The sequence below is a fragment of the Shewanella sp. YLB-07 genome (genome assembly GCF_009377275.1).
In genome coordinates this window covers 57,672-173,014 of sequence record NZ_VOQB01000004.1, presented here as the reverse complement: position 1 = coordinate 173,014, position 115,343 = coordinate 57,672, and the positions used below count along the sequence as shown (strand labels likewise).

Genomic DNA, 115,343 nt, shown 5'->3' with positions numbered 1-115,343 from the left:
CCCGAGTGGGCTCGTCCAAGATCAATACTTTGGGATTGGCCATCAAGCCCTTAGCTATCGCCGCCTTCTGCTGATTACCGCCGGATAATTTGCCTATAGGCTGATCTAATGAGGGGGTCTTTATGTTGAAGGCCTGCTTGAAATAAGTCGCCTGCTCGAGCTCGGCATCGGCCTTGATTGCCCCCATGTTAGACAGTGCATTCAGAGAACTGAGACTCATATTCTGTTTCACCGACATGCCGAGCACCAGGCCATCACCCTTACGGTCTTCGGAGATGTAAGCGATACCGGCCTTTATGCCTTCGCTTGGATGAGTCGGGTGCACAGGTTTGCCGTACAACTCCACCTCACCTCCGATGCGCCAGGCATCCCCAAACAACACACGCATCAGCTCGGTTCGCCCCGCGCCCATCAGGCCATTGAAGCCTAAAATTTCCCCCTCATGCAGGTCAAAGCTGATGTCACTTATTCCCTTGCCGGACAGGTTACGCACCTTCATCGACACCTTACCCGATTTGTGTTCGATACGTGGATACAGATCTTTAAGTTTACGGCCGACCATCAACTCGATCAGGCTTTCCTCGGTGAGTTCTGACACGGCGGATTCAGCAATAAACTGACCATCTCGCATCACAGTGACACGATCGCAGATGGTAAATATCTCTTGCAGACGATGGGATATATACACTATCCCCACACCCTGCTCCCGCAACTCGCGGATCACCTTAAACAGGCTATCGGTCTCGTGCTCGGTAAGGGAATCTGTGGGCTCATCCATCACTATGATGTTGGACTCAAACGACAGGGCCTTGGCTATCTCTATCATCTGTTGCTCACCCAGTGGTAAAGCCCCCATCTTCTCGCGACTGCTGCGCTGCACATTCAAACGGGCCAATAGGGCATCGGCTTCACTGAACATCTTGCGCCAGTCGATAAGGCCGGGGAATTTCTGTGGCTCCCGGCCCAGAAAGATGTTTTCGGCGATGGACAAATCATCAATCAGATTCAGTTCCTGATGTATGATACTGATCCCCGCCGCCTGGGACTGACGAGGACCACCGAAGCTCACAGGTTCACCGTTTAAGATGATCTGACCAGCATCGGCTTGGTAGATCCCCGTCATCACTTTCATCATGGTGGATTTACCCGCACCATTCTCCCCCATCAGCGCCATCACCTGACCGGGATACACGTTAAGTTGGGCACCATCTAAGGCTTTAACCCCGGGGAAAGATTTATCTATACCACTAAGACTCAGCAGTGCTGTCATTTGAAGACCACTCCCGCTTGCAGGATGATATTAGCGTAAGGGGTACACTCACCGGTGCGCACCACGGCGCGGCTGTTGGCAGTTTGGGTCTTAAAGGCTTGATGACTGACGGTGTTAAGCCGAATAGGATGAGATTGCGCTTCCCCGATCTCATCCAGCAATTGCAGCAACTGAGTGTGCACGGCACAATTGTAAACCAACATCTCTTCGGCAATCACCACAGACTCAATTTGTAATTCGGTGGCGACTATCTTTAGGGTGTCGATAAAAGCCGGGACCCCATGGGTCAAAGCCAGATCGATACGTTCACAACATTCAGGCACAGGCAGACCTGCGTCGGCTATGGTAATCTCATCGGTATGAGCCGACAGGGCAATGACCCGCGCCAGATCACTGTTAAGCAGTGCACATTTTCTCATCTCACTAACCTTACTTCAAAACTGTGAAATAACTGCGCAAACGTGTGCGCAAACGTTTGCGTGAATACTAATGCACCTAAATTCGTATATCCAGACCAAAAACACGATCTGGATCACGCTATTATAAATGTTAGATTATTTCAAAAATGGATGATTTCGATCATTTAAATTTAAAAAGCTGTGTTAATAAGGCAGGAGAGTGAAACGCTACAGAGATGATGAGGTAATAGCTCTAGCAAGCTTGCTCTATCTAGATGACGAACAAGCTTGCCGAGATATACTTGTACTCAAAGTTTTATATGGTTAGCTTATCTTGACTGGATCACCAGAGGCGCGAAGAACGCTCTGGCATTTCCGCCCGCACCATAATGATTTGTGTAGGTCTCGCCCTCTTGTAAGGTGTAATACACATCCACAAAGTCATCGTTATTGGTAAACCAGGCATCGGGTAAGGCATTTAATATCTCGTTAGTTATCGTGGCTATGATGGCATACCCCTGTACTTCCGGATCGGGATATTGCAGCAAGACGCGCTCGGCAATACTCACGAGTGCGGTCGCAAGATCTTTATAGTTAGTCCCATCATCATGCTCCATGAGTACAAGATCGGCGGCGGCCCATCGGTAACGCTCCCAATGAATGACTATCTGATTGGGATAATACTCGGTGCCTGAATAATCGAGATAAGGCATCTCAATGATATCCAGCACGGGTTCATCACGGCTTGGGTTAACGCCCGTCACTATGCCGTAGATCTCGGCTTTACCCGAAATCCAGGGCTCCTCATCATCTTTCACACTGATCTGTTTGATGACTGTGGTCGATATGGGCTGATCCGCAGCGGTAAAGGCACTCACCTGATGCTTAGCTCTTTTGATCTGACTCGCAGAATGTGTGCTCAAGGCTAATGTGTCTCGCATCACAGCCAGACCTTCACGCATGGCTTGCTGCTTATCTAACCCAATCACAATCACGGGTCTCTGGGGAAGCTGATACACATCGAGCAAGTGAATATTACCTTCAACATCATAGGCTTCGATATTAGCCCACTGCTTATCATCACCATCAGGCTCGAATGCAAATAGCGGCGATTCGCCTTGTTGCCAATCGCTCAGCATGCTGGCATCGGCCAGACGAAATTGCACTAAACTGGGAGCCTGAGATCCACTACGGACTGTATTAATCTTAGGTTTAGTGTGAGTATATAAACCTTTCGCTTCACGGATCGCCAACTCGCTTTGACGTAATGTCTTGGTGTCGCTGCCACTGGACCGGAACACTAAATCAGCATCCATGGCCAAGTTATATTGGTTGATATTGGATTGCAGCACAGGTAACACTCGAGTGTATTGGCGACTGAGTTCCAGTGCTATCTCACGTTTAGCGTGAGATACGCTGACACTGTATTGTGATGCTTGCTGAATCGATATATCTGTTCTTTCGACTGGCTCGGCGGAACTACATGGCGAAATAATAGAAGCCAGAGGTACCGTTATCATAAGCAAGGTTAAAGTCATTTTTTTCATATTATGTCCTTATTGAATATTACTCGTTTTATATTGCTTCTGTTCGGTCCTAGAAAGCATATGAGCATAATTAACAACTCATGTAAATAATAATAACAATAGTTACCAATAACATTTACATTCATTCGATTTAGAATTGAATCTAAATTTGAAATAGGTAACTTGAATAACTGATGTCTTAATATGGAAACAGCGACGGTATTCGATCAGATATAAAAAATAACTAATATTTTTGTTTTTCGTGGGCTAATAAAAATATCTATTTTATTTCATCTAACTTGGTCATATGACTGTTATCATTGACTCCACTTTCTTATACCTATTGGTATTACATACAATTTATTGCGCGAATACTATGATGATCAATACTAATAAGAACCAGCCAGACAATGACCTGATACATCATGAAAGTCTCATCCATTATCTTTCAACATTAGGTGTCAGCAAGGATGCTATCGGGCAGGTTCAGGCACAATTTAGAGCCATGAATGTAAATGCTGGAGAGGTATTATTGTTACAGGGGGAAAAGCAAAAATATGCTTACTTTATTGTTTCCGGTATTTTAAAAGCTTGTCATTATGGCAACTCAGGCAGTATTTTGTCGAAGGAGTTCTATTTCCAACATGAGTTATGTTTCCTATATTGTTCATGGTTGACTCAAGCCCCGGCAAAATATCAGATTGAATCGATAGAAGATGCACTACTCATTCAAATCCCCCTTGAGCAGCTATCTCATGCAGACTGGCAGTTAGCCAAGATAGCTTTACTTAGCCAGCAACTCATTTACAAAGAGGAAAAAGAAGCATTCTTCCTATTGAACACGCCTGAACAGCGTTACCTTTTCCTGGTAGAAAACAGGCCTCTTTGGGTCAATACACTCAATAATATTCAGCTCGCTAGCTATATTGGCATCAATCCAGTGAGCCTTTCACGTTTAAAATCAAGGCTATAGAACTATTTCCACATTGAGAAGAGTCGACACAGGGAATGGGAAAGGATAAATAAAAGTCATCACAATTAACTTAGGTTAATTCACTGTTCGCGGTTTTTCCCTATCCTTGGCCTACCTCAGCTTAGTTTGTTAACTAAGCACTTCGTCAGTTAGGTTGTTCTATGTCTGTATTTGCAATATCTCAAGGCCTGATCGCTATCGCGATCATTTTTGATCTGATCTCATTCCAATTCAAACAGAGACAAAAAATCCTTGCTTGCTTATGCGTATCAGGCATCTTAATCAGTAGCCACTTTTTTCTGCTCGAGCAGTGGACCGCTGCAACCTTGATGCTGCTTGCTTCAATCAGATATCTGGTCACAATTTTTAGCCACTCGAAACGTTGGATGATGTTTTTTCTAGCCGCAAGTTCCCTGGTTACCTTCGTCACTTTCAGTGGGCTCTTGAGCTTAATCAGTTTTGCAGGCAGTGCCACCCAGACCTACGCGGCATTTTGTCAAAGCGATCGAAAGTTAAGACAATTGATGCTAATAGGAACCAGTATCTGGCTGCTCAATAACGCACTAATTGGCTCCCCCACAGCAGTGCTGATGGAGCTGCTATTTATCGGCAGTAACTTACTGGGCTATTACCGATATTATGGCTTCACTTTTGCGGCCAAATATAAGCAAACTTAAGCAGGTATGACTCGAGTCTGATACTCACCTACTCATGCAGAAAAGATCTATAGGTATTGATCGACCATTGTCTGTATCACGTCAGGCATAATAGGCTTGTTGATGTAATCGTTAGCACCGAGTTTCAACGCAAAATCACGATCCGAACTCTCAACTAAGGTGCTGATAACAACCACAGGTATATTGGCTCGCGATGAGTCCGCCTTTAGGAACTGAAGCACCTGGTAGCCATTCACCTCAGGCATAGTGATATCCAGTAAGATGAGGTCTGGGCTCAATGAATTTAAGATATCTATGCCACCACGACCGGAGTTTGCAGTAGTGACTTGATAATCATCGCCTAAGATTGCGAGTAACACCCCGGTACAAACAGGGTCATCATCAATTATCAGAATTTTAGATCTTTCCATGTAGCCCTCTCAGATCTATTTTCAGTGTCTTTATTGTATCCAATTTAAGGGGAAAAGATACCCGCGAGATAAATCCAAACAAGAGTCGAAAACCTAAGTACTAGGACACCTAGTACTTAGGTTAAGTTTCCCCAGCGTACTTGCTACTTAAGTTCCACAAAATGTGGTGTAAGGCCCAAAACTCTTTGGCGCCGATTTGGTATATCCCTCGGATCCAGACTGTAATGTGAAGGGGGTTTCGAGTACCGTGAGCAAGTTTTCGAACGGCTCATAGTCAGCTCTTTGTTCTGCCGCTTCTATGGCTCGCTCAACCTGATGATTGCGAGGGATATACATAGGGTTAGCTGCATTCATCATGGCGACGCGTTCGGGCAGAGAGAGCTTTTCCTTTGCTTGATCGTCGAGAGAGAGACGCGCTATCCATAACTTCTTCCACTGGATAAACTTATCGGCATCATTGAATAGCTTATCGCTTTCGCAGCTTGTACTCTCAAGATTAATCTCTTCAGCACTCTTGCTCTCGAGACCGCTAGTTTCAAGATCGTTAGCGAGTTGGCGAAAAAGTAAGGTGAAGTCCACCTCTTGCCCCGACATAGACTCGAGCAGTTGCTCGCAAAGTGCTAAGTCGCCTTCCTCTTCGGTGGATATACCCAGTTTTTCCCGCATGCCAGTTAGCCAGTAGCCTTGATACACCTCCCAGAACTTGGTGACGGCTTCAGTCGCTTTCGCTACCGCTTCCTCTTCATCATCGCTTATCAAGGGCAATAAGGTTTCGGCTAATCTGGCCAGATTCCACTGTGCTAAGACTGGCTGATTATTGTAAGAGTAACGTCCGTCTCTATCGATGGAGCTAAACACAGCTTTGGGATCATAGTCATCCATAAAGGCGCAGGGACCATAATCTATAGTCTCGCCGCTAATCGTCATATTGTCGGTATTCATTACACCATGAACGAAACCGACCAGTAACCAGCGGGCGACTAACTCAGCTTGCTTGTCGCAAACCGCACATAAAAAGTCCAGGTAAACCTGTTGGCTGCTCTTGAGCTGCGGATAGTGACGCTCAATGGCATAATCGGCCAGCTGTTTAACCTTATCTTGCTCACCGCGGGACGCAAAAAACTGAAATGTGCCGACACGTATATGGCTGGACGCGACGCGAGTGAGAACGGCTCCAGGCAGGAGTTGAGTGCGCATGATCTGTTCACCAGTGGTGACTACGGCTAACGCTCTGGTGGTGGGGATGTTTAGGGCATACATGGCTTCACTGAGTATATATTCCCGCAATACAGCGCCCAGTACTGCCTTGCCGTCGCCGCCTCGTGAGAATGGCGTCCGCCCAGAGCCCTTGAGCTGAACATCCACACGTTTGCCGCCTTCATCCAGCACTTCCCCCAACAATAGGGCCCGGCCATCACCCAACTGAGGGCTAAAACCACCAAATTGATGTCCGGCATAAACTTGTGCCAGTGGACTGGCACCTATTGGCGCTTGGCTCCCAGAAAAAACCTCGGCTAATTGAGCCGAATCGTGATTGCTAAGGCCGATGCTATTCGCCAATGAAGTATTCAATTTCACTAGCTCGGGACTCGACGCTTTGGCACCCGGGCAGGTAGCATAAAAACCCTCTAAATTTCTTGCGTAACTGTTGTCGAATGTCAAACCTAGGTCAATATTCATGCTATTCATCTTATTTCCATGCTATCGAGATCAATCTAGCCACAAAGCTATTCTTGTTACTTTACCTTAATCGACAAAAGAAGGTGATCATATCGAGCGACTTGCATAGTAAAAACCTAAGTACATAGCGTTGATACAAGCTAGTTTTTCTCAATAAATAGATGACACTTAGGTCAGAATAAAATGAGTTAAGGAGTCAGCCAAATTAGTGATTTAAAAAATATGAACTATGCTTTTGTTAGTTCGTAAGTCACACCAATTTGCTTCGGTATAGCAAATGGCCCCTGCTGAAGCTGACATGGAAGTTCGAGAACAAATATGTGCAGATGCTCACAAACAACCACACTTAACGTTTCCCCCTCGTTCTAATAATTTTGCTTCTGACCGAACTGCATGCAAACAGATAGATATAACCCAATGCTTTAGTAATAAAAGCGGAGATATTTTTGATGCTTAAAATGAATGTAGGGATGAAAATTGGTGCAGGGTTTTCCGTCGCAATTCTATTTATCTTAGCTATCGGCGCAGTCTCTTATCACAGTACGATTAAACTGAACGAAACGGCGCAATGGAAAACTCATACTTACCAAGTCCTAAATGCGTTGAAAAGTATGATCTCGAGTATGCAAGACGCTGAAACGGGCCAACGTGGTTTCCTTCTTACAGGCGAAGAAAGGTATCTAGAACCCTTTTATTATGCAGAAAAGAAAATTGACCAAAACTTAACTTCCCTTTTTGAGCTGACCCTAGATAACCCCATACAACAACAAAGACTCAAATTACTCGAACCTAACATTCATGGACCTGACAGCAAGTTTTCGGAGCTAAAAGAAACGATAGCAATACGCAGAGAGCAAGGTTTAGAAGCCGCGTTAAAGATCGTGCTATCAGATAAAGGCAAATTAATCATGGATAAGATCCGTCGGCAAGTCACCGAAATGACACTCGAAGAAAATAGACTATTACAACAAAGATCGATTGAGGCATCTTCAACGGTTGAAAACGCAGTATCAGCCGTTATAGCCTGTGCGTTATTGGCGTTCGTTATGCTGAGTATCATAGGATTATGGATCACTAACAACATATCTGCTCCACTCAGAGAGATTGCGTCTGTCGCAAAACGCATCACTACCGATGGCGTTAGCGATGGCGATGGCGATGGCGATGGCGATGGCGATGGCAGCGATATTAGTGCCAATTTAGAAATTCAATCCCGTAAAGATGAAGTCGGCATCCTTGCCAGGGCTTTCTCTGAGATGACGAACTCACTGGCGCTCAACTCACTGGAACTACAAGAAGCCCTGCTGCAGGCCGAACGTGCCAATGAGATTAAGGGTGAATTTTTGGCGAACATGAGCCACGAAATCCGTACACCAATGAATGGCATTCTAGGTATGCTAAAGCTGCTACAGCATACAGAACTCACCAAGCGTCAGAATGACTATACCCTCAAGGCTCAATCAGCGACGATCTCACTGTTGGTTATTATCAATGACATCTTAGACTTCTCAAAAATAGAAGCAGGAAAGATGACAATCGAACATGAAGATTTTGTGTTTGATGATGTCATGCGTGATCTCAGCGTTATGCTAGCAGCTAACCAGGGCGAGAAAAATATCGAGATCCTTTTCGATTTAGATCCTGGTACCCCCGAAACCCTCAAGGGGGACTCGCTTCGAATTCGCCAGGTGCTACTCAATTTAACGGGTAACGCCATAAAATTCACTCATCAAGGACAAGTTGTACTGGCAACTCGCGTGCTCAGAAAAGATAAAAACACCGTGAATATAGAGTTCTCAATAAGCGATAGCGGAGTGGGGATCTCTCCCAATAAGCTGCAAGATATTTTCTCCGGCTTCAGTCAGGCAGAATCATCAACATCTCGTCAATTTGGCGGTACAGGATTAGGCTTAGCCATTTGTAAACAGTTGGTAGAACTTATGGGAGGGGAGTTACAAGTTCAAAGCGAACTAGGTAAAGGCAGTCGCTTCTTCTTCACTCTGACCCTGGAGATAGGAACATCTATAGCGAAAGTTGCACCGTTAAAGAAAATGCGAGTATTGATCGTCGATGATTGCGCCTTAGTTCGTGAAGTATTGCAAACTATGGCCGAGTCTAATGGTTGGCAATGTGACTGCGTCAGCAGTGGACTGCAGGCCCTCGAACTATTGCAGCAAGTCGATACTCCGACCTACCAAGTCATACTCATGGACTGGTGTATGCCTGGCCTGGATGGCATGGAGACAACGAGACGAATTCGCCAGCTATCAGAAATTCAAGGGAGTACATCTGTGGTGATTATGGTCACGGCTCACGGACGCGAGGCCCTGGAAGATGCCTCACATCAAGAGACCGGCCTTCTTGATGGTTTTCTGATAAAGCCCATCACCGCATCTATGCTTTTCGACTCAGTCAAAGAGGCGGTTTCAAATGAGGAAGACCATAGGTTAACCAGGCTGAAAAATACTCAGCATTTGTCTGGTTTACACTTGTTGGTTGTTGAAGATAACTTACTCAACCAGCAAGTGGCCAAAGAGCTTTTGGAAACCAGTGGCGCAGAGGTCACGCTAGCCTCGGGTGGCATCGAGGGCAAGATGCTAGCACTGAGTGCTACCCAGCCCTTCGATGCCATTCTTATGGATATGCAGATGCCGGATATTGATGGGTTAGAAGCGACTCGTCAGATCCGTCAACATAACCATATGCTGACGGTACCTATTATCGCCATGACGGCGAATGCTATGCAATCAGATAAAGATGCCTGCAAGGCCGTTGGCATGGTCGATCATATCAGTAAACCCATAGAACTCGATGATATGCTAGCAACCATAATTAGTCACACTGGGCAAAAACATGTCAACGACATCACCCCCTCGGTCGAGCCTATGGCAAGCAGTAATAAAGTAATAGATGACCTAGGAGGGGAGGCTAGAGTCTTAGACGCTGAGCTGGCCATAAAACGGTTACGCGGAAAAAGAGAGTTATACCTCAAGCTTATCGAAGTATTCCGAAGTGATGCCTGGATTCAGTTTAGAAACTTTGAATCTGGCTTACAACAAAATGAAATACAGGTAGCGGTTAACAGCCTCCATACCCTCAAAGGTTTGGCTGGCACAATGGGCACCATTGCCTTGCAGGAACTCACAACTGAAATAGAAGTACAGCTCAAACAAGCAATCGCCTCCAGAAAAGAGGTAACTAACTATCAAGTATGGATTAAGGACATCGAAAAATCTCTGAATGAAGCCTTAGCGCAAATGGAAATTATGCTCCCTCAGGTTCACAAGATTGCAAAATAGCAAACTTAACTTCTAAATTTCCATTTACCAGGCTAGTGCTTTCAAGACTGCTAATCTTGAGCTCCCAACAAGAGATGAGTGACGTATGTTCTGCCCCAGTAATAACTGAGGTAACAAGTCTAACCATGGTTAGCCCCTTGAAGTAGGAATGTTAAGGACAGGTCTTCACTCAATATGTACTCCCGCATACACGTACCAACTACCGCCTTCACCACCTCTCTACATCAATCCTATTTTATAGAATGTTTAGGCCGATATTTCGCAATATTCATTCGATTACCCCACTGGTATGCTAATCGTAATCGCTAATACAAAAACATTGTTAGCTAGATAATTTTTAGCTAGTTCAGGAGAAAAACATGAAAGTACTAAGTCAATTTTCAGCCAGACCAGCGATGGATGGCGATGGCGTGAATATTCGCCGGGTAGCTGATTTTAATAATACCAAGTTCGACCCATTCTTGATGATGGACGAGATAAAGTCCGATGATGAACAGGACTTTATCGGCGGTTTCCCCCCTCATCCTCACCGTGGTATCGAGACATTTACCTATATCCGCAAAGGTGGATTTGAACACAAGGATCACCTGGGAAATGTGAAAGCCATTCGCGCTAAAGATGTGCAATGGATGAGTACCGGCAGCGGAGTCATACATTCCGAGATGCCCCTGAGCGACGCCGATGAGGGCCTGCATGGGTTTCAGATTTGGGTCAATATGCCAGCGAAGGATAAGATGCGCCCAGCGAGATATCAGGACACCAGTGAAACGGTAAACCCTGAGGTTAGCAATGACTCGGGCGCGACACTGCGGGCTTTGGCGGGAGATTGGGCATTTGCCGGACAAGCAGAAATTAGTGCTCCGATACAAGGGCTCGCGGGTGAAGCCGCGATTGCCGATCTCATGCTGAGCCCTGACGCTATGGCCGAGTTACAGCTCAAGAGACATGAGTTTGTCGGCCTCTATCTGTATCAAGGAACGCTTAGCAGTACTCACATAAATACAGGCCAAGATACCGACAAGGAAGCTAAGCAATATATCCAAGGTCAATATCTGATTCTGGATAGTCAGACCTTACTTGAGATGCAGGCCGGATCTAATGGCGCGGGATTGCTCTTGTTCGCAGGCAAACCCATCAAGGAAGATATCGTGCATATGGGGCCTTTTGTAATGAACACACAAGCAGAGATCCAGCAGGCGATCGATGATTATCAAGCCGGACGCTTTGGCGAAATCCCGGCGTAATCCCAATCCTAATAATTAACAGAGTATTAAGCCTGAAACTAAGTTATTGAGCCATGGCGTTAAACCGCTAGCCAACACAGAAGCCAGATGTTAAAAATATAGTCAAATTAAAACTATAAAACTCAGGAAAATGCATCATGACTAACTCAAGGCTTGACTCAGAGATTGACACAAAAGCTGAACCAAGGGCGATAGACGACACCTTAACCACGGCTTCCAATGGGACGCCGACGGTACTGATCACAGGGGCATCTAAGGGCGTTGGCGCGGCTTGTGTGCATGGGTTTGCAAAGGCCTTTCCTGAGGGGGTTAACCTGGTATTAGTGGCTAGAGGATTAGCGGGGTTACAAGAGTTAGAGAGTGAGTTAGGCCAATACCCTAATGCCAAGGTGTTGACCCTGACGGCCGATATTGCCGACCTAAAGGCGTGTAAACAGTTAGTCGCGGCTGCAGCGAAAGAATTTGGCGGCATCAATGTCTTAGTCAACAATGCGGGCCTGCACCATAGAGGCGAATTTAGTGAAAGATCGCCGGAGCAGATAGCGGCCATGGTGGATGTGAATCTAAGATCCCCCCTGTATCTGGCTGCACTCGTGCTGCCCCTAATGCCTAAATCCGGCCCTAAAGCCATAGTCATGGTGGGCTCGCTTGCTGGCCGTGCGCCACTTCAAGGCGCAGCGACCTATAGTAGCACTAAGTCCGGGCTGAGAGCCTTCGCCTATGCCTTGAGCGACGAACTTAGGGATAAGGAAATCAATGTGGCTGTGGTGTCACCCGGTCCTATAGATACCCGCTTTATTATGGATGAGATAGATGAAGTGGAAGATATTGTCTATTCCCAGCCCATGAGCACACCAGAGCAAGTCGCCGACGCCATAGTTAAGTTAGCGAAAGGTACAGAGACCGAAATTACTATGCCCTGGTTTAGCGGTAAACTCACTACATTAGGCTACCTGTTCCCCAGATTTCGCCGTGCCAGTCGTGGACTGCTCTATCGTATAGGCCGTAAGAACAAGGATAAATACCGACGACGTCAATCTTAAATCTGAGGTAATTTCAACATAGGTGAACTATGAAAAAACGGTTTACTTATCCATCAACTCTGGATTATAGTCGCCCACAGAGCTAGCCCTTATGGCTGGCTTTATCACTGACGTTAACAAGAGAAAATTCAAACAAATTAAATAGGAATATTCGATGGCTAAACATCGTAAGTCCGACACCGTTTTGGAACATGATAGCGGTCGCGGCACAATCAAAGACAACGCCTTAAAAGCATTAGTCACCAGCGAGCTTTTTAGAATGAGAACCGAGAAACCCAAGAAAGGCAAAGGTTCATACAACCGCAAACAACAGAAGGGGCATGTGCTGAAGGGCAATGCCCCTTTCGATTTTTTAGGGACACTGATTATGGGCATTGCCTAGCTTTAAGCGAACAAGTTAGATTCGCTGAACACCATCTCCCCCCACACAAGAATCCCGTCAGATAAGAATCGCGTGCTAAACCTCTTCTGTCATCTAGTGGCACAGCCAGAGAGCTTTATTATCGAGTAATTTTCGACTCCGGGCAGATAGACTCGGATTATCTATCTCAAAAATCTTACGTGTATCCAGCTTAGCTTTGTCCAGTATATCGGCTGTAGCCGAGTGGCTGTTAAAGAGTGCATCAAAACTGCCATCTTCTATGGCTAAGATTAGCCCCTTCTCGATACGTTGAGCCAGTTGCTCATTATTCTTATTGACGAAGAAGTAGATAGGCGAGGAATACTTGATTAACAGACTCGACTCAACCTGAATATCATCCTGGCCCTTAACTTCATCCCAGGGCTCATGCAATCCCCGAGGAAAAGCATCAAAGCGTCCCTTTAATAGCATATCTATCATCTTGTCGCCTTTACCTGATACCACAATAAATCCTTGTGACCGCAGAATATCGGTATCGGGCCAATCTTGCCCCTGTCCTAAAATAATACTTTGAAACTCAGCTAAAGTTTGGATATCTGTGAACCTTTGCTGCTCACCACTGCGAATAATTGCAATTCGATAGCCCATTAACCCCTTCATGATAGGAATATATATAGCTCTTAGCTCTTTCTCACGCTGGGGGGATGTCATTGTCCAAACCAGATCGATAAGCTGGCCACGAGCCACAGATTTAACCGCTCTCCCCTGAGGCATTGCCATAAACACGGGCTTTAGACCGAAGGGGCCAAACTCAGGCTGACTTTTCTTTAGTGCTAACTTTAGTACCTCTATATAATAGTTCTGTTTTTCGTCAACATCTTGAGTCGAAACATTGTATCGAACCACTGCGACTGTATTCCTCTCAGCCGAAGAGGCACCGACAGGATTAATCAGAGCGGTGAGTACAAATAGAAAAGAGGAAAACAAAAATCTATGCATATAGCTAACTGACACTTATGTCCTTATAATCTCAACATCCAAATGTTAAAATATCTTTTATATCAAATCTTTAATTTAAAATCCACATGACATTTATTCAAGAAAAACCCCGACCCACATTAGCATAAATTAATTTAGATTTTCTAATTGACAGTATACCTTAAGAGATACACTATGAATGTTCACTTAATTCCCCAAGTTTAGGAACAGGGTTTAGTTCATGCAGTTAACTCAATCTCAAACAAGTCATCAAGATAAGCTGGTATCGATTCAATTACGACTCCTAGTAACGAATACCGATCCCCGTGTGATGACTTGTGTGTGGCCGAATCGGCCCGCGGATGAGATGGAAATAGAGTACTAGTCTAAACCATTACCCAGCCGCAAAAGATAGCAATGCGGCAGATAACTCCCCCCTTCTCCGCTCTCTTCTCGGCTTACCACAAATTTGATGACCAAGACTCAGGTTTTTCTTCAAATTATTAATACCAAAAGTAAGCGAGGTACAAGATGACAATGCAAGTCCCGGCAACATTACCCAGACTGGTTCCCGCAGCCTTTTTATCTGTGGTTTTGATCTGGTCTACCACTCCACTGGGCATAGTCTGGAGCAGCGAGTCTGTTCATCCGACCATGGCTGTGTTGCTGAGAATGATGATCGCCTTGTCTCTGGGGAGCTTGATCTTGCTTATAACCCGTATTCGATTGCCATGGAGCAGGACGGCAATAAAGCTTTATGGCGTCTCATCCATAGGCATAGTCGGCGGCATGTTGCTCAGCTACTTTTCGGCTCGCTATCTGGCATCGGGAACCATGTCCCTGATCTTCGGTCTGTCGCCGCTAATTTCAGGTTTGCTAGCTCAGAAGCTGCTCGGTGAGGCCAAATTTGGCCCCATGAAACTATTAGCCCTGGCCATGGCTTTTATCGGATTAGGGATTGTTTGTTCATCTAAACTTTCATTGGGCTCGGATAGCTGGATTGGCCTGATGCTGATCTTGACTGCGGTATTTCTATTTAGTCTCAGTGGCGTGTTAATAAAGACCATCAAAATCAATATTCATCCCATCGCGAGTACGGTTGGTGCATTAGCATTTTCGACGCCAATATTTGCCTTGGCTTGGTTGATATTCGACGGCACCCTACCAATAGAGACATGGCAGGAGAGATCACTCTGGTCGATCCTGTATCTGGGGGTGTTTGGCTCCCTGATAGGCTTTATCGCTTACTTCTATATCCTACAAAATCTGAAGGCGAGTACTGTCGCCCTCGTGACCTTAATAACACCTGTGTTCGCCATGATGTTAGGGGCTCAGCTTAATGGCGAGACAATCACAGATGCCTTAGTCATAGGCGCCATGTTTGTAATTTCCGGCCTGGGCCTATATCAGTTCGGTGAAACGGCCATGGACTCTATCAAACATAAGCTGATGAAGAAAAAGAGCCCTTGATTACTGCGCTCTGTGTACATCCTCTGTGGTATTCGAGTCAGTGAACATCTGATAAATCAGGCTGCCACCGATAAGCAGCACGGCGATGATTAATAGCCGTGCTATAACAGCCGATGAGGAGATAGGGATCTTACTATTGCCGTTACCTAGATAGGGTTTATTATCCTTCACATTATCAGTATTGGCTTCGACCCCTTCAATATAAGCCTGGATGGCATTGAGTTTACTGTCGAGTTTAGTTTCTATCAGAAAGAAGATGGTGTCTCCGACCTTGGGGCGCCTGCTCATATGTTTCAAGACTGAGATATGAATAAATATTTCCTGATCGCTAGCCGGCCCATGTAAAGTGACCATATCTACATGAGATGCATCTGGCCTGAGAAATCCAAACCCTTTATCATCATTCCAGCGGATCAATAAGCCCTTTAATATCTGAGTTTTCATACCTGTATCTGGGTCTATCCTTAAGTTCTTCTTTGTAAATGAGCCAGCCTAAATTCGCTCACCTCAGAGTCTGCGTTTGTTTTTAGTATCGCTCATCGCTTGCAGCTTCTGTTGGAAATGAGTATCGAGTTTAAACCACAACTCTCCCGCTGGTGACACATTTTTCATAATGGTGTAGTCACCAATCTTGCCCAAATAAAAACGAGAGAACTTATCGGCCATAAATGAAGTTTGAGCGAACATCTCACCTTCACCCACAGCATCACAACTTATCTCAATCGGCGAGGTCTTTGATATTGAAAAATCGGCTATGTTCATCACCCCCCCCTTAACCCTAAGCGAGTCCTTAGACAGTATCTCTACCAGTTCGTCGTAATGGGTCTTACCCTCGCAAATACCAGGGATCTTCACCCAAGAACCTATGATGAGGGGAACTAAGCTTTTATCTTGATCATGTTTGCCCGCATTAACATACATGCCTATCCCGACTCCAGTCGCAGCCAGTAAGAGGAATAAACTAAGGAACAATATCTTGGTATTTTCTGAGGACATTGGATCCCTTCACAGATACAGGAATTTAGATGAGGTCAAGTTATCCCAATAGATATAAAACATCCATAACATATTGTTAAATACGTATAAACCATGAGCCTAACTCTTAGTGATTTATATCCCCCTTAATCAAGAAGGCGAAATATTGGCCTACTAAAACACGATAAATCAGTTATAAAATTCATTATGGTAGGAAAATAAGCTTAATTAGCTTTTATCATAAAACATAAGGTATAGACGAGTTCACACCTGACAATGGGATACCTTATAAGATTCGCCAGTATAAAACTGTTTATTAAATACTGAGCCTCGGCTTCGCCAATGGCAAGCTAATACCTATACTTTAAGCCTGCCAAAATCACAATCCAGATTAAATTCTATTAGTTATAACCTCTAATAAAATCTTTCTCCAAATTGATCACATCTTCCTTAGCGCATTGAGCCTCCTTAGCCTGATCTAACTCTTCGGCGGCGAGCAACTTGATAACGTAATCGACTCTACAACGGTATGAGCTAGAGGTTTCATAGAGGTGATGATTAACTTTAAAATGCAACTCTGGCATGGCTGGTTTATCTTGGCTTGTAATTGACATAATTGATTCCTCGAATGACTCATCTATATCCTTTATATCGGATATAAACAGCTAGACTTTAATACAGCATATGCTGTGCCAAAATCAATCAGAACCATAATTATAACTTTGTTTCACTCGGTTTATCATGGGCAAATAAAAAGATAATCATCTAAATTATTATTAAGTTAGCTGATATTTATTTCAGCTAACTTAATAACGAAAAGAAGAATCCAGATGAAAACTATTGTTCGCTAAATGCAAAAATACTTCCCACTTTGCAATGCATCTCGAATAAGCAGTACAGCACCCGGATTTAGCTGCCAGCCAGTGCTCCCTTTAACACCTGCTAATCATCTAACTTAGAGATAGCCATCCGACTAATGTCTTTACCCCACAGCTGAATGATCTTTCGGGTCTTATCCTTATTGAAAAAACACTTACCAAAAATGATGATCCCTGCACCTTCAAGGTCGCGTCGCTCTTGGATATCAAATCTCTTACACAAGGCCTCTTGATAATCTTCGACAGGAATACCCACATCCCTGCAATCGGCAGGATTGAGCCAGTGCATATTTTTATCGCTGTGAGAGAGGGTTCCCCAGTACATACGCGGCGCACCGTTGTCGGTAGGCTCAGCATCGGCAAAGTTAACGAACAAGTTCTTGGCCCGCCAACGGTACTTCTCATCGGTATAGACCCAGAGATCTGATTCGGCCAGTTCACTGCCCCTAAGTAAACTGTGAAGCAGTTTGTCCAATCCCTCCGAAGAGACTCGGCTCATACCAGACTGCTCATCTTGAGTCCCTGCTTTATCTGCGCCTATTTCTGCTAAGTCTGTATTACCTTTATCAGCTTTACTCTCAACGACAACCTTTTTATCTGCTGAGCTAAGACTAGCGCGCTTTCCTCCAGCTCGTTTAGAAAAATCAATGACCAGGGCATCGTTGTCCACCAGCAGTTGATTAACTTCGATGGCGGCAAGCTCTTCACGCACTTTTGCATTTGAAGGGTTAAATTCACTGCAATCTGTCTGGTGGTAACGAGAGCCAAAACAGGCGGCCTTGCCATCTTTCGAGGCTTTGCGGAAGTACGCCTTGCCATTACAAGCTGGGCATATGAGGGACTGCCGATAATGTTCAATATCGGCATCACTCAATTTTTGAAACTTAAACACGGTATAAGTAACCGGCTTGGTCTCATCTAAGGTACAGATGGCATCTAACATAGGGCTATATGAGTCTCTTGCAGTGCATAAATTAACGCTAACCTAAAGCCACTATAGATGATACCAGTTCCATTAAGTAAGTGATCATTCAGCGGGAGTTAAAAATGCTGTAGGCAAGTAAGGGGATTGAAGCTAATAGTTATTCTCGGCAACAAGCTCCTGCGTTGCTCTACCTCCAGCATCCATGCAGTCGTATATCGAAAGCCACTTGCGCAGCATAAAGTATTTTTAAACCCGCACTACGTGAGCTTCTCAGGACTTCTACTTCTGTGTTGCTTTGCCTCAAAAGGGAATAACCATTTCCTCAACAATGCGCCGTGAATTAAAAGCCCTGAGAGAGCTCTGAATTGTTCATCAATTTAATGGAATTGGTATAATACTGAACCCCATAAAAAAGGAGAGCCTATGCTCTCCTCCTCTGGTGGTAACCTGCTAGGCTCCCTTGAGTCAGTAAAAATCGTTAGCTATTTGACCTCATTAGCCACAGCTTCAAACTTAGGCTCAGATGTGTCACCTTCAATCGTCAGCTCTTGCTTTGCCCCTTGTTCCTTGTCGACCTTCAACCAGGCAACAAATAACTCATACCAGATGGCAAGCACGACGGCGCCGAGGAACAAACCTATGATCCCGGCCGACAGCATGCCGCCGATGGCACCAATTAAGATAACTGGCATAGGCACATCCACGCCACGTCCCATCAACAGAGGCTTAAGGAAGTTATCCGACACGCCAGCAATCAGCACCCATATAGTAAAGATGGTCGCTGGTGTCGTATCCTGAGTAGAAAACACATAGAAAATAACAGGTAGCACAACAATCAGTGCCGGCAGCTGGGCGATACCGAGTATCAGCACACCTAAGGTGATCAGCCCTGCCGCGGGTACGTCAAACACGAACATGGCGGAGCCGATTAACATGGACTGGATGAATGCCACGCCGACAACCCCAAGCAAGACGCTGCGTATGGTCGCGGCGGTTAGTGTGGTCCACTGCTCGCCATTCTTACCCACAACACGTACTGCGACAGTGCTAACGGCCTCAGAGATCTTCTCCGCATGGGACATGAAACCCGCCGCTATAGCTAAGGAGATGATAAACATCATCAGAGTCGCCAAGCTGCTCCCTATTACCGAGGCTATAGTGCCCACGGCCGTCTTTATCTCAGGCAGGAAGTGCTGCACCGCCTTCTCCAGGTTAGTGGAGAACAAGGCCCATATTTCATAAAGCTTATCGCCGATCACTGGAATATCGGCCACCCTCTGGGTCGGGCCAGGTATCTTAACATCACCACTCTGCAACACCTCTATGGTACGGCTGACGCCATCGAATATTGAACCTGAGACTAGGACAAATGGAACGACCAGTAGGGCGACTCCGATAATAGCCAATGCAGTCGCAGCCAGTCCGCGTCTGCCCTTAAAGGCCTTCTCAAGTTTCTGGGTTAGTGGCATCAAGGCCACGGCTATGATGGCACCCCACAACACGGGAATGACGAAGGGCCTGATAATGTCATACGTCCATACGATAAGCATAAACAGCAAGCCGATGCGAATAGCCGACTCCATCATGTTATTGACGAATATTTTACTCTGCTGATTTCCCACTCGATTATTTCCTTGTTGATTATCCATGTTGTTTTCCCTGATTTGAACTCACTAAACTCGCTACCACGATAGCCATATAAAACACTCCGGCGATCGCTTCCATGTAGACAAGGACTTGTGAAAATGGGCTGATGGGACTGATATCCCCATAGCCTAATGTGGTTAAAGTAACGAAACTAAAATAGGCCAGCTGAGAGAAGTTTTCCCCCCAGGACATCTGGCTCATGCCAGTGAAAGAATGTGGCGCAAACTCCATGACCATAAGGTAGGCAATGGTCCACATCAAGCCCATCAGGAGGAACAGGGCCACAGACCCCACCACCTTGTTGCCGTCCACTGTGCCGGTAAATAAGATCTGCCTGGAGATAGATCTAAATGTCCCCCAGAAAAAGGCAAACATGATCAGCAGCACCAACAGATCTATCTCCTGTATGCCTAAAGCTTGCCTGAGTATCGAGGCAAGCACCCAGCATAGCGCCAACATCTGCATGAAGCGTTTCCAACGAGGATCAAAACGCAAACTCAATATGCAGACCAGAAAAGTCAGCACTATCACCCCTTCGAGTACATATTCTAAGATACCGCTCGGCATCACCTCTACCAGAGATGAGGTTACCAGTAAGCCAATGAGCGCGAAGGTCATGTAGTAGAAGTTATTTTCCTGATTGATTTTCTTATTCATCGCCGAGCACCATGATCGAAGCTGACAGGCCGAATCTCAACTCTACTCCCTCGGGAAGCTCGTCTAAGGTAATACGCACAGGAATACGTTGTGCCAAGCGGATCCACTGAAAGACAGGATTCACATTTGGCAGCAAGTTATAGCCCACGGTACCGTCTTTAGGCGCTATGCCCCAGCCTATCGATTCCACTTTGGCCTCGATAGGCTTATCTGGGTGTGCCATCAGGGTCACCATGGCAGTACTGCCTATATGTATCTGCTCTAACTCACTCTCACGAAAATAGGCGAAGGCCCAGAAGCTATTGCTGTCGACCAGAGCGATAAGCGGCTGATTCATCACAGCCTGGGTACCGATCTGGATGTCTATGTTAGAGACATAACCCTCTACAGGAGCATAAATATTAGTGAAGCCAAGATTCATTCTGGCCGCCTTCAACTGCTCCTCGGAGGCCTTAATCTTAAGCTTGGACTCTTCGTAAGCTATCTCACGGCGGATCAAATCTTTATGGGAAACGGCTCCCTTATCTTTCGCCCTGATGTCCTGAAGGCGATCGAACTCAATCTTCTTACCCTGCGAGCTCAACTTGGCCCGCTCCAGCCCGACTTCGGCTTGGGAGAGTGAGACTTCATAGGTACTGGGATCGATCTGAAACAGCAGATCTCCCTTATGCACAAACTGGTTATCCTTGATATAAACTTGCACCAGAGGACCGGAAACCCGGGGAGCCAGCTTGATCACATTGGCTCTAATCTGGCCATCACGAGTCCAGGGGTTGTTAAAGTACTCCTGGTATTTCTGATAACCCAGAAACAGTGCGCCGCCTATGATGAGGACATTGAGGACTATGATTAATAATTTTTTCATCTTATTCACTTGTTCGAAGGTCCATTTAGAAGCGTAAAAAGAAACTATCTATGCCGATAACGTAGAACAAGGTTATCGCCATAAAGGTCATCGAGGGAAACGCAATGAAACGCGACAACCTCGTCTTATTTAACAGGGCTACCGTTATCCAGCTGGCGATTGTCGCCACCACCAGTACCAGTAACAGGGGCGAGAAATAAACATCTCCCGCAGCGAGTTCATGGGGGAGATCCATCACTCATTCCCTCCTTTAATCGAAAGCTGAGCGCTAGTCTGTTGAATATCCGCAACCGCCGGTTTGTTTCCCAGCACAGGTAATAATTGAGGTTCATCTAAAACATCTCCCCAATCGGTTCTCTGCCTCATCAGCTCTCTAGTTGCATCGCTGATAAAAGCCTTGCCATTATTTATCTGCCAGCCACCGCCTAGGGATTTATAGAGCGCCACAACTTGATTGGCCACATTGCCCTTGATCTGGGCATAACTGTCTTCGCTACGGGTCATCTTTTCTACCGAGTTCAGGAGTCGCTCGAAGCCTATCTGGCCATTCTCATACTGGGTCATGGAGATATTAAACGCCCGAACCGAGGCATTAACCGAACTCATTCTCAGCGCCTTCTGCTCCCGATACAGGGAATAGGATTCCAGAGCGCCACTCACCTCTTGTACCGCCAACAACACCTTTTTGTTGTAGTTGGTGAGCGCCTCTTGCAAGCGGGCATCCTCCAGGCGGACATTGTTCTTAATCCGGCCATATTGGAAAATATTCCAAGAAAATGAGGGGCCGGCGGAGAGCGTCAGCGAATCGCTAAAACTGAAACTGCTACCGCTGGGGGTATTGCTGTTGATCCCTATTGAGCCGAACAGGGAAAAGCTGGGATAGAGGGCCGCCTCGGCCGAGCCTATCTTGGCACTCTGGGCATGGGCCAGTAACTCGGCGACCTGAAGATCAGGACGTCTCATCACCAGGGAAGCATCGATACTGGCATCGAGCATGGGCGGCGTAGGCACGATAGATTCGGTATTTTCATCAGTCATGGTGCGCTTGGTATCTGCCCTGCCATACTCGATATTGTAGGCATCGACCTTAGCCTTGAGCTGCTCCGACTCCAGCATGAGCACTATCTCACCAGGCATAACACCGAGTAACACGGCGAGGGCATTTCTCGCCTGCATCATGCCCAATTTAAGTGAAGGCAGCGCCGCCTTAGTGGTGTAAAGCTGACTCTTGGCCTGCTGCACATCGAGCTCGGTGACATTGCCCGAGTCATACTGCACCTGAGTGATATGTACCACACGCTGCTGGATCTGAATGTTTCTCCTGGAGAGCAGCACTCTCTCCTGAAAGGTTCTGAAGTTAATATAATTACGTGCCACTTCCGATGTGATGGTCACGGCAATATCATTGTATGAGGCGATGCTGGCATAGAGCGTCGCTTCAGAGGCCTCGACGCCCCGAGCATATTTGCCCCAGATGTCCATCTCCCACCCTGCATCGAATGACAGAGCCGCGCTATTGAGCGAGCTCTCGTTGCGATACACTTTCGCCAAGCTACCCGATGCCACCTGCACCTGTGGATAGTTGAGTGAATCACTGATCCCCAAGATCATTCTCGCCTGCAAGATACGTAGGCCCGCGGCCTCGATATCCAGATTTTGGGTATTGGCTCGCTCCACCAGAAGATTTAGGGTCGGATCATTAAACTGCTTCCACCACTGAGCAGATGCTTGCATTGTCTGTTCAAGCTCACTCTCAGAATCACTCTTAGAATCAGAGTCTGAGGCAGAATTTTTCCAACTGTCGGGTAACTTCTTCGCCTCAAGAGGCTGAAAGTCTGGTCCCAGAGTGGTACACGCCGAGAGCCCAAGCAATGGCATCATCACCAGACAGGTTTTGACGTACTTATTTAACATTGCCACTCTCCTAAAATCGCTTCTGTCGTAAATTGTTCCAACTGATATCCTCATACGTCCGTTGACACTGACTGATGGCATCGAACACATTCTTCTTCAAATTGAGGAAGATATAGAAGCCTGAGATGTCCGTCGCCGAATAGAGCGACAGGTCGAGACCATTAAGATAATCTTCCAACTGCAACTCTGTGGCTTCATAATCCAACTCATAGCCCAAAAACACCTTGTCTGATGCCTCCTGCTTATATCCCCCCGCCAAAGACTTGGTCATGGGCAGCAGCACCTTATCCTTGAAAGAATGCCGCCCCTGTAACACCAGTTCATTGGTTGCAAACTTACTTTGGGAAGAGACAAAGATATTCAGATGATTATTGAGCATTTCACAGGCAGCACAGAAGGCCGCGAGAGCTTGTGGCGTCGTTTGCTGAAACTGCTTATTGTTAATTTTTGCCGACCATAGGGTTAATTTCTTCACAGTGACGTTCATGGTCATCTGGTGCCAATCGGTCTTGAGCCGCTGTAAGCCGTTAGGTTTAAGCGTTTGATGGCAAAGGATCACCCCGGCGGCATGTCTGAAGAAGCGCTCTCTCATCACCAGAAACAGATGTTCCGGGCGCGATGAGAAGGGAAAGTAATAGGATAAGATGATCATCAAGACCACCAGATAAAACATCATCATTACACTGAGGAGCACGGCAAAGTTATAATGCATGGTGTTATCAATACCCAGCACAAACAAACCCATAAGGAAAAATATGGTGACAGGCCCCTTGAACAGATAGAAGGCGACGAAGGTATAGATGAAAATAAAGACCCCAAGCTCGGCACCTAAAGTCAGCCCGGGCAGAACGAACACATAGGCAGGCACAGCAAACAGGAAGCCGAAGGTGAACAGCACCAGCAACATCACAGGGTGCACAGGCAAGAAAGATAGCAGGGACATGTAGATCACCGAGAAGACCACGAAGGTGTAGCCCCCCGGAGGATTGAAGTAGATCCAGATGAGTCCCGCGACCCAATAGGTAACGAATACCTTTATAGCCGTCTTGGCATTCTCCGCATCCCACCAGATAAACTGAGAGAGTGCCTTAGGGAAGCGCTCGCTGAAGTCCACCTTACCGGTCACAGAATCTATGCAGCTGATGGTCGCCGTCAACCGCGACAACTTTTCATGGAGCTGATTGAGCAAGTAGGCGAAAGTCAGCACCTTGCCTCTGCCAAGATGAGTGCAGGTTTCTAGCGCTTCTTCATCTAAAGTCACTCTGTACTCGATGACTTCACATGTGCGTTCTTTATCTTCCCAAGCCTGCTCTGACTCGATAAAAAGTGCCGCTAGCTTTTGGACAGTTTGATCGTAATCTGTGATAAAGCGCTCTAGCCTTAACTCTGTGCCCTCTTTCACACCGTGAGAGCCCGACTCGGCGACAAAAATTAGCAACTCAGAGATCTGCTTATAATAGAGCAGGGCCAGGTCCCACTCCTTCTTATAGCCCGAGACATCGCTGCACTCGGCGCTGATTGAAGTGTACCTCTGATCCAAGGCCCCCTGCGCAGCGAAGAGCTGCTTCACCAGAGATGACACATCTGTTTGCTCTGCCGACTCTTCGGGACGCTCCAGGGACATTGATTTAGCGGGTTCGGCTTGAACCTGCGTCACCTTAGGATGCGTCAGAAGATGAAAAATCTGTCCCTGTATTCGATTCAGATCATGGGCTAATGCCTTGAGGTTTTGCTCTGTCTTGACCGGAAACAGGAATACACTGACCAAGGTAAACACCACCACGCCGAATGCCGTCATAAAGGCCCGATCAACACCATAGATAAAGGCGCCGTTGGCATCGCCGCCATTGGACATCATCAATACCATCACCCCGGTGAGCATAAACACACTGGGGTCTTTCTTATAGGCATTGCGAAAATAGAAGATGAGTGAGACCACCACAGAGACCACTAACATGTAGAGGATGCGCTCTTGAGCGAAGAGCCCCACCAGCAGTAAGCCGATAACGGCACCAATCAAGGTGCCAATCACCCTATAAGTACCCTTGGCGAGAGACTCGCGGCGACTGCCGGTAGAAGCGATCAACATCACAGTGGTGGCGGCCGTCGATGCCTGAGGCCAACCCATAGCCATGGGAATGAGATAAGCCAGAGTCAGACTCAAGGCAACTCTCGAGGCAAACTTGAATTTCTCGCTCAGGCAAAAGGGCCATAGCCAGAAACTAAAATTCAGCCACGACCATCTGGATTGCTCAATTTGACTTGAGTCCTTACCTTGCATTAAATATCCTTATAGAGTCTCATAGAACTTAAATAAGTGCATGAATCGACTAATGCTTTTATAGCGACTCATCGCGCTAGTCTAGTATTGAAATGTTAATGCAGTGCTGCATTATTAGATGACATCATTTCCCTGATACATGTGATAGCGTCCATCATGAACAGGTTCCTGTTCAATGCGACTATTTTATCACCAAGTACGCGTTTTACCGATAGCCTTTCGCCCTTAGCCTATAAAAAATGTGACCAATTTAAGAGTTAAAACTCATAACCAGGACAAAAATCACACAGCAGATTCGCGTTAACAGCAATTACCCGCTAAGTTGCCATCAAGATGAAACCGCAATACTTATACTCAAACAAACTCATTTCATCTTCCACTCAATACTTCACTACTTTTCATAGACATAGAAACAACAAAGGGATAACCCAAGACTTAGGGCGGTCGTTAATATGTTACATAAACGTACAGGGCCTACTCAGTCTAAAAACCGCTAAACAAAATATATACACGGATGATCCCCGCTTAGTCTAAAAACCGCTAATGAAGTTAGAACGGATGATCCACCATCACCCAAGTGTTACTACCTTCATCTGAAATCGCAATATCAGTCCTCACGACCAGACCTGCGGCTAGAAAGCGCAAAGAGAAGCCGGCATCATATTTAAGATCTGTTAACAGCTCACTGGCAGTATATTGCGCGCCCACTCTTCCGGCCTCGACGAAACCCACCAGTTGAAACCAATCAATCTTGAGAAACTTAAGCCAATTCACATCTTCTATGGGGTTATATTTCAGGGTATATCGATATTCTGCTGAGCCGTAAATAGCAGCCTTATCATGGAAACGATTCTGATCGAAACCACGCATGCGATAGAAGCCGCCTAAGGTTGCCGCCTCATTATAAGGGGCATTATTCACCACTTTCTGACCACCTAAACCGTCATACTCCAGTTCCCAGGAGGGTGAGTATCCGGTCCAGAAGTTTAACGCCAGAATTCTCTGATGAGCATAATCTGACTCGCCGAAGGAAAAATACTTGCTCATGTCTAAGTTTAAAAATGTCCACTGATTGTCTGAATCGAGCCAGGCGGCATCGTGGGAGATAGAGAAATATTGGCTACTGCCTCTAGACGGGTTAATCGAGAAATCGGTGTTGTCATACAAGATCCCCAGCTCGATAGCGTGGATAGTACCATCAGACTCTCCCTCTTCGAATTCAAAACTCTGGTAACGATTGAACTGACGCAATACTACTACGGTCGCTCCATGCTCCAGAGGATTCCAATCCCCGCCCCCACTAGGCTCAGAAATTAACAGGCCATCTTTGAGCTGATACTTCACCGAGCCTTTATCGGCAGTAGCTCCTATGGGAAGGGCATATTCAAGTTTAATATCGAACCAATTCGACGAGCCATCGGCTTCAAGATACTGAGTATTGTCCGAGTCATTACTCCCGGGAAGAGGCGTATTGGCGGGAATAAAATCTTGAGTGCCACCAGCATAGGCGCGCTGTTTAGGATAGTAACCCATCATACCGTAGGCACTTAAATAGAAACGCTCTGTATTCGGCAGCAGGAAGTTCCAGACACCACCGCCGGCCGCCTTGCTGACGTCGCCGCCAAATATTGTCCCGCCAATGGTCATATGATCTTGATAGTAACCATTGAGCATGCCGCCGACACCGATATTCAATCCCATGGACTCTGAACTGAAGAGGTAAGGCAAGACTAAGCTCTCCTTTACTCTGTTGGCCGATTCGGTGCGATTAACCGATGTTTTCACATTGGCCGCGGGAGCTGCGAAAATGGAAGCACTGATTAGCAGGCCTAAGAAGACTGAAACAGTAGAAGATAAAAAAGTAGTTTGCTTCATAGGAGTCGGTTCCTTTAGCCTGTAAAACTGAGCACATTTAGGCAATTAGTAAAAACTCTAAGCATATTATCAAAACGATAACAAAACCGCAGCATTTACTCATTCTCTGATAGCAAGGGTGATCATCACAGGAGCATGATCTGTGCTCTGGCTGTCATGTTCGAAGCTGGGATTGATCAGATGGCGGTCATAGATTTCGTAGCGGCCGACCTCAGCCAGACTCAAATCATTTTTGGCATCAAACTCATTCTCTGATAGCAAGAGTGATCATCACGGGGGCATGATCTGTGCTCTGGCTGTCATGCTCGAAGCTGGGGTTAATCAAATGGCGGTCATAGGTTTCGTAGCGACCGACCTCAGCCAGACTCAAATCATTTTTTGCATCAAACTCACTCGAGAGCAAGATGTAATCCAGTACCGAGCCTTTAGCAAAATAATAATGCGTCGCAGGCCTGGCCTGTTCCGATAAACTATATTGACTCGCTTGGTATAGATCATAGGAATCTTGTAAACGATAAAATCCTAACTGATGAGCCACCCCCCCCATGGCTCCCTGACTCATATCAGCTTGAGGTTTGATGCGGGTATCGACTGAGGTTAGTGCTGCGAGCACACCATCGCTCAACATGTCATTAAAATCCCCCATCAATATCATAGGATTTTGTGTCTGACTTCGACGTTCAACCATGGCATAACGCAACAGCGCAGCTTCGCTGCCTCGCTGAACACTCGAGCCCCAACGCCCCAGCGCCTCCATGGCCAGTAATTGGCCGGTATTCAGTTCAGTACCTGCAGTACTTTTTCTAAAGGAGCTTGTAGCGGAATTAACCTTAATATCCTGTGCATCGAACAGGGCGCGCTTAGACTTAAAGTGCACCACATAACAATCACACAAGCCAAGTTTAGGCAAGTCAACCGTAGCCCTAAGCGGTTTGCGACTAAATTCAAACTCACTCATTAGCCCCATCTGCGCCGCCCACTCTTTATTGGCGCTAACCGAAACCGCTTCCTTGATAGGATAACGAGAAGCCAATGCAACGACTGGCTTGCTATAAATAAAATCGTCCATGACCTGAGGTGAGTCCAGCACGCTAAAGTAGTCCAGGCCACAAGCTTTAGTGAGGGTCTCCAGTTCATCAGGACTAAACACCTCCTGAAAAGCTATCACATCAGGCTGGTGCTCATTAAGGTACTTAGCAATCCAGTTTAGCTTCTTCTGCCACTGTTCCTGAGTGTAAATATTGTCAAATTCATAGAAGGCATCGGGAGGCGCAATAAAATTAAACAGATTAAAGCTGGCTATCTTTAATCGATAATGGCTATTGGAAGAAGTTGATAACAAGGCTGAACCTAGAAATAGCGGATACTATTTATGAAGGTTATACCGAAAATAACTCGAAGGATAGTTTGAATAACAGCCTAGGGTAAAATAATGACGGTACAACTTAACCCCTGTCATAAGACCAACCATGAGTATAAGTCACAGCTTTACTTTATTGCACTATATCGACGCATATTATCGAGGTAGAATAATCTGCCGATTGAATACTTAAACTTGCTTTCTCCTTTTCCCCTCATTCGGCCAGGAGTATGATGCAAACAACAGCTATCGAACGAGTTAAGTCTGCTTTTATCGCCGGGCTTTGGGCAACCTTGGCCAGTATAACTATCGGCTTCGGCTTTAAAATTTGGCTGGCACAATGGGTAGCCAAAGAAGATCTGGCTCTGTATCACACCAGCATAGATATCATCTCACTGTCTCTGATCTTGATGACTGGCTTTCGCTCTTCCATGGTGGTGAGCTACTCGCAAACACAGAATGATAAAGATATAACCAATATTTTTCGTTATAGCCTGATCACTATGGTATTGCTCACCTGGGGAGTTGTCTTACCTTATATCAAGCACACATTACATATCCCAGTGGAGTACTTCCATTTGGTCGGTATCATCTTAGGCATGGGGTTCAAGGTCTACTTTACCAATCAGATAGCCATGTATCGTATGTACAATATTTCCAACAAGGTGACTTGGATGGAGCCCTTAGCCCAGATCTTAGTCTTCTTTATCTGCTTCTATCTGTTAGGGCAAGCCGCCATTGCCTCGCTATTCATTTCCATGATGCTCTCCTCTCTCGCCATGGCTGGCTTCATGTTTATCAGCCGACGAAAACAGATAGCGACGACGCCTTTAGACTCGGTAAATATGGACTCTAGCCTAGTCAGCTTCGTGAAAAAAAGTTTTACCGCATCCCTGGAGGCTGGGGCTAGCATCTTGATGATCTACATTACCGTGCTACTCACAGTCGCTCACTTTAGCATCGAAGAGCTCGGAGACTTTCAGGTGGTTGTTAGACCTGTGATTACCTATCTGACACTGCTGTTCGTTTTTCCTATCTATCGATTCGTATTGCCTGAACTCGCTGTATGTGTACGAAATTCTGACATCCAGCAAATTAAACAGATAAAAAAGTGGATTTATAAGCTGGCCGCCATAGTCGGTTCAGGTTTCTTCATTACTATGCTTTTATTCAGCCATGACATAGTCGCTTGGGTGTTCCCGCCTGAATACGCTCAGGCTGCACCTGTGCTAATGCACTTTTCCATGTTCTTCATCTTCATGATACTTAACGCCTATCAGCTAGCTTTTATTAAAGCCCACGGCTTGTTTACCCAAAGCTTGATGATCAGAATCAGCGGCATTTGTGGACTGATAGTGAGCTACTATATTTATAGCGAGGTTACTGACAATGTCGTGGCGGTGATCTTAGCCCTAGGTACCGGCTACCTCTTGATGTTTATCTTATCGAGCTTGGTAGAGAGGCAGATCCACAGAAGAGAACACTGCAATATGCCTATGGAGCAGAAGATAAAATAACCAGACTAGCTTAGTGATAAACTCCAAAATATTCACATATTGGGATTAAAAATCCCAGGGCATATCGATATAAACTCTAACCAAAGTATCTTTATCCCAAGGTAAGATAGGCAAGTAATCTGGATCATCTAAAGCCACTTTTGCATATGGATCGAGATTGTATTCGGTATGCTCTACACTCACCACAAACACACTGTCCTCTACCCAAGTATTAGCATCATAATTCAGGGCGATGCTATAACGATTCTCCAGCCACTCACTGCCATCGTTCCAATGCTGAATCTTAGCCGATAATTCCAACGAAGACCCCAAGGAAAATCGAGTGTCTGCCGCAAGCGTATAAGCCCCGGTCTTATTTTGGAAATCACCTCGATCGTATCCACGCATTTTCGGCACATCATCATCGATTTCCAGAAAGTAGTATCCCGCTCCCACCTTCACTCCGGCAAAGAAATTTTTTGTATCATATTCATAGCCAATACCAGGAAACAATTTCAGCTGTTTCTCAACTGAACTGACAGTATTTCGCCTGCTACTCGCCTCTACTTCCCATTGAAATGCACTATCAGGAGACAGACGAAATAGCTCGCCCTTCACCATAAAATTCGAACTAAACCAGATAGGAATATGATCGGGATCTAGCTTATCTTTATCATGATCGACAAAAACATCTACAGAGCCAGTCAATAAAATATTGGACTGCGTGAGATGAGACAATGAAAAAGTCGCCCCAGCACCTAAAGTATGTGAGTCGGCTTGCTCGACTATAATGTCGTGGCCACCAAAAGCGATACGCCAATCCAGTGCCTTAGCACTAAAAGTACTCGCTAAGGAGAGACACAGTACGGTGAAAATGAGTGTAGGAATTTTCAATGCCATTTTGCGATAACCTTATAATTCTTGGCGAGCGAATGCTTCACCGGCAGGCTTGTTACGCAGAATTTAACCACAAACCAAGATTAAAATCAGTAGCTTGTAACTAGCCTGAATAATTAAGCTAATGATGAAATAGGAATCGAAGTGCAAGCCCGAGAAGGAAGCTTCGAATAGAGAGCATCAATTACTGCTTCGGTGCTTTAAAATCTATCACATCCCCCTTCTGTAGGATTAACGGCTCCTCGATGCATACTCTGTTTTTGCCTAAGTCTTTGGCTAGATATAATAATTTATCTGCTTTCGCACTGAAAGCCAAAGGGTCGCTGTTCTGAGTCGGATTTGCGCTGATCACTCCAAGACTGATGGTCACATATTCAGAGACGCTCGAGGGCTCATGGGGAATATGTAATTTTTCAATGCTCATTCGACACTTATCCGCCAAGAGTGCGGGTTCATTGGTATTTGGCAATAAAATAACGAACTCTTCACCACCATACCGAGCGACTAAGTCTGTGTTACGGCTCATGGTACTCTTCAATGACTTGGCCACATCCCGCAAACATTGGTCTCCCGCCAAATGTCCATAATGATCATTAAACTGCTTAAAGTTATCAATATCGATCATGATGAGGGAAAGTGAAATATTGCTTCGAACGGCTCTCTGCCATTCTTTTTCGAATTGCTCATCGAATTTGCGACGATTGGCAATCTTGGTCAAACCATCGGTATGGGATAATTCTTCCAGCTCCAATTTGGCTTCATTCAGATCTTGGGTTCGCTCTTCTACCTCGACCTTGATTAAAGAGCTACGTCGAATAACGGCAGAGGTATACGCACCACAAAGAAGTACGAATAAAATACCAAATGCAAAACTAATGAAAGGTAATAAACTTCTACGTTCTGCGATATAGCCAAGCGTCGGAGTCGACACTAATGTCCACTGTCGCCCTCCAAATCGACTCAAGGGTTTATTGTAAGTGAGCTGAAGCTGAGTCGTATTTTGACGTTGGTCGATAGAAAAATTTGAATAGAGTTGCTCGGCCAAGACCCCGGTATTATCAATCAATTTTAAGTTAATGCCTTGGGCGCCTGTATACTTGATCGCTGTTTCGAACATATCTCCGATTCTATACACCCCGAGCACGAAGCCAATCAACTTCTCTCGACGTTTAATTAACGTATTAGGTTCACCTCGATAGATAGGCATAAACATCAGAAATCCCTTCTGATTGGAAATTTCCTGTACCAGAGTAATGCTGGCGGTCGCCAATGAGAGGTCTAGATCTCGTGATTTTTTGAGAATTTTGTCGCGTTTGGGATTTGATGCTAAGTCAAAACCGAATGCCACCTCATTGCCTTCCATTGGCTCGACATAATAGACAGGAAAATACTCCTTTCGCTCAGTCGCTCGGATCATACTCCCCTGAAATTCACGCTCGGTGAATTCAAAATCAGGGTGCAGTTGTCTTCTTTGCTGCTCATATTTTTCGCGCTGTTCCAAGCTTACTCTGGGGATCCACTCTAATGCCTTTATGTTCTGATGCCTAACCAAGAAGCTACTTGCCAGCTTTCTAAATTCACCCTCGGTCACATCATCTGAACTATTGTATAAGCCCTTAACCGCATAAAGCACTTCTAAATTAATCAAGAGCTCTCGTTCTAAGGCTGCCGCCTTATCATCAACATCTCGCCTAAAATCGGACTCTATGGTCAATGTCTCATTTTGATAAAAGCTATATCCAATCCCTGCAGACAGTATGATGCCAACCAAGATGAAAAATAGAACTAAATAGTTAGAGAAAATGCTGAATGTACGCATGATTAATTCTCTCTACTTAAATAGAGTAGAGCAACAAAGAATGAAATAGGCTCAAGTTGTGACAATGCTTTACTCTGCTTAAAAAAAGAAAAGTTCCAAGGAACATAAATAAGTTATATTAGTTAGTCCTTTTATGCAATTAACTCCCATCAGCAATCATCCAAAATTTATACCTAAAAAAACGATCTTGAAAAATGCTAAGACGAGTATAGATACATCCTGATAAACATTAAAAAATGATGACAAACCCTTCTCTTAGACTAGTTCGAACAATCAAAAAATCAAATGATATTGTTCTATATCCAATGAATGAAACGAACCTCAATGAAATTGTTTTAGTCAATCATTCTTGTGTTCTCTTGCCCCTATGACGTAGTCTACAGTCATAGTCAGCAATTCAGGATGAATTTCACCTATGCTATTTGCTAAAAGTTCAACTTCGATTTCAGCAATAACAGAAAAGAGTCCTGATACCAGCCTCTGTGACATCAAGGAGGATAACCCTTTGATTTGGCCGTTGTTAAGCCTACTCAAAGCCTCTAACAGAAGCTGGAAAGTACATCACCTCGCGGCCAAACTCCAACAACAAGGCTTGATGCATCATCTAGACGATGATCAACAGAAAGCCCTCTTCAAAACCAATTTTCTCCTAATGAACGCCCTCTTCGAGCTGCAGCAACTCCTCCTACCACAACATTGGTTACAAGTTAAGGCCATGGAGATTCAAATTTACAGGGTTTTACCCCTAAATCTAGTCACTAGCCTCAAGGAAGATGACGCCTTGAGAGATTACTATCTCAATTGGCTCAATTACGATACCTGCCCCAACATCATTCAGGAAATGCTCGAGTCTTTCTGGAGTCGATACGAAGACTACATAGGCACTAGCCCCAACTTGATGCATAACAGTCAGGCATTATCGGTATTTGAGTTAAAGGGCGATGCAACAGATAAACAGATCCGCAAGCAATGGCGCAAATTAGCCCTGATATGGCACCCAGATCGCCCTAATGGAGATGCAGCTCAATTTCGTAAAGTTTGTGAAGCGTGGCAGACTTTAAGAGATAAACGTTAAAAATATCCTCGAAACTCAAACCTAGATCACACTGTAAACACTGCTCCTATAAGTTAATTCAGTCATAATTAAGCATTAGCTTTTATGCTAGATTTATTAGGTGCAATATGGCGTATCGATAGCTTGCTTTGCCCTTCAGGCAGAAGTTTCGATATTGAGTACCAGTCGGTACGAGCCTGCTTCAGCCTATCACTTTTGAGGATAATCAATTGATTAAGCACATAGCCTTAGCGTTAACTTTAGCTTTAGCCCCTTTGAGTAGTTTTGCTGCACAATTTGAAGAAGGTAAGCACTTCACACAGATTGCCGAAACAGCCAGTGCTCAGCCAAAGCTAACTGAATTTTTCTCTTTCTATTGCCATAACTGCTACAACATGGAAAAGCAGTATCTTGGTGATATAAAAGCCAATTTAGATAAGAAAGTCACCTTTGATAGCAAACATGTAGACTTTATGAATAGTGATATTGGTACAGAAGTCATGCGCTCTTTGGCAGTGATTCAAGAGCTCAATGCTGGTGACAAGATGACTCACGCTATGTTTGCTGCGATTCAGGGGGACGAAGATGCTCATGGCCATAATCATGATCACGGCGCACATGAAAAGCCAGAGCTTAATAATCGCGATGATATCAAGAAAGTCTTCGCCGCCAATGGATTCGACATCAATGAGTATGATGCTGTTGCCGACAGTAAAGCCGTTAATGACAAGATAGATTTATGGCGCGTACAGCAGAGACAGTTCCAAATCCAGAGTGTCCCTGCATTTGTAGTGAATGACAAATACGCGGTTAACATGAGTTCCATTCGAACACTCGGCGAGCTTATCGACTTAATCAATTACTTAGCCGTAGAGCATAAGTAGATGTAAACCTAAGAAGCATCTAGAAACTAGGACCTAGTTTCTAGATCAATTTTTGATGAAATCCAGTAGATGCAAACATACACAGAAAACATGTATCAAGATAAACCCGATAAAACCTTTCACAAGCAGGATGTGATAACTGCGCCACATAAAGGCATCTGAACTGCCTTGCAGACAAAACCAGATCACGCCGCTAAAGCCAACACCAACTAAGAGTAATATCCCAATGCCTTCGATGCAGCTAAACAGGCCACGCCCGCCAGCTACAGGGATTCTACCTTTAACCAGCCCGGATAGATCTTTGTTGAGCTGAGAAAAGTCAGCCAGCAGCCAAGGAAACATCTGTCGCCACCGACCTCTCAGGCAATGAGTGATCAACATACTCACAGATAGCCCGGCAGTGACTAACCCCAGGTAAACATGTAAATAATCCCATATTGAAGCACTATTACGCAGGCCTCGTCCCATCAGGATCCAGCCACTGGTGGAAATTAAAAATGCAGATAAGATAATAATACAGGCATGCTGATAGTCGACCAGCTTAGAAACCAGCCTACTGAAAACCGAAGAAGAATTAGCCATTAAAACCTCTACTTGTGTATCTTGAATTTTCCCAAGCAAACACTACAACAGCTCGATTTCCTTGACGAAAACATCGACTCGCTGCCAATCCGTATACTCAATCTTAGTGCCCACAGCCGTTGGCCCTTTGGTTATCCACATAATGAAGCGAATTATGCTCCTGTCTAACCAGTTATAGCCCTGATAATCCAGGTTACCTGCAAATACCTTAAGCAAGTTAGGCCGCCATTGGGTCTTACTCAAGAAAGCCTGCATATAAGGATTCGTCTCGGGGGTATTTCTGCCAGCTTTACGCGCCACTAAGCTCACAGAAAAGAAGCAGCTAGATTTAGCTTCTAACGCCACAAGATGGGTCGCAATAAAGTTATACACCTCTGCATTATGCTTTCCGTGGCGGATACTGGCTCCAATAATAATTTTATCGAACTCACCGAGGAGCGGAACTTGCTCTATGCAGCAAGTCACCACTTGGTTGCCATTTTCAATCAAACGTTTGCCGATATGCTCAGAAATTTTGCGTGTCTGGCCATGAACACTGGAGTAGATTATCAATATTTTACTCACCGGGCCCCCTGACTAATGAACTCATTATGGATAGAGGCATACTAATGTATAAGGCAAAATATTTACTTGAAACAGATCACGAGACTCCGAGGTCAAATCTGGAATACTCCTACCCAGCTCACAAACTCAACCATCAACCATCAACCATCAACCATCAACCAGAAGTGAAAACATTAAAGCTTATCTGGCAAAGAACACAATTAAACCAACTGATACCTTTTAGTTACAAATGATATCAACACGTGATCGTTAAGTTTCAATCTGGAGGCTGTTTAATATGGAATCAATGTCCTTAAAAGGTAATACTTTCACTCACTAGTCTCTTCTTGGTATGCTCCGCTTCACATCACAACCTTAACATTTTTATTTATTTATCTTTATCCAAAACCATTTGCGGATAAAGTTATATAACATTGGTTATCACCTAGGTACCTACAGAGTTGTGCAGGCTTAACGCCTCAAAAGTACCTTGCCATCATGATAGATTAACGGCTATACAAACCTCATTGGGCCAAGCTAAATAAACAAAGTTGGAAACTCTCAGATGCTAGTAGCTGAGCTCCAATCACACTTAGAGAATCGAAATGAAAAAACGAATAGCCATCGTGCTGGCTTGGGCAATATCTGGATGTGCAAATGAAAACCAACTCTTAGCGGATCTAAAAAAAGACACACAGCCTATTGAACTCACTACCTGTCAGCAGGTACTCGATGCCTACAAAAAGGGACAGGATATTGAACCTTATGTGCGACTAGCCAGGACATTATGGATGATACAGAAGAGCACTGAATATGGCAGTGCGGCAGCCATGAGTAAGTATCAGGCTGATGAACGAATGGGTTTAGTCATCAAGAAATGCATAAACGAACCTGGAAACACTTTTATTGCCACGTATGCTCTCGCTGCAGATTAAGGACTTATTACACATAACAACACTGGACTCAGTATTCCTTTTCCAAAGCCAGTTACCAATTAACTAATCTAAAAAAGCTCAAAATTGAGTATATCGTGGCCCCTAAAGAAAAATCCTAATTCCCATTGTCATACAGAGAAAAACAGAAAGCATGATAGTGAGTAAACCTATAGATATAAAAAAAGCAGAGCAATAACTTGCTCCGCTATAGGTTTTAAGCAAAATTTAAAAGCTAGCAGGATAAACGTTACAGTGACATCAAGAAAGCAACAACTTGATCTCGCTCAGCCTTGCTCAATGCCATAAAGTCATTACGACTCTGCTCACTTTCGCCGCCATGCCACAATATCGCCTCTTCCAGAGTTGCAGCGCGACCATCATGTAAGAAGCCGGCCAGTGGGTTCACGGTCTGAGTCAAGCCAATACCCCACAATGAACGGGTACGCCACTCATTGCCGTCGGCTAGAAAATCAGGACGGCCATCGGCGAGCTCTTCACCCATGTCATGTAGCAACATATCAGTGAAAGGATAGATAGTCTGTCCCTTGAGCGCATCTATCATAGGTGTGCCGCCAATATCACCAGTCGACTTAGTCACGAAGCTGGCCTTATGACAGCCCGTGCAGTTAACTTGCTCAAACAGGCGCGCACCTTCACGAACATTAGCATCATCGACATTACGTCTGGCCGGTACCGCTAAAGTCTCGGCATAGAAGACCACAGAATCACTGAACTCGACGCTCGCCTCAGGCTCTCCATTGACATCTTCTCCCGTGTCAACGAAGCCGGTTCTGGTTAGATAGCTATCATGCAAGGCGGTGCCAAATACGCTCTCATCGGGAAACAGTGGATTAGTAATACCGATATCACCACGCAATGCACCCAGAGATTGCACTCGTACACTCGGAGTATTGGCCTTCCAACCGAAACGTCCCAAAGAAACTGGATTAGTGTCCCCAGCTTGCGCCTTAACGGCGTCGAAGACCAGGTTAGCCCGGCCAGAGATCTTGTCGCCATCTGCATCGTTCTCATCGACCAGGGCCAAAATATCAGTCTCTGGAATCGCTTCAAGCAGGCCTAAACCGAAAACAGGCATGCCGTTACGCCAGCCCATCAAGACATCATCTTGGAGTAGGTCCGAAGTCACGTTAGCACTAGATAAGGTCTCACTGGGTGCATCATAAGGGTTTTCTACCGCGAATAATGGTTTCTTCAATGTGATGCTTGTGCCATCCGAATATGTCACGACCTTGGTTTCATAGGAGAGATACACATCCGCCTGTCCACCAAACAAATTATCTTGCCAATCCGGACGCGCTTTTAACACCCCGCGGTGAAACAGTTGACCGCCAAAATTAGGCACTGGGATAGGAGCACAATAATCATTTGCCGCAGTTCCTAGAGTACATGGCTCCGCAGCAGCCTTGCTGATACGCAAAAATAGCCCGGCTTCGGAACTTAGTTTTATCCGGGATTCTCCGGCTGGCACTATGGGAGTCGAATTACGCCCATCTCGCTGGTGACATGAGTTACAGTCAGTATTGTTAAATACCGGACCCAAACCATCGAGATCAGGATGTTCGACGTTTGGCGCCGTAGTGAAGGCGGTCTCAAAACTAAGATCACCTTCGAGGTGATGCTCTAAGCTCACATCGGATAAATTAGGTGCAGGAGTCGAGAAACCATGACCTGACTCGGAAGCATCGAAGGTGGTAGTCTCTCCGCCGCTGGCCTTCATATCGGTAAAACTTGGGTATATTTTTTCTTCGGGTTTAGGTTCAGGGGCATCGTCACCAGAGCCCCCACAGGCAGTTAAGCCAAAGCAGATAGCGAGAGCTAAACTGGCATATTTATAACGATTAAAATTCATCATTTTCATCCCACACACATTTTTACTTAAGCGAGTATTTCTCTATCCTGAGCTGAATACTGCTTAAAATAGGTCTCTTTATATTAAAAAAGGAGGCCATTCCTGTGCCTCCTTTTCTATCCAATCACATCTGTATTAGATAGGGAGTTATACTTTCCACTTATTAAGTAGAGGAACAACATCTGACTCCAGACTGGCTTGTAGCTTAGAAAGCGCATCCACAGCAGTTTGGATTCTTCCGCGACCTTCAGCATCGGCAATTGCCTGGCGGAATGGCATATTGTTAGAGCCCTTGATAGCCTGGATCTTAATGATGGCATCATCAATTTCACTGCTTACACGCAGTGCAAGCGCCTCATCGCCGGCCTTAACGAAATCGATAATGCCTTGCTTGTCACTGGCACCGGTTAGCTCACCTTGGTAGACATTACGCACACCTATGATGTTATCGCTGAAATCTGTCAGTGAGTTCCATGAGTACTGCGACTCAACTTTAGAGGTATCAGCAGTTGCTGCCGAAGTGCCAAATGGATCGGCAATCTTACCGTTACCCACTTCATCGACAATGCCAATCATGCCGTTTACCAGCTCCTGAATCACACCGACCTGAGAAGCGTAAAAGGTGTTATCCGCTGTTCCCGGATTCTTAACCAATTCACCATAGGCTTTACCTGTTTGACCGTCATGACTTATCAGCCATGAATCATCAAGAGTCTTGGTGTAGTCACGGAACACTTCCGATAGACCCATCAAGTATTCGGCTTCTGACATGCTTAAGTCGGCAACATCTTTCTGGTTATCGACAACACCGTCACCAAATAATAGATATTCCATGGTGTGGAAGCCCTGAACATCATCGTTCCAACCCTTGATGGTATCGGCAGAGAAACCTGAGTTATTAGTTAACACAGTTTTAAGGTCTGTAGTGTTTAATGGCCAGCTATCTAAGTGTGGATCGATACCTAATGAATCTACTGGGCCAAAGATATGTGACTCACCTTGTTCCCAAGGCTGACGAGCCGCCTTCCAGGCTTCTTGTGCTGCAAGCAGGTTAGCCTGAGTCTTGTTAGCCACTAGAGTTTGAGACGCAAGAAACATCTCCTCGCCTTTTATCGCCAGCGTCGAGTAGCCACTGATAATCACATCGTCGGTCAAGTTAGTGATCATCTCAGTCGCGGCAAATTCAAACTTGTCATCAGTAGGCGGTGGTGTTGTGTCATCGCTACCTGAACCGCCACATGCGGCGAGTGTAGAGATGAGTGCAATTGCGACTGCTGAGTACTTAAGTTGTTTCATGTAAATCTCCATTTTTACTTTATAATTAGGTGCGCCTACCCCTGCATAGTGTGCAAGGGCCTCCCCGAGTCCTAGATGTGTGCTCATTGCTTATGCATGAACACACGTGACGCCGAGTAAAATGACAAAAAATCAGGTGTTATAGTGAGAACTGGTAACCCACGCCCAGGGCGAAAAAGTTTGTGTCCGGAATTGAAGACACGGCAACTTGCTGACGTCCGGCTTCCGCTTTGATAACAATCTCAGCAATTGGGAAATAGTTAATTCCGATACTGGTCCAGGTATTCTCATAGCGCTTAGACGCAGTGCCGGTATCGACATCGGCTAGCGGGTTCGAGTAATCGATATTGGCAAAAACGGTAACTGGGATCGAAGTGAAATGGCTCAGATCTACCCCTGCCTCGACGAAGAAGGCTTCAGACTCGGATCCGACTTGGGCAAAGTTGCCAGGCTTTAGACCTGGTGTGGTCTTGTTAGCTTGAGTGATACCATCTGCGTCACTCAAAGTACCGTTCAGGTACTGACCGCGTAAGATCCAAGGTCCTTGTACGAAGGCGCCAGATATGGCCAAGATACTAACCGTACCATCACCACTCACCTTGTTGCTTTTATGACGGTTACCTGTGGTATTGCCATAGTAATAAGCGACGCCAACGGCGCTGCCCTTTTTAAAATTGCCGTAATCAAGACGCAATGCATAGGCAAGGTCGTCTGCATTAACACTCTCGAAGCGCTTCTGGTGGCCGGATGCTATCCAGTCATAGGTACGGAAATATTCGGAGTTTAGACCACTGACAACCTGAGCTTGATAGTGGAAATTAGCCATCTCACCAAATATGCCGACACCCATCTCATTCCAAACAGCGGGTAACATGGCCGCCTCACTACGGTGACGCAATACAGTCAGGTATTGATCTGGCTTATGTAAGATACTTGAAAGTCCAATTGGCAGATGAATATTACCGAACTTGACACCAAATTCATCACTGGGACGGTATCTCAACTCAGCCTTCTCGATCATGACCTCACCACCGGCTTCGACTTCAGTTTCAAACTCACCGAACTCATCGAAACCATCATATTCAAGGGCCGTGCCTGTACCACCATGTTCGTACTCGATCTCGACTTCCATATCCCATTCATCGTTGAACTGGTAACCGAACTCGGTGACTATACGTTCGAGATCGAAACGGCCACGACGTTCTGGACTGGTATCCTGTACGTTCTGGTAATACTCATCGCTGGTGTAAGTCATGCTGCCGTATGACTTGAAAGAAAACTTACTCCAATTACTTTCAGTTAGCGTTTTTTTTGCAGCTGCAACCACTTCAGCCTGCTCTTCTTGCTGCTTTAGTTGCATTTTTTGTTGGGCTGCTAACTCGGCAAGATCGTGTTTAAGCTTATTGAGTTCCGCTTCCTGTTTAGCAATCGCCAGCTCTAATTGAGCCGGGTCTGTTGCCGCCATGGCACTAGTACAACTAAAGCCAGCTATACATAAAGCCAACAAACTTAACTTGGTTTTCATTTATTTCTCCGCACAAATTAACAGCATCACCTAAATTCGCGAACAAAATACTACAAATGAAAATCATTTGCATTAGAATTTACACTTTCCTTTGCAACAGCATTTACAAAAAACTTACATTTGTAATAGCTAATATATGTAGTTTGTACTAGTAAAAATAAGAATTTAAGGAGTTCCTACTAGATAGAGGGCTTAGTCGCAGCGAGTTTTTAGGAAGACTAGATAGGAAATGAGGCAATAATCGTTAACCAATTGAGAAAAAACTCATGTAGACTCCTTGTTAAATTGCTAGCCCCCGAATAGTAAATCAGGTCAATCAGCCGAACTGTCCTCGCTGCTGATATCGTTTTGTCTATAACTAGCGACTTGATACGAGCTGAAACTGACGCCCTATACCTGCATTAATTGCCATATGGAAGATCTAATGAAGCAGAAAAACCCGCAGAGTCTCCTGCTTTGGATGACCTTCATCATGTCGCTAGTATTCGCCGTTTGGCAGGTACTGCTCAATAACTTTGTCATAGAGAGAGCGCAATTTACTGGCGTAGAAATCGGCATACTTCAGAGCCTGCGTGAGGTTCCTGGCTTCTTAGCCTTCACGGCCATATTCGTGCTACTACTCATCCGCGAACAAACCTTCGCCTTAGCCTCTCTGGCGGTTTTATCCATAGGCGTTGCGGTTACCGGATTTTTCCCTCAGGTACTCGGCCTCTATATCACCACAGTGATTATGTCTGTGGGCTTCCATTACTTCGAAACCATAAATCAATCGTTGACCCTACAGTGGGTAGACAAAAAGGAGACTGCTGGATTTCTCGGAAAAGCGCTAGCCTGGCGCTCTGCCGCCGCACTCTCAGGTTATGCCAGCATCTGGTTAGTGATGAGCTGGCTAAAACTCGATTATGTGTATATGTATGCTCTCATAGGTTGCTTAGGCTTATTGATGGTGCTGATCGTCACCTTATACTTTCCTAAATTTGAAGTAGGTGAAGTGCAACATAAGAAGATCATTCTCAGGAAGAGATACTGGCTCTACTACCTGCTCACCTTTTTCTCCGGAGCCCGGCGGCAGATTTTCATGGTTTTCGCTGGCTTTATGATGGTAGAGAAATTCGGTTATAGCGTCAGTGAAATTACCAGTCTGTTCCTAATTAATTACGTCGTTAATCTACTGTTTGCTCCAGCAATAGGTCGTTTCATCGGCCGAATAGGCGAACGCCGAGCGCTCACCATCGAATACCTAGGCCTGATCATCATCTTTATCAGCTATGCTTGGGTGCAGCAACCCGAAATAGCTGCGGCTCTCTATGTTATCGATCATTTGTTATTTGCCATGGCGATTGCCATCAAGACCTATTTTCAGAAGATTGCCGACGGTAAAGACATTGCTGCCACCATGTCGGTAAGCTTCACTATTAATCATATTGCCGCCGTAGTGATCCCGGTTTTACTGGGTCTACTCTGGCTATATTCACCACAAGCTGTATTTTATATAGGGGCAGGCTTCGCGGTATGCTCCCTAGTACTGGCCCGAAATATTCCGAGCACTCCGTCCCAAGGCAACGAAGTCAATTGGAGCTGGTCCAGAAAAAATGTTCAGCTCACCGACCCAAGACAATGAGGTCAATGACGCTAGATTCGAGTAAATAAGTGCAAGACGTATTATATTAAACTGAGAGTGATATGGCCGAAATAGCGAAAATCAGCGAAGTAAAGTCAACACAATCTGATGTCTCTGCGCGCAAGAAGGCGCTCCTATTAGGCCTTCAGCTTGGGTTGAGTAGTGAAGAGGGCTATCGGGCAACCACAGCCTCGGTCGCAGAGCGCGCCGAACACCGGCAGCGAAAGTTGATGAGCCAGTATCAAATCAATCTGGAAACCATCTATAAGATAGCCTTGAGCATCACGCCATCAGACGTAACAGGGGCCGATCTCGATCCCGATTGGTCACATCAGTTTTTTCAAATCGCAGAGCAGATACATAACCGAAAAATGCAGGAGTTATGGGGCAGAATTCTCGCCAATGAAATCACCAATCCAGGTAACTTTAGCCTAAGGACCCTGACAACACTGAAACAGTTAACTCACAAAGAAGCACAAATATTAGAGAAAGCCTTAGGCATGGCAGTGAAGGTCAATAACGAGACTCGTTTAAAGCTCATCATTGGATATCGATATACTGGCGGAATTGGCCAGATATTCAGAAAGTCATCACCCATTAATATCGGCTTATCAAATTTTGGCCTGCCTTATTCCAATATTCTCACCTTAATCGATGCAGGTATACTCCACCGAAGTGAATTCGAAACAGGTTTATTAAACAGTAAGACACCTATCCATTTCACCTTGTTCGATACTAAGATGAAACTGACCCCAAAAAGCGGCCATCTATTATTTAACTATTATCGTTTAACGCCGATTGGTGATGAACTCACCCAGCTTATTCACCCTAAACCTGACAGTGAATATACCAAGGCCATGAGGACTCTGTTCGCCAAAGACTTCAAGATCGAATAGCCTTGAAATAAGGTTTATTGTGCTAGATCGACCTTTAATTTTTGAGTCAATTCACCGTGCAGCAATTTATTTTGAGCCCCGTCGTTTCGAACCCTGTCTTTTTGATTAGAGTCAGGTTTAAACCAGTTCAAGGTGTCGGCGAGTTCGACCACCTCACCGATGATCATCAAGGCTGGCATTTTAAGCGCAGGATTTGATGCTAATCGTTCTAACTCTCCCAATGTACCTATGAAGCACCGTTGATCTTGTGTAGTGGCCTTGGAAACAATTGCCACTGGGGTATCGATATTGCGTCCAGCCCCTAACAACCCAGACTTTATCAAGCCAGCATTCAATATTCCCATATAGATAACTAAGGTGTTATTGGGATTTGCATAGCTATTCCAATCCATTGGGCGGCTCTCTAGCTGGCAATGACCTGTGATAAAGGTTACCCCTTGGGCATAATCTCTATGGGTCAGTGGAATGCCCGCATAGGCCGATGTGCCACTGGCAGCCGTGATACCCGGAACGACTTCAAACTCTAAACCCGATTCGACTAAGCTCTGCAGTTCTTCGCCTCCGCGGCCAAAAATAAACGGGTCGCCCCCTTTAAGTCGCACAACACTCTGCTTAGTAAAGGCTTTGGTGACTAAGAGTTGATTGATCTCATCTTGAGCGGCGCTGTGCTTACCCGCACGTTTACCGACTGCAATTTTCTCGGCATCCTTGGGAACCAGAGCCATGATGTCTTCACTGACCAGGGCATCATAGAGGACAACATCGGCGCTCTGGAGGATTCGGTATGCCTTGAGCGTTAACAGCTCAACATCTCCCGGACCCGCACCCACCAACCAAACTTTGCCACCAGCTCTCTGGCCAGGTAAAGCGACTATTTCCATCTCTATGCCCCACACTCGATTTTAATAGTGTAAATATAACCGTCTACTTATAACTTAATAAATAGTTATTTCTTTACTGTTATACGTTTTAGTTATTAAGTGCAGGAGCTTATAATTTACACTCAATAATTTTAACGGTTACGGAGAGAGCCTTATCGACTATAATGCTCATACTCAAAGCAGAGGGATCTGCGTATCCCTTAACGATCTTTTATGGGTAAACTATAACTGTACTCAAACCATTTTTAATCGCTGAAGTTCGGGCGGCTAACAAACCAAGCCAATGGATCTTGCCTCCGGGTAGTGAACAGACGTGTATCAAGGAGAGATATTGAGATTCGGATTTCCACAGATAGTCAATGTATTTGGACTCTGCCTGCTGATCAGCACCCTACAGCTAGCACGCTTAACCCTATATTCTGTCGACTATAAAACCCGCCTAACTCAGAGTGAAATGCATCAAGATCTCGATGTATTGATAAACGAAGTTAAGTTACATTCAGCATTTGCAGCATTAGATGAGCAGAGATTCACTAAGATAGAAGCCGATATCGAGCCTCTTATTTACCGAGTCACCAACTCGCTCGAAACCCAATATTTTTATGCTGAAATCGTAAAACTACTCGCCACTCTCGAAGATCCGGGAGTGATAGTCACATCTCCCAGTGAGCCTCTGTCTATTTTACCTGTGATCCTCAAGCCACTTGCAGACTCCTGGCTTGCACTGGATGAAAACGCCACCCCGATAGATCCCGATCATCCTTTCATTACTCATATCGACGGCCTTCCTCTATCTCGCTGGGAACAAGTCAGTCAAAAGTTTATCTCAAACCCTCTGAATGAGAGCATCAGTGAGCGTGTGCACTGGCTTTCACAGCTGGATATTCTGAGGCACGACATGGGGTTGCCCCTCAAAGCTCAGGTAACCCTGTCCCTCAGCAATAATCAGGATTCCAACATTCAGTTAATCTTGCCAGTTGCCAAGCATCAGCTCCATCCTCCCAGAGAGCTCATCGCCGGCATGGTGAACAGCTTGAACGATGACGGCATGAAGAATCAGCCCTTGTATGTCTCAATCGATTTATTATCTAGCTATGGTAGCGACTCAGACCTAGTGACAAGCCTGGAGAAAGGTTCACAGCAAGCGCTAACTATCATAGATCTGAGGAGTGCCGTAGGAGACAGTGATAAACTGTTACATTTCATCGCCCGTCATTATCCTAACCCCAAATCTGTCTATAATCAGACACAGGTACCACAGCATCTTATTGCCCTAGGGCAATATCGCCGCTCCCTCGAGTTCAAATCCGACTTTCTCAGGCCTCTGGGCTTTATTCCTTTTGATGAGTTTAATTTCTTCGAACAACTAGAGTTCAGTCAGACAAGCCAAACGATTGATTTGAATAAAGCTGACAAGTTCGGTCTCTGGTACGGAAGAAGATCGCCACTGGCTAAAAATTTAAATAGAGATGAGTCAGGCACGCCAATATCTAATCGCCTCGGCTTAATCATAGGCCCTGAATGTCGACGGGAATGTGAGTGGATAGCCTACTTTGCAAAGTCATTGTCACGAGTGACACTTATCGGCGAAAAGACTTCTGGGGACTTAGGTCGACGGTATGGGTTCACCTTACCCAACAGTGGCATAAAGATTGAGTTTACGGCGAGCCTCACCTACAACATGCAAGGGAAATTGCTGTCTAGCGTAGGAACTCAACCCGATATTCCGCTACCCATCACTGAGGTTATAAACTGGCAAGGGCTGTTATCACTGATAGAAAGTGAACAGCAAGATCGAGATACCGTCTACACTCTCAAGAGTCCCAATATTGAAGCTAAGCGGGTATTAAGTGTCGAGCATAGCTCGGATGGGACGACCACTGTAGAGTCCCGAGTGGCGTTACAACAATAAAGTCAAAGAGCTACAGGAAGTGAAGAGCCAAAAGGAGAGGGTTATGCCGAGTCAGGAAGAGTTAGTGTTAACCGCCGATACGTTTAGCCGCGGTGCTTTGCGTATGACTGTCACCCTATTGCGTAGCATAAATCCGAAACTGGCACTCACAGTACAAAATCAAATGTGCAGTCCCATCAATCCTCAACCTGACAATAACCCTAGTCCCAAAGACAACTTCAAGATAGGGCTGGTCCCATTGGACGTTAGAGGGGTAGTTGAATCCCTGCAAAAAAAAGGACAACACCCTCAGGTAGACCCAGGTACTCAAATGATGGTGAAGGCACTCATCATTGACTGGATAAATTATGCAAACTTACTCATAGGTCTAGAAAACAGCAAGAATGCACAGCAATAAAGGAGGTATTTAGTGATGAGTAGCCCTATTGGCGGATTTTACTTAAATGCACAGTATAGGAACAAGGCTGCCAAATCAGAGCTAACGAGCAAACCTAGGATCACGCTCAAACTCCGTATAACACTCGATGGAATTCCCCTTATCGATGAAACGCAAACGGGTATTGCTGAAACTAGATGTCATTTAGACAACGACCATATCTCTGTCACTGCATTGCCAACACTGATTTCCGATGAGATGATACGCTTAGAATTTCATATATTGATCAAGCATCTGGACTCAGATATCGCCACACCTAAACAGCAGGTGTTAAACCTAGAACTGGGCGAAAGCCTTTGCGTATTAGTCGAGGGAGATGAGAGGTTAAAAATAACCACATCATGCTCAATCACCCCATAAAGAATCCTGTTCGATGATTTAGCTTCATCTCTATAAGCTTACACGCATCTGCTAATGTGTTAATTTGAAAGGACCCTATATCGGTAATACCGATTGATATAACAAGCAATATACAGACTAGGTACTAAAGATGTTTAAAATGTCGTTCAAGCTTATCCTATTATCCATACTCAGCTTCTCCGCCATGGCGACCGACCTCAAGGTTGGAGATACTGCACCAAATTTCAGACTACAATCTACAGATGGCAATTTCTATCAGCTAAGTGATTACTTAGGTAAGCAGACTCTGGTCCTCGCCTGGTACCCCATGGCGAACACTCATGGCTGTACACTGGAGTGTCGCTCCCTGGTTCAGAAGGGGCACTTAATCAGGGAATATAACGCGGTCTATATGATGGCTAGTGTCGATGACTTAGAAGACAATCAAGATTTCGCCAAGAAACAGAAAGCCGATTTCCCCATGTTGAGCGATCCTACCAAGGAAACGGCAAAGGCCTACGATGTGCTAAATTTCGTTCGTGTCGCCAGTCGCGTCACCTTCTATGTAGGCAAAGATGGCAAGATCATTAAGATAGATGAAGATATTAATGCAGCAACGGCAGCAGAAGATATAGCCGCAAATTTGGAGCTGTTAGGGGTAGAAAAAAGTATTTAGTCCCTAGATAAAAGGTTCTAGTTCCTAGGAACTAGAACCTTTTCTTTAACCTTCCTCAGCTTCGCGGATACGCTCTTTGCGTTCCTGCTCTTCATCGAAGGCCGCTTCAATTTCAGCGAGCACCGACTCGACATCCGCAGCTTTAGTACTCTCTTTAAACTTGCCTGTCAGTTCAGACTCAGAATTTAACTTACCCGACTCGAACAGAGCCCACATCTCTTTAGCATACTTGCTACTAAGCAGCTCAGGAGCATACTGACCATAATATCGGGTCATATTGTTCACATCACGTTCAAGCATGCGCTTAGCATTATTGTTTGCTGCTGCATCGACAGCCTGGGGGAGATCTATGATCACTGGGCCATTACTGTCCAGCAACACATTAAACTCAGACAAGTCGCCATGAATAAGGCCGACACACAACATACGCTGTACATCTTTTATCACTGACTTGTGCTGCTCTAGTGCCTGCTCACGGGTCAAGGTGATGTCGTTGAGCCTTGGGGCTACAAATCCTTGATCGTCGGTGATCAGCTCCATCAATAGCACACCATCGAAACAACCGTAAGGCTGCGGGACTCTAACGCCGGCATCGGCTAGGCGAAACAGGGCATCGACTTCGGCATTTTGCCAGGAGTTTTCCTGCTCATTACGGCCAAATTTCGAGCCCTTCTCCATGGCTCTAGCTCGGCGACTGTTACGGCTCTTTCTGCCTTCTCGGTATTGTACAGCCTGTTTGAAGCTACGCTTCTCGGCTTCTTTATAAATCTTGGCACAACGAACATCGTCGCCACAGCGGACAACATAAACATCGGCCTCTTTGCCACTCATCAAGGGGCGAAGGACTTCATCAACTAAGCCTTCATCGACGAGAGGCTGAATGCGTTTCGGTATTTTCATAGCGCCGTTATACCTTACTTAAGGCTTCGATGGAATATTAAAACAAATTTTCATGGGAACAAGATCATTCCAAAAACCAAACCCACGAACGTAACTTCTACAATTACAGTAACTTTTCAAAAACTTATATTATTTCGGCTAGTTTAACAGCTCAAACGCCAGATCATAAGCCTTACCTAAATCGACCGTTTTAGGTTTTAAATCTTTTAGGGTCGCAGTGCGTTTATCAGTCGCTCTCATTGTGGCAGGATGAACCAAGTCAACATTTATCATTGAGCTTGCCAATATAACCCCTTCCATCAGGAAGGTCCCTGCACCGCCGGCGCCTTGGCCCTTACTGGCACGCCTGTTCATCACGATTTTCTCAACTTGATGCTCGCCGCAATAAGCCTTAACCTCGGTAGCAAACTGGCTGACCTCTTCCCGGGTGGGATTCTTATTTAGCGCTAACTTGTTTATCTTAGCTGCCACCAGCTCATGGGATTCACGCGTACCACTCAGACTTACCATTCTCACTTCATTTGCTTTTAAAAACAGTCCAGCAATGACCACTTATTACCTCCGCCTTCTAATTTATTTATTACAGTTATCTTTAATGCCGTCTTTATATCGATTGCTATGACACAAAAAAGAGCCAGCAGGGCTGGCTCTTTTTTAGCACTTTATAATAACCTATTAGCGACTCGTATTACTCGCCACCGGGTGTCGCTTTACTATTCATGTATGAGTCAAAGACTATACCCTGGTCATTGATATCCAGGCCCATCTGCACCTGCATATTGTAATCTTTCATCATAGAAAACTCTTCCGGCAATGGTTCGCCAGTCATCTCAGCCAAGCTTAAGATCGGCGCAAACACCTTGCTATAATCCAGATAAACACTATACAAACCGTTATTGTCTAATTTTTCATCAGCCAGCTTATTAGCCACAGCTTCAGCCTTGTCTCCAGTATACAGGACTAAATGTTTGCCCTTCAGCGCCAGCTTAGGAGAGATGCCATATTCGGGCGGAAGTGGAAGCAATTGAGAAAGGTCAACAGGGCTACCATCTTGTGGTAATTGAATATTGGCCAGCTCAGGGGCGAAAGGCTTCACCATGTTAAACAAGATACTCGGATTATCTGCTGACAGGCTTATAATAGCATCGACACTCTCTAAGCTTGGCTCACCCTCTGCGCCCGCGGCTTGCTCGGTAAACTTGTAATCAAGGAGTGCCGCACTCACGCCACGGACTCCATTCGCCATGCCGGTAAACATACCTAACATCGCAGGGTTTTGACCCGACATCTCTTGCTGAAACTCTTGTAAAACCTGACACTGGTATTGAGGTTGTAGCATCTCATCCCATACGGCAGTTAGTGAGGGAACCAATTGATTTAACTCTATGCCCAGACCCATGGAAAATACGCTATCACGACTGTTCTTCACGTAATCTGGAATGAAGCCACGCATGCTCTTAAGTGCATTCAGAAATGTCTGATTTTTACTCTCAATCACAGTAGAGAAATCCAGACTACTCTCTTGGTCTCCTATCGAAACACTATTCAAACCAAATACGGTGCGCGGCCAATTAGCGGCAATAGCCGTAAATTCACTATGGCACTCGGGAGTGCGAAGCTCCAACAATGGGTCTTCTCCCTCTTGAGCAAGAATCGCCGTCACCTGACGGGCCAGCTGATTACCATCTTTGGTAGTAATGGCCTTAACTAACTCTTGATGATTGACGAAACCGACAGCTTCATCGCTAAAACCGTGAGTTTTAATGATATCTTGTAATATCTTTGAATCCGCTAATGAAGGTGTCACGGGATTAATGCCAAGCGCCGTTTCGAGAGTATCTTCGGTAAGCATAGACGCATTTAAGGTGATCGTTAGCAAGCCATCTTGCTGTGAAAACAGTAACTCAATAGGTTCGGCATCGCCTGCATCTGTTAACGTATAAGAGCGATAAGATAGCCCTTTCAAGGTCTTCATTTGGTGACTGAAGCCACTGTCCTTTTCCGCCTTATCAAGCAGAGCCCAAATAGCCTCAGGCTTTTCGACGTCAAGTTTGAGTACAGGTAGCAGGCCTAGGGTGTAAAAATAACTTCTGATATCATCGGCTAGACCAAAAGTGGCCACAAATTTTTGGCCGCTCTCCATACTATCCATATAGGCCCGACTCAAGCTGACAAAAAACTTAGCTCTGGCATCATCAGACTGCTCTAACTCGGCAAACATATCCTCTGGATAGGTCTTGTAACTTTGAGACAATGAGTTGATATAAGACTTGATAGGAAAAGGCTTTAACTGACCCGAAAATATAGGCGTATCTGCAGGTACCGAAGCCAATACTTCATTAGACTGACTCGCTTCCTCTCCGGGCTGCTGGCTAAACCAATATCCACCGGCACCGACGGCAACCACAGCCGCAGCGATTAGTATTTTTTTCATTCATTAAACTCCATTTTATAGATCGAAATTTGTATTTTGGGGGATGTTGAAAACGCCCTGACATTAAAGTCTCTAATATACTATATATGCAGAGAAAAAGGTTCTCAAAAATAAGAAGATGGCCTTTAACAGCTTGAATTCAAGGTTTGTTCCACGACGACTTGAACCGCTAAGGCTTCCCCGAAACTCGCCAGCTTATTAGGTTTCCCGGCCATCATCTTGGCAACTTCATCCAGCTGTAATAAAACAGAACTCCCCACTTGACCTGTGTCGATATCACTCCAACGTTCCAAGGTTCCCATACTCAATTTATTCCAATCTGAAAATCTGATAGCGCGTCTATCGGTATATAAAGTCCATTCATTGGTGTCTGGTGCGACTCCTCCTATGCCACCACTGACTCTGATGGGGAGATCGCCGCAGAGGTACTCGGCCATCACATAAGTTTCGCAGCCCCCTTTAACAAAGGAGATCTGACAGTTAGTTAGCTTCATCTCGCCAAACAGGCGATGCTGTAGAAATACAAAATGAGAGAAAACCTCACGAAGAAAACCGCCCTGCTCTCTTGAACTTAACCAGTTGGCCGCGCCAGCCTGCCAATGCCTCGGCCACTCGCTATAGTGAAACCTCATCTCTACTTGCCGAGCTTCTCCATGCTCAACCTCTTTTGTGAGTGATACTAATTTATCTAGAATTGGACTGCTGGCTAATGACAAATTAACGGCAGACATAACCCCGGAGGCCTCAACCTCTTCGACTAATATACCTGCTGCACTAAGATCTATACTGAGGGGTTTCTCGCACCATATTGCCTTTCCCTGAGTTAAGGCTAAACGACAATATTCAATATGGGATGCCGGAGGCGTGGCGATATAAACAAGATCGACCTGCTCGCATGAAACCAGCTCATTGGCCGATGCCATCAGCCTGATGTGTCTATATTCTGCTTTGGACATAAACTCAGCAGACACAGACGGCAAGGAAGGATCGAAGATGGCTACAACTTCAAACTCATTATGTGCCAACGCACCATCGACTATATATTTACCGATAGTATCAAAGCCAATCACTCCAATACGTATTCTCTTGATATTTACTGCCAAAAGTTACTCTCCATGTATGCTCTTCTAGGTTCTAGGTTCTAGGTTCTAAAATAGATTACCAAATATGTTGGCTTAAAAAACAGAAGTAATGTTTGAATGAAGTAAATTCAGGAATGGACTGTGGTGAGCTTTAGAGTTCTGGACTGAGCCTGAATAGCCGCATCGGGCTATTCAGGGGCAACGGCTATTGATTAAGCAGGCGCTAACAAGCCAACCAAAACCACATATCACCTAATCACATAATCACATAATCACATAATCACATATAAAATAGGATACGTGAGGTGAACAGGCTCTAAAGGCCGTCTGTGACTTCTAGTGAGTATCATCACAGGGGGTGACAACAAGCTCCAGGAAGATCTAAAAGTCATTGAGTCCAAAGTTAAACAACACAAATTAACAATGACTCCTATACAGAACAGCATTCTAAAACCATCTACGGGAACTCCTGACTATAGACTAGTTTTTTTAACTGTGCATAAGTTTGTGCGTAAAAATGTATTATTTATTAAAAATACAACGAAAGCACACCACCTTGATTATTTTCCCCGTAAAATTAGGTGGATGAGATCAAAATGACAAACCCCACTTACAGCCAAACAGTATTGATGTACCAGTACGAGCATGTGGATAAGCAGAACAAGAATCCTGAATACCACTAAGTTAATTATCACTGATAGCCAAATACAAAGTTGCAAATCCGTAGGCATAAAAAGAGCCAGATCAACTGGCCCCTATTTTGTTGTCGACTAAAACTAGAAATATAAAGCGAGAGACATGAATCTATATCTCAAAATGCAGTCCACATTCACGCTTGAGACCATTAAAACGCGTCTCCTCTTCACTCATACCCAGCTCTAATGGCTTACTGGAATGTGTATCACTAACTTAAACCATAACCTTGCTGCTATATCTCGAAGTGCTGACCACATTCACGCTTGAGACCATTGAAACGCGTCTCCTCTTCACTCATACCCAGCTCTAATGGCTTACTGGAATGTATATCACTAACTTAAACCATAACCTTGCTGCTATATCTCGAAGTGCAGACCACATTCACGCTTGAGACCATTGAAACGCGTCTCCTCTTCACTCATACCCAGCTCTAATGGCTTACTGGAATGTATATCACTAACTTAAACCATAACCTTGCTGCTATATCTCGAAGTGCAGCCCACATTCGCGCTTGAGGCCATTAAAACGCGTCTCCTCTTCACTCATACCCAGCTCTAATGGCTTACTGGAATGTGTATCGCCAACCGACACGTAACCTTGTTCCCAAAGTGGGTGATAAGGTAGGTCATGCTCAGTTAAGTATTCATGCACATCCTTATTACTCCAGTCTAAGATAGGTAAGATCTTATAGCGTGAACCATGAATAGCTAAGATAGGCAGAGCCTCTCGGGTACTGGATTGACTGCGGCGCAAGCCTGCAAACCAGGTGCCGACACTCAGTTCATCGAGAGCTCGCTGCATTGGCTCAACCTTGTTCATACGATTATATTGGTCTAAACCATCGAGGCCTTTCTCCCACAACTGGCCAAAACGCGCCTCCTGCCAGGCAGGGGTCATGGGTGAGGCGAATATCTTAAGGTTTAATGATAAACGCTCGCTCAGCTCATCGATAAACTTATAGGTTTCGGGAAACAGGTAACCGGTATCGGTCAAGATCACCGGGATACCCGGCTTCTCAGTACTGACCAGATTCAACATCACGGCACCTTGAATACCAAAACTCGACGATAACGCGTGGTTACCCGGAAGATACTTCAATCCCCAGACGACTCTTCGCTTAGGGGTCAGCTCTGTGAGGAAACGATTGATACGCTCAAGCTCACCCTTCTGCTCGACTGCCGGCGCGCTTAACAGGGCTAACAGCTCTTGTGCAGAAACCACTGATTCAACCTGAGTGTTTAATTCAGGCATTACTACTCTGTCCATGAAAATCCTTAGCGGCATCGATTACCGCTGCCACGACGCCTATGCGTACCGTGAAATTACCAAAGGTTTCGGCCTCTTCCCGTTCAGCCACGTATTTGGCGAACAAGCTATCAAGCTCAGATAAGATCTCAGCTTCTTGAATATTCTCGCGATAAAGTTTATTTAAACGTGTACCTTCGAAGCTCGCGCCCAGATATAGGTTATAGCGACCCGGCGCTTTACCTACCAAGCCAATCTCTGCCGCGAAGGGTCTTGCACAGCCATTAGGACAACCCGTCATGCGGATAACGATTCCTTGGTCCAGGAAGCCATGTTTCTCCTGCAATGACTCGACTTTCGTCAGGAAGTCCGGAAAGTAACGCTCGGCTTCCGCCATGGCGAGGGCACAAGTTGGCAATGCAACACAAGCAATTGAGCGGCCTCGGGTCTCGGTAATCAATTTCCCCATCAGACCATGGCTACGGGCTAAGGCTTCTATCTCGGCCTTATCTTCTTCGGCAACGCCGGCTATGATTAGGTTTTGATTAGAGGTCATACGGAAATCGCCCTTATGTATCTTGGCAATCTCTCTTAATCCGGTTTGTAGAGGCTGACTAGGGAGATCTTTGATGCGCCCGCCTTCGATAAATAACGTCAGGTGCCACTGGTTATCGACACCTTTTATCCAACCATAACGGTCGCCGCGATCGCCGATGACGACATCGCGCTTGGGCTCAAATTTAACTCCTGCACGCTTCTCTACCTCAGCCTTAAACACCTCATAACCATATTTGACTATGGTGTACTTGAGTCTCGACAGCTTACGGTTAGAACGATTACCCCAGTCACGTTGAACTTTTAATATCGCCTCGGCAAACTTCAATGTGTCTTCGGCCTTAATAAAGCCAAAATCATCGGCAAGGCGCGGAAATGTCTGTACTTCGCCATGGGTAGAGCCCATACCGCCACCAGCCACTAAGTTAAAGCCGATAAGCTCGCCCTCTTCCGCTACCGCGATAAAACCCAAATCATTGGTGTATACGTCTACATCATTATCTGGTGGTACCGCAACGGCCATCTTGAACTTACGTGGCAAGTAAGTCTTGCCATATACAGGCTCGACATCATCACCTTCACTGGTGGCAACTTTGTCATCTCCCAGCCAGATTTCGGCATAAGCCTTAGTACGTGGCAAGTAGTTATCCGACAGCTTCTTGGCCCAATAGAAGGCCTGCTCGTGTAAGCGAGACTCTACTGGGTTTGGATTACACATCACATTACGGTTCACGTCACCACAGGCGGCAATCGAGTCCATTGCCTTGCTGTCCAGACTCTGGATCAAGGCTCTCAAGTTACGCTTAGAGATACCGTGATACTGAAATGTCTGACGCGTAGTCAAGCGTATGCTGTTAGAGCTGGTCAAGGTTGACGCTATTTCATCGACACCCAGCCACTGTTCCGGAGAACACACGCCACCGGCAACACGGGCGCGCAACATGAAACTATAGAGCGGCTCCAATTTCTGCTCTTTACGTTCATTTCTTAAATCACGGTCATCTTGCTGGTAAAAACCATGGAATTTAATCAGCTGCTGATCACCTTCACTAAATGATCCCGTAACAGCGGTATCTAAGCCTTCCTGAATTGTGCCTCTCAGAAAATTACTGTCGGTTTTAAGATGTTCATTGACTGATAATGGCTCTGCTTGCTCTACACTTTTATTCTCTGACATGGCTACCGCCTCACTCATCTCTTGTGCGACGCTCTTAATAGGCATCGCATCTTATATTAGGTTTAAACAGAAGATCTGATTACCGGGTATCCAGACCCGGCAAGACTTCTAAATATCAATAAACGTCTTTCTGATAACGCTTGTCGCTGCGTAATTGCTCAAAGTAGGCCTCGGCCTCCTCCTCGGTTTTCCCGCCAAACTTCACAGCGATATCCAACAAGGCCTGATGCACATCTTTTGCCATACGCTCGGCATCACCACAAATATAGAAATGCGCGCCAGACTCGAGCCATTTCCACAGCTCTTCACCTTGCTCGGCGATTCTGTGCTGAACATAAATCTTGTGAGCCTGATCTCTAGAGAAGGCTAAATCTATACGAGATAACGAGCCATCTTTCAGATATTGCTGCCACTCAGTTTGATAGAGAAAATCCTGCTCAAAATGTGGGTTACCGAAAATAAGCCAGCTATTGCCTTCGATACCTTGAGCCGCACGTTCCTGCATAAAGGCTCTAAACGGCGCAATACCTGTGCCCGGCCCCACCATGATTACTGGAGTCTCTGGATTTTCCGGAAGTCTGAAATGCTTATTAGGTTCAACATATACCTTAACTTCGGCTCCCTCTTGTGCTTGAGCCAGAAACTGTGAAGCGCCACCAAATCTTGCGGCTCCTTCACGTTCATCTTCGACTAAGGCAACGGTCAAGTGTACCTCTGATTCCACCTCGGACTGACTCGATGCAATGGAATACAGACGAGGTGTGATAGGTCGCAGCATGGCCAACAGCTGAGTAGAAGTTACTTCTGCGCTGTAAGTAGCCACTAGATCTGCTAGCTGATTATTTCGCACAAACTGACGAGTCAGCTCTTTGTCATCACTGATACTCTGCAGCTCGGCATTACCGCTAAGAGCGGCCCAATCTTTAATCAGACCTGGGTAAAGCTGAGTCAGCTCTTTCTTCTCGATTAACGCTTGCTTGAGAGATAACGCATCCTTGCCCACTGTTACAGCTTCATCGCCGTCGAGGGATAATTTAGTCAGTAGCTCTTCGACTAAAGTTGCTGTATTAGTAAACCAGACTCCCAGCGCATCACCGGCTTGATAGCTCAGCCCTGACTCACCTAAGTCGATTTCGACGTGTCGTACGTCACGATCCGATCCCCGCCCTGTTAACTTCTGGCTCACGAGAAGCTCTGCTGTATAAGGTTTTTGCTTGGTGAACTCACTCACTACTGCGCCTGGTATGCCTGTACCAGATAGTGAAACAACACTCGCACCAGAGGTTTCGATCAACGGCTTAACGGCCTCTAAAACACTCTCTTGCCACAATTCAGAGGCAGATTCATAGTCGACATCACATTCAACCAGAGTCTGGAGTGGCTTAGCGCCTAATGCTGATAGGCGATCATCGAAGTCCTTACCTGTCTGACAGAAGAATTCATAACTCGAATCCCCCAGAGCCAACACCGAATAGTTTAGGTTTTCTAATTTAGGCGCTCGCTTAGATGCCAGGAATTTATGCAATTCGATAGCATCATCGGGCGCTTCGCCTTCACCGTGAGTACTCACGACAGCCAGTAATATGGTTTCTTGCTTCAGTTGACGGACCTTGTAATCCCCCATGGAAGCAAGGTTAACGGCGTACCCTTGGGCTTGAGCCTTCGCTGCCAATTCGCTTGCAACCCCACGACCATTACCGGTTTGACTACCGTATAGTATGGTGATGGTTTGTGCCGGAGCGCTTTGAACGGCAGTTTCGCTACCAAGAAGATTGGATCCTTGCTCGGCGGTAGCAGATAAATATCCGCTCACCCACGCAAGTTGCACGGCACTCAGCTCAGCGGTGAGCTGCTTTAACTTATCCACCTGCCCTGTCGACAATGGCGAAGCGAGTGATGAAAGCTCTTTTAACAACATGGGTACGGCCCTATATCAGTGTAATGTCAGTTAGCTTAGCCCCTATAAAGAAAAGCAAAAAAGAATAAAATCTGATTTTTAATACCTTTTTGGAATATAGGACGGTTTATTATTGAACTATTGGGGCCAAGGAATCGATAAACAGCAGTATTTATAAGGATATTAACTTGAGTCACCCGGCTAGACCAAGACTGGATTATCTTCGATAGCCAGAGCACTTTTCTGAAGTTGAGGCGAAAATCAGTGATTGCATTCAGCATAGATACAGATAAGTTAAGAGATAATAAATCTTTTAACTTTCTGTTTTCATTTTATACTGACCAAATAAAGACCTCTAAAAACAACCCTATGAATAATCATTCTCAGCTCCAATCGTCATCACAGCTATTTGCACAGTCCTTTGCCCTAACTCTCACGTTATATAGCGGGCTGGCACTATCATCAGAGCACAGTGATCCAGAAGCGGTGCAACCAGATGAGCCGCTACCTAAGATCTATGCCACACAATTCCAAACGGAAACCTGGGGACTAGGAATAGGCGTAAGAAGGGGCGACATTCCCTTTGCTGTAGAAGATGACGAAGTGTACGATGTGCTACCACTGATAAAATACCGCAACGATTATTTCTTCATCAACGGCATGGAAGCGGGTGTGCACTTTTGGAAGAATGATGAGCATCAGGTTAACCTCTATACTCGCTTTCGTTTCGTCGACATACCCCAGGAGCTACAAAACGAGTCGCAATCTCAGGCCTTCGATTTCGGCCTACAGTATCGATTCCTCCAAGACGCCTGGGAGTTTGATGTCGCCTTCATGTCTGATTCGAATAAACGCAGCTACGGCTACACCCGAACCCAATATCATTGGGAGTATGGCAATTGGTATCTTAACCCCTATGCCGAGTTTCATTGGAAGAGTGCCGATTTTAACCAACACTATTACGGCTTAGATCAGTATGAAGCCAGTGGTGGGATTGAATTTAATGCGGGTATTAAGACCCGATATCATCTCTATAGCAACCTATACCTATTAGGAAAATTTGGTGTGGGTCGCATCGATGACGAGACGGTTAACCTACCGACCATGGATACTCAATATCAATTTGAATCCTTTCTCGGTTTCGGCTTCTTTCCAGATTTCAGTAATAAAAGCACTAAGAATAAGGCAACTAAGTCCGAATCGAGAGCCCCTAATAGCAGCGATAGTGAGTTTATACGCCTTGCACATGGTTGGGCCACGCCTTCGAACCTGAACGCCATTTTCTCCTGGCAAACCCAGACAGATCCCTATAATAATCAATTCACCTCTGTATTCTACGGTACGCGTCTCACCGAGACCTTGTTTAACTTTCCTATTGAGCTCTACTTCACACCAGGCTTGGTTTGGCACCACGACTCTCAAGTACAGAGTAATCTGGCCGAAGGCGTCATTGCCATCAAGGCCTTCTACACCTTCGAATTTGGCCCAAGATGGCGCCTGGGTGTCGCAGAAGGTCTGTCCTATGTATCAAGCGTCACCTATATAGAAGGCTCGGAGCTGGAAGAGAAAGGTTATAAGCCTTCCAAACTACTCAACTATCTGGATTTTTCCTTAGATGTAAATATGGGTGACCTATTTAATAACCGCGCCATGGACAAGATGTGGATGGGTTACAGCATACACCACAGATCCGGCATCTATGAAAAGAGCTCAGCCTTTGGCCGCATCGGTGGCGGCAGTAACTATCAGACCCTATATCTGCAATGGCATTTCTAATATAAAACAAACCAGCAATAGACGATTGGTTTATCTGGTATGAATCAAAAAACGCAAACCAGCTTGCATAAAATATCAGCATCTGGTTATATATTGCCAGATTCAAGAATATTCATGAGTGAGTAACAAGGAGTTGTTAATATGCAAGCATCGGCCATCAGTTCTTTCGCAGGTTTCGATGATAGAAGGATCACTCAGCCAAACATAAACCAGCACTGGCACAGACTATCTACAGCACAAAGATTCGCGTTCTATACCTTAGCAAAACTGGGCTATCAACTGTTATTCGTCAGGCAATCCAAGAACGAAAAGACAGCAGTGGCTAGGCAAGATGGCCAGCTGGTAACCATAGACAGTGAAGGTGATATCGACTTTAATCCCAGTCTGGTGTTACGTGAGAATAGATAATTAGAGTCTATAGATATTTTTAGACACAAAAAAGGAGCATCTAGCTCCTTTTTTGTGCCTGACTAAATTTTTTCTTATGCAGCATCAGCTTCAATACCATAGCCTCTGGAGAGCAATACCACGGCACTTCTTCCCAGCAGGTCATTGAATACGCCCTCCCCCTGTGGCCCCAAGTTTGATATTGCCGTATCTCTAGCCATATCGATCGCCTTAAACATGGTGATATCTTTACTCGAATAACCACACAGGCTAAAAAACAGACGCAAGATTGCACAGAAACGATGGCTTTCAATGGCTTTCATCCAAGATTTCTCTAATGCCGCTGATGTCGAAAAATCCAAGTCATTAATAAAGAGGCCTGCAATATTGGCATCTAATCGAATCAGGAACTCAGCTTTACGAGGAAAATGATGGCTGATGCCAGTGCGACTGATCCCGGTCGCCTCAGACAAGGTAGTATAAGACATGGACTCATAGCCGATCGATAGTACCTGCTGTAACGCCTCATCCAAAATCTGCTTTATGGTTTGTTCCGTTTGCGCTTTTGAACGTTTGGCCATGACAGCTCCCCCAATCTTGTTTCAGTACTTAGTACCCTAAAGTCCTGATAGATGCTATCAAACCAGATAGGCGAATACCTGAGTAACTCAGTTTATCAGCGAGATATCGGATACTTGTTCAGCTAAGGTTCAGCTTAAAAAGCGGGATTTACAGAATCATTAACATACTTAGCGCTTGTCGCCATATACTGAAACTTCTAACGATTTAAGCAAGAGAAGTAGAAGAGTAAGCAGGAAAACTCATCCAGAGTATCTCGAATCACTTGTTCAAATTAAGGCATTCAGCTTAAAAGTGGGATTTACAGAGTCATTAACATACTTAGCGCTTGTCGCCACATACTGAAACTTCTACCTATTTAAGCAAGAGAAGTAAAAGAGTAAGCAGAAAAACTCATCCAGAGTATCTCGAATCACTTGTTCGAATTAAGGCATTCAGCTTAAAAAGCGGGATTTACAGACTTTGCTCTTGTAGCCATAGATTGGCGCCATCTCTTCCGAGTAAACTCACTAAAGTCGACTCAAAATAGCGACGCAGGGCAGGCTTGCGCCAATACATATAGCTGGGAAGATGCAGCGATGCCTGAGTGCTGAAGCTTCTATGTATTAAGCTGGAGAATTCATCCAAAGTATCTTGGCTAGCTTGCTCGAGTTGAGGTAAAAAATCACCCATCAAGGCGTCGAATGTTTCAAAACGATTTAACTCCTCCAGGCTGTAGCGGCTTAATAGCTGAGATAATACAGGCACAGTCCAATGAGACATGAAAGACACATCTTTCATCACATCGATATTTCTTCTGTGATATTGCTGCCAGGCTAAATCCAATCTTAGTCTCTCTTTCGCCGAGCGCCAGACCAGATAGCAGTCCGCCACCCATTCATGTTGATAATCAGTCAGTCCCTCCATCAGCCCCCTATCCACTAAATCTGCTGCTTGCAGATGACCGAGTTCATGCCATAGGGTCAATTTTCGTGGCTCAACTAAGGGAAAAGAATGCAGCTCACCAGAAAGATCCACCAATATGGTCTGCGGGATATGCGAGGGTGAGATTAAAATCAGGCCTGAAACTTGTGTGTCCACAAGAGGTAACACCATGGCGCCTCTTCGAGCCATTACGTGATTAAGGCCATCGATAGTTTGCGGCAATTGTTGCCTGACTTTAGGAGATAAGTTAGCCAAACAGGATTCCAACTCCGTCACCTGACACACCAGTGCTTGCTTCGCCCCAACATCGGTCCAATAAAAGCTAGCACTCAAAGCCAGTGCGAGCAAAATCACAGCTCAACCTTATTGTAGCCGATGATTTCAATGCTCAAATAGCCTCCACCAACCATAAGTTTAAATCTTACCAATTCGCCCAGAGAAACCTTCATAACACTCATATCTTAATCTGTAGAGCAGGCAAGTGAACCAGGCATGATTCCAACTCAGTCACCTGGCACACCAGTGCTTGCCTCCCCTCAACATAATCGATCCAATAAAAGCTAGTACTCAAAGCCAGTGCGAGCAAAACCACAGCTCAACCTTATTGTAGCCAATGATTTCAATGCTCAAATAGCCTCCACCAACCATAAGTTTAAATCTTACCAATTCGCCCAGAGAAACCTTCATAACACTCATATCTTAATCTGTAGAGCAGGCAAGTGAACCAGGCATGATTCCAACTCAGTCACCTGGCACACCAGTGCTTGCCTCCCCTCAACATAATCGGTCCAATAAAAGCTAGTACTCAAAGCCAGTTTGAGCAAAATCACAGCTCAACCTTATTGTAGCCGATGATTTCAATGCTCAAATAGCCTCCACCAACCATAAGTTTAAATCTTACCAATTCGCCCAGAGAAACCTTCATAGCACTCATATCTTAATCTGTAGAATTAATCTTCGATTGTACCCAACTTTATTGACCAATAGCAGTGAGAATATTCGGTGTTTTTCAACTTCTACTGGGGTAATTACGTTAGAATAAGTGCTCATTTTTCTCATGTTAGAGTTATTCGTGGTAGAAAAAGCCCAATTTTCGACACATCTATATCACCCAAAATACTGGCCACTCTGGTTCGGTATAGGCTTGATGCGCCTGACACAAATACTGCCCCTATCAATACAGATGAAACTAGGAAGTCTTATCGGGCGCTTAGCCAAAGCCGTCATGGGCAGTCGAGTCCACACTGCCAAGCGTAATTTGGAACTTTGCTTCCCCGAAATGAGCCCAAGTGAACGACAAGACTTACTGAAACGTAATTTTGAAGAAACCGGTAAGGCCATCTTCGATACCATCAACGCCTGGTGGTGGTCAGATGCTAAGATTCAACGCCACATGAGTATAAAAGGCCAAGAGCATGTCGAAAAGACACTCGCTGACGGCCATGGAGTGATCCTGTTCGCCGTGCATTGTCTGCCGCTGGAGATGGGGGCACGAATTTTTGGCCAATTTCAACCCGGGGTGGGCGTCTATCGTCCCCATAACAATCCAGTGATGGAATACCTGCAGGTCAAGGGGCGCTTGCGCTCCAATAAGGCTCTGGTGTCTAAACGAGATCTACGAAAGATGGTGCGTTGTCTGAGAAGTCCAGATGTTATCTGGTATACAGCGGATCAAGATTTCGGCCGTTCCAGTGCCACCTTCATTCCCTTCTTCGCCATGCAAGAAGCGGCAACTATCACAGGTGCCACCACCTTGGCTCGCTTGGGCAAGGCTAAAGTATTGCCCTTCAGTGTGGTCCGTAACGCCGACGATAAAGGCTACACCATAGAGATCATGCCAGCCCTCGATAACTTCCCCGGTGAGGATGAGATTGCAGATGCTAAGCGAGGCAATAAGATCATCGAAGGGATCATCGAGCGAGAACCCAGCCAGTATATGTGGCTACATCGCCGCTTCAAGACTCGTCCTAACAAGGATGACCCTTCGGTTTATTAGCCTCTGTTCTCAGTAGTTTCCACGCTCTGAGAACAACTGAATATCACCACAAGTGATCCCTAGGAGCAGATATGGCACTGAGTCAAACCGAACTTACACAGATAGCACTGGATATTACCTCGGGCTTGTCCAACCGCGATCGATTTTCCAGGCTGCTCGATACCATAAGGCAGAATCTAGATTGTGATGCGGCGGCGCTACTCGCCTTTCAGGGCGGGCAATTTACTCCGTTAGCCATAGATGGACTCAATGCCGATGTACTGGGAAGACGCTTCCTTGTGGATGAACATCCAAGATTAGAAGCCATTGCTCGTGCAGGGGATATTGTCAGGTTTCCCTCCGATAGCACACTCGCCGACCCCTATGACGGCTTGATCCCTAATCAAGGTGATGAACTTAAGGTCCATGCCTGTATCGGTCTCCCCCTGTTTGCTAATGAAAATCTTATCGGCGCCATCACCATAGATGGCTTCGACCCCCGCCAATTTGATCAGTTTTCCAATAGTGAGCTTAGAAGTTTAAGTGCCATCGCCGCAGTCTCACTCAGTAATGCCCTGATGATCGATAGATTAGAGAAACTTGCGGTGCAATCGCAAGACTCGTTACCTGCGATGCGGCTAGGCATAGACACCAATACAGATGTGGAGATCATAGCTCAATCCGAGATAATGCAATCACTCCACAATGAGATTGAAATGGTCGCCGCCACAGATCTCAACGTGCTTATCTTAGGCGAGACGGGCACAGGTAAGGAACTGGTTGCCAAGGCAGTACACCAGGGCTCCGAGCGTAAGGATACGCCACTGGTATACCTCAACTGTGCGGCTTTACCTGAATCGATCGCTGAGAGTGAACTGTTTGGCCATGTAAAAGGCGCGTTTACCGGTGCCATAAGCAATCGAAGTGGCAAGTTTGAACTCGCCGATAAGGGCACCTTGTTTCTCGATGAGATAGGCGAGTTACCTCTCACCTTACAGTCCAAGCTCCTTCGAGTATTGCAGTATGGCGATCTGCAGAAGATAGGCGATGATCGCAGTCGAAAGGTAGATGTGCGAATTATTGCCGCCACCAATAAAGATCTAAAGCAAGAAGTGTTAGCCGGACGATTTAGAGCCGATCTCTACCACAGACTCAGCGTCTTCCCCTTGATGGTGCCACCGCTGAAAGAGCGAGGCAATGATATCATCTTGTTGAGCGGCTTTTTTGTAGAGAGGTGCAGGCAGAAGCTAGGCATTAATAATCTCAGTTTAAGCCCGGCAAGCCTGAGCCAGCTCAAACAATACTCATGGCCTGGTAATGTCAGAGAGCTAGAGCATGTCCTTCATCGAGCGGCCGTACTCGCTAGAGCGCAATCTCGCGGTGGACTATGTCAGATATCGCCTCATCATCTGGAGCCAATAACCCAAGCCGATGAACCAAGAGTTTCCCGCCAAACCACCAAGGAGATCAACAAGTTTCATATAGGCGATAACAGCCTAAAAGATGCAACTGACGAATTTCAATCTCAATATATCAGGCAGGCATTAGCCGAAAATAACGGACAATGGGCCGCCACAGCCCGCAAGTTAAAGCTAGACTCTGGCAATCTGCACCGCTTAGCTAAGCGATTGAGGCTGAAATAAACTGGAGTTCAGCATAGAAGGCTAGATCTACTGGATAAAAAGCTGTTATAAAATAGCCTATAACAGCCAGATTAAGCGATAACATGAAAACGGAATTCAGTCTAAAATATTGTCTGCTAGCTTACTCTTTGTGCCTATACGCTTTTATCAGCCCGAACACCTTGGCTGAAGAGTTGAACCTGGAGCAGCTGGCTGCGCCTCTTTACCATCTAGAGCAGAAGATCAGTTACCAAACGTTAGACAATGGGCTCCAGATCAGATTACTCCCCATGGATAACACCTTGAGTGTGTCTATTGCCAGCCAGTTCAGTGTCGGCTCCAGGGATGAAGCGCCGGGACAAACCGGTTATGCGCATCTCTTTGAACACATGCTGTTTAAGGGCAGTAAAAATGCCCCCGGCGACAGCTACGCCCAGACGATGAGTTCACTCAGTGGGCAATTCAATGCCTCCACCTTCTTCGATTTCACCAACTACTATCTGACTATTCCATCTGCAGCACTCGAGCTCGCCCTATGGCTAGAAGCCGACCGCTTCATTCGCCCAGCCTTAACTCAAGAGACAGTCACAAATCAGCAGGCGACCGTGTTAGAGGAGATGGCTACCAGCATAGATAATCAGCCCTATGTACGCCAAGCGATGGAGTTTCTCTTAAAGCAAGCCCAAGGCACGCCCTATCAACACGCGGTCATCGGCTCTAAACAAGATATAGCGCAATCGACGCCAACCAGCCTGAACCAGTTCCATCAAAACCATTATCGCCCCGACGCAATGCAGCTCAGCATAGTCGGTGGCCTTCCGCCGCAGACCACAGAATGGATTCAATCACTCTTCGGTGACTGGGCTAAAGCTTCCACACCCATTAACGCTCATCAAGAGTACATTTTTGACAACAAATCTGTTCGCGCAGAGATAGTCGATAACCGGGGTCCCTGGCCCGCATTACTGCTTGCCTGGCATACGGTAGGACAAGCTAATCGCGATGCCGCCGCCGTCACTTTACTCGAAGGCTACCTGTTTCAAAATCGAAATAGCATCATCAAGCAGAGTGGCTTGAAGGATCCGGAGCAACTACTCACCTACTCGATACCCTTGTCCATGGAGCATATGGGAGTCACCAACCTGGTCATAGTGCCGAGGGCAAAGACCTCCCTAGACAAGCTGGCGGGGAATATTGAGCAGATGATAAATCAGCTAAGTAGCCAAGGAATAAGCGAGAGTGATTTGGACCACTTGAAGGCCGAATGGCTCAACCTTAAACTCAGGCAAGTCGATAGCCCTTCAGCATTAGCAAGAGCCCTATCGGCAACATTACCTCAAGATCGCCTTGTTCCTCTAACTGGCCCCTGGGAACGCATCAATGCGGTGACAACGGCCGATATGCAGAGGGTAGCCGGTCGCTACTTTAATCATGGCTATGTCAGGCTAGACCTGCTACCACCTTGGTATATCAGATGGGGTAAAACCTTACTGGAATGGCTTCCCGGTGGGCTAACCGACAGCTTAGAGGATAGCGTCTTATGATCTGCTTTAATAAACATAGCATTAACTCGCCAAGATACCTGCTTAGCATCTTGCTGTTACTGCCGCTTCTAGGCTGCCAACAGACCAAGTTAGTGTTCACCGACGAGCAAGCACCAGTCACACCGACATTTAACCTACTCGAAGGAGCGCCGCAGCTACATAGAGTCAAACCTGAATTGAACTCGGGTACCGAGTCATGGGCACCTCAAGTTCATCCTCTGACGACTGATTTTACCCTGCACCTCTTCCCGCCTAGCCCATCAGAGCTTAATTATGTCGAGCTGGTACTGATAAATTCAGACCAGCCCTTTAATAACATAGATATTCTCAATACCGCACTCAATGAGCGCGCAATCTGGTTAGCGTCTCAGCATCCAATCTCATGTATCGAGAGCCTTCGAATAAGAGCGGGAATGCACAGCATTAGCATAAAGATGGCCTGCCCAGCTGAGGAATTACCACAATCACTGAGCATACTCAATGATAGTTGGCAGGATTCGGCATTTGAGCATGTTGATATCGATAATGTCCGTAGAAAGCTAAAGCTCAATAAGCATATCAATGCCTATAGCGGTGCAGAAATTGATAAAGTATGGGCCAATATAATATTAGGAAATAAGCATCCTTATAATCAGGCACTCAACAACTTAGTACTGCAAGATGAGCTAAGCCTTAGCAGGCTATCAAAGCTACAGCGAGAGATGCGAGCAGGCGCTAGATGGCATCTGTTTATGTCGCTGCCCGCGAATCATCGAGTATCCGATCTTGCCCAATCCAATATTCTTACTCAGGAATTCTTAATAGAAGAGGCTAAGCGGCTTGCTAAACTGTTAACCAGGTCTTCTCCTGTTGCAGCTAAAGACGGGCATGCAGGAAGAGAAGATGCTGCGGCTTTAGTCAAAGTAGCACAAGCGACAGATACAGCTGCAGAGTCTTTTATCAACACAGACAAGATAATCTACTTGATAGATGCGCCTGGAGCCGTGCAGACGCAGGTGAGAGTGGGATATAGACTGCCACTTTCAGCTTCGAGTTCTGGCTCTAATTCTGACACAATGAAGAATGACTTCTCGTCTAGCCATCCTCTAAGCTGCCAGTTACTCGCCGATTGGTTAGGTCGCAGTTTTTCCGGTCGCCTCTACTACGACTTAAGAGAAAAACGAGGGCTGACTTATGGCATCTATGGCCGCTGTTTCGATAACCCTCAGTCGCGTACACTCAAATATTATGGCAGCACACAACTGCAACACACAGGTGCATTTGTAGCTGGTATTTTAGCTCACCTTCAACTCACTACCGAACAAGAAGTTACAAGCGCCGAGCTAATGGCGTTGAAGACCTATGAAAAAAGTAAGTACACGCTAACCATGCAGTCCCAGTACTCGAGTAAGATACAGTATATTAAACAACTGACACTCAAACGCAGCAGCCAAGACTTAGCTAATATTCAGATTCAGATAAAAGAATTGACCGGCAAGCAGCTAATGCAGATGTCTCAGTCTATTTTCGACTCACCTCCCTACATCTTACTCAGAGGCGATGCCGATAAAATTAGTGGCGATCTAAAAGATAAATTACCCGACTGGCACATTGAAAAGGTTGAACCTTAAGCTACTTTGAGTAGCTCAGCTGCTATCGGATAACAGATAATGCCAATCGATATAAGAGCTAAACATTAACAGAATCAAGTCATATCAGTTGTCCCTACTTTAAAACGGCACAACTGATATACTTGCGCCCACCCCAATCGATATATCCAGTCAATATGAGCCTCTCTCCTCTCGTTAAATATCGGCAGAAACTCACTCAGCTAGATTTTAGCTTCGACCCTCAGCAAGAGCAGGCGGTGGCTTTACTCAATACCCTGTTCGAGCAACTCACCACACCTCAAGGCATAAACCCGTCTGACTCAATTAAAGGAGTCTATCTCTGGGGGGATGTGGGCCGAGGTAAGACCATGTTAATGGATCTTTTCTGCGACGCACTGGATGATGAGCTGACGCTGAGGCTGCACTTTCATCGGTTTATGGCGCGGATACATAAAGACATGTTAGCCGAATCAGGTAAAAGAGATCCCTTAGTTCGCATCGCTAAACACATTGCCAAAGAGTGCAAGGTGATCTGTTTCGATGAGTTTTTTGTCTCAGACATAGGTGACGCCATGATCCTCGGTACCTTGTTCGAGGCGCTATACAAAGAAGGGGTTATATTAGTCGCCACCTCCAACATACCTATCCCCCGCCTTTATGAATGCGGGCTGCAGAGAGACCGTTTCCTGCCTACGATTGCTTTGCTACAGGCCCACTGCACCGAGTTTCACTTAGATGGCAAGGAAGATCATCGACTGCGTTCCCTGGAATTTAAGCAGATCTACTTCTTGGCTCAGCATGCAAAATTTAATGAGTTATTTGGCTCGAAAGCTGACGAGAACACCTATAGCAATGAATCGATACAGATCTTAGGCCGCAGTATTCCAGTCATCAAGGTCAGTGATAATCAGGCCTGGTTTAGTTTCGATGCCTTATGTGACGGTCCCAGATCTCAGCTGGACTATATTGAGCTGGCCAGTCGCTTCGATACCCTGTTTGTCAGCGATATTCCCGTGCTCGGCGGTCTCCCCAAGTCCTGGATCCGCGCCAGGGGCACAGAAGATGGCGCTATCGCCACCGAAACAGGCGAACGTCAACTCTCTTATGCTGTGGGTGATGACCCGGCCAGACGCTTTATCGCCCTAATAGACGAGCTTTACGATCAGCGAGTCAATCTCTACCTGTCAGCCGAAGTCCCCCTGGAGGAACTGTACAGTGAAGGCGCATTGAGCTTCGAGTTCAGACGAACTTTCAGCCGCTTACAGGAGATGCAGTCCACAGAATATGCGGCTAACTCGAAACGACTAGTGGCTTAATACAAACCAGGCCCCACATTTTCCCGCCTACCCAGCCCAGAGAAACAAGGTAAAGGTGTTGGTTTAATGCTATTTTTCCCTTCCAAGCCCCGAATTCAAGATAGTGAACTAGTATTGAAAGGATAGATTTTATCCAAGGGGCCACAATGATTCAATTTTCCAGTATCCGACACCAGATCTTACTCTTCGGTACCGCGAGTTTACTCGCGGTAACCTTGGCAATCATAGGCTATGGCTACCTGTCGAATCAATCACTGCGCCATGAAGTACACACCAGCGTACTCAATCAGGCTCAGGAACAAGTCATTGAAAATATTAATTTATCGGCGCAGCAAGAGGCGCTGAAAATCAATGCAGCCTTCGACCATGCCATGGATATTGCCACCTCAGTTGCAGGCGGCTTGTTCCCTGAAGCACCAGGGCTTAGTCGCGCCCAAGTCAACAGCATGCTAAAGAATTTAGTGGAAAATAATCACGACATCTTAGGTATCTATACAGGTTGGGAAGCCGATAAGTTCGATGGTTCAGATGCTGATAATACTGACAATAAATATTCACAAGCCGATGGAAAGTTTGCCCCCTACTGGACACGTTCGCCCTCGGGTAAGATCGATATCCAGCCTCTGAGTGACTTCTACACCGAAAAATTAACTCCTACCGGAGTGAGAAACTCCGAGTGGTATCTGTGCCCTATGGAGAGTCGTGCGCCCTGTGTTATCGATCCCGCCTCCTATAAGGTCCAGGGGGTAGATACCCTACTCAGCTCATTTGTTGCACCTCTCATTCGTAACAGTCGTTACGTTGGTATGGTGGGGGTCGATTACTCACTCAACTTCCTGCAGCAACTGGCAACTAAAGCGGCCGAAAATCTTTATGGCGGCGCAGCCAGGGTGATAATACTCAGTCCCAGAGGGCTCGTCAGTGCCGACAGTACCAATAAGGACAACATCAGTAAGGTCGCCACTAATACAGACATTACCGGCCTGATATCAACCAGACAGAAACAGCAAACATCTATCAGTGACACCAGTATCATCGCCAGTAAAACATTTGCGGTGACTGGGACCAATGCTCAATGGGAAATACTAATACAGGTGCCAAAAGAACTGGCACTGAGCAAGGCTTATGACATAGTCGAGCAGCTGGAAACAGGCTTTGCCTCTAACCTAAACGGCCAACTCGTCGTGGGCTTTATCTCAGCTCTTTTTGGCATGCTACTCATCTGGTTTATGTCCGGCTCTATCAACCGCCCCATTCGTGAGTTGGTTGATGTGGTCGCCAAGTTGACCCAGTCTGGTGGCGATCTAACTCAAGAGATAAAAATTAAACGCAGCGACGAAACAGGCCAGCTTGCCACACACCTCAATACCTTTATTGCTAATGTTCGCTCCATCGTCTCTGATGTTGCCAACAGCATGACCGAGCTAACCCTGAGTTCCGAGCGCAATGCCGCCTTGTCTGAGTCCGGCAGAGAGCAGATAAGCAAGCAGCAGATGGAGATAGAACAAGTCGTTACCGCAACTAATGAGATGTCGTCGACCGCCCACAGCGTCTCCGATAATGCTCAGGTCACGGCCGATTCAGTGTCTACGACTCAGGAATCTGTTTCCAGAGGCCAGGAGGTAGTCAAAGCCAACGCCGATGGATTACAGTCTCTGTCCGAGCATGTGAACCATGCATCCAATGAGATAATCGATCTTGAAAAACAAACCGAGAGTATCGGCTCAATATTAGATGTGATCCGCAATATCTCAGAGCAAACCAACCTATTAGCACTCAACGCGGCCATTGAAGCCGCCAGAGCCGGCGAACAAGGTCGAGGATTTGCCGTGGTCGCAGACGAAGTCAGAGTCTTAGCAACCCGAACCGCAGACTCTACCGACGAGATCCAACAGATGATAGATTCCCTGCGCAGCAAGAGTAAGCAAGCGGTGAATACCATGTCACAAAGCAGAGAACTCAGTCAGACCTGCCTAACCCATGCTAAGCAAGCCGTAATTGAACTTGATGAAGTCAATAATCAGAGTAGTAAAATTCAGGATATGGCACATCAGATTGCCAGTGCGGCAGAGGAGCAAGCAGCAGTGACAGAGGAGGTCAATCGCAACATAGTGGCCATCAATGACGCCGCCGAATCTCTGGCTCAAGGAGCGGTTTCGGCCCAAGAGGAAAGCAGCAGCTCTGCCAGACTGGTAGACGAAGTCAACGAAAAAATAAACCATTTCCGTTACTGATCCCCTCTACGCCCCGTCACCAAAGGGCTCGCAATATGAGCCCCTATCCCCGTAAAGATATTGCGTTCATATACACTATTTTTGTGAATTTTGTTTTAGATTTTTTCTAAACTATTTTCAACATAATTGTTGCTTTTTTATCGAATCGAACAAGACTTAAGAGGAGAACTACATAAGGAAGGGAGTTAGAAATGAGCAGAAAACTCTTGATATTATTATTTGTTTTAACAAGCATTTTAACCGCCTGTGGGCAAGATCCCCTGGTAAAACGTCAGGTCATTGCCATTGCGCCTATGGATCAAGAAAACCTATTTTTACAGGTAGATAAGCACATAAGCCTCACTCCAAGACCCAGAGAAACCTTCCCTTTCCCAATCAAACTCGGTGAAGTTGGCCCAGCCGATAGTCTCTACTCAGGTAAGCGCCAATACCCTTTCTACTGTATGACAATCGATGCTGGTTTGGGTCAGCCCCTTGTTGATAATCAAGAAGGCTATGGCGTCACAGTTTACGATGAAAACGACGAGATAATTGGTTATAGCAAAGACTGTATGGTCACCTCAAGAATAGACTATTTTTATACCTTAACAGGCACAGATAAAATACGAGCCTACGATCTCGACAACCCACCAGCAAGGGCTGAGATTGCGACAACTGAGATCGACGGTAAGCCAGTCCCGGAGATCTTCCGTTTAGAGAGAGGTAGCATCAACCGCTATATCTATTTTCTCACCATGCTAGTGTCCGAGACCAGCTTAGGAGTCAGAGACACTAAGCAATATTGGAATAATAAGCTCATCTATCAATTCAAAGGCGGAGCCAGCATAGGTTTTCGACAGGGACGTATGGGGGCTGAACGCCTCATTAACAGACGCCTCACTTTGCTCAGACAAGGCTACGCCGTCATAGCCTCCAGTGGCAACAATACCAGCTACAGCTATAACATGTTGCTCGCCGAAGATACAGCTAGAAGAGTCAAGGCACAGTTCACCTCCCTCTATGGCGATCCCCTCTATACCTTAGGCATTGGCGGCTCGGGTGGCGGACTCGCACAATACCTTATCGCTCAAAACAGCACTGGGGTTTTAGATGGGTTAATGCCAATTTATAGCTTTCCGGATATGGTGTCACAATCGATATTCCTGCTCGATTGCGACCTGTTACAGCACTACTTTAACGTCACAGATAACGCTAATAGTAAGTGGAAAGACTGGGAGCAGAGAGAAAATATCGAGGGTATGAATGGTATTAATGGTTTCGACCATCCCTATACCTTCTTAGTCCCTCTCAATCAACTGTTTGCAGGTGCCTGGCCCTCCATGCCCAATGGCAGCAGCGAGTGTGTTTATTCTTGGTTCATCGCCGCAACTTTCTTCTACAACCCTAAGCAAGGTTTCGTCAAACCTTACTTCTCCGATAAGGTAAAAGAGCAGGTTAACTGGACCTATTGGCAAGATTTAGCTCAGATTTATGGCACTGATCGTCATGGATTTGCACGAACAACTTGGGGTAATGAGGGTGTTCAGTATGGCCTGAGAGCCATGCAGAGGGGAGATATCAACATCGAAGAGTTCATTCACCTCAATCAGTATATCGGTTCCTGGGTGCCACAAGATAAAATGCGTAAAGAAACGGCATTTACTCCTTTTGGCATGAAGTTCCCCATCTGGCTAAGCCTGTGGAGTCGCAATAATATCACGGAGCCGAAATCCCATATTGCTAAACGAAAACCATCCGATCCACAAGCGATCGTCAATGGCTATAAATATGGACAGATATTCATAGGTAAGGCGGAGCTTCCTATCTTGGAGATCCGTCACTATTTAGAAGACGATCTCAATATGCACCACACCTTAGCCTCCTTCGAAACTCGGCTAAGAATCCAGGAATATCAAGGGCACAATGAAAATCAGGTGGTTTGGATATCCCATAAAGATCATATTCCTATCGATAAGGGCATAGCGTTTCTTGATCAATGGCTATTGGCCATAAGAGCCTCCGAAGATAAAGATCCTATCACCAGCAAACCCGCAGATTTAGCCGATGCCTGCATAGATTATCAGGGAAAGGTACAATTTGAGGGGGAAGATGTGTGGGATGGCGAATGGAACAATAAGCCATTAGGAAAATGCAGCAAAATATACCCCATATACAGCAATATTCGCGTACAGGCTGGGGGCCCTTGGGCCGGCAGTATCTTCAAGTGTGGTCGTATTCCTGTTGGCGATGCCATAGAGCGAGGTTTATACGGTAATGTCTCCATACAGGCTTACCAGGGTCAATTAGAAAATATATTCCCCGATGGAGTATGTGACTATAGTCAGGGAGATATAGGCAAGCCAGATCTCGGTTTAACGCCGACGTTACAGGCCCATAAGAATAAGCATTCCAATCAGTCATCTCTGCTTGGCAGTGGACAAAAATTGGAACGCTAATTGGATATTGATGTCATTGTTATTCTGCGGTTGATCTTAGTACTTCATGATAAGCCGCTTTGGGCTAGCTTACTCTGGGTAAAGTAAGCTTTAGAAAATAGTTCAGGGTCACATTTTACAGATGTCATTAAACATGGGGCAACTTAACCATACTCAGGTTCCCGCAGCCAAAATGTGGTGTATAGCGACTCAAAACTTAAGTTACCTACTCCTGATGGGGGGTAAAATTAGTGCTTAAATACTGTCGGCTATAGAGTACGGCTAAGCCTATCAAGGGCATTAACATGGTGAATTGGCCACCAATAAACACAAAATCGATTAAGATTAACGCCGACAAAAATATCATCTTCTCATCGAACTCCCGCTTCTGATTATCCCCGCTAAGTGTCAATGAAATAATGGCAATACCTAAGAGGAAGATAGCCGTATTGAGCACACTGGACAATCGTCTCTTCTCAAGCTCGACCTTGTAATTAGGGTCCTTGTGTAGTTCCCTCAAGGCTTCGAGCCTAGCTGTAACACTCGCTCGCGTATTCACGTTATTACTGCCTTTAATATCACCAGTTTTAATACTACTGGTATTGGCCAGATTAGCTTTAACACCCCGGCCTAAATTATTTGTACCTACCTCGGCCATAGCTGGATTAGTCACACTGGAAAACTCATTGTAACTACTTATAGTGATTATATTTTTTGTTTCATATGGCCTTTCTATCTGCCCTTGAGCCACTTCACGAATATCAGACAATGAAACTCTGTGATCTACTACGGCTCTGCCATAGGCCTGTTCAGTACCATATACATGGGCCTCATCAGACAGGGACACATCTTCAAGTTTTCCGGTGTAAAGGGTGACAGCTAGGTAGCATAAGACAATGGCTAAACCTAACACCAGGTTTCTTCTTATAAAATACATACCACCTCCATAGCTTTCGCTAATTATCCCAGATAAAAATACAGCTAGTCACCGTTAGCCATAGTATAGTCAAAGAAAACGAAACCAAACAAACCAGCAACCAAGTAGTAACATATTGATATCCTAACCTTAGAAAGACAATCTATTATGGCTGGAGGTAACAATTTGATGCATTGGTTGCATTAATCATAAATAGGTGGAATTCAGCTAGCCGTACACTAGATGACTATGGCAGCACTCCCTTAGCGCTAAAAATAATGGCAGCAAACAAAAGATAAAAAATAAAACCCTTTTCTGTTTTCCTTGCGTTTATAACTTCAGAACTCGTATTTAACTTTTTATTTCTAAGATTGGAGTCGAAAACCATGAATAAAACACTTTTAGCCGCACTGGTATCGAGCAGCCTTATCTTTGTCTCTCCCCTCATTCAAGCTGCAGAGCTAAGTTTCCCTCATTTGGAAACGGTGGGAAGTAGCCAACTCCAGGTTGATGCCGATATGGCTGAGATCAATGTCGAAGTCACAATTAAGGAGAAGACTGCCAAGGCCGCGAAAGACAGCTCAGACCTGGCCGTTGCCAAATTTATTGCCCGCTTAAAGTTGGCTGGTATTTCGAGAAACAAGATCCAGAGCGCCAACCTGAACCTGCAGCCACAATATCATTATCAGAAAGACAAGCCCGCCGAGTTAACAGGCTATAGCGCAAGCCGTAGATTAATTGTCACAGTCGATGATCTGTCCAACCTCAATAAGATCTTAGACTCGGCGCTCGAAGAGGGCATCAACCGAATAAATAACATAGCGCTCAAGACAAGCAAGGAGGAGGAATATATAGATAAGGCTCGTCTGGCAGCCATCAAGGATGCTCAGCAGAAAGCCAAGAAACTCGCCGAAGGGTTCGGTGAAAAGATCCAGGGGATCTGGGAGATCCGTTACTTAGATCAACGCCCGGTTCAGCCTGTGATGTTACGCATGAACGCCGGTCCTAGCTATGACGTAGCCGAAAGCTATCAACAAGGCCAAGTCACCATTCGAGACAGAGTCGAAGTGATTTACAAACTAAAATAAAAGCTAATACCCTCCTACTTATATAAAATTAGTCATCAATGAGCCCATGAATCGATTTTCATAGGCTCATTATAATGATCTTCCTTGATAGGTTATTTAAAAAAGGTCAGGCTATTACTACCCTCGACACCACTGAGAACCACATATTGCCCACTAACTAAAGTCAATCCCTGTGGGTTTTCAATCTCAGAGAAATCCATTGCAGCTTCCAAGTTATTATTTTCCATATCCATAACCAAAATCTGATTGCCACTGTGATTAAGCAGGTACGCCTTATTCTCAGCTACCACTAAACCTGTGATCATAGGATATTCACCAGCAGTATTACCTATTTTCGCTTCACTATTGAGTTCAAAATCTTCACCACTTAATCGTGAAACAATAAAGTTATTACGCACCTTAACTGGCAAAGTGATAGTGAGATACTCTTGCTTTTGTACATCCCACCCCAAACTACCAATGTAGTTATACTTAGCTCTAACCGTTGCAAATCGGCTACGCTTAAGCTCTTTCACACCGTCAGTACCATCCATAAATAACCAATAGCTATCTTCAAATTTTGCAGTTTCATCATAGGCCAGACGAACAAAACTCTTATGATCTGTGATAATTAGTACGCTCGAATCACTATCGAACACGACGCCAGTAAGGTTAGAAATCTCTACCGAGAAGGCGCCATCGATCAATACTGATGCCAGTACATTTTTCAAATCACCACTTAAGAAATAGACCCAGTTGTTGCTAGTCACAACAACGTACATATCACGAGTCGGACTATAGCTGACCCCGGTTGCAAGCCCTTTTATCTCTTCAGGCAAGATCACTGACTCTGAGGCGGCTAGACTCGCCATATTAGCAAATATTGGCGTATTACTGGAAACCATATCGGCAAAGTCGGGGCGCTCAATCGCGTAACTACCACGAGCAGAGAGGGATGAAAGCTTAGGCCAATGATCCATTGACCAGACGATCCTATCTTTATCGAAAGACATTCGGTACGGATCGCCTTGCCCTATGAAAGGGAACGGGCCCGTTTGGGTAAAAGCCTGCACAATATTAAAGCCAATCACCACCAAAAATACCATGACAGTCGTCTTGTTAAGGCCCGTCCAACGATGCTTATCCTCTTTTTCACTAAGCCGATCTCCTTGCAACACCAACAGCACAGAGGCAAACAACAGGACAACGATGAATACGACCATGACCCAGACATAGGTATGCACACCAAAAATTGCCGGACCGAAGCCTTGACCAATATCCCTAAGAATATGATTTGAACTGTGGCGGTAGCCTGCCCACAAACCATAAACAGATGCAAAGACCAAGGCACCTAAATACTTAGGTTTAAGGCCGTAACGCATGATAAATATTGCAATCAAGGATACTAACACCATGGCGGTACGTTCTTGCCAACATAAAATACATGGGTTATCTCCGAGGCCGTAACCCAGCACGATGCAAGCTATCCCCACGGGTAGTGCAATCAGAGCCAGCGCCGCTAGTGACACAATTTGATTCACTGTTGTTTCTTTCATTTTCATCATCTTATAAGTTCCCAGCCGGTACTAACATATCCCAGGTACCGAGTAACCAGATCAATACACTCATCGCAATACTCGCAAACAAGCAGATATTAGCCATGCCCTGTTTATGGGGTTTGAAAGCCACCAGAAAGGCGGTAAAAAAAATGAGACAGAAGAGCAGAAATTCCATAAATGTATCCACTTTGGTTTCAAGATTAATGAGCCGCGCAGGCTAAGCTGTCGACACTATGTTTCCAAACTAAGATAACAATTCATCCAAGACATAAATGAGACGCTGAGCAAATAAATATCCTGTAAAATCAATGCACTTTTAAAACTTGAGAGGAATATTAGATTTGACCAGATTTCGTGATCAGGCCATCAATAACAACATAAGTAAGTGTGATATAAATTTTAATGCTATCAGGTGTTTACTCAATAAAATCTCAACTAACAATGGCCATACATATGTGACAAACTAAAGAGGCGAATAAAAACGAGAAATAACCATTAATAAGGGGGTCTATGTGAAACTTCTATCGGTAATATTACTTAGCCTCTGTCTGACTAGCGTGGGCTGCAATAAACCCATAACCAAACAAGAGTCAGACTCGATTCATCGATATGTCGCAGACAATCTCATCGATGCCGAACTGTCAAAGGATGCCAAGCTTGCAGTCACCTTGAGCCGCACCCGTGAGTTATCGGTGTGGAATAACGCCTCAAAATCTCTGTTGCATCAATGGCAGGTAGAAGACTTCGATGAGCCCACTTACCTAGTGTCACTCTCCGGAAATAATAAGTATCTGGCGGTAACGGGAAAGCATCAAGTATCGATATTTGATCTCAAAAGCGGCCGACTCGAGGTCTCCTGGCTTGCACAGGGCTTTGATAGTAGTGCCAGTATCTCCAGCCTGTATTTGAGTCAAAGCGGAAGGCGAATTTTACTCGGTATGAATGAAGGTTCGGTGATCACAGTCGATCTCGAAAGCAACCAATTATCTATGTTTCAGCTCCATGACGGGCCTGTCAGTCATGTTGAATTTCTCTCTTATGGCGAGCGAATATTGTCGTCAGCCTACGATGGACATGCACTCATTTGGGCCAGTAGCAATGGACAGGTTATTAAGGACTTTAGCTTGGCCCAGCGTATCACCAGTATTAGCTTCGATGAGGCCGAACGTAGGATATTTATCGCCGATGTCTTAGATAAGCACATCATAGCCGACTCACATTCTGGTGAAAGTATCAGTCAATTAAGTTTCCTGGGACGCTATCGCTATTTTAGACAAGCGTTATTTGCCGACCGGGGCAAGACGCTCATCACAGCTAGCTCAAAACAGAAGATAATGAGCTGGGATCTAAACACAGGCAAGGAAAAGAAGCACTGGAACATCACAGTTTTTACCGCCGGAACCACAGTGCTCGATATGACCATCAACTCCAGCGGCCAGCTAATGACCCTAAGCTCGGATGGGGCACTGGAAATATGGGACTATTAATCCCATTCTCATAAAAATAGCAATCTAATTGAATTTAAGTGAATTAAAACAGATTTAAACCGAACGCTTGCTTCACGGAAGTTAACACTCGATGTGACTCTTCCTGAGCCTGCTCGGTTCCTCGCTTTAATATGTCAATCAGCTGCGCCTTATCATCGATAAACATAGCTCTGCGTTCACGAATAGGTTTCAAGGTTTCCTGCAGACACTCCTCCAAAATTTTCTTGGTGGTGCCATCCCCTAGCCCACCACAGCGATATTGCTCTTTAAGCCTAAGGATATAATCGATATCAGAATGAAACGCATCTAAATAAGTAAACACCACGTTGCCTTCCACCTTACCGGGGTCTTCCACTCGCAGATGGCCTGGATCGGTATACATGGACTTAACCGCCTTAGTTATTTCCCGCTCACTGGCACTAAGCATTATGGTGTTGCCCATAGATTTAGACATCTTGCTGCGACCATCGGTACTGGGCAAACGTGATACCTTACTCAGCAGGGGCTTACACTCGGTCAAGATGGCGCCGCCAGCTATATGATTCAGCCTTCTGACTATCTCATTGGTTTGTTCCAACATAGGTAATTGATCTTCCCCAACGGGAACCAGAGTGGCATTAAATGCCGTGATATCGGCCGCCTGACTGATAGGATAGGTTAAGAAGCCCGCCGGAATACTGCGACCGAATGACTTAGATTGGATCTCATTTTTCACCGTGGGATTGCGCTCTAACCTGGAGATAGACACCAGATTAGAATAATACATAGTAAGTTCAGCCAGAGCCGGGATGGCGGACTGCAGACAGATCCTGGTCTTTAGTGGATCGATACCAACCGCGAGGTAATCAGCCACCACATTAAGAATATTTGATGCGACCTTCTGCGGTTGATGACCGTTATCGGTCAAGCCCTGCATATCTGCCACTAAGATCGTCTGATGATACATATCTTGCAGTTTGACTCTCTGCTGCAAGGAGCCAACATAGTGGCCTAAGTGTAACTGACCCGTGGCACGATCTCCCGTAAGGACTTTCTCTTTTTCCGTGCTTAAATCGGCTTCGACCTGAACCGATTCATGTTTATCCAAACAGCTTGGTTCGACCGAATCGACTCGTTTAACCTTGGGATTAACATTTGATTTTACTTGCATAATTGACTCCTGATTAACACCACCGGAGACACTATGACTGAGATCAATTAGCTACCATCCGGCGGCTAATGAACATGATGAGATGTGCCGCTCTAAAGAAGAGAGCGCCACCAAGATAACTGAGGATTGTAACTAAGAGATATGGTTTTCATTACCGCAGGTTACCAAGCTCATTCAACGTGAACAAGCTAAACAGAGATTAAAGATCATTTACTTCTCTTTAATCTGTTCCTTTGCAGAATTAACTTTTTTATTCAGTTTTAACTTATTGGCTAAGGGCTCTATGGCGCCGCCTTGGAGTACTATCGAAAACAGCACGATAAAGAACACCATATGCACCAGGTCTATCGCCCCTTCGACGCCAGCGGCGGCTGGAATTAAGGAAAACACTATGGGTGTAGCCCCTTTGAGACCAATAGATGAAATAAACAAACGCTTGCGCCAGCTCGCTCCCCTAAAGGGCAGATAGCAGAGTTGCACCGCCAAGGGACGAGCCACTAACATGAGTAAAGCAGCAGGAATAAGCGACAGGAAGAACACAGAGAACAGAGTCTGAGGAAAAATCTGTAATCCCAATATGATAAACATCAACGACTGAGCCAGCCAAGAGAGGCTATTGAAGAAGTGCTTATTGACCTCCCTTCCTCGTTTAATGCCGTTACCTATCACCACGCCCACCACATAGGAGGCGATTAAGATGTTGCCACCGGCCAAATCGCTGCCATAGGCCGCGATGATAAAACTCGCCAGCACGAATACAGGGATCAGGCCATACTCCTCTAAGTGTATGGTGTTGAGCAGATAGACCGCGAGCCTGCCCACCAAATAAGCAATGACGACTCCTGCGCCTAACTGGATCAGCAGAGTCTGAGCTATTTCCCAACCCGATATCGCCTTCTCTGGTGCTAAAGCGATGCCAGTGAGAATGACCACCATGACTAGAGCTACCGGATCATTAGTCGCCGACTCAAATTCGAGCACAGTATCAGTCTTCTCTTTTAGCTTAAGCTTCTTAGATTCTAAGATTGAGAACACGGCGGCGGCATCGGTAGATGAGACTATAGCGGCAAATAACAAGCAGATAACCAGGCTCCACTCGGTCAGCGGATATAACAGGGCCGCTAGGATCAATGTGGTGAACAATACCCCGAACGTCGAAAGCACCCCACCCTCTTTATAGGCTAACTTGATGCTCTCATTTGAAGTGTTAATGCCACCTACAAACACGATAATATTCAGCGCAACTGCGCCAACCATAGAAGTGACTGCCAGGTTATCGTAAACGAAATCAAACTCACCATTGCCAAGTGCTAAACCCACACCCATGAAAATCAATAGAGAGGGGATCCCTAAGGTTTTCGAGGGGTGATGCAATAGAATGCCTATTGCGATCAACAGGGCGATTCCCAGCAGGAGTATTTCGTATGACATATCTATCCGAGTCCTCTAAGTAAAAAAATAAGAGTGAGAATTCAGACGACGGTAATACCAGTCTAATTCTATTTTACGTTTATGGGGTAATAGGTTAAGAGTGAAAACCTGAGTATAGGTTAACTTTTTATTAATAATACGAACAAAACAGTGATAAAAAAATGATGAAGACCTGTCACCAGTCAGTGACTTTGAGACGGTTATTCTACACTATTTATCGCCATTTTTTAAGATGTTAACCAGTAAATTAACGATCTATAATGTATCGTTTTTGGCGATTATAACCACACGGTAAACAGGTATAAGCTAAAAAAGGCGCCAGAAACTCATGTCTCTGACGCCTGATGATTCTAAAACCAATAGATATAAGTTCCAATAACTCGGTTAAGCCTTAACCTTCTTATTCAGGTAAGGCATGACCAAGAGCACCACTCCAACGATGAGGAATGGCACACTCAGCCATTGACCCGCACTCAAGGTCATCTCGTCGGCGTAAGCCGCCTGCTTAACCTTGACGAACTCTATGGCAAAACGAGCACTGAAAACAAGTACCAGGAACAGGCCGAAGATAGCGCCTTCTTTCTGCTTCATCTCGGTGAATTTGTAAATTGCCCAAAGGCCGATAAAGATAGCCAGATAAGCGAAGGCTTCGTATAGCTGGGCCGGATGACGAGGTAACATATCGACGCGCTCGAAGATAATTGCCCAAGGTACATTGGTCGGCAGGCCTAATATCTCAGAGTTCATGAAATTAGCCATGCGCACGAAGAAACCAAAGATTGCAGTGGCTATGGCCAATCTATCCAACAGGAATAGGAAGGGCATATCCACCTTACGGCGGTAATAGTAAAGCGCCAGAATTGCGCCTAAACCACCACCGTGGCTGGCGAGTCCTCCTTCCCAGATGGCAAAAATCTTCAGTGGATTACTGAAATAATAGGACGGGTCATAGAAGATAACGTGAGCCAGACGAGCGCCGACGATAATGCCTATTACACAATACATCAGCAAATTATCTAACGACTCGACGGGCAGCTTCTCCTTGATATAGATGCGCTTCATCACCTGAAAACCACAGGCGATAGCCGTAGCGAATAGGGCACCATACCAATGCACTTTAAGCCCCATGAAGGAGATCAATACGGGGTCGACGTTCCAAACAAAATGGTCCAAAATTCAGCCTTCCAGTTTCTTTTTAAAAGTAGAGAGATTTAGGTTGTTTGGGCAGTTTTACGCTGAACTTAGTGACTTGGCAAGTTTTCTTAAAATATCTCCATGGCTATTTGAGCCAGATGGGAGATTATGACTAAACTTCGATACCTTCTACTTGGCTTCTGCGCTCCAATAATGTCACATTTCTCCAAATGCCGTTCATCTTGCCTAACCTATCTCTGGTGCCTAAAACGCTAAAGCCACACTTCTTATGAATATGCAGACTCGCTTCATTTTCAGGAAATATCCCAGCCTGAAGCGACCAAAGTCCTGCGACTTCAGATTGATCAATCAACTCAAGTAGCAGACTAGTTCCCACTCCCATCCTCTTAGCCGAACTACTGATGTAGATACTCACCTCAGCGACACCAGCATATACCGCACGGTTTGAGACACTAGACAAGGCCGCCCATCCTACCAAGTTGCCATTTCGCTCTGCAACTAACCGACACTCCTTCAGCATAGCCTCATCCCACTCCGGCCAGCTTTTAACTTTTTTCTCAAACGTCGCGTTACCAGTTTTGATCCCTTGAAGATAAATACTCTGCACTTGCTCAAAATCGCTTTCAACAAATTCTCTAATCTGGACCATTATCTATGTTCTTCCTTCTGACCTTAATTAAACACAGCTTTATAATTCTTTATAGAAGAGTACTGTGGTATCTAGTCCGCCCGTTGAACTCAGCGCGAAACCTGGAATTTCACCCACTTTCACATATCCAAGCTTAGAGTACATGCTTTCTGCGATATCCCCCTTCTTGGTATCGAGTACCAACAAGCTCCGGCAAAGCGTACTAGCTAACACCTCAGCCTCCTGCATCAAGCGTTTTGCCACTCCTTGCCCCCTTGCTAAAGTGTGCACCATCAGCTTTTCTATTTCTGCCCTATGCAAGCCGTTCGCCTTATTGCAAACTGAAACTTGTACCGTGCCCACCAGCTTTCCACTCAAGTTCGCTACCAGTAGATAGCGGGTGCCCTTAGTGATATCTGCTTGCACTCCATACCAGTATTCTTGTGACTCTCGTTGAGAAAATGGACCAATAAAGCCCACCGATGCACCACTATCGACACAGTCACAGAGCAAAAGAACTAGCTGACTTTGAATGACGCTATCACTCACACCTTGAGTCATATCTATAATTTCAATAGTTTGACTAACACCACAAGCTTCACCCACTCAATATCTCCTTGTTAATAACCTCTACTCGATACTTGCTTCAGCAAAAAATAAGCCAACTAATACTAATACCAACATCAGAAAATAAGTGAGCGAGCGCAGGATGCTAATGCCTATTATTAATCGATAAGAAAATCCAGGAAGGGGGGAGATGTAATGAGAGCTGATTCGAATCAGGTGACAGCGGCTGAAACTAGAGTTAGTGGAGCTTAGTGAGCCAAACGTGATTCGGCTCACTATATTTTCAAAGTGATGTCAGTTTAGCGAGCAAGAGCACTAAATAGCTGATTAAACTTTTCTAAACCTTCGTAGATTAATTCATCAGATATGGTCAAGGCTGGCAAGAAACGAATAACATTACCGTAGAAGCCACAGGCAAGCAGAATGAGGCCATGCTCGGCCGCCTTACCTATGATCGCTTGGGTCAAGGCGGTATTAGCCTGCTCGCTATCACCGTCTATAACCAGCTCGATGGCGATCATGGCACCTTGATTTCGCACTTCACCGATCAAGTTTGGATAGCTGGCTTGCAAAGCAGTCAGCTGCTCATTGAAAATTTGACCTATTTGATCTGCACGATGAATCAGGTTTTCCTCTTCGATCACCTCAAGCACCGCAAGTGCAGCAACACAGCCAACAGGAGATCCACCATAGGTACCGCCAAGGCCACCAGGCAGAGGCGCATCCATTATCTCACTCTTACCCACAACCGCGGCGATTGGAAAACCGCCGGCAATCCCCTTAGCCATAGTGATCAAGTCAGGCTCGACATCGGCATGCTCGAAACTGAACATCTTGCCGGTGCGGCCAAAACCCGTCTGGATCTCATCGGCGATCAAGACGATCCCATGTTGATCGCACAAGGCACGCAATGCCTGCAGAAACTCGGCTGGTGCGGCATAGAAGCCACCTTCGCCCTGAACTGGCTCGACGATTATCGCCGCCACATCGCTTGGGGCGATATCCACCTTGAACAGATTTTCAATCGCCTTTAGTGAATCTTTTATCGCTACATCATGAAATGCCATCGGAAATGGTGCATGAAAAATATCACCGGGAAACGGTCCGAAAAGATGTTTATAAGGGCTAATTTTCCCCGTCAGCGCCATGGTCAAATTTGTACGACCATGAAAGCCACCATTGAAGGCAATAACACCGCGGCGGCCAGTATGCGCCCTGGCTATCTTGACGCAATTCTCTACCGCTTCTGCGCCAGTTGTGACAAAAATAGCCTTCTTCTCGCTTGGTCCAGGTGCAATCTGGGTCAGCTTCTCCGCCAACTCCACCGCAGATTCATAGGGGTTGATCATCACGCAGGTATGACTAAACTTATCCAGCTGGTCCTTGACCGCAGCGACAATCTTGGGATGACTATGACCGGTATTACACACGGCGATACCCATGCCGAAATCAATATAACGATTACCGTCCACATCCCAGAGCTCAGAATTTTTTGCTCTATCAACATACACAGGATAGACATTACCCTGACCACGGGCGATAACCTTAACCTTTCGTTCTTGTAAGCTACTGTTTGTCATTATTATAATCCTATTTTTTCAACCCTAAGTCCGAAAGCTAAGATGACGGCCTTTGCCCTATCGCTTCGCCTGTTCGACGGGCATAGCCCTAGTAGCACAGCGTCATCTCAGCCACACCAGCGCAGCGTCGTCTCAGCCACACCAGCGCAGCGTCGTCTCAGCCACACCAGCGCAGCGTCGTCTCAGCTGTTACTTATCTATTCCACCCATACACAGATACTTGATCTCCATATAGTCGTCTAAACCATACTTAGAACCTTCGCGGCCATTGCCCGACTGTTTAACCCCACCGAATGGTGCCGCGGGGTTGGAGATAATGCCTTCATTGATACCAACCATGCCGTATTCAAGCCCTTCGCCTACACGCCACACCCGGCCAATATCGCGGGAATAGAAGTAAGCCGCTAAGCCATATTCGGTGTCGTTGGCTAATGCAATGGCTTCCTCTTCGGTATCGAAGCTGATAATTGGCGTCACAGGCCCAAATATTTCATTAGCTGCCAAGGGCATATCATTGGTGACACCAGTCAGGATTGTTGGCTCATAGAAATTGTTACCTGCAGCGCTGCGTTTACCACCGGCAATAATTTTTGCCCCGGCGGCGACGGTTTCTTCCACGAGCTTATGCACGCCATCGACCGCTTGTGATGTGATCATCGGGCCTAAGTTAACGCCATCGGCCAGGCCATCGCCAATCTTAAGCTCGGCCACCGCACTGGCAAACTTATCGGTGAACTCCTGAAGCACGCTACTCTGAACGAAGATGCGGTTAGTACAGACACAAGTCTGGCCTGCATTACGATATTTAGACACGAGTGCGCCTTGGACTGCGGTATCGATATCGGCATCATCAAATACGATAAAGGGCGCGTTACCGCCGAGCTCCATCGACACCTTCTTAACCGTAGTGGCCGTTTGGGTCATCAATATTTTGCCAACCGCTGTCGAACCGGTGAAGGTGAATTTAGACACGTCCGGATGCTGAGTCAGTACCTTGCCCATACCGGATGAGTCCAACCCCACAACCACGTTGAACACACCGGCTGGCACGCCAGCCCGCTCGGCAAGTTCGGCCATGGCGAGCGCCGACAGCGGCGTAGACGGTGAAGGTCGCACCACGAAGGTACAGCCCGCTGCCAGAGCCGCTGCCGCTTTACGGGCGATCATGGCATTAGGGAAATTCCACGGCGTAATAGAGGCGACGACGCCCACTGGCTGCTTGATAACGATAATACGTTTATCACCGGCTGGTGCCGGAATAGTATCGCCATAGACTCGCTTACCCTCTTCGGCGAACCAATCGATGAAGGCTGCACCATAGGCAATTTCACCTTTAGCTTCGGCTAACGGCTTACCTTGCTCTAAGGTCAAAATACGGCCCAGGTCATCCTGACTCTCCATCATCAAGTTGAACCAGCGACGTAAGATAGCAGCACGCTCATTGGCCGATTTTTTTGACCAGGCTGGCAGGGCTTTTTTTGCGGCAATAACGGCCGCTTCCGTCTCGGTAATCCCGGCGTTACATACTTGAGCCACGACTTGGTCATTGGCTGGATTAATGACATCGAATCTCTCACTCCCACCATCCAACTGGCTATCACTCCACTGGCCATCTATGTAAGAGCTGAGCTTCACTAATCCTGAATCGTTAACTTGTTGCATAATCACTCCAGTGTGCTGTCATCTTGTCAATGGCACCCGTTTCTTCTCCAAAAATGAAACTGGTACTAAAAATTCATATAGCTATTGAATAGCAAATTTAACTCGGGTTAAATACAAAACAATAAACCTTATGTTTTATGTCTGTAAAACTATATGCGGTTAACTAGGTGGCAATTTGAAAAACATTAGCAATAAAATTAACAGTAAGCGCTCCATCATCCCAAAAGCTGTCACCGAATATGACCTACGCCTGCTGAGAATTTTTCGTACTGTGGTCGAGAATGGTGGCTTCTCTGCATCTGAATCAGAGCTCGGGGTGACCCGCTCAACCATCAGTGTGCACATGTCTAACCTAGAGAGCCGCATGAAGCTCAAATTATGCAGTCGAGGACGCGGCGGGTTCGCGCTGACTGAAGACGGTCAGGCGATCTACCATGCCTGTATCGAACTATTCGACTCGCTTAATGATTTCTCGAGACTCGTTAATAACTTAGGTGAAGAGTTGAGCGGCGAGTTAATCATACTGTGCGCCGATCAGCTCGATACACGTATGCAGCTAAAACTAGCAGAGGTAGTGAAGAAGATACATAAGGCTCAGCCACAGCTGCATCTGGTACTCGACAATGAAGCCCTGAAACACATCGAAAAATGCCTGCTTAAAGAGAAGGCCCACATAGGATTACTCCCCAGTTATCAGCAGATCGAAGGGCTGGATTATCAGACCATTTATAACGAACCCATCTACTTATGTTGTAGCCATGCTCATCCATTTTTCCAACTTAAAGATGATGAGATTAGCCTTGAGATGCTAACGCAGACACCCGCCATTCATCCCGGCATCGATATAGATGCAGAGGGCAGAGAGCAGTTAAAGCGACTCAATCTATGTGCCAAGGCTTATCAGTTTGATACCCGTAAAACCTTAATTCTCTCCGGCTGCTATATTGGCTATTTACCACTGAGCTACATTCAACAGGAACTCGAAGCCAAACAACTAAAGATTATTCATCGAGATAGCGCCTGTTATCAATTTAATCTTTCACTGGTGTCTAAACACAACCCACGCGAAACCAGTAAAATTGAATTACTCAAAGCAATATTCGATGAAGTATTTAATCGAGAGTAATCAAGAAACATAAACGCTTGCAGTAGTGACTCAGGCCAATAGACTCAAAAATAGGTGAGATGAAAGCTAGACCTGCTCGCTAAACGCTAACTTGATGCCGAAACAGATGAAGAGTCCACCGGCGAGCCTATTGAGCACATTAGAGATTCTGGTGCTTTGTTTCACTTTACGGCTCAATGACGATGAAGACCAGGCCAGAAAGTGGCACCAAAGCATGCCGTTGATATTAAAAATCAGGCCTAAGACAATAAAAGAGAGCGCTTTATTCGGTGCATCATGGGTAATAAATTGTGGCACGAAGGCTAAGAAAAACAGTGCGACCTTAGGATTAAGTACATTTGTCATAAAACCCTGATAGAAGATCTTCTTCAATGGCGCCTGACTCTGTTCTCTATTTTTGACCGCTGGCCCAGCTTTACTGAGCAGCATAGAGACCCCCATATAGATAAGATATCCACAGCCGAGGATCTTGATGATAGTAAAAGCCATCGCTGATGTCGCCAAAATAGCAGATAAGCCAAAAGCTGCCGCAAAGATATGCACTAAGGTTCCACTGGCTATTCCGCAAGCCGCGGTCGAACCCGCCCTAAAGCCTTGGGAGGCACTACGGCCTATGATGTATAAAGAGTCAGGTCCGGGAATGATGTTTAACATGATGCCTGAAATGACAAATAGCCAAAGTTCATTAATACCTAATTCCACAATATCTCCTTCCCCCGAAACAAGGTCACAGTCTAACTCAATATATGACAGCTATCATCAGCAGGTTTTCCATCATTTATGATCCCTATCAAAAAGAGCACTAGCTCAAAATAGATAAGCCATCGACAGCCCGTTACTTTATATAAAAGATGGGCGATATACGCCTGATAAAACCGCAATTATTTGTCATATTTTTGACGCGCAAGTAAACAAGAAGATGGACTTAATCTTATGATTATCAGTTTTTTGTTCGAAAAACACTCCATTTGATAGGTTTTCGCACTGGCCAGCATAGCTTGAAAATAGTGTTCATTTACAAAGTGATCAGACTCAAAGAGCTGTAAAGAAAGAAGTTACTTAGTCTAATTAACTGAAATGTAGTACCCCTTTGCTACCCTTTCGTCAGTCAAGTCACTTACATTAGCCCACCCTTTCATTATCGGCAGTAACTTTTGACTACGGGCACAAATATGATCAATGTATTGACACGCTTTAAGGCACAAAGTGGCAAAGAACAGGCGCTTCTTGAGCTCCTCAAGAGCTTAGTTCAACCGACTCGAAATGAACTGGGTTGTGTCAAATATGAACTTCACCAAGAAAATGAAAAGCAGGGGCGTTTCATTTTCATCAAGAGCTTTGTCGACCATGCTGCATTCGAAAAGCATCAAAATACCGGACACTTCAAACGTCTAAAAAAAGAGATGCCTGAACTCATTGCTCAAGAACCTGAAATTATCATCTTATCCCAACACGCATAACCGGATAATAAATCATAAGTTGTGGTTACTAAGTAAATTAGAAAGTTTGTACACATCCCTGAATGGTAATAAAGACGATGAAGATATATAATACCTTAAAATTCAACATATTAAATAACGTCAAGTGTGCGAATCAAAGTTATGGATAATCTGTTTTTCGACAACCCCACCAGCCATTACTTGCCTATTCAGAAATCCATCCGAATCCAGGGGCATGTGACCAGCATCTCATTGGAAAAGCTGTTTTGGGATCTGTTAGATCAGATTGCAGAGAGCCAAGGTGTGAAAAGAAACCAATTTATCGCGAGCCTATACATAGAAGCACTAAACCATCACGGTGATGTAAAGAATTTCACTTCATTGCTTAGATCGGCCTGTGTCCAGCATATCTTGTCGAAGGAGAATGTTTAACTGTAACGCCATACACAGGTTCACCTTAGACTCAGTAATTCCATGTCTAATAATTCCATACCTAGTAGCTTCGTATCGATCACCACCATTCTCTGTGGTAGGTTTTAGGCCATAAGTCATATTACAAACTAATCGATATTAGACTGTTTCCACTCTTGGATGATCTGCAGATAACTGCCATCTTGCTTCATCTGCTGTAAAGCCTGGTCAAATTTATCTCTGACATGGCTAAGGTGACTCTTCTTAGAGAAGGTCATATAGGTCGGCGTCGATTGCACCTCTTTTGTTAATCGCTTGATGTTCTTACACCGCTTTAGCGAACCACTCTGTATCGTTTTTATCTCTTTATCGACATAAAAAATGGTATCTTTCTCGGCGATAAGTATATCGATGTCTCCGGTACACAGCTTAAGTAACAAGGTTGAAGATTCTACATCGACACTCACCCGCTTGATCACCTTGGTCTCCACCGCATTATCGAAAATAGTCCCATAACTAAAATCTTTCCTCATACCAAAATGGTAATCACTAAGTGCTGTCAGGTCACCATCGAACTCAATATCAGAATCTTCCGCCACGAATAGCATCACCACTTCCTGCATCAATACCTCCTGACTATAATCGGCATAGACTTGCCGTTCAGGCCTGATGAGTACCTCAAATAAGCCGTCGATCTTGCCCTCTTTCAACAATTTAAGCGCTCTGGACCAGGGAAGAACCTTAAAAGCTATTGGCTGCTCAATGCGCCTAAAGACCTCCTCAACCAATTTCACCGAAATGCCATCGAACTGGACTCCACCTTGTGGATCGTCTCGGGTGAACTCATAAGGGGGATATTCGACGATGGCAATGTCGAGAGCATGATCGGCTCTCACTTGCAGGGCAAAGAGGTTGCACACAAGCAGTATGATTACCATGGTGACACCCATGATGGCTTTCTTCATGATTCACCTTAGTCAGCAATAAGCTAGATCACAGTGAGGTTTATGGATAGTAACTACAAGTTTAGACCAAATCCTTCTGTTACTATCACATACTGCTCTAGGCGGTCACATACCTTTCTAGGAAAAATAATCCCTCAGAAGTAATGAGGCTTCACTGTCTCTAATAAAGCCATCGATGAAGATCTAATACCAAGCCTATTTAAACTTGTTAAGCAGTTCGGCGTTAAAGTCCTCAATCGATACGATCAGGTTATGCTCACTGATTGCGGCTTGAAGATCATTAATATCTTTCTCCAATTTTCTCAGGGTAAGCGTATTGTTATCAAGCTGATAGACCTGTTTCTGAGTCTGATAATAGAAACTTAATATGACCAAGGCGTCGATATCATAGTTAGCAGCGGCGGCCTTGATCTTCTTCAGTCGACGATAGACACGGTTATGCAGCGCTTTGAGCCGCCAAACATAATAGACCTCTGCCAAATAGGGTTTGTCTTTGACCTGCATAAGCACCACAACAGAAATAATGGCAGCCATGACAACACCTAGTAAATTTAAGTGAAAATTCCCAGTCGCCTCACCGCTCATGTCCTTAGCATCAGCAAACAAGGCAATGAGCCCAGTTCCAAAAGCCAAGGATAGTAAGATGAGACTGGTAACCAGCGCGATTGTGACGACATTCAAGTGCTTACGATATACAACTTTATCTATCTCTTGTAACTTCATTATTTGACCCTTTATTTTTCAGGCTTAAATTTTAAGTTGTTAACCCTCACTTGTATAGCTTGAGCTTGCACCTTTTAACTCACTTCTATTAAATGAAATGCAGATGTCCACAATCGGTTTCGGAGTTCCCATGCAATACTAAATCATCGCCATGTTCAGCGTCCTCATATTGAGCGTTACAGCCAACGCGAGCGAGCAATATATCTGTGCTCTAGACAATCAACAGAGAATTATTGAGGTGATCTACAGCAATCCATCTGAGGCTGTCCCCTGTCAGGGGAAATACCATAAGCATAACCAGATAGCGAGCCTAAAGAGATAAACAAAAGACTCGCCTTCTCCCCAACATCTTGTTAACAATAACTATCTAGTAAAATATGTGTCCCAAGATCATGTCATTAATCTTGATTAAACAATGGGATAGTGAAAACGCATGCTGAGCGGACAAGTAAAAACAAAATGGAAGTAAAAACATCTAGACGTCTAAATTGACAGACGTCTATTTATCTCATATCCTGCCGACTAATGAGATCGACCATTCTGCTTATATCGACTGCTTTTGAGCTTAAGAATTAACAATTCACTCAAATTCTGGTCAGGAATAGACAGCGTGTTCCAGCTAGGAGGCATGGGAACTAATGGTTCATTTACGTGACTGGATGAAATTGAGTTAGAACCCCTCCAGCTTACGAGTAATAGTTTAAGACTAAACGTTTTAAAATAAGTGACTAGATAAGAGAGAAGACTTTGACCACATCGACCAATGCCTCAGCAAGCGCTCAAACAAATAGTACCAATACACCAACGGCCTCATTTGTTGCCCTACTGCCGTTATTTCTATTCCTCGGCCTATTTATCGGCGCCGGAGTTTACTTTCAAAGTCAGGGCGTTGATTTTGCTTTCTATCAACTTCCAAGCGTCGTAGCCATACTGCCTGCAATTATCTTTGCCTTAATCATCTCTAAACAGAAGCTTAACCAGAGCATAGAGACGTTTATTGCCGGCATAGGTCATGCAAACATCATAGCCATGTGTTTGATTTACTTGCTTGCTGGTGCATTTGCTGCCGTGGCTAAAGCCACTGGCGGTGTGGATGCCACTGTTGCTTTAGGTCTGTCACTTGTGCCATCTAACTTACTCTTACCCGGCTTCTTCGTCATCGCAGCTTTCATCGCTACCGCCATGGGTACCTCTATGGGAACAATAGCTGCAGTCGCGCCTATCGCACTTGGTGTAGCTAACGAGGCTCAGATAGAGCTAGCCCTGATGGCTGGCGCGGTAATTTCTGGTGCACTTTTTGGTGACAACCTCTCTATCATCTCCGACACGACCATAGCGGCGACACGTACCCAAGGCTGTGAGATGAAAGATAAGTTCAAAGAGAACCTTATTTTCGCGATTCCAGCGTCGATTATTACCCTGATAGCCTTCACCTTCGCGGGTCAAGGTCAGGCCGATGTGGCCGCTCAAGAGATAGACTTTGTTAAGGTCATACCTTACCTAACCATCTTAGTATTAGCCGTCTCAGGCCTGAACGTATTTGTAGTACTGACTATCGGTATCCTGCTTGCTGGTATCACAGGTTTGGCCACTATGGATTACGGCGTCATCCAATTCGGTCAGGATATCTACACAGGTTTTGGCAACATGCAGGAGATCTTCATCCTTTCTATGCTAGTGGGTGGTCTAGCGGCACTGATGCAGCAGCAAGGTGGTCTGGCATTCGTCAGTAAACAAATTGAAAAGTTAATCGCGAAATTCTCCAAGGCCAAAGGTGGCGCTTCGACTCGTGCATCTGAATTAGGCATGGCAGGCATCGTTGCCCTAACTAACACCTGTGTCGCCAATAACACGGTATCAATCGTGGTAACTGGCGGTATCGCTAAAGAGCTGGCACAGAAACACGATGTAACCCCTAAGCGTGCAGCCAGCATCATGGATATCTTCTCCTGTATTATTCAGGGACTTATTCCTTATGGTGCTCAGGCCCTGCTTATCGCATCGACCTTTAGCATCTCGCCACTGGAAGTAGTAACTCACGCCTGGTATTGCATGATCTTGGCCCTAGTTGCTATCTCAATTGTCATCTTCCGTAAACGTGCCAGCTAAACCCGCTATGCATCTTAAAAACGGCTACAACTTATGTGGTATTGCAGATGCAGCTTAAATAGGGCAAATTGATATCCAGTTAAGCTAAACTTAATATTGCTCCCAAGAGCTTGATTTAGCTGAAACGATAGGGATATTCAATTTCGACGTAATTTGTAAACGTCGATAAAAGTAAAGGAGTGCAGCTTACTGCGCTCCTTTTTTATTTTTAAAATCCATATGCCGTACTGAGAAAAGCTGAAAACCGATGCAAGGTGAATTAAAAACACATTCAACCCATTATGACCTACACAGATTAGTGGTACTGATGATCTTAGTCGGTGCCTGTGTCACATCGGTGGGGATCTCCATCTCTGTCTGGGCTGAATATCAAGATATCGGCATGCAGGTCTTCTTCAGACGTTCAGACTTACTCGGTGATTATGTTCACTCCCCTCTAGCCTATGTCTTTAACATGTCACTGATTATCGCAGGCTCTTGCATACTGCTCGCCATGTATGGTCTGTATTTGCTTAAGCTAGGCGACTTTAGCCACTTTTTATCGATCACAGGCTCTTGGGTCGGCCTGTCTATTATGCTGATAGGCGTCTTTCCCATTAATTATTTAGACGAACATAGACTAGTGTCCACCAGCTTCCTATTGGCCACATTTGTTCTACACCTAGTTACTATTTCCACTAGATTTACCCATAAAGAGATCTGTTCAAGACCCCTGTTTATATTGGCCATCTTTGGTTTTATCAGTGCATCTGGCCTAATCTATCAACTGGACTGGAACATCTTAGACTTCGCCCCTTGTTTGCATGAAGAAGGCGACGTCTGCTGGGTAGCGCTAAATATGTGGTTACAAACCAATATCACCATGCTCTGGTGCGTGTTACTGGCGCTAAATATCAGAAAGTTGGCCATTAAGCAGCATGATGTCGAGTCACAGAAGCAGATGTCAGGTTGGTAGCCCCCTATAAAGGTATTAAGCTTTAGGCTGCCAACCTTGAAACATGTTGGCAGTTAAGCTGGTTTAGGTGCTAACCTTGCGACTCAACTCTGTTTACACCATCACGACACGGATCAATGACACAAGAGAAACCCACTATTCGTCTGGCTAAATACCTTGCCATGACAGGGCTCTGCTCCCGCAGGGCTGCGACTCGTTATATCAGAGACGGTCATATCACCATAGATGGACGCCTCGCCAACCATATAGATACCATCAGCTTAATCGACAGCGGCTCAGGTTTTATCAGCCAAGAAATACTCAAATTCGATGATGTGTTTATTCAGGGAATCGAGTCTAAACAGTACTGGATGCTCAATAAGTCTGTCGGTACAGATTGTCGTCTCTTGCCCGATGACCCCTGCTCTGTGTTACATCTACTGCCAGCTAACCCCAGGCTCTATCCTGTTGGACGTTTAGACAAGGACTCTCGTGGTCAGCTGCTATTAACCAACAATGGTGAATTAACCCAGAAGTTGATGCACCCGGATTTCGGCCATAGCAAAACTTATCAGGTGCAAGTTGATCGCAATTTCGATGACAGTTTCTTAATCAACATGGCCCAAGGCGTTAGCTACCGGGACGTCACTACCCTCCCCTGTAAGATGACCCGTCTTGATGATGACAAGTTTGAGATCATACTCACCCAAGGGCTTAACCGACAAATCCGCCGCATGAGCCAAGCATTAGGCTATAAGGTGATAGATCTTAAACGGATACAGATACAGACACTTAAGCTAGGTGAGCTTAAGGAGGGAGAGATGAGGCAGCTGACGGCTTCTGAGCTAATCAAGCTTAAATCAGCCTTGGAATGAAGGCTGGTTTCATTTTTTGTTTAGCTTCTGGCTGAGTTTTATTGAGTGTAGTTTGAAGGTCGCCCCTTCATTGTAACCTAACGCCTCTCCGGCGAGTATTGTGCACTCTTTATTTTGAAAAGGTTCTGCGAGTCGCTGGTTCTTGATTTCATAAAGAGTCAGTCTGACCTCCAGGGTCTTAAGCGTTCCAGACGCTTTTAAGACATTTCCCATATCCCTATGGATCAGCGGAGGAAATGCCAAATTTTGTATGGAACAAAATTGGCCATGTGAGCTCTGCCAAATCATCCTTGTTTTGGAAGCTAGCAACCGCATCTACACTTAGTTCTTCAAAAGAAGGTTCTTTATTTAACCTTGCCTGTAAACAATTTTAATCATGAGAACTACCTAATTCGCTACGGCCCCTTTGTTCCTGAAGTGACTTGGACATCCCACATTATTGTATCTTCGATAGCCCCGTCACTCGTCCCTAGTGTTGTGCGGAAGTAACAGTATTTGCATTATGAAATATTGCAATGTGTACTTTGCTATATGCATTGCAAATTACACTCTTTATCGTTTGTTGAGAACACTTCTAAACCGAATTTACCATCATTCCACATTGAAACCAGCTACTTTTCTCTTTAGCCAACAGTGACTTCCTGTTCTTATTGGTTTTAGCTTAACATCTTGTTCATTAATGTTTTCCAGTTGGCTTAAACATTGCTATTTAGAATTGAAGATTGGTTTTCGTGAAGCTATAAACGCTGTGCTTACCGAGTACTAACTCAAATTTGCTAAAAGGATATCGAGCAATGGGTAATCTAAGTCGATTAATAATATGCTGTTATGCAGTGTTGTTTATGATGCTCTTTATGGGGTGTTCTAACTCAGATGTAGAGGAAGAGACTGAACCAGATGTAGAGGTACATACTGAACCAGAGCCTGTGTTATTACCATCTTTTGACGATGTTGTAATTAAAGATGGCTTTACGTTTGATATGCAAAGAGCTGTAAAAATTGATATTTCTTTTAGTCAGATGCAAGGATTTACGGTTATTTCAGTTTATTCAGCAACGGATCCTGATACTAATACGCCGATCAATCTGCTAGAAAAAGCTGAAATTCACAATGCGATGAAATATACCAGTTTGCTGCCTGTCCCCAGTTATGCAGAATCAATGGTAGTCGTTATTAATGGCGATAGTTATGCAGAGCTTGAGCTACCAATAGATAAAACTAATCATATTCACTACCTAGTTGAGTAAACGATTATGCTTAATATAAAAAAATATTCAGACGTACTTTTATTTATCTTATTGCTAATGATCAGCTTTTGGCATCTTTCTCTTAATGCTGAACCTACGCTGCAGGGCCAGCTTGCTAATGGTGCAACTAAATCATTTGCTAATTTTGGCACTTCAGTGGCTGTTACTGAGTCTTTTATCGTTGTTGGAACGCCAGGAAAACAAAACGATCAGGGGGAAGCGTGTATTTTTTTACGAAATCAATCCACTTGGACTATGACGAGTTGCCTAAACCCTATCTCAGGTACTCAGAAAGCAATTAAACAGTTTGGTAGTGCAGTGGCGATTTCAGATCAGAGTGTCATTGTTAGTGCTGAGCTTCAAGGCGGACAAACTGGTGCTGTTTATATTTTTAATTATGAAAATGGTAACTGGAATCAGCAAGGAGAAATGACGAAACCGGGGACAACGAGCAATGATTTTTTCGGTCAGTCAGTCAGTATATCGGGCGATCTTGCGGTAATTGCTTCGCCAGGAGGCTCGAATGATGATGGTGTTGTTTATGTTTATAAACGTACTGGATCTAATTGGATCTTAAATACCACTATCACTCCAGACTCAGAGTTCAAGAGTAAAAAATTTGGAGCTGCTGTTAGTATATCTGAAGACTATTTAATCATTGGCGATGGTGAGTCAGGTAAGACTAAAGAAGGTTCTGCTTATATTTATAAATATGATGATTATGATGATACTTGGACTAAGCAAGCAACACTAAAAGGAGGCTTAGTGACTCGTGCTGCCAATTACGCATTATCAGTGGCTATTTCTAAAGATTATGCGGTTGTTGGTGCTGGGATGGAAAATAATCCCCATGGAAATAATGAGATTAAAAAGGGGGCTGTTTACGTATATAAACGCAAAGATGATGTATGGACTAATCAAGCCAAGCTAACCGCTAGTACGGGAGTTTCTGGCGATCAATTTGGTAATTCAGTCGCGATTGTTGGCGAGCATATAGTGATTGGCGCTGAAAATAGGAATTCATCATCAGGAAGCGTTGTTCTGTTCCATCTTGTTGGTGATGTTTGGCTGGAGCAATTTTCATTTACAGCGGCAGACGGTGCCTCACAGGATAATTTTGGCCATGCTGTGGGTGTTTCTGAAAGCTATGTTAGTGTTGGGGCGCATAATAAAAAGATCAAAAAAAGTTTACCTGGTGATGTTTATGTATATGCATTGAATGTACAAACACAGCAAACACAAGCTGAAATAGATTTAGAAAATACCTTAGCAACATTGAATAATCCCACTGAGGAAGCGGTTGTAAATCCAGATGATCTTGATGGAGATGGATTATCTAATAGTGATGAAACTGATATTTTAAATACATCACCGACAGATCCAGATACTGATAATGATGGATTAAATGATTTTGAAGAGGTGACTATTTACGGTTCAGATCCGCTTTTAAGTGACACAGACCAAGATACGCTGACCGATTTAGAGGAAGTAATATTTTATAATTCGGACCCAACTTTATTGGATACGGATGGGGATGGGTTCTCAGATGAATATGAAGTAAACATACTTAACACTGACCCAGGATTAATTGATACCGATGGTGATGGATTATCTGATGAAGTTGAAGTGAATGAGTTAGCAACAGACCCGATACTGGCCGATACCGATGGTGATGGCTTGACCGATAATGAAGAACTTAATCTTCATCTTACAGACCCACTCGATGCTGATAGTGATAAGGATAATTTTAGTGATGGTCTTGAGGTTAATCTTTATGATACTTCTCCGTTAGAAGTGGCCGATGTACCAGTGCCGTTAGTCAGTAGCACTGCTTACTCACCCGCGGAGAATCAGATGGGGACAATGGCTTTTGAAGATTTTTGGCCCAGTAAAGGTGATTATGATTTTAATGATGTTGTGATTAATTATAATACGATAGAGACGAAAGTTGATGGACAGATAAGTAAAATCATCCTTAAACTTCAACCGGTTGCGAGAGGGGCGTCATATAAAAACGCACTTCAGGTCAGTATTAACACCCCCATTACGAATATCGAATCCGCAACCATGGGGCCGGTTTCTAATGCTGTACCATTAACGCCGATTGCAGATGGTAATCAGACTATGTTTGTAATTATCGATGACATTGAAGATGCTTTACCGACCCCAAATGGGTTTAAATTTGCTAATACAGAACCGAATAGTCCTAAAGTTACAGGTGCAATGTTTACTGTAACCATCAACTTAAAAAATCCAGTGGATGAGAACATTTTTGGTTCAGCACCTTATAATACGTATATTTCACGAAAACTGGGTAATGGTGAAGTTATTGAAGTACATTTCCCTGGTTATCGACCAACCAAGTATGCATCGAAAAGACAATTTGGTTCAAATCATGATGATACGGATAAAAGCACAGATAAATTTTACCAGACAGAAGATAATTTACCTTGGGCGATGATCATTCCGCAAATATGGGAACATCCAAAAGAGAAAGTGGATTTATCGCATGATTATCCTGAAATTTTAGACTGGGCTTCAAGTCGTGGTAAGAGTAAAAAAGACTGGTACAAACATAAAAAGAATAAAGGAAAATAACTTCGCTGCCGGAGTGAATAACACCTAAGTAGGAATCAGGGTATCAAATATATATTTGATACCCTGAATAACATGGCTATATGTGGCTGAGTTAACCGCTTGTAGCGCCACTTTTAACCCATAAGGCACGCAATCTGCTCGGTGCCAATAGTGGACTGTTTGGAATAAAGGGGTCGTAGTCTGAGGGATCCCCACGAATTTAATAGCATGCTTGGGGAGCCATCACTAAGCTTTGCAAAGTTCTAATTCCTGCTAAACCTAGCAAATACAGCATGAACTGAGATAGGCTGGCGATGAGTAGCAATACGCCAAGTCTGTTCGCAATTCTAGTGCCGCTATCATTCATCTTGAGGCCAGTTTTCACATCCCTAAAGCTTTCCTCAATTTGCATTCTTGTCGCATAAATTTTAACGGCTCTCTTAGCTGTGTCGGTAGACTCACATAATGATGTCGCCAGTAACCAAGGCTCTTTTTCTCGCGCAGCGCTGGCACGAGACCTTTTTGTCTTTTCTAGTATCATCGCCCATGGCATTTTTGTCTTTTCGCCCTTTGGCGATACGTTTAAAAATGACTAAGCGAGTTTTAAAGCTTACCTTTTCACCCATGTGAAAAGTACCCAGGGTCTTGGCGCGTGAACTCGCTAAACCATATAGATTTTTGATCGGATGCCAGTCATTTTCTGCAGCTTCTTGCAGTGAGTGCGGTTTCTGACACGGCCAACATAATCCCACTCAAGGGACAAAACTTGCTTAAACCAAGGAATACGAAAACCGGCATCGGTTACGATGATGGGCTTGCAGTCATTAGGTAACATGGCTTTGAGCTTCGTCATAAATTCTAGGTGAACCTTAGGCTTTTCCTTCAGGTTTAAAGGGAAGATCTCTTCATATAAATAAAGGGGTCGTAGCTAATTAGGGGTAATTACTAAATTTAGGTATTTTTCTTATCCTCACCTTTCTCAATAAGAACCTAACACCTTGATACACAAGGCCCCCCTATCTAACAAAGCTTAAATCGAAGAGATAAACACTCAGGTGTGAATGCGGCTGTGACCTTCGGTTTCAAGGATGAAACCGCAGAGCGCCCATGGATGGGTCCACAGCGTGTCACAGAAGTGTTCACACTTAAGCCCACGGCAGGTGATAGATATCAACGAAGTTAGGCTTACCTAAAACTAACCAAACATCAGCTAAGCCCAATGAACCAATCAAAAAGATATTTGAAATTTGTTATCTGACAAATAAAAAAGCGGCCATCTAAGTGACCGCTTAACTTCAACATTTAGCCCTCGACACGAAGTGAGCACCTAGGTTCAAACTCCTAGGACTTTCTCCTAGAAACTAGCAACCTCGTAGCTAAATGCTAATAAACAATGTCCATCTCTTCTAACAAGTTATCTGCATTATCCAGATACTTCATCACCCAGAGCATGTAACGGCTATCAACCTGAATAGAACGGTTAGACTCAGGGTCGTAACCCCAATCACCGATAATACTCTCGTAAACACCATCGAATAACAGACCTACTAGCTCGGCACGACCATTTAAAGTCGGTGAACCTGAGTTACCGCCAGTGGTATCTAACGTCGACAGGAAGTTAACCGGCACAGAGTCGATAGATTTCATGTAGAAATCACCGTACTGCTTCTGCTTGATGAGCTCCAGCTGCTTAGACGGTGCATCGAATGGATCCGCGCCAGTGTCTTTAGCCAAAATACCTTCTAAACGCGTAAACGGCACAGCCTTCAAACCATCTTGAGGTGAGTAACCTTTCACATGACCCACAGTCACACGCAGACTTGAGTTTGCATCGGCATAAACCGGCTTACCCTGCTGCGTGTTGTAAGCGATAATCGCGTCCATATACTGAGGGCGCACCTTCATCAGCTTACCCGCCAGCTCCTTGTCCTTCTTCTCAGTTTTCATGTCTGTATCATACATGGCCACGGCAAACTGAATGAAAGGATCGTTCGAGGCGTTAAAGTCGGCAACCGACTTGTCTAACCAAGCCAGGCGCGTATCCATATCGCCTAGTGTCGTCTTGGCATACATCTTATCCAGAGTTTTAGACAGCTTCTTCTCATCTAGCTTTTTGCCGATGCCAAATACCTTGTCCAGAGCTGCAATACGCTCACTACTCGGTAATACGGCGTAGCGCTTAAGCATGTCAAACAGCATTGCCTTATCGACACTGGCAGCATAACGACGGTCGATACGCTCCATGCTCGACTTGAAACGGATCATGTCACGTTCCTGGTAACCAGGCTCACGTGCCATATCATCCAGCTGTTTCTCATTAGCCAAACGGTACAACTTACGCGCCGTTGGCACCATAGTGGTGTAGCGAATATAACCTAAGATAATATCTCGAGCCTGATGATCTTGACCTTCGGCGATCAGCTTATCTAGCTCAGCCAGCGTCTTACCGTATTTTACCTTACGCTTGCTATCTTTATTGATCCAGCTAGCCAACTCAGACTCACGACCTTTACGATCATCAAGCATGGTCGACTTACCGTAAAATTCGATCATAGAGGTGAAGTTCTTGGCATAGTTTGCCAAACCAGCGATCAGGCTTTCATACTTGATACGCTCATCGCTGCCTTCAGGTGCTGTCTCCTTGATGATCTCGATGAAACGCTCTCGCAGCACCTTACCTTCCGGGTATGCCCACTCGAACTGGTTCTCAACTTCATTGGCTGTGCGGTAACGGTTAGTGCGGCCAGGGTAACCTGCCACCATAACGAAATCGCCGTCACTCACACCTTTAGCCGAAACCTTCAGGAAACTTTTTGGTTCGTACGGTACGTTGTCTTTGTCGAAATCTGCAGGCTTGCCATCTTTAGACACATAACCACGGTAGAAGGAGAAATCACCGGTGTGACGTGGCCACATCCAGTTATCTATATCGCCGCCATACTTGCCTACACTAGCTGCAGGGTTATACACCAGACGTACATCGCGGATCTCTAGTTGCTTAACCAGATAATATTCCAAACCACCATGGAAACTGTATACCTGACAGCGATAGCCATCTTCGGCCTCACACTCGGCCACTAATGACTTTTCTCTCTGCTCAATGCCCTGATAGAAGGCGTGACCAAGCTTGCTCTCTAAACCTTTCTTGACCTTGCCAGTCACATCCGTCACTGCTTCAGTCACATAGATACGTGAACCCGGTGTAGCCTGTAGCTCCTCGCCATAAGACTTAGCCAGGAAGCCATCTTTAAGCAGGTTTTTTTCCGGCGTCGAGTTATATTGAATCGAGCCATAGGCGCAATGATGGTTAGTGACCACCAGCCCCTTTGGTGAGACGAATGATGCCGTACAACCACCTAGGCTAATGACGGCATTCATTGGAAATTCGGTTAATTTAGAGATAGATTCCACATCAATCTCTAATCCCTTAGCCTTTAATTCATCGGCCATTGCGGGCAGTTGGTATGGTTGCCACATACCTTCGTCGGCCTGTGCGCCAAAAGTGGCAGCTACAGCGACAGTGAGAAGCCATTTCTTCATTTTGTTAAATCCATTTTTTAATTATTAGTGTGGTAATTCTTGTTCTGCTTTGCTTGTACTTGTTTATGTAGCAATAGCATTTAGCCATCTTGCTAAAACTCAGGCAATAAAAAGCCGAGCCAAATATTACTATTCGCGCTCGACCTTATCATATGCCACTGCCATTAAGACAGTCTTTGAATCAATCCCTTACAAAGCATGTGTAAAGGCAATCTGTTGACGTTTACTCTATAACGCAACCAGTAACTGAGCCGTAATAATTACAGCGCCTAATACACCTGCAACACCGAGTGCAGCTGTACCACCAGAGACCTGATAACCTCCCAGATTCTGTTTACGCTGCTTCAGTGCCATGGCAATCGGTAAGAAGATGATCATGATCACCAAGGGAATGGCCGCAAAACCTAATACTTTGAAGAAACCATCGGGATAATAAAGCGCACATAGCAGAGGCGGAATAAAGGTGATCAGCCAGGTCTTAGCTCGACCCCAAAAATCATCTTTAGCTCGTGTCAGTTCGGCCACATAGTCAAACAGACTCATGGTCACACCCAGGAAGGAAGTGATAAGCGCCAAGTTAGCGAAGAGATCGATACATTGCTTCAAGATCTCTGAATTTGCCAGACCTTGTAAGGCCGTGACCAGCAGAGGCAATGAACCTTCGAAGCCATAAACCCTGTCGCCACCTAAAGTGCCTAAGGTCACCATCAACCAGAGAATATAGCTGACAAGCGGTATGGTTGAACCAATAATTAAAATTTTACGTAGTGATACGGCATCGCCATCTAAGTAGCGCACTATGGTCGCGATACACACATGGAAACCAAACGAGGTGAATACGATAGGAATAGCTGCCAACCATAAGTTGTTCAGTTCGCTACCAGAAACAATCTCACTACCTGTGCTGGTTAGCAGAGCAGACATATCCACTTCAGGAAGTAAGAAGGCCACCACGATCACTAAGAGTACGACCATGGATGTAAAGAGGACGCGGGAAACCTTATCGATCCATTTGACCCCAACTGCTATCAAACCGCCGAAGAAGACAGTGAATAACAACACAGCGACCTGGTTATTCATGGTGATACCCAGAGGCTCGAAGCGAGTCTCGAGCAGAGAAGAGCCGCCCATCAGATATACCATAGTCAACGCAAACAGTAGGCTCATAAATGATGCCCCCTGAATTAACTGACCCACTTTCCCTAAAATTTTGCCAGTAATAGCATGGACGTTATCGCCCACTCCAGTGCGTAAGTTGATCTCTAACATCAGCAGAGATGTATAGATGGAGATCCCCCAGATCACAACGAGCAAGAGAAACGCGGGTAATGTACCCAAGGAAGCAGTAGCTAAAGGTAGGGCTAACATACCACCACCGATTGCAGTTCCCGCAACGATAGCGATGGAGCCGAGCATTTTTAAATTCACAAAATTGTCCTGTTTGATATATTTTTATTCTACATTTTTGGTAGGTCAGATTTAGAACGACTTTGAAGGAGAGATCTTCCTCTAAAATGACTGCTAGGGACATTAACAGCTACAAACCTAGTGAGCAAGCCATCTATGGCAGCTGTAAACAAGTTTGAACACTGGCTCAATAAGTTTCCAACAAGAGGGAAACACTTACGTTACCTGAGGTTTTTCCACTCAATAAAATCACCAATTCGAGAACTCAGAGATTGCGACTCGACCCTCAAAATGTATAATGTTCGCCTCTACTTCAGGGGAGTAGCGAGCAATCTTTGTTGTCTGAATCGATTTACTTCGAGGCAAAGATTGAGTGAGTGTCAACATACTTGGCCACAACGCCATGGTGCTCACAACAATATGACGTGATGACTCATATTGTTTTGCAAGACCTGAGTGCAGTGACCGCCCATAAAAAAGGGGGGCCGGTTTTCTGTACTCGGATTTTTGCCCCCCTATAAGGAAGTCTCTTGGAAGCACTACTCGCATCAACCTTTACGGTTGCTATCGCCGAAATCGGTGACAAAACTCAGCTGCTCGCCCTCATACTCGCCGCCAGATTTAGCCACATAAAAGGCAGTAAAACGGCAATTATTCTCGGTATTTTTCTGTCAACTCTGATCAACCACTTTGGCGCCGCCTGGCTAGGTAATTGGGCCGTTGGCTTGATTAGCCCGGAACTAGCCCGCTACTTAGTCGCCGCTTCATTTTTTGCGATCGCTCTGTGGGTATTGATCCCGGACAAGGTCGATTGTGAAGAGAGCCGCTTCTACAAAATGGGGCCTTTCATTGCCACTTTCATTCTGTTTTTCATCGCCGAGATGGGCGACAAAACTCAAATTGCCACTGTGGTATTAGCGGCGAAGTATGATGCCCTAGCTATGGTAGTCATGGGCACAACCTTAGGCATGCTTATCGCTAACGTTCCTGTGGTCATAGCCGGCAACTTCAGCGCAGAAAAATTACCCCTTACCCTGATCCATCGAGGATGCGCCGTATTGTTTGCACTACTCGGTGTAGCAACACTCATGTTTTAATCATCTAAATTAGAAGAATAAAAAAGGCCCTGGTTCCTAGGAACCAGGGCCTTTTTTATAACCTTCTTTTATTACAATCCCAATGCCTGCTTGATACGCTTACCGTAATCCGCATCCGCCTTGGTGAAATGCTCGACCATGGTCTGCTGCACATCCATAGTCGTCTGACTCAAGCTGCCACAGATAGTGGTGATCAATCTAGCCTTCTCATCTTCAGGGAAAATACGGTACAGGTTGCCCGCCTGAGCAAAGTCATCCTGATTATAACGGCTGTATCTATCGGCTTCACCATCGAGACCCAGTGCTGGCTCGGCAAAAGTACTCGGCTCTACTAACGCAGACTCTGTGCTGTTCGGCCCGTAGTTTGGACTCGCATCGCCACCGGTTTGGCTGCCGTTATAGGGACATTGAGTTCCCGCCATGGCACCGGCGCGTTGGTGGTGATTAGCCTTAGTAGCGTGCGGACAATTCACTGGCAGCTGATTATAGTTAGTGCCAATTCTGTATCTCTGTGCATCTGCATAGGCAAACAAGCGAGCCTGCAACATCTTATCCGGTGAAGCACCAACACCCGGTACTAAGTTACTCGGTGCCAATGCGACCTGCTCTACTTCGGCGAAGTAGTTCTCAGGCATGCGATTAAGTTCAAGTTCACCAATCTCAATCAGTGGATAATCGGCGTGTGGCCATACCTTAGTCAGATCGAATGGATTGATATGATATGTATTGGCATCGGCTTCCGGCATAATTTGCACCTTAACCGCCCAACGAGGGAAGTTACCGTCGGCAATGGCCGCGACCATGTCACGTTGAGACGAATCAGGATCGATCCCTTTAAGGATGTCGGCCTGCTCAGGGGTCAGGTTAACTATGCCTTGCTTAGTCTTGAAATGAAACTTAACCCAGAAACGCTCGCCTTTATCATTCCACAGCGAATAGGTGTGTGAACCATAGCCATTCATCTGGCGATAGTTAGCCGGAATGCCGCGATCCGACATCAAGATTGTCACCTGATGCAGGGCTTCAGGATTCAATGCCCAGAAATCCCACATGGCTTGTGGATCTTTCAAATTAGTCTGCGGATTACGCTTCTGGGTATGAATAAAGTCCGGAAACTTGATGCCATCACGCAGAAAGAAGGTCGGGGTGTTATTACCTACTATGTCGTGATTACCACGGGCCGTATAGAAACGTAGACCGAAACCGCGGGGATCACGCTCCGCATCGGCCGAGCCCATCTCACCGCCTACGGTAGAGAAACGAATGAAAGTTTCAGTTTGTTTACCTACGCCATTGAAGTGGTCGGCAATAGTGTAATTGCTCATGTCTTTGGTCAGGGTAAAAATACCGTAAACACCCGTGCCTTTGGCATGCACTACACGCTCAGGAATACGCTCACGATTGAAATGAGCAAGTTTTTCTAACAGATGAAAGTCTTGTAATAGTACAGGGCCGCGCTCACCTGCCGTCATTGAATTTTGATCGTCCGCAACAGGCGCACCATTTTGGCTGGTTAAGTAGTTAGCTTGATTAGTCATATTGTTCTCCAATGCTTTTTATTTGTTAATTTTCTAATTCAGTCGTACTGGTCGATTAGTTCAACCAGTCTTCGATAACATCAAATATTGTAGCCATAGTTATTGATCCGTTTCGCTTTCGTTAAGCCGCTTAGCTCTAGAAGCCTTCACATAAGCCCTGTCGATGAATAAATACTAGTTCAAAAAAGAGATGAATAAAAACGATTAAACTAGATTAACCTAATTCATTTTAAAGATTAAAGGCGTGAGAGGTAACTCACAGATACCTACAAAGAAATACATTATTGCTATTGGAGGTTACGCCTTTCATTGGCGTGAATACTGATTTGAATCAACACAACACCCATACAGAGTTAAGCTCTACTGAGAAGCTAGTCTCGTGGAGAGATATGTTGTTCAAGATGATAAGACTAGAGGTTAAACGCAGGGGAATGAACACTATTACTATCAAAACAGTCGATTGAAAGCAAATAGTTAAAACCGAAAATGACAGATGTTCATTAAAGATAATGAACATCTGCAATACAAAAAGAGCCAGCTAACCTCTACAGTTAGCTGGCTCCTCTTATTCACCGCAAGACTTCTAATTAGCTCAAAACTGTCTATCTGACTCAGAACTACAGTTAACTCAGGGCTATCGATTCAACTCAAGGTTATCTACTAAGCTCTGGCTTATGCTAGCTCAAGGCTGTTGGTTAATCGCCTTTTCGGCTTTATAAATTTTGACTATGTAATAAGCATCGATCAGCACAATAAAGAAGTTTACCAAAGCCACAGGTAAGGCATCAATGGCCAAACCATAAGCGACAAAAAGGCCTGCACCGATCAAGTTCCACCAGCGTAACTTTTTAATATTCGACATCATCAGCGAGATGGCCACAACCACAGAGGCTAAATAGCCGACCCACTCCCAAACTGTTGCACTATCCATTTTACATATTCCCCACAGCTCACAATCGACTCAAACCTAGATAACAAGTTTAGTGCATTAAAGCCTGTAGCTCGCCATTAATAAAGGCGCATATTATGTAACAGATACCTACACATCTATAGTCTATTTACGTTAATAGATCGTCAATAATACTTGGCTTCCAACCTGTATCACTAACGCTTAACCACGGCTGCTGTCATGCGCGAGATACAGCAAAGATCACCGCCGCTGTTATGGATAAGTATCTCCCAAACAGAGCTTCGTTTACCTAAATGCACAGGCTTTGCCGTCGCGGTTAGGACACCATTTCTGGAAGCTTTAAGATGATTGGCATTGATCTCTTGGCCGACACAGTAGTAATTCTCAAAATCTACGGCGAAGTTTGCCGCATAGCTGGCAACCGTCTCAGCCAGTGCCACATTGGCTCCACCGTGGACGATACCTAAGGGATTATGTACTTCAGGAGAGGCTGGCATAGTCGCCACCATATAATCATCACCAATTTCGGTGATCTTAATGCCCATAGTTTGCATCAAGGTGCCCTTGCCATGCATACCCGAATCCATTTTAGCGCAATCTTCCAAGCTCACAGGTCTAAACCAAATACTCATCACTAGATCCATTCTTATAATAATTAAGCCACAGTCTACTGGCTAGCGCTGTAAGTTTAAACAGGTAAGAGGAGTTAAAAGCTATGGCTGGCCTAGTAGTAATACCATTCCATATAAGTATCTGGTCAGTTCAGAGACTCTCAGTTTTTTCAATTCAAGGCGCATTGATGAGAAAATGGTATCAAACCATTTCCAACAAACTGATGAAAACTTCCATACATTTTTTATCGATGAAATCATCAGATGTCGCCAGTTTATACAAATTTAAGTTTGTTATATAAGATCGGCATCATTTAATGAAAGTTAGATACTGTTTTTATAGGTTAGATAGTGTAAAAGCCAGCAACCGAGTGCGATGATAATAAAAAAGTGAGTCCCCCATATAGAACCGACAAAAACTGAGAAGGTGTTGGTGTAGCACCCAATAGAACAAGAAAAACTAGAATATGACCAAGTGAAAAGCAAAAAGAAGAACCTATAAACGGCTAAGATAAGATCGATTCATTACCGTAGAGAATAAAAATAACATATAAAAATAGCCAATTAATCTCGAATCCAGACCCAATTGATTTTTTCTGGCTTTCCTCATCTTGTTAAAGTAAAAATGGCATGAAAAAACCGCCTTTAATGAATTAAAGGCGGTTTAGCATTAACAATGAGTCATCTCAATAATTAGTGCTTACGACGGCGTAAACCCAGTAGTGATAATAGTCCCAGACCAAGGTAACCTAACGAACCACCATCATCTTTAGGAGTTGGTTCCGGCTTTGGCTGAGGCGCTGGATAGCTTAACGCAATGATCACAGGGTCATGATCCGAAGAGCTAAAGGCATTCTCTGACTTCTCTAAGTCACCCGAATATTTGCTAGGGTACTCGAAAAGGTTAGATTCGACCGAGTTGATGTTCCAGTCTTGAATAGCCACTAGCTTTTCAGCGACAGCTGTATTAGCCAATGCATGATCTAAGTTACCCAGCTCACCACTGTAGCTATAACCAAAGGTTGCAGGTCCATGTGCTTGGGTGTTTAGATTAATCAGACCAAAACCTTTCTCAATCTTACTGCCTTCACGCTCATAAACTTCACCATTGAGGGTCGTCCATGAAGCTGTAACAATTTCACGTTTCGCGGTGGCAGCATCATAATCTGTCAGTACAGCGATGGGATCTTCCATGCCATATGAGTTCATATCACCGATAACTAACAAGCCACCTTCAACGTCTTTGAGTGACTCGCCCAGTACTTTAGCTGCCGATACACGAAACTCATTACACTTGCCTTGCAAGTCTGCTGGATCTTTACTTTCAGAGAACTCGAGCCAATCTTCCAAACAACCTGAGCCCTTTGACTTGAGGTGGTTAACCACAACGGTCAACTTCTCATCATGGATCTGGAATGTCTGCGCCAAGCTATGGCGCTGATACTTGTTATAATCAGGGCTGATTTCAACATCGTCACCTTCTCCGCGAGTCACCACCCCTTCTGCGGCGTGCTGCTCAGGAGTTGCGATAACAAACGCATCTCCAGTTGGCTTTACTGTACTAAGACGATATAGCAGACCAACAGTAATCGCATCACCACCGATAAATTCACCTTTGTACTTATCTGCATCGCTGACTTCGATAAAATCATAGGCGTCTGCGGCAGGTAGCTCGGCATTAATGGCATTCAACAGATACTGAATCGAGCTATGCTCGCTGAAACCATTGTTTTCGATCTCCATCAGACCAATCACATCGGCATTCATCTCTTTAATCGCAGTAACAATCTTAGTACGCTGCAACAAGTAATCATCCAGAGAATGTGCACCTCGACCACAACCACGGCTCGCATCTGCATCGGCCTGATCTTTACAAGTTGGGTTTAGTGGACCACCAACTTCGCTATCGCTGGTAAACAGGTTTAACACGTTAAAGCTAGCGACGCGGATATCACCTTGACCCGCCGCTTCGGGAGATTCAATACGGTCATTGACGCGAATGAAGTCACCTGCTGTGATTTCGTTAGTTACCACCAGACGCGGAGCACCATAGCTGTAGCTCACGACACCAGTCATATTGGTAAGCTGATCACCAATACGGATATAACCCGTCTCGGCGTTGAACGTGGGGAAGTAAGGCACCTCACCATTCTTAGCCTTGTAATCAGACTCTACGTAGAGTTCATTACCACGATTAGATTCTTGTAGAGCAGTTGCCTCATCTGAGAGAGGGGCGAAAACTTGAGTCGGCTTCATCAATGGAGCTTTATGAGATAGCACCATGTTATTTCTTCTGCCGGCATAGTCATAACTGAAGCTACGAGTGATCTTCATGTCACTACCCGCGTCTAACACGATATTCATACCTTCATAACGATTAAGTGCATCGCCTAAAGACTCACCATCGGCCACGTAGAATGCTGTCGGAGCCAGAATCTCGCCCATCTCGCCAACAGCCATCTTTTTATCGGCTTTGATATCGACCTGAGTCAGGCCATAAAAATCTTTTACTTTACCTTGAACACAAACCTCGACTCCGGGTTGGATCTCTTCACCTGGCGCTTCACCCAGATAAACAAATACGCCATCGGAGGTGTACGGAGAGTTATCACCATCAATATCTTGCAGATAGAAACCTTTGAACAAGCTCTCACCACGGGCAGTAACCACACCTGTAATAGTGACCTCATCGGTAGACTCAAATTTGCCCTCATCAATCAGTGGGCTGACTCGGCCAACACCTTGCACGTCATAAATAGGCGTCAGCTTCTCACCGACACAACTAAAGGTTGGTACTTCAGGCTCAGGTGCTCCCCCACCAAAATCACCTGAGCGTGCACCTAAGCCACTGAATAGATTTTTAGATTTAACTGTCCATTCATTTTCAACATAGCTGGTATTGGCATTCGTAACAGTGACTTTACGCTCAACAGTGACATCTTTTGCCCAATCACCTGTGGTACCGACTTCACCAAAGAGATCGACTAACTCAGCGCCTTTCAAGATGCCGACTTTATCATCGCCATTGAAATAGATACTGGCTTCCTGTGAATCGATGGACCCATCTAATGCGATAGCATTATCTTTGTGGTTGTTAGTGATGACCTTGATGGCGTTAGGTGCCAGACTTCCACTCAGATCCAATATAGTCTTAGGTGTTGAGTCACCTTTCGAGTAGTAAACTAGCGAGTAAGCTGTAAGATCGACGGCTGTCGATCCTGAGTTGTAGATTTCTATAGCCTTGCTATAGCCTGAACCTTCTACATATTCGCTAATGATCACATCGGCGCTTGCCATCATAGGCAGAGCCGCGGCGATAGACAGTGCAAGCACTGACATTTTTTTAACATTATCCATTTATTCAACCCCATTTTTATAATATTGCCGCTAATTTCTATTAACGTGCAGGGGGATTCTTACAGACTTGGATGATAAAAAAAAGATGCCTAAATCACATTAACGGTTTATAAATACTTGTAAAACAAAGAAAAAACAAGATTAACTTATCACAAATAAGAACAGATGATTCTAGATTAGGTTTAAGCTTGTCAAAATCAAATACTTAATCAAGAACAGGCATTGAAATCAAGGCCGAACACCAATTTATCAAGCCGTGACAGATTTTTACAAAATCGGCATAAAAACCTCTAGATTAGAATGAAATTTATACAAGCCTAGTTAATTAGTATTAACATCAGGGTTTTGCAGGCATAAAAAAACGGCCATTGAGACCGTTTTAGCCTTTTCCGTTAATGACTATATACTCAAAATATCTCTCAGTAACAAGCTGTCATTAGCAGAGCCTCAATTATCAGTAGCTCGTTAACCTGTTAAGAACAGAGTTCGAAGTGACTCTGATAGGTCTGCGCCCATCTGAGTAACTCCACACGATTACGAGATTGCGTCTTCCTGAAAATAGAGGAGATATGTGCCTTCACCGTGTGTTCGCTGATGCATAGTCGATGAGCGATCTCTTTATTTCTAGCGCCACTGGATACGAGCTGAATAATGGTACGCTCTCTTTTCGTCAACATCTGCAGCATAGCCACGGTATCTTGTGAATAATCCTTGGTGCTGTCCAAACGGCTCACCAGTTGACGGAACATCTTACTGATAAGCGTCCTGTCATACCAAAGCTCATCGGCCACCATCTTTCTTAAACCTGTTAACAATAGGTCCATACGTTGGTCCGCATAAAGCAACCCACGAATTCCCAGTAACAAGGCAGATTCGGGCTCAAGTTTCTCGCGGTTAACCTGATAGAGTGCAACGGGTACATGGGGCACCAGACGAGATGCCAATAACGGTATCCCCTTACTATCTAAGGCGGCTCCCTCCTGCTCGATCAGATAGAAACAGTTATTGTCTCTCTCAGGCTCAAGTTCAGATACCTGCTTCACTATGCGTGTTTTTAAACCAATAGATTCGGCCAGAATAGCCAAGTGGCATGGTGCAGCCACTTGATGCAAGAACACCAATTCATCAATCTTACTCATTCACTTTTCTCCCTGAAAAGTTTACTTGTTCTCTGTAAGGGGGGTGGTCAATCTTCCCTATCAACCAGAATGATTACTATTTTGAATAGTTTTAGTAGATTTGAATAGTTTTAATTGTAATACCATAGTAAAAAAGTATTAATCAAATGTAAATGCGATGATAAATCGGTTTTTATCAGTTTTAGCTATTAAAACCTCATACAGCTAGACCTTTAAAGCATAAAAACCAGTAGACTTTATACAAGATAAAATAATTCACTAGTTAGCCATTAAATTTAGCCAGCTGTACATCATGAAACTTAACAAGTGTAACCAGGCAAATTATCGCCCCCACCAACGCCATGCCCATATCCGATTGGGTATCCCAAATGTAACCTTGGGTCCCTAAAAATGCTTCGGCATCCTCCCCCGTAAGCAGAGCAACCCACCACTCAATCAACTCATAGAAAGCTGAAAATGCTAGAGCGAAGCACAATGACAAGAAATTACACCAAGCGCCACGTTTCACCACATCTAATCGAATGAAGATTTCACGGACTACTAAGGTAGGCACGAACCCCTGAGCAAGATGCCCCAGCTTGTCGTAATTGTTTCTGTCTGAGCCCGTAATTTCGGCGATCCAGTCAAAAAGAGGCACCTCAGCATAGGTGTAGTGGCCCCCAACCATAAGTATGACGCAGTGAACCAATATAAAAACATAAGCCAAAGGCGTCAGTGGAAAGCGCTCTCGAGTCAGAAATAAAACTGGCAAGACGACGAGAGCAGGTAGTACTTCAAGAAACCAGGTGAACAGGTCTTTAGGCTCGATAGCCGACCAAACCAGTACCGACAGAAAAATCACTAACCAAATAAGCTGTTTATTCAAAATAGGAACCTCATATACGGATAAACTCTATTGTTTTGATATAAGAATAATAACTTTAGCCATCTAGCCCTCCACAGTGCATAAAAAAAATGCTACTTTGGTCGGACAAGTATCAATAGAATACTAATAATACAAAAAATCAACTTAAGTTAACAAAATACCAATAACCGAAGAAGGTACCCAAATCATGGCGAAACATTCGCTGGACAAGGATAAGATCAAGATCCTGCTGTTGGAAGGCGTCCACCAATCTGCGGTTGATGTATTTAAGCGAGCAGGCTACAGCAATATCGAATACCACAAAGCATCTCTCGGGGAAGAGGCCTTAGCCACAGCGATCAAAGATGCTCATTTTGTCGGCCTTCGCTCCCGCACCCAGATCACCGAAGCAGTGTTAAGCCAAGCCGAGAAACTTGTCGGTATTGGGTGTTTCTGTATCGGGACTAACCAAGTTAACCTAAGTTTTGCTGAAAAACTGGGTGTACCGGTTTTCAATGCGCCGTTTTCAAATACTCGAAGTGTTGCCGAGTTAGTGCTGGGTGAAATAATTATGTTAT

96 protein-coding genes and 3 pseudogenes (2 of these 99 cut by a window edge) are annotated in these 115,343 nt (G+C 45.1%); 40 read left to right on the top strand and 59 right to left on the bottom strand.

Translation table 11 applies throughout. The annotated features are described in order from the left end of the window. The 3 genes from rbsA to FS373_RS10340 all read right to left on the bottom strand — a co-directional run. Positions 1–1,270 carry the 5' portion of a ribose ABC transporter ATP-binding protein RbsA gene (rbsA, locus tag FS373_RS10350; RefSeq protein WP_144045027.1) on the bottom strand. The gene continues 215 nt to the left of window position 1, outside the view, so only the first 1,270 of its 1,485 coding nucleotides appear in the window; its start codon is at positions 1,268–1,270; its stop codon lies off the left edge, out of view. Further along, positions 1,267–1,689 (bottom strand): D-ribose pyranase, encoded by a 423-nt coding sequence (gene rbsD / locus FS373_RS10345; protein ID WP_144045026.1) that lies wholly within the window; start codon positions 1,687–1,689, stop codon positions 1,267–1,269. Before rbsD ends, rbsA begins: the two co-directional genes overlap by 4 nt. 308 nt (positions 1,690–1,997) lie before the next feature. Further along, positions 1,998–3,215: a DUF3103 family protein gene (locus tag FS373_RS10340; RefSeq protein WP_152829391.1), complete on the bottom strand. Its 1,218-nt coding sequence runs from the start codon at positions 3,213–3,215 to the stop codon at positions 1,998–2,000. 355 nt (positions 3,216–3,570) lie between these two features. Between FS373_RS10340 and FS373_RS10335 the strand changes: the two genes are divergently transcribed. Beyond that, positions 3,571–4,167 (top strand): Crp/Fnr family transcriptional regulator, encoded by a 597-nt coding sequence (locus FS373_RS10335; RefSeq protein ID WP_227992664.1) that lies wholly within the window; start codon positions 3,571–3,573, stop codon positions 4,165–4,167. A 161-nt stretch (positions 4,168–4,328) separates the two neighbouring features. Beyond that, positions 4,329–4,844: a YgjV family protein gene (locus tag FS373_RS10330; RefSeq protein WP_144045024.1), complete on the top strand. Its 516-nt coding sequence runs from the start codon at positions 4,329–4,331 to the stop codon at positions 4,842–4,844. Between the two features lie 47 nt (positions 4,845–4,891). Here the strand turns inward: FS373_RS10330 and FS373_RS10325 are convergent, their stop codons facing one another. Together FS373_RS10325 and FS373_RS10320 are read right to left on the bottom strand one after the other, a co-directional pair. Beyond that, on the bottom strand, positions 4,892–5,254 hold the full coding sequence (locus FS373_RS10325; RefSeq protein ID WP_144045023.1) for a response regulator: 363 nt from the start codon (positions 5,252–5,254) through the stop codon (positions 4,892–4,894). Positions 5,255–5,401: 147 nt separating this feature from the next. Continuing rightward, on the bottom strand, positions 5,402–6,943 hold the full coding sequence (locus tag FS373_RS10320) for a protein adenylyltransferase SelO (RefSeq protein ID WP_152829390.1): 1,542 nt from the start codon (positions 6,941–6,943) through the stop codon (positions 5,402–5,404). Between the two features lie 440 nt (positions 6,944–7,383). Here FS373_RS10320 and FS373_RS10315 point away from each other — a divergent pair, with 440 nt between their 5' ends. The 4 genes from FS373_RS10315 (at position 7,384) to FS373_RS10300 (ending at position 12,902) form a co-directional block, all read left to right on the top strand. Next, positions 7,384–10,233 (top strand): CHASE3 domain-containing protein, encoded by a 2,850-nt coding sequence (locus tag FS373_RS10315; RefSeq protein ID WP_152829389.1) that lies wholly within the window; start codon positions 7,384–7,386, stop codon positions 10,231–10,233. A gap of 359 nt (positions 10,234–10,592) precedes the next feature. After that, positions 10,593–11,477 carry a pirin family protein gene (locus FS373_RS10310; RefSeq protein ID WP_152829388.1) on the top strand — a complete coding sequence of 295 codons (885 nt, stop codon included), beginning with the start codon at positions 10,593–10,595 and terminating at the stop codon, positions 11,475–11,477. Positions 11,478–11,614: 137 nt separating this feature from the next. Next, positions 11,615–12,520: an SDR family NAD(P)-dependent oxidoreductase gene (locus FS373_RS10305; protein ID WP_152829387.1), complete on the top strand. Its 906-nt coding sequence runs from the start codon at positions 11,615–11,617 to the stop codon at positions 12,518–12,520. 154 nt (positions 12,521–12,674) lie between these two features. Further along, positions 12,675–12,902: a ribosome alternative rescue factor ArfA gene (locus tag FS373_RS10300; protein WP_144045019.1), complete on the top strand. Its 228-nt coding sequence runs from the start codon at positions 12,675–12,677 to the stop codon at positions 12,900–12,902. Between the two features lie 93 nt (positions 12,903–12,995). Here the strand turns inward: FS373_RS10300 and FS373_RS10295 are convergent, their stop codons facing one another. Then, positions 12,996–13,895, bottom strand: coding sequence for a hypothetical protein (locus FS373_RS10295; protein WP_322619480.1), 900 nt, complete (start codon positions 13,893–13,895; stop codon positions 12,996–12,998). A gap of 205 nt (positions 13,896–14,100) precedes the next feature. Here FS373_RS10295 and FS373_RS31920 point away from each other — a divergent pair, with 205 nt between their 5' ends. Further along, complete coding sequence (locus FS373_RS31920) at positions 14,101–14,244, top strand: hypothetical protein (protein WP_227992662.1); 144 nt, start codon at positions 14,101–14,103, stop codon at positions 14,242–14,244. Between the two features lie 146 nt (positions 14,245–14,390). Next, positions 14,391–15,329 carry a DMT family transporter gene (locus FS373_RS10290; RefSeq protein ID WP_144045016.1) on the top strand — a complete coding sequence of 313 codons (939 nt, stop codon included), beginning with the start codon at positions 14,391–14,393 and terminating at the stop codon, positions 15,327–15,329. On the opposite strand, the gene FS373_RS10285 is transcribed toward FS373_RS10290, so the two are convergent. The 13 genes from FS373_RS10285 to FS373_RS10230 all read right to left on the bottom strand — a co-directional run bounded on the left by FS373_RS10285 (position 15,330) and on the right by FS373_RS10230 (position 28,688). Continuing rightward, positions 15,330–15,773, bottom strand: coding sequence for a cold-shock protein (locus FS373_RS10285; RefSeq protein ID WP_144045015.1), 444 nt, complete (start codon positions 15,771–15,773; stop codon positions 15,330–15,332). A 63-nt stretch (positions 15,774–15,836) separates the two neighbouring features. Beyond that, complete coding sequence (locus tag FS373_RS10280; RefSeq protein WP_152829386.1) at positions 15,837–16,325, bottom strand: hypothetical protein; 489 nt, start codon at positions 16,323–16,325, stop codon at positions 15,837–15,839. 380 nt (positions 16,326–16,705) lie between these two features. Beyond that, on the bottom strand, positions 16,706–16,918 hold the full coding sequence (locus FS373_RS10275; RefSeq protein WP_144045014.1) for a hypothetical protein: 213 nt from the start codon (positions 16,916–16,918) through the stop codon (positions 16,706–16,708). 328 nt (positions 16,919–17,246) lie between these two features. Then, positions 17,247–18,125 (bottom strand): hypothetical protein, encoded by an 879-nt coding sequence (locus tag FS373_RS10270; protein ID WP_152829385.1) that lies wholly within the window; start codon positions 18,123–18,125, stop codon positions 17,247–17,249. A gap of 464 nt (positions 18,126–18,589) precedes the next feature. Continuing rightward, positions 18,590–19,756 (bottom strand): AI-2E family transporter, encoded by a 1,167-nt coding sequence (locus FS373_RS10265; protein ID WP_144045012.1) that lies wholly within the window; start codon positions 19,754–19,756, stop codon positions 18,590–18,592. Beyond that, positions 19,749–20,411 (bottom strand): potassium channel family protein, encoded by a 663-nt coding sequence (locus FS373_RS10260; RefSeq protein ID WP_144045011.1) that lies wholly within the window; start codon positions 20,409–20,411, stop codon positions 19,749–19,751. The genes FS373_RS10265 and FS373_RS10260 overlap by 8 nt, the downstream gene beginning before the upstream one ends. Next, complete coding sequence (locus FS373_RS10255; RefSeq protein ID WP_144045010.1) at positions 20,404–21,276, bottom strand: HlyD family secretion protein; 873 nt, start codon at positions 21,274–21,276, stop codon at positions 20,404–20,406. Before FS373_RS10255 ends, FS373_RS10260 begins: the two co-directional genes overlap by 8 nt. Before the next feature lie 25 nt (positions 21,277–21,301). After that, a complete protein-coding gene (locus tag FS373_RS10250) occupies positions 21,302–21,511 on the bottom strand; it encodes a DUF1656 domain-containing protein (protein WP_144045009.1) in 210 nt (69 codons plus the stop codon). Beyond that, positions 21,511–23,190, bottom strand: a complete 1,680-nt coding sequence (locus FS373_RS10245; RefSeq protein WP_152829384.1) for a TolC family protein — start codon at positions 23,188–23,190, stop codon at positions 21,511–21,513. The genes FS373_RS10250 and FS373_RS10245 overlap by 1 nt, the downstream gene beginning before the upstream one ends. Positions 23,191–23,200: 10 nt before the next feature. Beyond that, entirely contained in the window at positions 23,201–25,471 is a 2,271-nt protein-coding gene (locus FS373_RS10240; RefSeq protein WP_152829383.1) for an FUSC family protein, read from the bottom strand. 549 nt (positions 25,472–26,020) lie between these two features. Beyond that, positions 26,021–27,346 (bottom strand): BamA/TamA family outer membrane protein, encoded by a 1,326-nt coding sequence (locus FS373_RS10235; RefSeq protein ID WP_227992660.1) that lies wholly within the window; start codon positions 27,344–27,346, stop codon positions 26,021–26,023. Positions 27,347–27,445: 99 nt separating this feature from the next. Then, positions 27,446–27,607, bottom strand: a complete 162-nt coding sequence (locus FS373_RS31460) for a hypothetical protein (RefSeq protein ID WP_185976955.1) — start codon at positions 27,605–27,607, stop codon at positions 27,446–27,448. Continuing rightward, the gene (locus FS373_RS10230; RefSeq protein ID WP_152829382.1) at positions 27,591–28,688 is read right to left on the bottom strand and encodes an endonuclease/exonuclease/phosphatase family protein; all 1,098 of its coding nucleotides are present in this window, start codon (positions 28,686–28,688) and stop codon (positions 27,591–27,593) included. Before FS373_RS10230 ends, FS373_RS31460 begins: the two co-directional genes overlap by 17 nt. A gap of 248 nt (positions 28,689–28,936) precedes the next feature. On the opposite strand from FS373_RS10230, the gene FS373_RS10225 reads away from it, so the two are divergent. Further along, positions 28,937–30,223: a lipopolysaccharide biosynthesis protein gene (locus FS373_RS10225; RefSeq protein WP_152829381.1), complete on the top strand. Its 1,287-nt coding sequence runs from the start codon at positions 28,937–28,939 to the stop codon at positions 30,221–30,223. A gap of 45 nt (positions 30,224–30,268) precedes the next feature. Here FS373_RS10225 and FS373_RS10220 read toward each other — a convergent pair whose 3' ends face one another. Together FS373_RS10220 and FS373_RS10215 are read right to left on the bottom strand one after the other, a co-directional pair. Next, entirely contained in the window at positions 30,269–31,102 is an 834-nt protein-coding gene (locus FS373_RS10220) for a hypothetical protein (protein WP_144045006.1), read from the bottom strand. 181 nt (positions 31,103–31,283) lie between these two features. Next, positions 31,284–32,918 (bottom strand): diguanylate cyclase domain-containing protein, encoded by a 1,635-nt coding sequence (locus FS373_RS10215; protein ID WP_144045005.1) that lies wholly within the window; start codon positions 32,916–32,918, stop codon positions 31,284–31,286. A 415-nt stretch (positions 32,919–33,333) separates the two neighbouring features. On the opposite strand from FS373_RS10215, the gene FS373_RS10210 reads away from it, so the two are divergent. Both FS373_RS10210 and FS373_RS10205 read left to right on the top strand, forming a co-directional pair. Further along, positions 33,334–33,993: a DNA-J related domain-containing protein gene (locus tag FS373_RS10210; protein ID WP_144045004.1), complete on the top strand. Its 660-nt coding sequence runs from the start codon at positions 33,334–33,336 to the stop codon at positions 33,991–33,993. 209 nt (positions 33,994–34,202) lie between these two features. Beyond that, positions 34,203–34,856 (top strand): thiol:disulfide interchange protein DsbA/DsbL, encoded by a 654-nt coding sequence (locus FS373_RS10205; protein WP_152829380.1) that lies wholly within the window; start codon positions 34,203–34,205, stop codon positions 34,854–34,856. 45 nt (positions 34,857–34,901) lie between these two features. Here FS373_RS10205 and FS373_RS10200 read toward each other — a convergent pair whose 3' ends face one another. Next, complete coding sequence (locus FS373_RS10200) at positions 34,902–35,438, bottom strand: cytochrome b/b6 domain-containing protein (RefSeq protein ID WP_144045002.1); 537 nt, start codon at positions 35,436–35,438, stop codon at positions 34,902–34,904. 42 nt (positions 35,439–35,480) lie between these two features. Beyond that, positions 35,481–36,002 carry a menaquinone-dependent protoporphyrinogen IX dehydrogenase gene (hemG, locus tag FS373_RS10195; protein ID WP_322619479.1) on the bottom strand — a complete coding sequence of 174 codons (522 nt, stop codon included), beginning with the start codon at positions 36,000–36,002 and terminating at the stop codon, positions 35,481–35,483. A 584-nt stretch (positions 36,003–36,586) separates the two neighbouring features. On the opposite strand from hemG, the gene FS373_RS10190 reads away from it, so the two are divergent. Further along, a complete protein-coding gene (locus FS373_RS10190) occupies positions 36,587–36,916 on the top strand; it encodes a hypothetical protein (protein ID WP_144045001.1) in 330 nt (109 codons plus the stop codon). Between the two features lie 247 nt (positions 36,917–37,163). Here FS373_RS10190 and FS373_RS10185 read toward each other — a convergent pair whose 3' ends face one another. From FS373_RS10185 to FS373_RS10175, 3 genes are all read right to left on the bottom strand, one after another. Next, the gene (locus FS373_RS10185) at positions 37,164–38,786 is read right to left on the bottom strand and encodes a di-heme oxidoredictase family protein (RefSeq protein WP_144048817.1); all 1,623 of its coding nucleotides are present in this window, start codon (positions 38,784–38,786) and stop codon (positions 37,164–37,166) included. Positions 38,787–38,933: 147 nt separating this feature from the next. After that, entirely contained in the window at positions 38,934–40,082 is a 1,149-nt protein-coding gene (locus FS373_RS10180) for an imelysin family protein (protein WP_152829379.1), read from the bottom strand. Positions 40,083–40,221: 139 nt separating this feature from the next. Further along, positions 40,222–41,607: a hypothetical protein gene (locus FS373_RS10175; protein ID WP_152829378.1), complete on the bottom strand. Its 1,386-nt coding sequence runs from the start codon at positions 41,605–41,607 to the stop codon at positions 40,222–40,224. 424 nt (positions 41,608–42,031) lie between these two features. On the opposite strand from FS373_RS10175, the gene FS373_RS10170 reads away from it, so the two are divergent. Together FS373_RS10170 and FS373_RS10165 are read left to right on the top strand one after the other, a co-directional pair. Further along, positions 42,032–43,228, top strand: a complete 1,197-nt coding sequence (locus FS373_RS10170) for an MFS transporter (protein WP_416221757.1) — start codon at positions 42,032–42,034, stop codon at positions 43,226–43,228. A 62-nt stretch (positions 43,229–43,290) separates the two neighbouring features. Continuing rightward, complete coding sequence (locus FS373_RS10165) at positions 43,291–44,124, top strand: TIGR03899 family protein (protein ID WP_144044997.1); 834 nt, start codon at positions 43,291–43,293, stop codon at positions 44,122–44,124. A 14-nt stretch (positions 44,125–44,138) separates the two neighbouring features. Here FS373_RS10165 and cobA read toward each other — a convergent pair whose 3' ends face one another. Beyond that, entirely contained in the window at positions 44,139–45,005 is an 867-nt protein-coding gene (gene cobA, locus FS373_RS10160) for a uroporphyrinogen-III C-methyltransferase (protein ID WP_144044996.1), read from the bottom strand. A gap of 130 nt (positions 45,006–45,135) precedes the next feature. Between cobA and FS373_RS10155 the strand changes: the two are divergent. The 5 genes and pseudogenes from FS373_RS10155 to FS373_RS10135 form a co-directional block, all read left to right on the top strand. Further along, positions 45,136–45,261, top strand: a pseudogene (locus FS373_RS10155) (phospholipase A); the annotation flags it as partial. A 75-nt stretch (positions 45,262–45,336) separates the two neighbouring features. Then, positions 45,337–46,917: a S41 family peptidase gene (locus tag FS373_RS10150; protein ID WP_227992659.1), complete on the top strand. Its 1,581-nt coding sequence runs from the start codon at positions 45,337–45,339 to the stop codon at positions 46,915–46,917. Positions 46,918–46,960: 43 nt separating this feature from the next. After that, entirely contained in the window at positions 46,961–47,314 is a 354-nt protein-coding gene (locus tag FS373_RS10145) for a hypothetical protein (RefSeq protein ID WP_144044995.1), read from the top strand. Between the two features lie 15 nt (positions 47,315–47,329). Further along, a complete protein-coding gene (locus FS373_RS10140) occupies positions 47,330–47,713 on the top strand; it encodes a hypothetical protein (RefSeq protein WP_144044994.1) in 384 nt (127 codons plus the stop codon). A 130-nt stretch (positions 47,714–47,843) separates the two neighbouring features. Then, positions 47,844–48,368 (top strand): peroxiredoxin family protein, encoded by a 525-nt coding sequence (locus tag FS373_RS10135; protein ID WP_144044993.1) that lies wholly within the window; start codon positions 47,844–47,846, stop codon positions 48,366–48,368. Positions 48,369–48,413: 45 nt separating this feature from the next. On the opposite strand, the gene FS373_RS10130 is transcribed toward FS373_RS10135, so the two are convergent. The 8 genes and pseudogenes from FS373_RS10130 to FS373_RS10085 form a co-directional block, all read right to left on the bottom strand. Continuing rightward, positions 48,414–49,268: a PA4780 family RIO1-like protein kinase gene (locus FS373_RS10130; RefSeq protein WP_144044992.1), complete on the bottom strand. Its 855-nt coding sequence runs from the start codon at positions 49,266–49,268 to the stop codon at positions 48,414–48,416. A gap of 138 nt (positions 49,269–49,406) precedes the next feature. Then, positions 49,407–49,820, bottom strand: a complete 414-nt coding sequence (locus FS373_RS10125; protein WP_144044991.1) for a DUF3010 family protein — start codon at positions 49,818–49,820, stop codon at positions 49,407–49,409. A 136-nt stretch (positions 49,821–49,956) separates the two neighbouring features. Continuing rightward, positions 49,957–51,702 (bottom strand): hypothetical protein, encoded by a 1,746-nt coding sequence (locus tag FS373_RS10120; RefSeq protein WP_144044990.1) that lies wholly within the window; start codon positions 51,700–51,702, stop codon positions 49,957–49,959. A 125-nt stretch (positions 51,703–51,827) separates the two neighbouring features. Next, positions 51,828–52,805, bottom strand: coding sequence for a Gfo/Idh/MocA family protein (locus FS373_RS10115; RefSeq protein ID WP_152829375.1), 978 nt, complete (start codon positions 52,803–52,805; stop codon positions 51,828–51,830). A gap of 783 nt (positions 52,806–53,588) precedes the next feature. Continuing rightward, positions 53,589–53,693, bottom strand: a pseudogene (locus tag FS373_RS31915) (phosphoadenosine phosphosulfate reductase); the annotation flags it as partial. A gap of 267 nt (positions 53,694–53,960) precedes the next feature. After that, on the bottom strand, positions 53,961–54,731 hold the full coding sequence (locus FS373_RS10095; protein ID WP_185977048.1) for a phosphoadenylyl-sulfate reductase: 771 nt from the start codon (positions 54,729–54,731) through the stop codon (positions 53,961–53,963). After that, positions 54,724–56,457, bottom strand: a complete 1,734-nt coding sequence (cysI, locus tag FS373_RS10090) for an assimilatory sulfite reductase (NADPH) hemoprotein subunit (protein ID WP_152829374.1) — start codon at positions 56,455–56,457, stop codon at positions 54,724–54,726. The genes FS373_RS10095 and cysI overlap by 8 nt, the downstream gene beginning before the upstream one ends. A gap of 115 nt (positions 56,458–56,572) precedes the next feature. Next, positions 56,573–58,375, bottom strand: a complete 1,803-nt coding sequence (locus tag FS373_RS10085; RefSeq protein WP_152829373.1) for an assimilatory sulfite reductase (NADPH) flavoprotein subunit — start codon at positions 58,373–58,375, stop codon at positions 56,573–56,575. 348 nt (positions 58,376–58,723) lie between these two features. On the opposite strand from FS373_RS10085, the gene FS373_RS10080 reads away from it, so the two are divergent. Both FS373_RS10080 and FS373_RS10075 read left to right on the top strand, forming a co-directional pair. Further along, positions 58,724–60,130, top strand: a complete 1,407-nt coding sequence (locus FS373_RS10080) for a MipA/OmpV family protein (protein WP_152829372.1) — start codon at positions 58,724–58,726, stop codon at positions 60,128–60,130. A 141-nt stretch (positions 60,131–60,271) separates the two neighbouring features. Further along, positions 60,272–60,538, top strand: coding sequence for a hypothetical protein (locus tag FS373_RS10075; protein ID WP_144044985.1), 267 nt, complete (start codon positions 60,272–60,274; stop codon positions 60,536–60,538). A gap of 74 nt (positions 60,539–60,612) precedes the next feature. Here the strand turns inward: FS373_RS10075 and FS373_RS10070 are convergent, their stop codons facing one another. Both FS373_RS10070 and FS373_RS10065 read right to left on the bottom strand, forming a co-directional pair. After that, a complete protein-coding gene (locus tag FS373_RS10070; RefSeq protein WP_144044984.1) occupies positions 60,613–61,098 on the bottom strand; it encodes a TetR family transcriptional regulator in 486 nt (161 codons plus the stop codon). Positions 61,099–61,549: 451 nt separating this feature from the next. Further along, a complete protein-coding gene (locus tag FS373_RS10065; protein ID WP_144044983.1) occupies positions 61,550–62,374 on the bottom strand; it encodes a hypothetical protein in 825 nt (274 codons plus the stop codon). A gap of 718 nt (positions 62,375–63,092) precedes the next feature. Between FS373_RS10065 and FS373_RS10060 the strand changes: the two genes are divergently transcribed. The 7 genes from FS373_RS10060 to FS373_RS10030 all read left to right on the top strand — a co-directional run bounded on the left by FS373_RS10060 (position 63,093) and on the right by FS373_RS10030 (position 74,735). After that, a complete protein-coding gene (locus FS373_RS10060; RefSeq protein WP_144048814.1) occupies positions 63,093–64,016 on the top strand; it encodes an LpxL/LpxP family Kdo(2)-lipid IV(A) lauroyl/palmitoleoyl acyltransferase in 924 nt (307 codons plus the stop codon). A 71-nt stretch (positions 64,017–64,087) separates the two neighbouring features. Next, positions 64,088–65,638: a nitric oxide reductase transcriptional regulator NorR gene (norR, locus tag FS373_RS10055; RefSeq protein ID WP_144044982.1), complete on the top strand. Its 1,551-nt coding sequence runs from the start codon at positions 64,088–64,090 to the stop codon at positions 65,636–65,638. An 83-nt stretch (positions 65,639–65,721) separates the two neighbouring features. Beyond that, positions 65,722–67,161 (top strand): M16 family metallopeptidase, encoded by a 1,440-nt coding sequence (locus FS373_RS10050; RefSeq protein ID WP_152829370.1) that lies wholly within the window; start codon positions 65,722–65,724, stop codon positions 67,159–67,161. Next, positions 67,158–68,771 (top strand): insulinase family protein, encoded by a 1,614-nt coding sequence (locus FS373_RS10045; RefSeq protein WP_152829369.1) that lies wholly within the window; start codon positions 67,158–67,160, stop codon positions 68,769–68,771. The genes FS373_RS10050 and FS373_RS10045 overlap by 4 nt, the downstream gene beginning before the upstream one ends. Positions 68,772–68,926: 155 nt before the next feature. Further along, the gene (gene zapE, locus FS373_RS10040; protein ID WP_152829368.1) at positions 68,927–70,066 is read left to right on the top strand and encodes a cell division protein ZapE; all 1,140 of its coding nucleotides are present in this window, start codon (positions 68,927–68,929) and stop codon (positions 70,064–70,066) included. Positions 70,067–70,212: 146 nt separating this feature from the next. Next, positions 70,213–72,300 carry a methyl-accepting chemotaxis protein gene (locus FS373_RS10035; protein WP_144044978.1) on the top strand — a complete coding sequence of 696 codons (2,088 nt, stop codon included), beginning with the start codon at positions 70,213–70,215 and terminating at the stop codon, positions 72,298–72,300. 191 nt (positions 72,301–72,491) lie between these two features. Further along, positions 72,492–74,735 carry a DUF6351 family protein gene (locus tag FS373_RS10030; protein WP_144044977.1) on the top strand — a complete coding sequence of 748 codons (2,244 nt, stop codon included), beginning with the start codon at positions 72,492–72,494 and terminating at the stop codon, positions 74,733–74,735. A 205-nt stretch (positions 74,736–74,940) separates the two neighbouring features. Here the strand turns inward: FS373_RS10030 and FS373_RS10025 are convergent, their stop codons facing one another. Then, positions 74,941–75,651 (bottom strand): hypothetical protein, encoded by a 711-nt coding sequence (locus FS373_RS10025; RefSeq protein ID WP_144044976.1) that lies wholly within the window; start codon positions 75,649–75,651, stop codon positions 74,941–74,943. 365 nt (positions 75,652–76,016) lie between these two features. Between FS373_RS10025 and FS373_RS10020 the strand changes: the two genes are divergently transcribed. After that, a complete protein-coding gene (locus FS373_RS10020; protein ID WP_144044975.1) occupies positions 76,017–76,718 on the top strand; it encodes an oxidative stress defense protein in 702 nt (233 codons plus the stop codon). 92 nt (positions 76,719–76,810) lie between these two features. On the opposite strand, the gene FS373_RS10015 is transcribed toward FS373_RS10020, so the two are convergent. Together FS373_RS10015 and FS373_RS31455 are read right to left on the bottom strand one after the other, a co-directional pair. After that, entirely contained in the window at positions 76,811–78,262 is a 1,452-nt protein-coding gene (locus FS373_RS10015) for a disulfide bond formation protein B (protein WP_227992657.1), read from the bottom strand. A 1-nt stretch (position 78,263) separates the two neighbouring features. Beyond that, the gene (locus FS373_RS31455) at positions 78,264–78,431 is read right to left on the bottom strand and encodes a hypothetical protein (RefSeq protein ID WP_185976953.1); all 168 of its coding nucleotides are present in this window, start codon (positions 78,429–78,431) and stop codon (positions 78,264–78,266) included. Between the two features lie 337 nt (positions 78,432–78,768). Here FS373_RS31455 and FS373_RS10010 point away from each other — a divergent pair, with 337 nt between their 5' ends. Beyond that, entirely contained in the window at positions 78,769–79,743 is a 975-nt protein-coding gene (locus FS373_RS10010) for a WD40 repeat domain-containing protein (protein WP_229381080.1), read from the top strand. A 43-nt stretch (positions 79,744–79,786) separates the two neighbouring features. On the opposite strand, the gene trpS is transcribed toward FS373_RS10010, so the two are convergent. The 7 genes from trpS to FS373_RS09975 all read right to left on the bottom strand — a co-directional run bounded on the left by trpS (position 79,787) and on the right by FS373_RS09975 (position 87,916). Then, entirely contained in the window at positions 79,787–80,893 is a 1,107-nt protein-coding gene (gene trpS / locus FS373_RS10005; protein WP_144044974.1) for a tryptophan--tRNA ligase, read from the bottom strand. Positions 80,894–81,103: 210 nt separating this feature from the next. Further along, a complete protein-coding gene (locus tag FS373_RS10000; protein WP_144044973.1) occupies positions 81,104–82,324 on the bottom strand; it encodes a potassium/proton antiporter in 1,221 nt (406 codons plus the stop codon). A gap of 384 nt (positions 82,325–82,708) precedes the next feature. Then, a complete protein-coding gene (gene lgt / locus FS373_RS09995) occupies positions 82,709–83,497 on the bottom strand; it encodes a prolipoprotein diacylglyceryl transferase (RefSeq protein ID WP_144044972.1) in 789 nt (262 codons plus the stop codon). A gap of 133 nt (positions 83,498–83,630) precedes the next feature. Beyond that, the gene (locus FS373_RS09990; RefSeq protein ID WP_144044971.1) at positions 83,631–84,128 is read right to left on the bottom strand and encodes a GNAT family N-acetyltransferase; all 498 of its coding nucleotides are present in this window, start codon (positions 84,126–84,128) and stop codon (positions 83,631–83,633) included. Positions 84,129–84,167: 39 nt separating this feature from the next. After that, positions 84,168–84,713, bottom strand: coding sequence for a GNAT family N-acetyltransferase (locus FS373_RS09985; RefSeq protein WP_229381079.1), 546 nt, complete (start codon positions 84,711–84,713; stop codon positions 84,168–84,170). A gap of 260 nt (positions 84,714–84,973) precedes the next feature. Continuing rightward, positions 84,974–86,254 carry a 4-aminobutyrate--2-oxoglutarate transaminase gene (gene gabT, locus FS373_RS09980; protein WP_144044970.1) on the bottom strand — a complete coding sequence of 427 codons (1,281 nt, stop codon included), beginning with the start codon at positions 86,252–86,254 and terminating at the stop codon, positions 84,974–84,976. A gap of 189 nt (positions 86,255–86,443) precedes the next feature. Beyond that, entirely contained in the window at positions 86,444–87,916 is a 1,473-nt protein-coding gene (locus tag FS373_RS09975; RefSeq protein WP_152829367.1) for an NAD-dependent succinate-semialdehyde dehydrogenase, read from the bottom strand. A gap of 175 nt (positions 87,917–88,091) precedes the next feature. Here FS373_RS09975 and FS373_RS09970 point away from each other — a divergent pair, with 175 nt between their 5' ends. After that, positions 88,092–89,042 (top strand): LysR family transcriptional regulator, encoded by a 951-nt coding sequence (locus FS373_RS09970; RefSeq protein ID WP_152829366.1) that lies wholly within the window; start codon positions 88,092–88,094, stop codon positions 89,040–89,042. A 66-nt stretch (positions 89,043–89,108) separates the two neighbouring features. Here FS373_RS09970 and FS373_RS09965 read toward each other — a convergent pair whose 3' ends face one another. Beyond that, positions 89,109–89,747 (bottom strand): LysE family translocator, encoded by a 639-nt coding sequence (locus FS373_RS09965; RefSeq protein WP_229381216.1) that lies wholly within the window; start codon positions 89,745–89,747, stop codon positions 89,109–89,111. A gap of 467 nt (positions 89,748–90,214) precedes the next feature. Here FS373_RS09965 and FS373_RS09960 point away from each other — a divergent pair, with 467 nt between their 5' ends. Beyond that, a complete protein-coding gene (locus tag FS373_RS09960; protein WP_144044968.1) occupies positions 90,215–90,502 on the top strand; it encodes a putative quinol monooxygenase in 288 nt (95 codons plus the stop codon). 141 nt (positions 90,503–90,643) lie between these two features. Continuing rightward, entirely contained in the window at positions 90,644–90,913 is a 270-nt protein-coding gene (locus FS373_RS09955; protein ID WP_040571566.1) for a ribbon-helix-helix domain-containing protein, read from the top strand. A 128-nt stretch (positions 90,914–91,041) separates the two neighbouring features. Here FS373_RS09955 and FS373_RS09950 read toward each other — a convergent pair whose 3' ends face one another. Next, positions 91,042–91,857: a substrate-binding periplasmic protein gene (locus FS373_RS09950; protein WP_144044967.1), complete on the bottom strand. Its 816-nt coding sequence runs from the start codon at positions 91,855–91,857 to the stop codon at positions 91,042–91,044. 195 nt (positions 91,858–92,052) lie between these two features. Next, on the bottom strand, positions 92,053–92,580 hold the full coding sequence (locus FS373_RS09945; protein ID WP_144044966.1) for a DUF3087 domain-containing protein: 528 nt from the start codon (positions 92,578–92,580) through the stop codon (positions 92,053–92,055). A gap of 747 nt (positions 92,581–93,327) precedes the next feature. Between FS373_RS09945 and FS373_RS09940 the strand changes: the two genes are divergently transcribed. The 5 genes from FS373_RS09940 to FS373_RS09920 all read left to right on the top strand — a co-directional run bounded on the left by FS373_RS09940 (position 93,328) and on the right by FS373_RS09920 (position 100,343). Further along, on the top strand, positions 93,328–94,689 hold the full coding sequence (locus FS373_RS09940; RefSeq protein ID WP_144044965.1) for a Na+/H+ antiporter NhaC family protein: 1,362 nt from the start codon (positions 93,328–93,330) through the stop codon (positions 94,687–94,689). Between the two features lie 247 nt (positions 94,690–94,936). Then, on the top strand, positions 94,937–95,644 hold the full coding sequence (locus FS373_RS09935) for a DUF998 domain-containing protein (RefSeq protein WP_185976952.1): 708 nt from the start codon (positions 94,937–94,939) through the stop codon (positions 95,642–95,644). Positions 95,645–95,760: 116 nt separating this feature from the next. After that, positions 95,761–96,498, top strand: coding sequence for a pseudouridine synthase (locus FS373_RS09930; protein ID WP_144044964.1), 738 nt, complete (start codon positions 95,761–95,763; stop codon positions 96,496–96,498). Between the two features lie 794 nt (positions 96,499–97,292). After that, positions 97,293–97,745, top strand: coding sequence for a hypothetical protein (locus FS373_RS09925; RefSeq protein ID WP_194165837.1), 453 nt, complete (start codon positions 97,293–97,295; stop codon positions 97,743–97,745). A 6-nt stretch (positions 97,746–97,751) separates the two neighbouring features. Next, complete coding sequence (locus FS373_RS09920; RefSeq protein ID WP_152829365.1) at positions 97,752–100,343, top strand: LruC domain-containing protein; 2,592 nt, start codon at positions 97,752–97,754, stop codon at positions 100,341–100,343. 199 nt (positions 100,344–100,542) lie between these two features. Here FS373_RS09920 and FS373_RS09915 read toward each other — a convergent pair. The 3 genes and pseudogenes from FS373_RS09915 to FS373_RS09905 form a co-directional block, all read right to left on the bottom strand. Beyond that, positions 100,543–101,247, bottom strand: a pseudogene (locus tag FS373_RS09915) (IS4 family transposase); the annotation flags it as partial. Positions 101,248–101,705: 458 nt separating this feature from the next. Continuing rightward, positions 101,706–103,862, bottom strand: a complete 2,157-nt coding sequence (locus FS373_RS09910; protein ID WP_152829364.1) for a S46 family peptidase — start codon at positions 103,860–103,862, stop codon at positions 101,706–101,708. 228 nt (positions 103,863–104,090) lie between these two features. Continuing rightward, positions 104,091–105,290 (bottom strand): amino acid permease, encoded by a 1,200-nt coding sequence (locus FS373_RS09905; RefSeq protein WP_144044960.1) that lies wholly within the window; start codon positions 105,288–105,290, stop codon positions 104,091–104,093. Between the two features lie 509 nt (positions 105,291–105,799). Between FS373_RS09905 and FS373_RS09900 the strand changes: the two genes are divergently transcribed. Further along, on the top strand, positions 105,800–106,366 hold the full coding sequence (locus tag FS373_RS09900; RefSeq protein WP_144044959.1) for a TMEM165/GDT1 family protein: 567 nt from the start codon (positions 105,800–105,802) through the stop codon (positions 106,364–106,366). A gap of 71 nt (positions 106,367–106,437) precedes the next feature. Here FS373_RS09900 and katB read toward each other — a convergent pair whose 3' ends face one another. From katB to FS373_RS09870, 6 genes are all read right to left on the bottom strand, one after another. Then, a complete protein-coding gene (gene katB, locus FS373_RS09895) occupies positions 106,438–107,904 on the bottom strand; it encodes a catalase KatB (RefSeq protein ID WP_152829363.1) in 1,467 nt (488 codons plus the stop codon). A 682-nt stretch (positions 107,905–108,586) separates the two neighbouring features. Continuing rightward, on the bottom strand, positions 108,587–108,835 hold the full coding sequence (locus FS373_RS09890) for a YgjV family protein (protein WP_144044957.1): 249 nt from the start codon (positions 108,833–108,835) through the stop codon (positions 108,587–108,589). 173 nt (positions 108,836–109,008) lie between these two features. Further along, positions 109,009–109,446, bottom strand: a complete 438-nt coding sequence (locus FS373_RS09885) for a PaaI family thioesterase (protein ID WP_144044956.1) — start codon at positions 109,444–109,446, stop codon at positions 109,009–109,011. A gap of 672 nt (positions 109,447–110,118) precedes the next feature. Then, a complete protein-coding gene (exeM, locus tag FS373_RS09880) occupies positions 110,119–112,782 on the bottom strand; it encodes an extracellular exonuclease ExeM (protein WP_152829362.1) in 2,664 nt (887 codons plus the stop codon). Between the two features lie 473 nt (positions 112,783–113,255). Further along, positions 113,256–113,921: a helix-turn-helix transcriptional regulator gene (locus tag FS373_RS09875; RefSeq protein WP_144044954.1), complete on the bottom strand. Its 666-nt coding sequence runs from the start codon at positions 113,919–113,921 to the stop codon at positions 113,256–113,258. Positions 113,922–114,183: 262 nt separating this feature from the next. Then, positions 114,184–114,786: a DUF2238 domain-containing protein gene (locus FS373_RS09870; RefSeq protein ID WP_152829361.1), complete on the bottom strand. Its 603-nt coding sequence runs from the start codon at positions 114,784–114,786 to the stop codon at positions 114,184–114,186. A gap of 187 nt (positions 114,787–114,973) precedes the next feature. On the opposite strand from FS373_RS09870, the gene serA reads away from it, so the two are divergent. Beyond that, on the top strand, positions 114,974–115,343 hold the 5' portion of the coding sequence (gene serA / locus FS373_RS09865; RefSeq protein WP_144044952.1) for a phosphoglycerate dehydrogenase. It continues 860 nt past the right edge of the window; only the first 370 of its 1,230 coding nucleotides appear in the window; it begins with the start codon at positions 114,974–114,976; the stop codon falls past the right edge of the window.

Excerpts from the sequence above, each read along its gene's own strand:
- FS373_RS10200 (WP_144045002.1), bottom strand. The coding sequence starts at position 35,438 with ATGGCTAATTCTTCTTCGGTTTTCAGTAGGCTGGTTTCTAAGCTGGTC.
- FS373_RS09875 (WP_144044954.1), bottom strand. The coding sequence starts at position 113,921 with ATGAGTAAGATTGATGAATTGGTGTTCTTGCATCAAGTGGCTGCACCA.
- FS373_RS10300 (WP_144045019.1), top strand. The coding sequence starts at position 12,675 with ATGGCTAAACATCGTAAGTCCGACACCGTTTTGGAACATGATAGCGGT.
- FS373_RS10305 (WP_152829387.1), top strand. The coding sequence starts at position 11,615 with ATGACTAACTCAAGGCTTGACTCAGAGATTGACACAAAAGCTGAACCA.
- FS373_RS10135 (WP_144044993.1), top strand. The coding sequence starts at position 47,844 with ATGTTTAAAATGTCGTTCAAGCTTATCCTATTATCCATACTCAGCTTC.
- FS373_RS10140 (WP_144044994.1), top strand. The coding sequence starts at position 47,330 with ATGAGTAGCCCTATTGGCGGATTTTACTTAAATGCACAGTATAGGAAC.
- FS373_RS10130 (WP_144044992.1), bottom strand. The coding sequence starts at position 49,268 with ATGAAAATACCGAAACGCATTCAGCCTCTCGTCGATGAAGGCTTAGTT.
- FS373_RS09935 (WP_185976952.1), top strand. The coding sequence starts at position 94,937 with ATGCAAGGTGAATTAAAAACACATTCAACCCATTATGACCTACACAGA.
- FS373_RS10020 (WP_144044975.1), top strand. The coding sequence starts at position 76,017 with ATGAATAAAACACTTTTAGCCGCACTGGTATCGAGCAGCCTTATCTTT.
- FS373_RS31920 (WP_227992662.1), top strand. The coding sequence starts at position 14,101 with ATGCAGTTAACTCAATCTCAAACAAGTCATCAAGATAAGCTGGTATCG.
- FS373_RS10170 (WP_416221757.1), top strand. The coding sequence starts at position 42,032 with ATGAAGCAGAAAAACCCGCAGAGTCTCCTGCTTTGGATGACCTTCATC.
- gabT (WP_144044970.1), bottom strand. The coding sequence starts at position 86,254 with ATGACAAACAGTAGCTTACAAGAACGAAAGGTTAAGGTTATCGCCCGT.
- FS373_RS10175 (WP_152829378.1), bottom strand. The coding sequence starts at position 41,607 with ATGAAAACCAAGTTAAGTTTGTTGGCTTTATGTATAGCTGGCTTTAGT.
- FS373_RS09960 (WP_144044968.1), top strand. The coding sequence starts at position 90,215 with ATGATCAATGTATTGACACGCTTTAAGGCACAAAGTGGCAAAGAACAG.
- cobA (WP_144044996.1), bottom strand. The coding sequence starts at position 45,005 with ATGGAAATAGTCGCTTTACCTGGCCAGAGAGCTGGTGGCAAAGTTTGG.
- rbsD (WP_144045026.1), bottom strand. The coding sequence starts at position 1,689 with ATGAGAAAATGTGCACTGCTTAACAGTGATCTGGCGCGGGTCATTGCC.
- FS373_RS10280 (WP_152829386.1), bottom strand. The coding sequence starts at position 16,325 with ATGTCCTCAGAAAATACCAAGATATTGTTCCTTAGTTTATTCCTCTTA.
- FS373_RS10030 (WP_144044977.1), top strand. The coding sequence starts at position 72,492 with ATGAGCAGAAAACTCTTGATATTATTATTTGTTTTAACAAGCATTTTA.
- FS373_RS10235 (WP_227992660.1), bottom strand. The coding sequence starts at position 27,346 with ATGAAGCAAACTACTTTTTTATCTTCTACTGTTTCAGTCTTCTTAGGC.
- FS373_RS09920 (WP_152829365.1), top strand. The coding sequence starts at position 97,752 with ATGCTTAATATAAAAAAATATTCAGACGTACTTTTATTTATCTTATTG.
- FS373_RS09930 (WP_144044964.1), top strand. The coding sequence starts at position 95,761 with ATGACACAAGAGAAACCCACTATTCGTCTGGCTAAATACCTTGCCATG.
- cysI (WP_152829374.1), bottom strand. The coding sequence starts at position 56,457 with ATGTCAGAGAATAAAAGTGTAGAGCAAGCAGAGCCATTATCAGTCAAT.
- FS373_RS10190 (WP_144045001.1), top strand. The coding sequence starts at position 36,587 with ATGAAAAAACGAATAGCCATCGTGCTGGCTTGGGCAATATCTGGATGT.
- FS373_RS10310 (WP_152829388.1), top strand. The coding sequence starts at position 10,593 with ATGAAAGTACTAAGTCAATTTTCAGCCAGACCAGCGATGGATGGCGAT.
- norR (WP_144044982.1), top strand. The coding sequence starts at position 64,088 with ATGGCACTGAGTCAAACCGAACTTACACAGATAGCACTGGATATTACC.
- FS373_RS10275 (WP_144045014.1), bottom strand. The coding sequence starts at position 16,918 with ATGTCAATTACAAGCCAAGATAAACCAGCCATGCCAGAGTTGCATTTT.
- FS373_RS31455 (WP_185976953.1), bottom strand. The coding sequence starts at position 78,431 with ATGGAATTTCTGCTCTTCTGTCTCATTTTTTTTACCGCCTTTCTGGTG.
- FS373_RS10210 (WP_144045004.1), top strand. The coding sequence starts at position 33,334 with ATGCTATTTGCTAAAAGTTCAACTTCGATTTCAGCAATAACAGAAAAG.
- FS373_RS09885 (WP_144044956.1), bottom strand. The coding sequence starts at position 109,446 with ATGAGTATTTGGTTTAGACCTGTGAGCTTGGAAGATTGCGCTAAAATG.
- trpS (WP_144044974.1), bottom strand. The coding sequence starts at position 80,893 with ATGCAAGTAAAATCAAATGTTAATCCCAAGGTTAAACGAGTCGATTCG.
- FS373_RS10270 (WP_152829385.1), bottom strand. The coding sequence starts at position 18,125 with ATGTTAGATGCCATCTGTACCTTAGATGAGACCAAGCCGGTTACTTAT.
- FS373_RS10085 (WP_152829373.1), bottom strand. The coding sequence starts at position 58,375 with ATGTTGTTAAAAGAGCTTTCATCACTCGCTTCGCCATTGTCGACAGGG.
- FS373_RS09975 (WP_152829367.1), bottom strand. The coding sequence starts at position 87,916 with ATGCAACAAGTTAACGATTCAGGATTAGTGAAGCTCAGCTCTTACATA.
- FS373_RS10070 (WP_144044984.1), bottom strand. The coding sequence starts at position 61,098 with ATGGCCAAACGTTCAAAAGCGCAAACGGAACAAACCATAAAGCAGATT.
- FS373_RS10245 (WP_152829384.1), bottom strand. The coding sequence starts at position 23,190 with ATGTTAAATAAGTACGTCAAAACCTGTCTGGTGATGATGCCATTGCTT.
- FS373_RS10045 (WP_152829369.1), top strand. The coding sequence starts at position 67,158 with ATGATCTGCTTTAATAAACATAGCATTAACTCGCCAAGATACCTGCTT.
- FS373_RS10290 (WP_144045016.1), top strand. The coding sequence starts at position 14,391 with ATGACAATGCAAGTCCCGGCAACATTACCCAGACTGGTTCCCGCAGCC.
- FS373_RS10335 (WP_227992664.1), top strand. The coding sequence starts at position 3,571 with ATGATGATCAATACTAATAAGAACCAGCCAGACAATGACCTGATACAT.
- FS373_RS10240 (WP_152829383.1), bottom strand. The coding sequence starts at position 25,471 with ATGCAAGGTAAGGACTCAAGTCAAATTGAGCAATCCAGATGGTCGTGG.
- FS373_RS10015 (WP_227992657.1), bottom strand. The coding sequence starts at position 78,262 with ATGATGAAAATGAAAGAAACAACAGTGAATCAAATTGTGTCACTAGCG.
- FS373_RS10215 (WP_144045005.1), bottom strand. The coding sequence starts at position 32,918 with ATGCGTACATTCAGCATTTTCTCTAACTATTTAGTTCTATTTTTCATC.
- FS373_RS10250 (WP_144045009.1), bottom strand. The coding sequence starts at position 21,511 with ATGGATCTCCCCCATGAACTCGCTGCGGGAGATGTTTATTTCTCGCCC.
- FS373_RS10000 (WP_144044973.1), bottom strand. The coding sequence starts at position 82,324 with ATGTCATACGAAATACTCCTGCTGGGAATCGCCCTGTTGATCGCAATA.
- FS373_RS10185 (WP_144048817.1), bottom strand. The coding sequence starts at position 38,786 with ATGAATTTTAATCGTTATAAATATGCCAGTTTAGCTCTCGCTATCTGC.
- FS373_RS10050 (WP_152829370.1), top strand. The coding sequence starts at position 65,722 with ATGAAAACGGAATTCAGTCTAAAATATTGTCTGCTAGCTTACTCTTTG.
- FS373_RS10265 (WP_144045012.1), bottom strand. The coding sequence starts at position 19,756 with ATGGATAATCAACAAGGAAATAATCGAGTGGGAAATCAGCAGAGTAAA.
- FS373_RS10180 (WP_152829379.1), bottom strand. The coding sequence starts at position 40,082 with ATGAAACAACTTAAGTACTCAGCAGTCGCAATTGCACTCATCTCTACA.
- FS373_RS10220 (WP_144045006.1), bottom strand. The coding sequence starts at position 31,102 with ATGGCATTGAAAATTCCTACACTCATTTTCACCGTACTGTGTCTCTCC.
- FS373_RS09945 (WP_144044966.1), bottom strand. The coding sequence starts at position 92,580 with ATGAAGTTACAAGAGATAGATAAAGTTGTATATCGTAAGCACTTGAAT.
- FS373_RS10025 (WP_144044976.1), bottom strand. The coding sequence starts at position 75,651 with ATGTATTTTATAAGAAGAAACCTGGTGTTAGGTTTAGCCATTGTCTTA.
- FS373_RS10315 (WP_152829389.1), top strand. The coding sequence starts at position 7,384 with ATGCTTAAAATGAATGTAGGGATGAAAATTGGTGCAGGGTTTTCCGTC.
- exeM (WP_152829362.1), bottom strand. The coding sequence starts at position 112,782 with ATGGATAATGTTAAAAAAATGTCAGTGCTTGCACTGTCTATCGCCGCG.
- FS373_RS09910 (WP_152829364.1), bottom strand. The coding sequence starts at position 103,862 with ATGAAGAAATGGCTTCTCACTGTCGCTGTAGCTGCCACTTTTGGCGCA.
- FS373_RS10080 (WP_152829372.1), top strand. The coding sequence starts at position 58,724 with ATGAATAATCATTCTCAGCTCCAATCGTCATCACAGCTATTTGCACAG.
- FS373_RS10325 (WP_144045023.1), bottom strand. The coding sequence starts at position 5,254 with ATGGAAAGATCTAAAATTCTGATAATTGATGATGACCCTGTTTGTACC.
- FS373_RS10095 (WP_185977048.1), bottom strand. The coding sequence starts at position 54,731 with ATGCCTGAATTAAACACTCAGGTTGAATCAGTGGTTTCTGCACAAGAG.
- FS373_RS10330 (WP_144045024.1), top strand. The coding sequence starts at position 4,329 with ATGTCTGTATTTGCAATATCTCAAGGCCTGATCGCTATCGCGATCATT.
- FS373_RS10120 (WP_144044990.1), bottom strand. The coding sequence starts at position 51,702 with ATGAAAAAAATACTAATCGCTGCGGCTGTGGTTGCCGTCGGTGCCGGT.
- FS373_RS10225 (WP_152829381.1), top strand. The coding sequence starts at position 28,937 with ATGATGCAAACAACAGCTATCGAACGAGTTAAGTCTGCTTTTATCGCC.
- FS373_RS09925 (WP_194165837.1), top strand. The coding sequence starts at position 97,293 with ATGGGTAATCTAAGTCGATTAATAATATGCTGTTATGCAGTGTTGTTT.
- FS373_RS10035 (WP_144044978.1), top strand. The coding sequence starts at position 70,213 with ATGATTCAATTTTCCAGTATCCGACACCAGATCTTACTCTTCGGTACC.
- FS373_RS10165 (WP_144044997.1), top strand. The coding sequence starts at position 43,291 with ATGGCCGAAATAGCGAAAATCAGCGAAGTAAAGTCAACACAATCTGAT.
- FS373_RS09890 (WP_144044957.1), bottom strand. The coding sequence starts at position 108,835 with ATGGATAGTGCAACAGTTTGGGAGTGGGTCGGCTATTTAGCCTCTGTG.
- zapE (WP_152829368.1), top strand. The coding sequence starts at position 68,927 with ATGAGCCTCTCTCCTCTCGTTAAATATCGGCAGAAACTCACTCAGCTA.
- katB (WP_152829363.1), bottom strand. The coding sequence starts at position 107,904 with ATGACTAATCAAGCTAACTACTTAACCAGCCAAAATGGTGCGCCTGTT.
- FS373_RS10285 (WP_144045015.1), bottom strand. The coding sequence starts at position 15,773 with ATGAAAACTCAGATATTAAAGGGCTTATTGATCCGCTGGAATGATGAT.
- FS373_RS09950 (WP_144044967.1), bottom strand. The coding sequence starts at position 91,857 with ATGAAGAAAGCCATCATGGGTGTCACCATGGTAATCATACTGCTTGTG.
- FS373_RS10260 (WP_144045011.1), bottom strand. The coding sequence starts at position 20,411 with ATGAATAAGAAAATCAATCAGGAAAATAACTTCTACTACATGACCTTC.
- FS373_RS10255 (WP_144045010.1), bottom strand. The coding sequence starts at position 21,276 with ATGAAAAAATTATTAATCATAGTCCTCAATGTCCTCATCATAGGCGGC.
- FS373_RS09955 (WP_040571566.1), top strand. The coding sequence starts at position 90,644 with ATGGATAATCTGTTTTTCGACAACCCCACCAGCCATTACTTGCCTATT.
- FS373_RS10075 (WP_144044985.1), top strand. The coding sequence starts at position 60,272 with ATGCAAGCATCGGCCATCAGTTCTTTCGCAGGTTTCGATGATAGAAGG.
- FS373_RS10340 (WP_152829391.1), bottom strand. The coding sequence starts at position 3,215 with ATGAAAAAAATGACTTTAACCTTGCTTATGATAACGGTACCTCTGGCT.
- FS373_RS10320 (WP_152829390.1), bottom strand. The coding sequence starts at position 6,943 with ATGAATAGCATGAATATTGACCTAGGTTTGACATTCGACAACAGTTAC.
- FS373_RS10145 (WP_144044995.1), top strand. The coding sequence starts at position 46,961 with ATGCCGAGTCAGGAAGAGTTAGTGTTAACCGCCGATACGTTTAGCCGC.
- FS373_RS09990 (WP_144044971.1), bottom strand. The coding sequence starts at position 84,128 with ATGGTCCAGATTAGAGAATTTGTTGAAAGCGATTTTGAGCAAGTGCAG.